The sequence below is a fragment of the Chitiniphilus shinanonensis DSM 23277 genome, assembly GCF_000374805.1.
Lineage (GTDB): Bacteria > Pseudomonadota > Gammaproteobacteria > Burkholderiales > Chitinibacteraceae > Chitiniphilus > Chitiniphilus shinanonensis.
The window spans coordinates 1-115,343 of the sequence record NZ_KB895342.1; the positions used below are offsets into that span (position 1 = coordinate 1).

General features: G+C 68.0%; 93 protein-coding genes and 3 tRNA genes (1 of these 96 running past the window's edge). 52 read left to right on the plus strand and 44 right to left on the minus strand.

All coding sequences use genetic code 11. The features are described from left to right. The first annotated feature begins 480 nt into the window (after positions 1 to 480). The 4 genes from grxC (at position 481) to C556_RS0109705 (ending at position 2,742) form a co-directional block, all read left to right on the plus strand. Entirely contained in the window at positions 481 to 741 is a 261-nt protein-coding gene (gene grxC, locus C556_RS0109690; RefSeq protein WP_018748052.1) for a glutaredoxin 3, read from the plus strand. 102 nt (positions 742 to 843) lie between these two features. Continuing rightward, positions 844 to 1,326, plus strand: coding sequence for a protein-export chaperone SecB (secB, locus tag C556_RS0109695; protein ID WP_018748053.1), 483 nt, complete (start codon positions 844 to 846; stop codon positions 1,324 to 1,326). Then, on the plus strand, positions 1,301 to 1,753 hold the full coding sequence (locus C556_RS0109700; protein ID WP_040430980.1) for an SH3 domain-containing protein: 453 nt from the start codon (positions 1,301 to 1,303) through the stop codon (positions 1,751 to 1,753). Before secB ends, C556_RS0109700 begins: the two co-directional genes overlap by 26 nt. Beyond that, on the plus strand, positions 1,750 to 2,742 hold the full coding sequence (locus tag C556_RS0109705) for an NAD(P)H-dependent glycerol-3-phosphate dehydrogenase (RefSeq protein ID WP_026262963.1): 993 nt from the start codon (positions 1,750 to 1,752) through the stop codon (positions 2,740 to 2,742). Before C556_RS0109700 ends, C556_RS0109705 begins: the two co-directional genes overlap by 4 nt. Before the next feature lie 31 nt (positions 2,743 to 2,773). On the opposite strand, the gene C556_RS19980 is transcribed toward C556_RS0109705, so the two are convergent. From C556_RS19980 to C556_RS0109730, 5 genes are all read right to left on the minus strand, one after another. After that, positions 2,774 to 3,412: a hypothetical protein gene (locus C556_RS19980; RefSeq protein WP_018748056.1), complete on the minus strand. Its 639-nt coding sequence runs from the start codon at positions 3,410 to 3,412 to the stop codon at positions 2,774 to 2,776. Between the two features lie 162 nt (positions 3,413 to 3,574). Beyond that, entirely contained in the window at positions 3,575 to 4,342 is a 768-nt protein-coding gene (gene bioH, locus C556_RS0109715; protein WP_018748057.1) for a pimeloyl-ACP methyl ester esterase BioH, read from the minus strand. Continuing rightward, entirely contained in the window at positions 4,342 to 5,511 is a 1,170-nt protein-coding gene (bioF, locus tag C556_RS0109720) for an 8-amino-7-oxononanoate synthase (protein WP_018748058.1), read from the minus strand. Before bioF ends, bioH begins: the two co-directional genes overlap by 1 nt. A 34-nt stretch (positions 5,512 to 5,545) precedes the next feature. Continuing rightward, positions 5,546 to 5,863: an AzlD domain-containing protein gene (locus C556_RS0109725; RefSeq protein ID WP_018748059.1), complete on the minus strand. Its 318-nt coding sequence runs from the start codon at positions 5,861 to 5,863 to the stop codon at positions 5,546 to 5,548. After that, positions 5,860 to 6,552: an AzlC family ABC transporter permease gene (locus C556_RS0109730; protein ID WP_040430981.1), complete on the minus strand. Its 693-nt coding sequence runs from the start codon at positions 6,550 to 6,552 to the stop codon at positions 5,860 to 5,862. The genes C556_RS0109725 and C556_RS0109730 overlap by 4 nt, the downstream gene beginning before the upstream one ends. Before the next feature lie 361 nt (positions 6,553 to 6,913). Here C556_RS0109730 and C556_RS19985 point away from each other — a divergent pair, with 361 nt between their 5' ends. After that, positions 6,914 to 7,453 carry a chorismate--pyruvate lyase family protein gene (locus C556_RS19985; protein ID WP_018748061.1) on the plus strand — a complete coding sequence of 180 codons (540 nt, stop codon included), beginning with the start codon at positions 6,914 to 6,916 and terminating at the stop codon, positions 7,451 to 7,453. Then, a complete protein-coding gene (gene ubiA / locus C556_RS0109740; RefSeq protein WP_018748062.1) occupies positions 7,450 to 8,316 on the plus strand; it encodes a 4-hydroxybenzoate octaprenyltransferase in 867 nt (288 codons plus the stop codon). The genes C556_RS19985 and ubiA overlap by 4 nt, the downstream gene beginning before the upstream one ends. A 48-nt stretch (positions 8,317 to 8,364) precedes the next feature. Here ubiA and C556_RS0109745 read toward each other — a convergent pair whose 3' ends face one another. Then, positions 8,365 to 9,987, minus strand: a complete 1,623-nt coding sequence (locus C556_RS0109745) for a methyl-accepting chemotaxis protein (protein WP_018748063.1) — start codon at positions 9,985 to 9,987, stop codon at positions 8,365 to 8,367. A 467-nt stretch (positions 9,988 to 10,454) separates the two neighbouring features. Between C556_RS0109745 and C556_RS0109750 the strand changes: the two genes are divergently transcribed. The 3 genes from C556_RS0109750 to C556_RS0109760 all read left to right on the plus strand — a co-directional run bounded on the left by C556_RS0109750 (position 10,455) and on the right by C556_RS0109760 (position 14,945). Next, positions 10,455 to 11,189, plus strand: coding sequence for a hypothetical protein (locus C556_RS0109750; protein WP_018748064.1), 735 nt, complete (start codon positions 10,455 to 10,457; stop codon positions 11,187 to 11,189). Between the two features lie 322 nt (positions 11,190 to 11,511). Continuing rightward, on the plus strand, positions 11,512 to 12,720 hold the full coding sequence (gene zigA, locus C556_RS0109755; RefSeq protein WP_018748065.1) for a zinc metallochaperone GTPase ZigA: 1,209 nt from the start codon (positions 11,512 to 11,514) through the stop codon (positions 12,718 to 12,720). Positions 12,721 to 12,809: 89 nt separating this feature from the next. Beyond that, positions 12,810 to 14,945 carry a TonB-dependent receptor gene (locus tag C556_RS0109760; protein ID WP_018748066.1) on the plus strand — a complete coding sequence of 712 codons (2,136 nt, stop codon included), beginning with the start codon at positions 12,810 to 12,812 and terminating at the stop codon, positions 14,943 to 14,945. Positions 14,946 to 15,297: 352 nt separating this feature from the next. Here C556_RS0109760 and C556_RS0109765 read toward each other — a convergent pair. After that, a tRNA-Arg gene (locus C556_RS0109765) sits at positions 15,298 to 15,374 on the minus strand. A gap of 149 nt (positions 15,375 to 15,523) precedes the next feature. Here C556_RS0109765 and C556_RS0109770 point away from each other — a divergent pair. The 3 genes from C556_RS0109770 to C556_RS0109780 all read left to right on the plus strand — a co-directional run bounded on the left by C556_RS0109770 (position 15,524) and on the right by C556_RS0109780 (position 17,209). Next, the gene (locus C556_RS0109770) at positions 15,524 to 16,273 is read left to right on the plus strand and encodes a c-type cytochrome (RefSeq protein WP_018748067.1); all 750 of its coding nucleotides are present in this window, start codon (positions 15,524 to 15,526) and stop codon (positions 16,271 to 16,273) included. Between the two features lie 58 nt (positions 16,274 to 16,331). Continuing rightward, a complete protein-coding gene (locus tag C556_RS0109775) occupies positions 16,332 to 16,811 on the plus strand; it encodes a GNAT family N-acetyltransferase (protein ID WP_018748068.1) in 480 nt (159 codons plus the stop codon). Positions 16,812 to 16,885: 74 nt separating this feature from the next. Next, the gene (locus C556_RS0109780; protein ID WP_018748069.1) at positions 16,886 to 17,209 is read left to right on the plus strand and encodes a DMT family transporter; all 324 of its coding nucleotides are present in this window, start codon (positions 16,886 to 16,888) and stop codon (positions 17,207 to 17,209) included. Positions 17,210 to 17,291: 82 nt separating this feature from the next. Here C556_RS0109780 and C556_RS0109785 read toward each other — a convergent pair whose 3' ends face one another. Beyond that, positions 17,292 to 18,140, minus strand: a complete 849-nt coding sequence (locus tag C556_RS0109785; RefSeq protein ID WP_018748070.1) for a dienelactone hydrolase family protein — start codon at positions 18,138 to 18,140, stop codon at positions 17,292 to 17,294. Positions 18,141 to 18,250: 110 nt separating this feature from the next. Between C556_RS0109785 and C556_RS0109790 the strand changes: the two genes are divergently transcribed. Then, positions 18,251 to 18,925, plus strand: a complete 675-nt coding sequence (locus C556_RS0109790; protein WP_018748071.1) for an SDR family oxidoreductase — start codon at positions 18,251 to 18,253, stop codon at positions 18,923 to 18,925. A gap of 178 nt (positions 18,926 to 19,103) precedes the next feature. On the opposite strand, the gene C556_RS0109795 is transcribed toward C556_RS0109790, so the two are convergent. Both C556_RS0109795 and C556_RS22950 read right to left on the minus strand, forming a co-directional pair. Further along, positions 19,104 to 20,186: an NADH:flavin oxidoreductase/NADH oxidase gene (locus tag C556_RS0109795; RefSeq protein WP_018748072.1), complete on the minus strand. Its 1,083-nt coding sequence runs from the start codon at positions 20,184 to 20,186 to the stop codon at positions 19,104 to 19,106. A gap of 146 nt (positions 20,187 to 20,332) precedes the next feature. After that, positions 20,333 to 20,545 carry a hypothetical protein gene (locus C556_RS22950; RefSeq protein ID WP_157236075.1) on the minus strand — a complete coding sequence of 71 codons (213 nt, stop codon included), beginning with the start codon at positions 20,543 to 20,545 and terminating at the stop codon, positions 20,333 to 20,335. A gap of 214 nt (positions 20,546 to 20,759) precedes the next feature. On the opposite strand from C556_RS22950, the gene rquA reads away from it, so the two are divergent. After that, positions 20,760 to 21,470 carry a rhodoquinone biosynthesis methyltransferase RquA gene (gene rquA / locus C556_RS0109805; protein ID WP_018748074.1) on the plus strand — a complete coding sequence of 237 codons (711 nt, stop codon included), beginning with the start codon at positions 20,760 to 20,762 and terminating at the stop codon, positions 21,468 to 21,470. A gap of 77 nt (positions 21,471 to 21,547) precedes the next feature. Here rquA and C556_RS0109810 read toward each other — a convergent pair whose 3' ends face one another. Both C556_RS0109810 and C556_RS0109815 read right to left on the minus strand, forming a co-directional pair. Continuing rightward, positions 21,548 to 22,306: a DsbC family protein gene (locus tag C556_RS0109810; protein WP_018748075.1), complete on the minus strand. Its 759-nt coding sequence runs from the start codon at positions 22,304 to 22,306 to the stop codon at positions 21,548 to 21,550. A 21-nt stretch (positions 22,307 to 22,327) separates the two neighbouring features. Then, positions 22,328 to 23,503 carry a UbiH/UbiF family hydroxylase gene (locus tag C556_RS0109815; RefSeq protein ID WP_018748076.1) on the minus strand — a complete coding sequence of 392 codons (1,176 nt, stop codon included), beginning with the start codon at positions 23,501 to 23,503 and terminating at the stop codon, positions 22,328 to 22,330. A 47-nt stretch (positions 23,504 to 23,550) separates the two neighbouring features. Here C556_RS0109815 and C556_RS19990 point away from each other — a divergent pair, with 47 nt between their 5' ends. Further along, a complete protein-coding gene (locus C556_RS19990; RefSeq protein WP_018748077.1) occupies positions 23,551 to 25,866 on the plus strand; it encodes a DNA internalization-related competence protein ComEC/Rec2 in 2,316 nt (771 codons plus the stop codon). 74 nt (positions 25,867 to 25,940) lie between these two features. On the opposite strand, the gene C556_RS0109825 is transcribed toward C556_RS19990, so the two are convergent. Further along, the gene (locus C556_RS0109825) at positions 25,941 to 27,545 is read right to left on the minus strand and encodes an ABC-F family ATPase (protein ID WP_026262970.1); all 1,605 of its coding nucleotides are present in this window, start codon (positions 27,543 to 27,545) and stop codon (positions 25,941 to 25,943) included. 280 nt (positions 27,546 to 27,825) lie between these two features. Here C556_RS0109825 and C556_RS0109830 point away from each other — a divergent pair, with 280 nt between their 5' ends. Beyond that, on the plus strand, positions 27,826 to 28,998 hold the full coding sequence (locus C556_RS0109830) for an aminotransferase class I/II-fold pyridoxal phosphate-dependent enzyme (RefSeq protein ID WP_018748079.1): 1,173 nt from the start codon (positions 27,826 to 27,828) through the stop codon (positions 28,996 to 28,998). A gap of 64 nt (positions 28,999 to 29,062) precedes the next feature. Then, a complete protein-coding gene (locus tag C556_RS0109835) occupies positions 29,063 to 30,829 on the plus strand; it encodes a cyclic-di-GMP receptor FimW-related protein (RefSeq protein ID WP_018748080.1) in 1,767 nt (588 codons plus the stop codon). 112 nt (positions 30,830 to 30,941) lie between these two features. Here the strand turns inward: C556_RS0109835 and C556_RS19995 are convergent, their stop codons facing one another. From C556_RS19995 to C556_RS0109870, 7 genes are all read right to left on the minus strand, one after another. Beyond that, a complete protein-coding gene (locus C556_RS19995; protein ID WP_083930541.1) occupies positions 30,942 to 32,099 on the minus strand; it encodes an ABC transporter permease in 1,158 nt (385 codons plus the stop codon). Next, entirely contained in the window at positions 32,096 to 33,226 is a 1,131-nt protein-coding gene (locus C556_RS0109845; RefSeq protein WP_083930536.1) for an ABC transporter permease, read from the minus strand. Before C556_RS0109845 ends, C556_RS19995 begins: the two co-directional genes overlap by 4 nt. After that, the gene (locus tag C556_RS0109850) at positions 33,223 to 34,215 is read right to left on the minus strand and encodes an HlyD family secretion protein (RefSeq protein ID WP_051083227.1); all 993 of its coding nucleotides are present in this window, start codon (positions 34,213 to 34,215) and stop codon (positions 33,223 to 33,225) included. Before C556_RS0109850 ends, C556_RS0109845 begins: the two co-directional genes overlap by 4 nt. After that, positions 34,215 to 35,582 (minus strand): TolC family protein, encoded by a 1,368-nt coding sequence (locus tag C556_RS0109855; RefSeq protein ID WP_026262972.1) that lies wholly within the window; start codon positions 35,580 to 35,582, stop codon positions 34,215 to 34,217. Before C556_RS0109855 ends, C556_RS0109850 begins: the two co-directional genes overlap by 1 nt. An 86-nt stretch (positions 35,583 to 35,668) precedes the next feature. After that, entirely contained in the window at positions 35,669 to 36,013 is a 345-nt protein-coding gene (locus C556_RS23420; protein ID WP_211214706.1) for a hypothetical protein, read from the minus strand. After that, positions 36,004 to 36,819, minus strand: coding sequence for an aminodeoxychorismate lyase (gene pabC, locus C556_RS0109865; RefSeq protein WP_018748086.1), 816 nt, complete (start codon positions 36,817 to 36,819; stop codon positions 36,004 to 36,006). Before pabC ends, C556_RS23420 begins: the two co-directional genes overlap by 10 nt. Further along, positions 36,816 to 38,105, minus strand: a complete 1,290-nt coding sequence (locus C556_RS0109870; RefSeq protein WP_018748087.1) for an aminodeoxychorismate synthase component I — start codon at positions 38,103 to 38,105, stop codon at positions 36,816 to 36,818. The genes pabC and C556_RS0109870 overlap by 4 nt, the downstream gene beginning before the upstream one ends. A gap of 279 nt (positions 38,106 to 38,384) precedes the next feature. Between C556_RS0109870 and C556_RS0109875 the strand changes: the two genes are divergently transcribed. The 8 genes from C556_RS0109875 (at position 38,385) to C556_RS22245 (ending at position 48,439) form a co-directional block, all read left to right on the plus strand. Beyond that, positions 38,385 to 39,626 carry an ABC transporter substrate-binding protein gene (locus C556_RS0109875; RefSeq protein WP_018748088.1) on the plus strand — a complete coding sequence of 414 codons (1,242 nt, stop codon included), beginning with the start codon at positions 38,385 to 38,387 and terminating at the stop codon, positions 39,624 to 39,626. Positions 39,627 to 39,689: 63 nt separating this feature from the next. Then, positions 39,690 to 42,743 carry a glycoside hydrolase 5 family protein gene (locus C556_RS0109880; RefSeq protein ID WP_018748089.1) on the plus strand — a complete coding sequence of 1,018 codons (3,054 nt, stop codon included), beginning with the start codon at positions 39,690 to 39,692 and terminating at the stop codon, positions 42,741 to 42,743. Further along, a complete protein-coding gene (locus C556_RS20000; RefSeq protein WP_018748090.1) occupies positions 42,740 to 44,083 on the plus strand; it encodes a glycoside hydrolase family 125 protein in 1,344 nt (447 codons plus the stop codon). The genes C556_RS0109880 and C556_RS20000 overlap by 4 nt, the downstream gene beginning before the upstream one ends. Before the next feature lies 1 nt (position 44,084). Beyond that, positions 44,085 to 45,059, plus strand: coding sequence for a LacI family DNA-binding transcriptional regulator (locus C556_RS0109890; protein WP_018748091.1), 975 nt, complete (start codon positions 44,085 to 44,087; stop codon positions 45,057 to 45,059). A 269-nt stretch (positions 45,060 to 45,328) separates the two neighbouring features. Next, entirely contained in the window at positions 45,329 to 45,598 is a 270-nt protein-coding gene (locus C556_RS20005) for a FeoA family protein (protein ID WP_018748092.1), read from the plus strand. Then, a complete protein-coding gene (locus tag C556_RS0109900; protein ID WP_018748093.1) occupies positions 45,595 to 45,834 on the plus strand; it encodes a FeoA family protein in 240 nt (79 codons plus the stop codon). Before C556_RS20005 ends, C556_RS0109900 begins: the two co-directional genes overlap by 4 nt. Beyond that, positions 45,831 to 48,164 carry a Fe(2+) transporter permease subunit FeoB gene (feoB, locus tag C556_RS0109905; protein WP_018748094.1) on the plus strand — a complete coding sequence of 778 codons (2,334 nt, stop codon included), beginning with the start codon at positions 45,831 to 45,833 and terminating at the stop codon, positions 48,162 to 48,164. Before C556_RS0109900 ends, feoB begins: the two co-directional genes overlap by 4 nt. Further along, on the plus strand, positions 48,161 to 48,439 hold the full coding sequence (locus C556_RS22245; RefSeq protein ID WP_018748095.1) for a FeoC-like transcriptional regulator: 279 nt from the start codon (positions 48,161 to 48,163) through the stop codon (positions 48,437 to 48,439). Before feoB ends, C556_RS22245 begins: the two co-directional genes overlap by 4 nt. A 227-nt stretch (positions 48,440 to 48,666) precedes the next feature. On the opposite strand, the gene C556_RS0109915 is transcribed toward C556_RS22245, so the two are convergent. Next, positions 48,667 to 48,742, minus strand: a tRNA-Glu gene (locus C556_RS0109915). 41 nt (positions 48,743 to 48,783) lie between these two features. Beyond that, positions 48,784 to 48,860, minus strand: a tRNA-Arg gene (locus C556_RS0109920). Between the two features lie 170 nt (positions 48,861 to 49,030). Between C556_RS0109920 and C556_RS0109925 the strand changes: the two genes are divergently transcribed. Then, positions 49,031 to 49,891: a hypothetical protein gene (locus C556_RS0109925; protein WP_018748096.1), complete on the plus strand. Its 861-nt coding sequence runs from the start codon at positions 49,031 to 49,033 to the stop codon at positions 49,889 to 49,891. A gap of 21 nt (positions 49,892 to 49,912) precedes the next feature. On the opposite strand, the gene C556_RS21635 is transcribed toward C556_RS0109925, so the two are convergent. Then, the gene (locus tag C556_RS21635) at positions 49,913 to 50,608 is read right to left on the minus strand and encodes a DUF4328 domain-containing protein (RefSeq protein WP_018748097.1); all 696 of its coding nucleotides are present in this window, start codon (positions 50,606 to 50,608) and stop codon (positions 49,913 to 49,915) included. Between the two features lie 181 nt (positions 50,609 to 50,789). Between C556_RS21635 and C556_RS0109935 the strand changes: the two genes are divergently transcribed. Continuing rightward, complete coding sequence (locus C556_RS0109935) at positions 50,790 to 51,518, plus strand: YebC/PmpR family DNA-binding transcriptional regulator (protein ID WP_018748098.1); 729 nt, start codon at positions 50,790 to 50,792, stop codon at positions 51,516 to 51,518. Positions 51,519 to 51,561: 43 nt separating this feature from the next. On the opposite strand, the gene C556_RS0109940 is transcribed toward C556_RS0109935, so the two are convergent. After that, a complete protein-coding gene (locus C556_RS0109940) occupies positions 51,562 to 52,536 on the minus strand; it encodes a sulfotransferase family protein (protein ID WP_018748099.1) in 975 nt (324 codons plus the stop codon). Continuing rightward, positions 52,524 to 53,333, minus strand: a complete 810-nt coding sequence (locus tag C556_RS0109945) for an aspartyl/asparaginyl beta-hydroxylase domain-containing protein (RefSeq protein WP_018748100.1) — start codon at positions 53,331 to 53,333, stop codon at positions 52,524 to 52,526. Before C556_RS0109945 ends, C556_RS0109940 begins: the two co-directional genes overlap by 13 nt. A 48-nt stretch (positions 53,334 to 53,381) precedes the next feature. Between C556_RS0109945 and cysC the strand changes: the two genes are divergently transcribed. Beyond that, the gene (gene cysC / locus C556_RS0109950; RefSeq protein WP_026262975.1) at positions 53,382 to 53,969 is read left to right on the plus strand and encodes an adenylyl-sulfate kinase; all 588 of its coding nucleotides are present in this window, start codon (positions 53,382 to 53,384) and stop codon (positions 53,967 to 53,969) included. 40 nt (positions 53,970 to 54,009) lie between these two features. On the opposite strand, the gene C556_RS0109955 is transcribed toward cysC, so the two are convergent. The 3 genes from C556_RS0109955 to C556_RS0109965 all read right to left on the minus strand — a co-directional run bounded on the left by C556_RS0109955 (position 54,010) and on the right by C556_RS0109965 (position 57,679). Beyond that, a complete protein-coding gene (locus tag C556_RS0109955) occupies positions 54,010 to 55,734 on the minus strand; it encodes a PHA/PHB synthase family protein (RefSeq protein WP_018748102.1) in 1,725 nt (574 codons plus the stop codon). Between the two features lie 59 nt (positions 55,735 to 55,793). After that, positions 55,794 to 56,504 carry an N-acetylmuramate alpha-1-phosphate uridylyltransferase MurU gene (gene murU / locus C556_RS0109960; RefSeq protein WP_018748103.1) on the minus strand — a complete coding sequence of 237 codons (711 nt, stop codon included), beginning with the start codon at positions 56,502 to 56,504 and terminating at the stop codon, positions 55,794 to 55,796. Between the two features lie 158 nt (positions 56,505 to 56,662). Next, positions 56,663 to 57,679 (minus strand): aminoglycoside phosphotransferase family protein, encoded by a 1,017-nt coding sequence (locus tag C556_RS0109965; RefSeq protein WP_026262976.1) that lies wholly within the window; start codon positions 57,677 to 57,679, stop codon positions 56,663 to 56,665. A 67-nt stretch (positions 57,680 to 57,746) separates the two neighbouring features. Between C556_RS0109965 and C556_RS0109970 the strand changes: the two genes are divergently transcribed. The 9 genes from C556_RS0109970 to C556_RS0110010 all read left to right on the plus strand — a co-directional run bounded on the left by C556_RS0109970 (position 57,747) and on the right by C556_RS0110010 (position 67,313). After that, on the plus strand, positions 57,747 to 59,936 hold the full coding sequence (locus tag C556_RS0109970; RefSeq protein WP_018748105.1) for an LPS-assembly protein LptD: 2,190 nt from the start codon (positions 57,747 to 57,749) through the stop codon (positions 59,934 to 59,936). Between the two features lie 5 nt (positions 59,937 to 59,941). Beyond that, the gene (locus C556_RS0109975; protein WP_157236077.1) at positions 59,942 to 61,228 is read left to right on the plus strand and encodes a peptidylprolyl isomerase; all 1,287 of its coding nucleotides are present in this window, start codon (positions 59,942 to 59,944) and stop codon (positions 61,226 to 61,228) included. After that, positions 61,228 to 62,214, plus strand: coding sequence for a 4-hydroxythreonine-4-phosphate dehydrogenase PdxA (gene pdxA / locus C556_RS0109980; RefSeq protein ID WP_018748107.1), 987 nt, complete (start codon positions 61,228 to 61,230; stop codon positions 62,212 to 62,214). The genes C556_RS0109975 and pdxA overlap by 1 nt, the downstream gene beginning before the upstream one ends. A gap of 5 nt (positions 62,215 to 62,219) precedes the next feature. Next, entirely contained in the window at positions 62,220 to 63,020 is an 801-nt protein-coding gene (gene rsmA / locus C556_RS0109985) for a 16S rRNA (adenine(1518)-N(6)/adenine(1519)-N(6))-dimethyltransferase RsmA (protein WP_040431017.1), read from the plus strand. Between the two features lie 162 nt (positions 63,021 to 63,182). After that, a complete protein-coding gene (locus C556_RS0109990; protein ID WP_018748109.1) occupies positions 63,183 to 63,923 on the plus strand; it encodes an amino acid ABC transporter ATP-binding protein in 741 nt (246 codons plus the stop codon). Positions 63,924 to 64,059: 136 nt separating this feature from the next. Next, positions 64,060 to 64,956: a glutamate/aspartate ABC transporter substrate-binding protein gene (locus tag C556_RS0109995; protein ID WP_018748110.1), complete on the plus strand. Its 897-nt coding sequence runs from the start codon at positions 64,060 to 64,062 to the stop codon at positions 64,954 to 64,956. Between the two features lie 218 nt (positions 64,957 to 65,174). Next, positions 65,175 to 65,921, plus strand: a complete 747-nt coding sequence (locus tag C556_RS0110000) for an amino acid ABC transporter permease (RefSeq protein ID WP_018748111.1) — start codon at positions 65,175 to 65,177, stop codon at positions 65,919 to 65,921. Between the two features lies 1 nt (position 65,922). Further along, entirely contained in the window at positions 65,923 to 66,588 is a 666-nt protein-coding gene (locus C556_RS0110005) for an amino acid ABC transporter permease (RefSeq protein WP_018748112.1), read from the plus strand. Beyond that, a complete protein-coding gene (locus C556_RS0110010) occupies positions 66,585 to 67,313 on the plus strand; it encodes an amino acid ABC transporter ATP-binding protein (protein ID WP_018748113.1) in 729 nt (242 codons plus the stop codon). Before C556_RS0110005 ends, C556_RS0110010 begins: the two co-directional genes overlap by 4 nt. A gap of 63 nt (positions 67,314 to 67,376) precedes the next feature. Here C556_RS0110010 and C556_RS21640 read toward each other — a convergent pair whose 3' ends face one another. The 5 genes from C556_RS21640 to C556_RS0110035 form a co-directional block, all read right to left on the minus strand. Further along, positions 67,377 to 69,989: a bifunctional diguanylate cyclase/phosphodiesterase gene (locus C556_RS21640; protein WP_018748114.1), complete on the minus strand. Its 2,613-nt coding sequence runs from the start codon at positions 69,987 to 69,989 to the stop codon at positions 67,377 to 67,379. Positions 69,990 to 70,281: 292 nt separating this feature from the next. Continuing rightward, positions 70,282 to 72,567, minus strand: a complete 2,286-nt coding sequence (gene topA, locus C556_RS0110020; RefSeq protein ID WP_018748115.1) for a type I DNA topoisomerase — start codon at positions 72,565 to 72,567, stop codon at positions 70,282 to 70,284. A gap of 90 nt (positions 72,568 to 72,657) precedes the next feature. Beyond that, entirely contained in the window at positions 72,658 to 73,113 is a 456-nt protein-coding gene (locus C556_RS0110025; protein WP_018748116.1) for a DUF494 family protein, read from the minus strand. A 113-nt stretch (positions 73,114 to 73,226) separates the two neighbouring features. Further along, positions 73,227 to 74,339 carry a DNA-processing protein DprA gene (gene dprA, locus C556_RS0110030; protein WP_018748117.1) on the minus strand — a complete coding sequence of 371 codons (1,113 nt, stop codon included), beginning with the start codon at positions 74,337 to 74,339 and terminating at the stop codon, positions 73,227 to 73,229. Beyond that, on the minus strand, positions 74,336 to 75,397 hold the full coding sequence (locus C556_RS0110035; protein WP_026262978.1) for a LysM peptidoglycan-binding domain-containing protein: 1,062 nt from the start codon (positions 75,395 to 75,397) through the stop codon (positions 74,336 to 74,338). Before C556_RS0110035 ends, dprA begins: the two co-directional genes overlap by 4 nt. Before the next feature lie 159 nt (positions 75,398 to 75,556). Between C556_RS0110035 and def the strand changes: the two genes are divergently transcribed. The 9 genes from def to C556_RS0110080 all read left to right on the plus strand — a co-directional run bounded on the left by def (position 75,557) and on the right by C556_RS0110080 (position 86,808). After that, positions 75,557 to 76,060 (plus strand): peptide deformylase, encoded by a 504-nt coding sequence (gene def / locus C556_RS0110040; protein WP_018748119.1) that lies wholly within the window; start codon positions 75,557 to 75,559, stop codon positions 76,058 to 76,060. Between the two features lie 58 nt (positions 76,061 to 76,118). Further along, the gene (gene fmt, locus C556_RS0110045) at positions 76,119 to 77,045 is read left to right on the plus strand and encodes a methionyl-tRNA formyltransferase (RefSeq protein ID WP_018748120.1); all 927 of its coding nucleotides are present in this window, start codon (positions 76,119 to 76,121) and stop codon (positions 77,043 to 77,045) included. 81 nt (positions 77,046 to 77,126) lie between these two features. Next, positions 77,127 to 78,404: a 16S rRNA (cytosine(967)-C(5))-methyltransferase RsmB gene (rsmB, locus tag C556_RS0110050; protein ID WP_018748121.1), complete on the plus strand. Its 1,278-nt coding sequence runs from the start codon at positions 77,127 to 77,129 to the stop codon at positions 78,402 to 78,404. After that, positions 78,364 to 79,086, plus strand: a complete 723-nt coding sequence (locus C556_RS21645; protein ID WP_157236079.1) for a DUF4390 domain-containing protein — start codon at positions 78,364 to 78,366, stop codon at positions 79,084 to 79,086. The genes rsmB and C556_RS21645 overlap by 41 nt, the downstream gene beginning before the upstream one ends. After that, positions 79,083 to 81,206 carry a sensor histidine kinase gene (locus C556_RS0110060; RefSeq protein ID WP_018748123.1) on the plus strand — a complete coding sequence of 708 codons (2,124 nt, stop codon included), beginning with the start codon at positions 79,083 to 79,085 and terminating at the stop codon, positions 81,204 to 81,206. The genes C556_RS21645 and C556_RS0110060 overlap by 4 nt, the downstream gene beginning before the upstream one ends. Positions 81,207 to 81,209: 3 nt before the next feature. Then, on the plus strand, positions 81,210 to 82,517 hold the full coding sequence (locus C556_RS0110065; RefSeq protein ID WP_018748124.1) for a sigma-54-dependent transcriptional regulator: 1,308 nt from the start codon (positions 81,210 to 81,212) through the stop codon (positions 82,515 to 82,517). A gap of 100 nt (positions 82,518 to 82,617) precedes the next feature. Beyond that, positions 82,618 to 83,994, plus strand: a complete 1,377-nt coding sequence (gene trkA / locus C556_RS0110070; protein ID WP_018748125.1) for a Trk system potassium transporter TrkA — start codon at positions 82,618 to 82,620, stop codon at positions 83,992 to 83,994. Positions 83,995 to 84,513: 519 nt separating this feature from the next. Beyond that, entirely contained in the window at positions 84,514 to 86,025 is a 1,512-nt protein-coding gene (locus C556_RS0110075; protein WP_018748126.1) for a TrkH family potassium uptake protein, read from the plus strand. A 153-nt stretch (positions 86,026 to 86,178) separates the two neighbouring features. Beyond that, positions 86,179 to 86,808 carry a LysE family translocator gene (locus C556_RS0110080; RefSeq protein ID WP_018748127.1) on the plus strand — a complete coding sequence of 210 codons (630 nt, stop codon included), beginning with the start codon at positions 86,179 to 86,181 and terminating at the stop codon, positions 86,806 to 86,808. 30 nt (positions 86,809 to 86,838) lie between these two features. On the opposite strand, the gene C556_RS20025 is transcribed toward C556_RS0110080, so the two are convergent. After that, positions 86,839 to 88,491: a methyl-accepting chemotaxis protein gene (locus C556_RS20025; RefSeq protein ID WP_018748128.1), complete on the minus strand. Its 1,653-nt coding sequence runs from the start codon at positions 88,489 to 88,491 to the stop codon at positions 86,839 to 86,841. A gap of 229 nt (positions 88,492 to 88,720) precedes the next feature. Further along, on the minus strand, positions 88,721 to 89,683 hold the full coding sequence (locus C556_RS20030; protein WP_018748129.1) for a GGDEF domain-containing protein: 963 nt from the start codon (positions 89,681 to 89,683) through the stop codon (positions 88,721 to 88,723). A gap of 121 nt (positions 89,684 to 89,804) precedes the next feature. Here C556_RS20030 and mpl point away from each other — a divergent pair, with 121 nt between their 5' ends. Both mpl and C556_RS0110100 read left to right on the plus strand, forming a co-directional pair. Continuing rightward, a complete protein-coding gene (gene mpl / locus C556_RS0110095) occupies positions 89,805 to 91,184 on the plus strand; it encodes a UDP-N-acetylmuramate:L-alanyl-gamma-D-glutamyl-meso-diaminopimelate ligase (RefSeq protein ID WP_018748130.1) in 1,380 nt (459 codons plus the stop codon). A 64-nt stretch (positions 91,185 to 91,248) separates the two neighbouring features. Next, entirely contained in the window at positions 91,249 to 92,493 is a 1,245-nt protein-coding gene (locus C556_RS0110100; protein ID WP_018748131.1) for a hypothetical protein, read from the plus strand. A gap of 53 nt (positions 92,494 to 92,546) precedes the next feature. Here C556_RS0110100 and murB read toward each other — a convergent pair whose 3' ends face one another. From murB to gltB (C556_RS0110125), 5 genes are all read right to left on the minus strand, one after another. Beyond that, positions 92,547 to 93,563 (minus strand): UDP-N-acetylmuramate dehydrogenase, encoded by a 1,017-nt coding sequence (gene murB, locus C556_RS0110105; RefSeq protein ID WP_018748132.1) that lies wholly within the window; start codon positions 93,561 to 93,563, stop codon positions 92,547 to 92,549. Positions 93,564 to 93,691: 128 nt separating this feature from the next. Then, entirely contained in the window at positions 93,692 to 95,107 is a 1,416-nt protein-coding gene (locus tag C556_RS0110110; protein WP_018748133.1) for a glutamate synthase small subunit GltD family protein, read from the minus strand. Positions 95,108 to 95,246: 139 nt separating this feature from the next. Next, positions 95,247 to 99,695 carry a glutamate synthase large subunit gene (gene gltB, locus C556_RS0110115; protein ID WP_026262980.1) on the minus strand — a complete coding sequence of 1,483 codons (4,449 nt, stop codon included), beginning with the start codon at positions 99,693 to 99,695 and terminating at the stop codon, positions 95,247 to 95,249. Between the two features lie 473 nt (positions 99,696 to 100,168). Beyond that, positions 100,169 to 101,632, minus strand: a complete 1,464-nt coding sequence (locus C556_RS0110120) for a glutamate synthase subunit beta (RefSeq protein WP_018748135.1) — start codon at positions 101,630 to 101,632, stop codon at positions 100,169 to 100,171. Further along, complete coding sequence (gene gltB, locus C556_RS0110125; RefSeq protein ID WP_018748136.1) at positions 101,633 to 106,273, minus strand: glutamate synthase large subunit; 4,641 nt, start codon at positions 106,271 to 106,273, stop codon at positions 101,633 to 101,635. A gap of 331 nt (positions 106,274 to 106,604) precedes the next feature. Between gltB (C556_RS0110125) and C556_RS0110130 the strand changes: the two genes are divergently transcribed. The 3 genes from C556_RS0110130 (at position 106,605) to C556_RS21650 (ending at position 108,831) form a co-directional block, all read left to right on the plus strand. Further along, positions 106,605 to 106,970 carry a VOC family protein gene (locus C556_RS0110130; protein WP_018748137.1) on the plus strand — a complete coding sequence of 122 codons (366 nt, stop codon included), beginning with the start codon at positions 106,605 to 106,607 and terminating at the stop codon, positions 106,968 to 106,970. A gap of 205 nt (positions 106,971 to 107,175) precedes the next feature. Further along, a complete protein-coding gene (locus C556_RS0110135) occupies positions 107,176 to 107,862 on the plus strand; it encodes a helix-turn-helix transcriptional regulator (protein WP_018748138.1) in 687 nt (228 codons plus the stop codon). A gap of 147 nt (positions 107,863 to 108,009) precedes the next feature. Then, a complete protein-coding gene (locus C556_RS21650; protein ID WP_018748139.1) occupies positions 108,010 to 108,831 on the plus strand; it encodes a C13 family peptidase in 822 nt (273 codons plus the stop codon). Between the two features lie 44 nt (positions 108,832 to 108,875). Here the strand turns inward: C556_RS21650 and hemF are convergent, their stop codons facing one another. From hemF to C556_RS0110155, 3 genes are all read right to left on the minus strand, one after another. After that, positions 108,876 to 109,787, minus strand: coding sequence for an oxygen-dependent coproporphyrinogen oxidase (gene hemF / locus C556_RS0110145; RefSeq protein ID WP_018748140.1), 912 nt, complete (start codon positions 109,785 to 109,787; stop codon positions 108,876 to 108,878). A 247-nt stretch (positions 109,788 to 110,034) separates the two neighbouring features. Then, a complete protein-coding gene (locus tag C556_RS0110150) occupies positions 110,035 to 110,502 on the minus strand; it encodes a copper chaperone PCu(A)C (protein ID WP_018748141.1) in 468 nt (155 codons plus the stop codon). A 34-nt stretch (positions 110,503 to 110,536) separates the two neighbouring features. Then, positions 110,537 to 110,935, minus strand: coding sequence for a hypothetical protein (locus C556_RS0110155; RefSeq protein ID WP_018748142.1), 399 nt, complete (start codon positions 110,933 to 110,935; stop codon positions 110,537 to 110,539). Between the two features lie 142 nt (positions 110,936 to 111,077). Between C556_RS0110155 and C556_RS0110160 the strand changes: the two genes are divergently transcribed. Further along, positions 111,078 to 112,658 (plus strand): phospholipase D family protein, encoded by a 1,581-nt coding sequence (locus tag C556_RS0110160; protein ID WP_018748143.1) that lies wholly within the window; start codon positions 111,078 to 111,080, stop codon positions 112,656 to 112,658. Positions 112,659 to 112,953: 295 nt separating this feature from the next. Here the strand turns inward: C556_RS0110160 and C556_RS21655 are convergent, their stop codons facing one another. Next, positions 112,954 to 115,343, minus strand: the 3' portion of a protein-coding gene (locus tag C556_RS21655; RefSeq protein ID WP_018748144.1) for a bifunctional diguanylate cyclase/phosphodiesterase. The gene runs 673 nt beyond the window's last position; 2,390 of the gene's 3,063 nt are visible here — the last part of the coding sequence; its start codon lies off the right edge, out of view; its stop codon occupies positions 112,954 to 112,956.

Here is a 115,343-nt window from a genome sequence, read left to right on the forward strand (position 1 = left end):
TTCAATCTGAGCCAGGATCAAACTCTTTCGTTCAATCGCTTAGCTTATTTCGTACTTTGGCTCGTACTCAAAGAAACCATCTCTGGTTCTTTTACGTATGAGCGCTGATTCGTCATCAAGCACTCACACGCATCGGCTGTAATTTGTTAAAGATCAGTCCACCGGACACCGCGCTTTTGAAACCTGCTAAACTCTTCGTTTCGCTTCGTTCTGCGCTGCGTCTGCTGCGGAGAAACCGAACTATACGGACACCCCCTCACACCGTCAACTCCCCGCCACGAAAAAGCCGCCAGATGTTCGATAAGCGGATGATCTTTCGAAGAAAATCATTCTCATCAGCTTTTCTGCCCACCACATGCGCGAGCGCGCGCTTAACTTAATACGCGTAAAAGATGGCACTGGGAGCACGCCAACGCTGCGCTTGAGAAAGCGCCACGCCGCCTCCAGCTTTCCCCCATCGACGTTTTGCCTGGATCCCTCATGAACAAGGTCTTGATGTATTGCACGGCGGTCTGCCCGTTCTGCGTGATGGCGGAACGCCTGCTGATACAACGGGGGGTCACGACGATTGAGAAGGTGCGTGTCGATCAGGACCCGGTGCAGCGGCAGGAGATGATGCAGCGCACGGGCCGGCGCACAGTGCCGCAGATCTATATCGGCGACACACACGTGGGCGGCTACGACGATCTGTCGGCACTCGATCGTGCCGGACGGCTGATGCCGTTGCTCACGGACGGCTGAACTGTCCGCCCCCAAGGAATCGTGCGATGATTCCGGCCAGTTTCGACGGATGAGTTGCCGTCGATCCACTCACACTAAAACCAGACCTAGGAAGGAATCGCGATGAGCGAAGAAGTGCAACAAGAAGTGCAACAGCCGGTGTTTGCCATCCAGAAGCTCTACACCAAGGATATTTCGGTGGAAGTGCCGAACACGCCCGCCTCGTTCATGGAAAACGAGCAGCCGGAGTTCAACGTGCAGTTCCGCAACAATGCGCGCAGCTTCGACAATGGCTTTTACGAAGCCGCGCTGACGGTGACCGCTTCGGCCAAGGTCGGCGATCGCACCCTGTTCCTGGTCGAAGTGACCCAGGCCGGCCTCTTCAGCATCGAGAACATTCCGGAGCAGGAACTTGATCCTCTGCTGGGCATCGGCTGCCCCAGCATCCTGTTCCCGTACCTGCGCGAAGCAGTCAGCGATCTGACCACCCGCGCCGGCTTCCCGCCGCTGCTGCTGCAACCGATCAACTTCGAAGCCATCTACCTGCAACAACGGCAGGCCCAGGCCGCCCAGCAAGCCGATGGCGACGCTACCGTCACTCACTAAATCCGCCTTGTTGCTGGCCTGCGCCCTTGCGGCGCAGGCGGCGATGGCGGTCGATTTCCGCACGGCCGCACGGCATGGCGTGCTGCTTTACCAGCAGCCCCAGGACTCCGCGACCAAGCTGTTCGTCGTCAGCCGCGGTACGCCGCTGGAAATCCTGGCCGAACAGGGCGACTGGCTGCGCGTGCGGGATCGCCAGGGTTCCCTGGCTTGGGCGAAGAAAGCGGATCTGTCCGCCACGCGCCAAGTCGAAGTCCTGCGCACGAGCAACGTGCATGGGCAAGCCGACAGTGCCTCGCCGGTCGTGTTCAAGGCCGAGCCGGGGTTGCTGCTCAACCTCCTGGACAATGCCCGCAACGGCTGGTTGCGCGTGAAGCATCAGAGCGGCCAGGAAGGTTTCATCCGTATCGAGGAAGTCTGGGGCGCATGAAACTTGCAGTTTTGGGCGCGGGTGCCTGGGGCACCGCGCTGGCGATTCGCTTCGCCGACCGGCACGCGATCCATCTTTGGAGCCGCGAGGAAGACCAGGTGGCCTTGATGCTGGCCGAGCGCGAAAACCGCCGCTACCTGGCCGGCGCCGCCTTTCCCGATTCCCTGTCCGTCACCACCGATCTGGGCGAGGCCATCCGCGACGCGGGGCTGATCCTGATCGTCACACCGATGGCCGGCCTGCGTCCCACGCTGGAACGCTTGGTGGAACTCGGTAGCACCACACCGGTGTTGTGGGCCTGCAAGGGGTTGGAAGTGGGGTCGATGCTGTTCCCGCACCAAGTCGCCGAACAGATTCTCGATGCCTCGATCCCACGAGGCATGTTGTCCGGCCCCAGCTTCGCGCAGGAGGTGGCCAAGGGCATGCCAGCTGCGGTGACCATCGCGGCCAACGACGGCGATTTCGCCCGCGATACCGTCGAAGCACTCAACACGTCGGTGCTGCGCCTGTATGCCAGTGACGACCTGGTTGGTGTCGAAATCGGTGCCGCCGTGAAGAATGTCCTGGCGATCGCCGCGGGGGTCTGCGATGGCCTGAATTACGGCCTCAACGCCCGTGCCGCGCTGCTGACGCGTGGACTGGCCGAGATGGCCCGCTTCGGCGCCGCGCTCGGAGCCCGGGCGGAAACCTTCATGGGGTTGGCGGGAATCGGCGATCTGATGCTGACCGCCACCGGCGACTTGTCGCGCAATCGCCGTGTCGGACTGATGCTGGCACAAGGGATGAAGCTGGACGATATCCTGGCCAATCTGGGCCATGTCGCCGAAGGCGTGCCGACCGCGCGCGAAGTGCTGCGTCAGGCCGAGCAATTGGGCGTGGACATGCCGATCACCCGCGCGGTCTGCCGCCTGCTGTTCGATGGCGACCGGATCGAGGACATCGTCAGCGCGCTGCTGGAGCGAGCCCCCAAAATGGAACGCGCCGACTAGACGTCGGCGCGATTCCTGGCATCCCGCGACATCAGACCTTGTTGTCGCTGCCGCTCTGCTCGGCCTTGGCCGAGCCCGGCAAGCCATCCTTCTTCCAGCTGTCGAACTTGGCCATGATCGCGTCGTAGGTCTTCATGCTGACGTCCGGCAGAGAGCCGCCGAGGATTTCCTTCGCGTCGTCGAAGCCTTTCTGCACCGCGGCGCGGATCTTGTCGATCTTCTCCGGGTCGCCACCGATGGCGTATTCGGCAAAGGCTAGAATGCGTTCGGATACCTTCTTCACGCCCCATTCGCCGTCCTCGGAGATCGCGGCCTGCGCATCGGCGCGGGTCTTGTCGTCGATCTGCACCCACTGGCCGCTGGCCGCCATCGAGGCCGCCCAGCCCTGCTTGCCCAGCGAGCCACGCAGCAGTTCGCTCAACTGGCCGACCTTGCGCTCGGATTCGTCCACCAGTTGGGCCAGATCGGGGCGTTCCTTCGCCAGGCGCGCCCGCGGGTTGTCGTAGGTCAGCTCGGACGCCTTGGCGTTGCCGACGGAAACCTTCTCCTGCACCGTCGCGGCACCTTGCGCCTGGGTCGATTCGCCCTTGGCCTCGCTGGTCTTGCCGGTCTTGGTGGCGGCACCGGAGTACGTGCTTTGCCCACCGACCGAAGAAATACCGTTTGCCATGTTGCGCCTCCTTTGAATTCACCTGTCCACTGACATATCGGCCCGGAACCGCTTTGCTTGATGCCGTCTATCTGTAGGACCGCAAGCAGGGCAATGATTCAACCGTCCGCCCCAGGCATTGGGTCGTATAGCACGCCGGACGCGGCAATTCGCCGGGAAAATTCAGATTTCGCCCAGAAAGCGGCGCTGATGGTCGACAAAGGCCGGCAGGTGCGAAATGAACGGCGCGTGCGCCGCGCCGCGATGGACCACCAGATGGGCATCGCGCCGCTGCGCCGCCAGCCAGTTGCCCGCGCCCAGCGGAGTCAGCATGTCGCGGTCGCCGTATTGCAGCAACAGCGGTTGCTCCAGTTCGGCGATGCGCGCGCGCAGGTCGGTGGTGCGCAGCAGTTCCAGCCCGGCACGCAGCGCGTCCATCTGGGGCTCGCCATGGGCGAACAGCTCGTCGGTCAGACCACGTGCGACGGTGCGCGCGTCGGCATCGCCCATGGCCTGCAACGAGATGAAGCGCTTCAGCGTGCCGCGCCAGTCGCGATGCAGGTTGTCGGCGAACTGGCGCATGGTGTCCAGCGGCATGGCGGGCTGCCAGTCCGGCCGCTGCACGAAGCACGGCGAACTCGCGGTCAGGGTCAGCGAGCGCACCTTTTCCGGCCGACTCAACGCCCATTGCGTCGCCACCGCGCCGCCCAGCGACCAGCCGACCACGTGCACCGGCCAGGGAAACGCCTGATCCAGCAGCGCGACACAACCCTCCAGGGTCAGCGACTGGAGCGGCGGGCTGCCGCCGTGCCCGGGCAGATCGACCAGGTGGCAGCAGTAATCGTCGGCCAGTTGCTGCGCGGTGGTGCGCCAGATGGCGCCATTCATGGCCCAGCCATGCAGGAACACCACGTCCGGGCCGTGCCCGATCACTTCGCTATGCAGATTCATCAGGATTCCAGTCGACGCAACGCTGCGATCAGCGTGCCGAGATGTTCGGGCAGATGAGCCGCGCTCAGGGTGATGCGCAAGCGCGCACTGGGCACGGTCGGCGGACGGATCGCCGCGACCAGCAGCCCCTGCTCGGCGAGCGCGGCCGACCAGCGCAAGGCGGTGGCGCTGTCGGGGGCCAGCAGCGGCTGGATCGGCGTGGCGGATTCGAGCAGGCGAAGCCCGCTGTCCGCCAGCGCCGCGCGCAGCCGCCGGATGTGCTGCACCAGCCGCTCGCGTCGCCAGCCATCCTCGGCGATGCGGCGCAGGCTGCACCGCAACGTTTCGGCCAGCAGCGGCGGCGTGGCCGTGGTGTAGATATAGGGACGGGCGAAGTTGACCAGGTAGTCGATCACCACCGCCTCGGCCGCGATCGCCGCGCCGCCGACACCGGCCGCCTTGCCCAGCGTCGCCATGTAGATCAGGCGCGGCGAGACCAGGCCGGCGGCCGAGCCGCGGCCGTCGCCCAGCACGCCGAAGCCGTGCGCGTCGTCGACGTACAGCCACGCGTCGTGGCATTCGGCCAGCGCCAGCAACTCGCGCAGCGGCGCCAGATCGCCATCCATGCTGAACACGCCATCGACCACGATCAACCGCCGCCGCGCCCGACTGCCGGCCAACAGGCGTTCCAGCGTTGTCGGGTCGTTGTGCGGATAGCGTTTGAACTCGGCGCGCGACAGCAGGCAGGCGTCGTTGAGCGAGGCGTGGTTCAGCTTGTCGGCGAACACCGCATCCTCGCGCCCGACCAGCGCGCAGATCGCCGCCAGGTTGGCCTGGTAGCCGCTGGCCAGCGACAGTGCGGCGGGCTTGCCGACAAAGGCGGCGAATTCGTCCTCGAACGCCTGATGCGCCGCGCCATGGCCGGTCACCAGGTGCGAGGCCCCCGCGCCCACGCCCCAGCGCGCGGCGCCAGCCTGCGCGGCTTCGATCAGCGTCGCATCGCGCGCCAACCCCAGGTAATCGTTACTGCTGAAATTGAGCAGGGTGCGCCCGCCGCTGTGGGCCAGCGCGCCGGCAGGGCTGTCGAGCACGCGGCGGCGGCGGTACAGGTCCGCGTCGCGGCGGGCGGCCAGTTCGGCGGCGAGGGAATCGAAAGGCATGGCGGGCAGGTGATGCATGAAGGTTGGCATTGTAGCCGATGCCTGCTCGCCGCTTGCCGCGGGCTCAGGCCCCCAACAGCCAGCGCCAGGCCACGAACACCGCCAACCCGGCGCCGATGCCCAGCAGCAGGCGGCGCCAGCGCCAGACGATCAGCCCGGTGACCAGCGCGCCGGCCAATTGCGGGTTGTTCCAGGTGGCGGCCAGTTCACCGTGGCGCAGCAGCACCGCCGGCGCAACGATGGCCGACAGTACGGCAATGGGCACGTAGTCGAGCGCCTGGCGCACCGCCGGCGGGAAGGCGTGGCCATCGCCCAGCCACAACCCGACGCGCACGCCGTAGGTCACGATGAACATGCCCAGGATCATCCAATACACGCTCATCGCCGCCGCTCCATGACCAGGCCCGCCGCAATGCCGGACAGCGCGGCCAGCATCAGGCCCAGCTTGTACGGCAGCGCGTCGGCCGCGACCGCCACCGTGCCGGCGACCAGCGCCGCCGCCACCTGCGGCCGTCCCTTGAGCAACGGCACCACGATGCCGACGAAGGTGGCGACCATGGCGAACTCCAGCCCCCATTCCGACATGCCGGGCACCGCGCGCCCGAGCAGCACGCCGGCCGAGGTCCAGGCGAGCCAGTTGCCATACATGGCGAGCGCCGAGCCCAGGTAGTAGCGCGGCAGGTTCACCGGCGTGCCTTCGTCCAGCTTGTGGTAGACGATGGCGAAGGTCTCGTCGGTGAGGAAGAAGGCACAGCCGGCGCGCCAGGCGCGCGGCCAGTGCATCACGTGCCGCCACAGCGTGGCGCTGTAGAGCGCGTGGCGCAGGTTGACGATGAAGGTGGTGGCGACGATCACCCAGGCACCGCTGCCGGCTGCCAGCAGGGTGATGGCGATGAACTGGCTGGCACCGCCGTACACGAACAGCGACATCGCCAGCGTGGCGGCCGGCGACAGTCCGGCGGGGCCCGCCAGGGTGCCGAAGATCAGGCCGAACGGCGCGGCGCCGACCAGCATCGGCACGGTATCGCGGGCGCCGGCCCAGAAGCCGGCAGGAGGATGGGTTGGAGGCATCGCGCGATGATACCGGCGCGCGGCGCAACGCCCATCCCCGGTTTCCCTAGCCCGGGCAAGACGGGCAAACGCAGACAACCGTGTGGGGACGAATGCCGGAAATTCGAGGAAGCGGAAAATCCGTAGACACAGAGGGCACGGAGAACACAGAGAACACGGAGAACCCCAAAAGGATCGAATTCATACCCGCCTGCGGTTTTCTCTGTGTTCTCTGTGTTCTCTGTGCTCTCCCCGTTCTCTGTGTCCCCAGATTTTGTTTTCGACTTCCCCCCTCACCCTGGCCGCCCTTTTCCGGGACGTTGGCGAAGCACCGCCGGGCTGCGTGGCATAATGCCGGCTCGCGTTTTGCCCCTGTCGCCCCATGCCCCACCAGCACCGCTGGCATCATCCGCTCTGCCTCGCCCCCCGCCCGCTACGCCCCTGGCTGACCGAATCCGGTTCGCTGACCGCACGCCTGATCGCGCACCACCCACGTTTCCGGGTGCGGGTGCTGGCGCAAGGCATGGCGCGTCCGCACGACGACGAGTGCGCCACGCTGCGCCTGCCGCGCCGCAAGCTGCTGGCGCCGTGCCGCGAGGTGCTGCTGTGCTCGGGCGACACCCCGCTGGTGTTCGCGCACAGCGTGACCACGCCGGCGGCGGTACGACGGGGCTTTCGCAAGTTCCGCCATGTGGGCGGGCGTTCGCTCGGCTCGATGCTGTTCGCCTCGCCCACCATCGCACGCAGTGCGCTGGCGTGGCGCCGGGTGGACGCGCGCCATCCGCTGTGGCGCGAAGCACGCGCCGCGGTCGGACCGCTGCCGCCGCGCTTGTGGGCGCGACGCTCGGTGTTCTATGCCGGGCGCGACCGCCTGCTGGTCACCGAGGTGTTTCTGCCGCCGCATTTCACGGAGCCACGATGAAGCTTGCCGTCAAACTGGATCAATACCTGCGCCTGACCCGGCTGAACAAGCCGATCGGCATCCTGCTGCTGCTGTGGCCCACGCTGTGGGGGCTGTGGTTCGCCGGCCAGGGACAGCCGCTGTGGTGGGTGGTGCTGATCTTCCTGGTCGGCACCGTGTTGATGCGCTCGGCCGGCTGCGTGGTGAACGACTATGCCGACCGCGATTTCGATGGCCATGTGGCCCGCACCGCGCGCCGGCCGCTCGCCACGCGCGAAGTGTCGGTGAAGGAGGCGCTGTGGCTGGCCACCGCGCTGGTGGTGGTGTCGTTCCTGCTGATCCTGCCGCTCAACCCGCTGACGCGCTGGCTGTCGGTGCCGGCGGTGTTCCTCGCGGCGAGTTATCCGTTCACCAAGCGCTTCTTCGCCATCCCCCAGGCGTACCTGGGCATCGCCTTCGGCTTCGGCATCCCGATGTCGTTCGCCGCGCTCACCGGCGAAGTGCCGCCGGCCGCGTGGGCGATGCTACTGGCCAATGTGTTCTGGAGCGTCGCCTACGACACCGCCTACGCCATGTGCGACCGCGAGGACGACCTGAAGATCGGCATCAAGACCGCCGCCATCACCTTCGGCCGCTTCGACATCGCGGCCATCCTGCTGTGCCACGTGGCGTTCCTGGCGCTGATGGCGTGGGTGGGGCTGGCGTTCGGTCGCGGCGCGTTCTACTTCGCCGGGTTGTTGGGTGGCGCGATCCTGGTGGCGTTCGACCAGTACCCGCGCCTGCGCGGCCGCGATCCGCAGCGCTGCTTCTCCGCCTTCCTGGCGAACAACCGCATCGGCGGCGTGATCTTCGTCGGGCTGGTGTGCGACTACCTGTTCAACTGAGCCATCGGTTCACGACGCAGGCCGCCCCGCGAACCGGGCCGGCCGCGCTCACACCTGGAACCGCACCACCTGGTTTTGCAGCGAGCGCGCCAGCGCGTCGAGTTCCTCGCTGGCGCGGCTGACGCCCGCCACCTCTCCCTCGCTTTCCACCATCAGCGTCGCGATATCGCGCACGCCGGCCGCCGATTCGCCGATGGCGCCCGACTGGTGCCGTGCCGCGGCGGCGATGTCGTGGGCGTTGCGCAGCATGTCGTCGGTGCCGGCGACGATGCGCTGCTGCGCGGACGCCGCCCCCGCCAGCCGCTCGGCGCCGCTGGTCACCTGCTTGCTGAGCGATTCGATGGCCTGCACCGTTTCGCTCATGCAGCGACGGATCTCGTCGGTGATGCGACCGATATCGTCGGTGCTGATCGCCGTGCGCTCGGCCAGCTTGCGCACTTCGTCCGCCACCACCGCGAAACCGCGCCCCTGCTCGCCGGCGCGCGCCGCCTCGATGGCCGCGTTCAGCGCCAGCAGATTGGTTTGATCGGCGATTTCGCGGATCGAGGTGGTCACGTGGTTGATGCGCTCGGCCGATTCAGCCAGCTGGGTGATCCGCTCGACCGAGGTGCCGGCGGTGCGGCGCAGGTCGTCGTTGATCTGCATCGCCGCCTCCATCGCCTGCGCCGAATCGCGCGCCAGCGCTGCCGCGTCGCCGGCCAGGGTGGCCGAACTGGCGATGCGCTGCGTCACCTCGTCCACAGAACTGACCAACGCGCCGGCATCGTCGGCCAGACTCCGGGCGCGGGTGGTGGCCGTCTGCATCCGCTGGCGGGCGCTGTCGGTCTGTCCCGCCAGCTGGGTCGCGGTGGCGGCGACGCGCTGGGCCGACTCCTGGGTGACGCCGATCAGCCCCGACAACTGCGTCAGCAGCGCGTTGATCGAGCGCGCAATGTCGTCGGTCTCGTCGCGCCCACGATCCTCGCAGCGCCGCGACAGGTCGTTGCCCAGCGTCAGCATGAAGGTCTGGATGCGCCGCAGCGGCGGCAGGATGCTGCGGCACATCGCCCACGACAGCACCACCAGCAGCAGCACACCCGCCACCATGCAGATCCAGGCCAACGTCAGCGCCGACGCGCTCTGCGCCACCTGCGCCGACCGTTCGGCACTGGCGCGTTCGTCGATCAGGTCGGAAAAGCGCCCCATGCTTTCCTCCAGCCGGGCGAAGCTTTCCATCACTTCCTGGTACTGGCCGCCCTCGCCCTGGCCGTTGCGATAGCGGACGATCAGCGCATCCGCCTGCTGTGCGTAGCGCTCCAGGTCGGGCTTGAGCGCGGCCAGCGCATTGCGTTCGGCGTCGGACAACGGCAGCGCCTCGTTGGCGGTCACGTTCTTGCGCAGACGCTCCACGTGGCCCTTGAACTCGGCCTGCAATGTCTGGAACTGCGCCGCCGAGGTTTCGCGCCGCTGCGCCAGGTGAGCGGCGGCCAGCACGTCGGCACGGATCGCGTCGTGCATCATGTCGGCGTCGCCCTGCTGGCGCTGCGCGGCGATGCTGATCGCGCCGGCCTGGATTCCGGCGGTCAGGTCGCGGATGCTCAGCAGCCCGATCAACCCCAGCACCAACACGAACAAGGTGGCCAGGCAGCCAAAGGCGATCAGGCGGGTACGGATGGTCAGGGGAAACGGCATGGACGGGGCCCGTAACGATAGCGAATGGTTATCGGTTTATAGCCAAACCATGGCAGTGCAACAGGCAGGTCGTATCGTCCGTCGGGCCACGACCGCATCTCCGGCGATCGAAGGCGGATGCCGCCCGGCGCCGCCCGATCTCGACGTGGCCGTCGCGCGCGGTCAGCCTGACCGACACTTGCGGCACGGCTGGGACAAAGCAGTCGGATGGCGCCAGCACCACCGACACCGCCAACACGCACCTGACCGCTCGGCGGCTGGCGCGACGCGGCACCACGATTGCCTATGCTGAGCGGACCGGGCGTCATTCCCTTGGCATGACGCCGATGGGACCATTGCGGCGCGACCTTGGCGTAGCGCAATGGATGGCCCTCCGGTCGCACGGCGAAAACCACCCGTGTGGCCACTATCGTCGCCGGGCATCCAATCCGCCCCGCGCCCAACCGGGGACAGCACAGGACCGGACCATGCCCAATGTCGCCCTCCTCGCCATCGAATCGCCGTGGTGGCTGCCGCGCCCCAGCAACGGCGTGGCCAGTTCGATTCCGTTCTTCGAGAGCGTGGCGCGCAACCACAACGCCAAGCAGAACACCGTCAACCTGTATCCGGCCACCTTCTTCGACGGCGCGTCGCTGGACGCCGCGCTGCTGAACCTGTTCCAGACCCATGAGAACTATCAGTTGCTGTGGATCGGCGCGCACGGCCACGGCGAGCGCGTCAGCGCCGAGCAGGTGGACAAGGTGGCCGCGCTGGTGCGCCAGCACGGCAAGCGCGTCAAGGGCGTGATCCTCAGCGCGTGCGAAGGCGCCGCCATCGGCCGCATCGAACAGGCGATGGCCTGCGATGCGGAAAGCCTCGAACACGATTCCTTCGGCCCCAACTGGGTACTCACCTATCGCCATTGCGTGCACTGGTTCTCGGCGGCGCTGTTCGAGACCGCGCTGTTGCAGGGCGCGGCTTCGGCCTACGCCGCCGGCGGCGTGACCGGCAGGCCGCGCCTGCTGGAAATGCTGGCCGCCTCGGCCGCCACTTTCAGCCTGGACGGCCCGTTCGGCCTCAATCCGCAGGGCGAATCGGTGACGCTGGGCGAAACGCTGCGGCTGTGGGTCCGCCCGCAACGCGCGCAGCAACCCGAGGACGCCACCGACGAATTGCTCGACGCGATCCGCACCCTGCAAGGCCAGCCCGCCGCCGACTGGTAGGTCTTTCCGTTCTCCACTTCGCGCCGCCGGCCTGGCGGCTCGCCCGTTTCGACGCCGCACCACCGGATCGGACAGGTGCACGTTCGCGTGTCATGCACGGCAACTGCCTCATCGCCCCCCCCCCCCACCGCATCATTCCGCCTTTCCCGCGCGCTCCCGATCGCCGCCGCGGCGGCTCGCCACTGACCATCACTCCCGACACGGATTCTCGTCACCTCATCCCATCGCCAGCGCAAATGGGTTTATGAATGCAATTCAGTTGCGTTTAAGCGCTCGCTTTTGATACTGTGTTGCAAATATCAACACCCCCCAAGCATCCGCCATGACCTCCACCACGTTCGCCCGATTGCCCGTCACCATGCTGTCCGGCTTCCTGGGCGCCGGCAAGACCACCCTGCTCAACCACGTGCTGCACAACCGCGACGGCCTGCGGGTGGCGGTCATCGTCAATGACATGTCCGAAGTGAACATCGACGCCCGCCTGATCCGCGACGGCGGCGCGGCGCTGTCGCGCGCCGACGAAAAGCTGGTGGAAATGAGCAACGGCTGCATCTGCTGCACCCTGCGCGAGGATCTGCTGATCGAGATCCGCAAGTTGGCCGAGGCCGGGCGCTTCGACTACCTGCTGATCGAATCGACCGGCATCGCCGAACCGCTGCCGGTGGCCGAGACCTTCACCTTCCGCGACGACACCGGCGTCAGCCTGTCCGACATCGCCCGGCTCGATACCCTGGTCACCGTGGTCGATGCCTTCAACTTCCTGCGCGACTACGACAGCGAGGACCTGCTGGCCGAGCGCGGCAGCGCGCTGGGCGACGACGACGATCGCGCGGTGGTCGATTTGCTGGTCGAACAGGTCGAGTTCTGCGACGTGCTGGTGGTGAACAAGACCGACCTGATCGGCGCCGCCGAGCTGGCGCGACTGGAAACCATGCTGCGCCGGCTCAATCCGCGCGCCGACCTCGTGTTCAGCAGCCACGGCCGCGTGCCGCTGCATCGCGTGCTCGACACCCGGCGCTTCGATTTCGACGCCGCCGCCAACGCCCCCGGCTGGTTGCAGGCGCTGCGCGACGAGCAACGTTCCGAGCGCGAGGAATACGGCATCGCCAGCTTCGTCTATCGCGCCCGCGCGCCTTTCCACCCGCGCCGCTTCTGGGATTGCATCCACCGCGAATGGCCGGGAGTGATCCGCTCCAAGGGCTGGTTCTGGCTGGCCGGGCGGCCGCAGTTCGTCGGCAGCTGGTCGCAGGCGGGCGCGGTGTCGCGCCACGGCGCGGCCGGGCTGTGGTGGGCCGCGCTGCCGCGCGAACAATGGCCGGACGACGCCGAATCGCTGGCCGCGCTGCGCGCACAGTGGCATCCGCGCTATGGCGACCGCATGCAGGAACTGGTGCTGATCGGCATCGGCCTGGATGAGCCCGCACTGCGCGCCATGCTCGACGCCTGTCTGATGACCGAAGCCGAACTGGCCGACCCGGCGCCGGGCGACGACCCGTTCCCGCTCTGGCGCCTGGCGTCGCCCGACGACTAGGCGCAATCGACGGCAGACCCCGGCTTCGGCCTCAGCGCCGGGCCGGCCGCCCCGCCCGCACCCGTTTCACCACCCACAGGAACCGTTCCATGCCTGACCATCGCGAAGGCAGGGCGCCGCGTGCGCGCCTGCTGAACCCGATCGCCGCCGTCCTGCTGTGCGCCCCGCTGGCGCAGGCGGAGGACGAACGCACCACCACGCTGCCCGTCACCGTAGTCACCGCCAACCCCCTGGGCAGCGACGCGCTGTCGCAACCCGCCACGCGGCTGGACGGCGACGCGTTGCGGCTGCGCGACGCCACCACACTGGGCGAGGTGCTGACCGGCCTGCCCGGCATCGCCAGCACCTCGTTCGGCCCGGGCGCCAGCCGCCCGGTGATCCGCGGTCTGGACGGCGACCGCGTGCGCCTGTTGCAGAACGGCGTCGGCGCGCTGGATGCGTCCGCGCTCTCTTACGACCACGCGGTGGCACAGGACGTGGCCGGCGTCGACGTCATCGAAGTGGTACGCGGCCCCGCCGCCCTGCTCTACGGCGGCAGCGCCATCGGCGGCGTGGTCAACACGCTGGACCAGCGCCTGCCGCGCCAGGCGCTGCACGGCCTCGAAGGCGCCGCCACCGTGGAGTACGGCGGTGCGGCCAGCGAACGGCTGGCCAGCGCCCGCCTCGACGGCGGCAACGGCGACTACGCACTGCACGTGGACGGCTTCGCCCGCCGCAGCGACGATCTGCGCATCCCCGGCTACGCGTGGTCCGAACGGCAGCGCGCCGGTCTGGGCAGCTACCACCCGCCCGAGCACGACCATGATCACGGCCACGAAGCGCACGAGCACGAAGAACACGCCGAATCGCCGCAAGGCACGCTGCCCAACAGCGACAGCCGCGCCCACGGCGGCGCGGTCGGGCTGTCGCGCACCTGGGACGACGGCTACCTGGGGCTGTCCTACGGCGCCTACCGCAGCAACTACGGCTCGGTGGCCGAAGAGGATGTCCGGCTGGACCTGAAACAGGATCGGCTGGCGCTGGGTTTCGCCCGCCAGGGGCTGGCCGGCCCGGTGCGCGAGGTGAAGGCCGACCTGGCCTACACCGACTATCGCCACCGCGAACTGCACGATGGCGAAACCGGCACCACCTTCAAGCATCGCGGCTACGAAGGGCGCGTCGAACTGCGCCACGCGCCGCTGGGCCCGCTCGACGGCGTGATCGGCGTGCAGATCGGCCAGAGCAGCTTCTCCGCGCTGGGCATCGAGGCATTCGTGCCGGACACCGACACCGACCAGGCCGCGCTGTTCGCGCTGGAGCAATGGCAGCTCGGCGGCGGCACCCAGTTGAGCCTGGGCGGCCGCGTCGAATACAACCGCCTCAGCCCGGACGATGGCGGCAACCGGCGCTTCGCCGGGGTCGAGGCGCGCAGCTTCACCGCCGGTTCGCTCTCCGCCGGCGTGGTACAGCCGCTGGCGGGCGGCTGGTCGCTGGCCGGCAACCTCGCCTACACCGAACGCGCGCCCACCTACTACGAGCTGTACGCCGACGGCCAGCACGTCGCCACCGGCACCTTCGAGCGCGGCGACCCGGACGCCGACAAGGAACGCGCCACCTCGCTGGACGCGGCGTTGCGCTACCAATCGGGCGCAGACCGGCTGTCGTTCGGCGCCTACTACAGCCGCTTCGCCAACTTCATCGCGCTGGAACGCACCGGCCGCTGGTGCCACTCGCACGGTGACCACGACCACTGCGGCAGCGTCGAGCACGAAGGCGAATCGCCCGAATACCGCTACCAGGGCGTGCCCGCCACGCTGTACGGACTGGAATTCGACGGCGCCTGGCGCGTGTATCGCAGCGCCGCGCGCAGCGTCGACCTGCAACTGTGGGGCGACGTCACCCGCGCCGAGCGGCGCGACAACGACGAAGCCTTGCCGCGCATCCCGCCGGCGCGGATCGCCGGTGCGGTGGTGTACGGCCAGGGCCCCCTGTCGCTGCGCGCCGAGGTGCAGCACGCCGCCGACCAGACCCGCGTACCGGACAACGACAGCGCCACCGACGGCTACACCGTCGCCAACCTGGCGCTCGGCTACCGCTTCGAGGGCGCCGGTGGCGCGCAGTGGCTGGCCTACCTGCGCGGCGACAACCTGGGCAACGAGGAGATCCGCTACGCCAGCTCGCTGACGCGCGACATCGCGCCACAAGGCAGGCGCAGCGCCCGCGTCGGAGTCTCCGTGCAGTTCTGACCTTCAACCCTGTTCCCCCTGACTACGCCGGACCGCACGCCAACGCGGTATCCGGCGCTTTTTATCGGGAATCGGGCTGAAACTTTGCAATACGGTCAGGACGCCAGGCAGACCGTTATCGCCACGGTGGACGAACCGACCGTGCAGTTGTCAAAGCTGCCTCAGACGGTGATGCAAACCAATCGGATTGCTCGCCAGGCGGGTCGGAGCGGCCGACTGATGCGAAAGCGAGACGGTTGCCAAGCGGGCGCGCGATAAGCAAGGGAAGGGGATCTACCACGAATCCCGCGCCGGGCCCGGCTGGAGATCAATCAAGACAAAGGCCCGGCAAACGCAGGGCCTCGATGGGATTTGGCGCACCCGACAGGGATCGAACCTGTGACCTTCAGCTTCGGAAACTGACACTCTATCCAACTGAGCTACGGGTGCGGAAAGAGGATGCGGATCATAACGCGTTTCGCCTGGAGCGTCCATGCGCGGCTTTGTAGGCCCAATGTTTGCCGGTATAATCCGCGCGGTTATCACCGGACCCCCGTCCGGCTCAGAACGAATCAACTCAAATGACAAGGGATGGCAGCATGAGCGGTTCCAATGTCGCCGGCGGCGCACAAAAGGTAGTCGGCATGATCTTGGCAGCGGTAATCGGGTTCCCGCTGCTGATTTTCCTGGTAGCCAAACTGTTCACTTCCGGCCCCGGCGTGGACCTGGGCCAAGCCAATATGACCAACGAGGCGATCTCCGCCCGGCTGCAAGCGGTGGGCGCGGTCAAGCTGGTGGAAGGCGGCCCACCCGGATCGCGTAGCGGCAAGGCCGTCTACGAATCGGTCTGTATGTCCTGTCACGCGACCGGCATGGCCGGTTCGCCCAAGTTCGGCGACGCCGGTGCCTGGGCCGCGCGCATCGCCAAGGGCTTCGACACCCTGACCAAGCATGCCATCGAAGGTTTCAACGCCATGCCCGCACGCGGCGGCGCCACCGACCTGACCGACGACGAAGTGAAGCGCGCGGTGGCCTACATGGGCAATGCCGGCGGCGCCAAGTTCGAGGAACCGAAGGTGGCCGCGGCGGCCGGCGGTGCCATCGACCCGGCGGTCAAGGGCAAGGAAATCTACGACTCGGTCTGCATGGCCTGCCACGCCACCGGCATCTCCAACGCACCCAAGTTCGGCGACAAGGCCGCCTGGGCGCCGCGGCTGAAGGATGGCGCGGATGCCGCCGTCGCCATCGGCATCAAGGGCCTGAACGCGATGCCGCCCAAGGGTGGCTACCAGGGCTCGGACGACGAGTTCAAGGCCGCTGCGCTGTACATGATCAACGCGGCCAAGTAAGCGGTCCCGCAATACCCGAACGGGCGGCCTGGCCGCCCGTTTTCATTGGAGTGAACGGATGTCCTTCCTGATCCGTCCCGCCACCCCGGCGGACGTGCCCGCCGTGCTGGCGATGATCCGCGAACTGGCGGAATTCGAGCGCCTGACCCATCTGGTGCAGAACACCGAGGCCATGCTGCACGACACCCTGTTCGGCGAGCGCCCCACGGTGGAATGCGTGGTCGGCGTCGAGGACGACGCGCCGGTGGCGTTCGCGCTGTTCTTCCACAACTACTCCACCTTCGTCGGCCGGCGCGGGCTGTACCTGGAGGACGTCTACGTGCGCCCGGTGGGGCGCGGCAAGGGCTACGGCGGCGCGCTGGTGCGCCACCTGGCGCGGCTGGCGCAGCAGCGCGGCTGCGGCCGCTTCGAGTGGACGGTGCTCGACTGGAACGAAAACGCCATCGGCTTCTATCGCGGTCTGGGCGCCGACGTGCTGCCGGACTGGCGCATCTGCCGCGTCACCGGCGACGCCCTGGCGCGACTGGCCGCCAGCTGATTCCGCGCGGGCGCGTCTCTTTCGGGTTTCCGACGCGCCGCGCTCCTGTCCGAGCCCGAACAGGAGAAAACAACGTGTTCAATTACTGGTTGGTCCTGGGCCTGGCGGTCTTTACCGAGATCGTGTGGGCGCTGTCGCTCAAGTACGTGCAGACCAATCCCAGCCCCTGGGTGATCGCCGGCTCGGTGGTGCTGTCCTTCGTCAACATGGCGCTGCTGTCGTTCGCCATGCGCGGCATTCCCGCCGGCACCGCCTACGCCATCTGGACCGGGCTGGGCGCGGTGGGCGTGACCATTGGCGGCATCATCTGGTTCGGCGATCCGCTCGGCGCCGCGCGGGTGGCGTTCCTGGCGCTGATCGTGATCGGCGTGGTCGGCCTCAAGGCCGTCAGCCCCTGAGCGGCGCACCCCAGCGAAAAGGCCGGCATCCGCCGGCCTTTTTCATTGGCGGCAATCTGCGCCGCGGGCGATCCACCCTGCCCTACACCCCGTGGCTGCGGAACCACTTGAGCATCTCGGCCCAGCCGTCCTGCGCCGCGGCGCGATGATAGCTGGGACGGTAGTCCGCGTTGAAGCCGTGGCCGGCATCCTCGTAGACCACGATGCGCGACGGCTCGCCCGAGCGTTTGATCGCCACCCGCATCCGCTCCACCCCGTCCAGCGGAATACCCTGATCCTTGCCGCCATACAGTCCCAGCACCGGCACCTTGAGCTGCGCCGCCACGTCGACCGGCTGGGTCGGCGTGTTGTCGCTGGCCTTGCCCTCGACCCGGCCATACCACGCGGCGATGGCCTTCAGTTCGGGATTGTGCGCGGCGTACAGCCAGGCGATGCGGCCACCCCAGCAAAAGCCGGTCAGCGCCACCCGCGCGCCATCCCCGCCGTGGGCCACCGCCCAGGCCACGGTGCCGTCCAGGTCGGCCATCACCTGGGCGTCGGGCACCTTGCTCACCACTTCGCGTTGCAGCGCTTCGATCTCCGGGTACTTGCGCGGATCGCCCTGGCGGAAGTACAGGTCGGGCGCGATGGCCAGATAGCCCAGCTTGGCCAGGCGCCGGCACAGGTCCTGGATGTGCTCGTGCACGCCAAAGATCTCCTGCACCACCACCACCACCGGCAGGCGACCGCTGGCATTGGCCGGGCGCGCCACGTAGACCGGCAGCTCGACGTCGCCCCGCTCGACGAACGCCGGGCCGACCTCCAGCCCCTCGCTATCGGTGACGATGGTCGAGGCGGCCACCGGGCGTACCGCCAGGGCGAACCCGGTCGCCAGCGCGGCGGCCAGGAAGCCGCGGCGCTCGCTCAGGAAGGATTTGGACTGCTCGGACATGGACCACTCCTCACACAAGGCAGCACGGCTGCCGATCGATCGGACGCGCCCGGCCGGAACGGGCCGGCGCGTGTATGCTGGAAACCGTGTCCATATTAGCAACGGTTATCATGCAGAAAACCCTTTTGCTCACCGGCGCCAACCGCGGGCTCGGTCTGGAGTTCGTGCGGCAGTATCTGGCCGCCGGCTGGCGGGTGATCGCCGTGGCGCGCCACCATGCCGACGAACTGGCGACGCCGGATACGCCGGCATTGCGCCGGGTGGCGCTGGACGTGACCGACTGGCAGGCGGTGGCCGGGCTGGCCGACGCGCTGGCGGACGAACGCATCGACCTGCTGCTGAACAACGCCGGCCGCTACGGCGGCGACGATCAGGCGCTGGGCAAGCTGGATCCGGAGGAATGGTTGCGAGTGCTGGCGGTGAACACCGTCGCCCCGCTGATGCTGGTGCAGGCGCTGCGGCCAAGGCTGGCGCCCGGTGCGGTGATCGCGTCGATCAGCAGCCGGATGGGCAGCATCGCCGACAACGACAGCGGCGGCGCCTATCACTATCGCAGCGCCAAGGCGGCGCTGAACGCGGCGCACCGCAGCTTGGCGCTGGACCTGCGCGGCCGCCATGTCTGCGTGGTGCTGCACCCGGGCTGGGTGCGCACCGACATGGGCGGCGGCAATGCGCCGCTGTCGCCGGCCGAATCAGTGCGCGGCATGCGCGCGGTGCTGGAACGGCTCACCCCGGCCGACAGCGGCGGCTTCTTCAACTACGACGGCACGCCGCTGCCCTGGTAGCACCGGCGCTGGCCGCGTGCCGCTGGCGGAAGGGTTTTGCTGGCCACGTTGGCGCGGCTGACAAAACCCAGCACAGCGGTCCTGGCAAGAAGCGCAAAACACAGACAGTACGTGTAGTACGGCAAGTTTCAGCTCGGCGCCCCCGCGCGACGCCGCCAGGAGGTTTTTTCAGCCGCACTCAGCGGGCGCGGCTGCCGTGCGGCGCCGCCCGCAAATACTGCCGCGGCCACGGCGTGCTCTGGCGCAACGCCTCGGCGGCGTGCAGCGGCCAGTACGGATCGCGCAGCAGTTCGCGCGCCAGCAGCACCAGGTCGGCCTGACCGGTGCGGATGATGTGGTCGGCCTGCGCCGGCGCGGTGATCAGCCCCACCGCGCCCACCGCCACACCGCTCTCCTGGCGCACCCGCGCGGCGAATGGCGTCTGGTAGCCCGGCCCGACCGGGATCCGCGCGTCGGGCACCATGCCGCCGCTCGATACGTCGATCAGGTCGGCGCCCAGCGCCTTCAGCGTCTGCGACAGCTTCACGGTGTCCTGCGCGCTCCAGCCGCCGTCCACCCAATCGGTGGCGGACAGTCGTACCAGCAGCGGCAGTTGCTCCGGCCAGACTTCGCGCACCGCCGCCACTACCTCGCGCACCAGCCGGGTGCGGTTTTCGAAGCTGCCGCCGTATTCGTCGCCGCGCTGGTTGCTCAGCGGCGACAGGAACTGATGCAGCAAGTAGCCGTGCGCCGCGTGCACCTCGACCACGCGGAAGCCGGCGCGCAGCGCACGTCGCGCCGCGGCGGCGAAATCGTCGATCACCGCGGCGATGCCGTCGCGGTCCAGTTCGTGCGGATGAGGGTAATGTCCGGCAAACGGCAGCGGCGACGGCGCGACCACGTCCCAGCCGCCCTGGTCCGGTGGCACCGCGCCGTCGCCCGCGCCCGGCGCCCAGGTGCTGGCCTTGCGGCCGGCGTGCGCCAGCTGGATGCCCGCCACGCTGCCCTGATCGTCGATAAAGCGCACGATGCGCGCCAGTGGCTCGATCTGTTCATCGCGCCACAGGCCCAGGTCCTGCGGGCTGATGCGGCCTTCCGGCGACACCGCGGTGGCTTCGAACAGCACCAGTCCCGCACCGCCGACGGCGCGGCTGCCCAGGTGGACCAGGTGCCAGTCGTTGGCGAAGCCGTCCTCGGCGGAGTACTCGCACATCGGCGAGACGGCGATGCGGTTGGGTAGGGTCAACCCGCGCAGGGTCAGCGGCTCGAACAGGTGCGGCATGATGGCTCCGGTCTGCAATGACAGTGGCGGCCGATAGCCATCACTTGGGGTGATCGCTATCGACAATGATTGTCACTGCACATGGGGAGCGTTCGCGCAAGTTGCAAGCGGGGCGGTAATTTTGGCACCACCGCTTCGGGTGGGCCTCAACCCAGTGGGGAAACCCCGAAAATCAGTAGCGTGCACATCGACGCTACGCACGCGGCGGCCATGCCGATCCATAGCGCCTTGGTCCAGGCGGCCTTCATCTCTTCCATGCCGAACTCCTCCAGTGGGGCTTTCTTGTGTTTTTTCGGCAGGGCATGCGTGCTGCATCGCAGCAAAAAATCCTTTGTTTTCGCTGGCTTGTGTCGAGTCATGCATCAGCAGCGCCCCTGCTGCGGCCAGCGGTTTTTATTGGCAATTCCGGCCGCGCACCACTATGCCGTAGGCATGCACCAATCTGGGTTATCACTCGATAAACGGTAGTTATCAGTGGAAAACTACACGACGGCAAGTTTGGGCCAAGACAAGATGCCGCCGTCCTCAAACCCTTAGATTGGACTCAATTTCATCCAGTCCCCCGAGGCAGCCATGCGCCGAATCCCGCCCGAGCAACTGCAACGTCCCCTCCAAGCCTATTACGACGGGGTGCCGAACTACCTGGTCGACGTGTACGACTGGTGCTACGTCAACCCGCGTCGCGCGCGCCTGCTGGACCGCAACATCGTGGTCCGCACGCTGCTGTTCCTCCAGGACCAGCGGCTGATGCGCAGCTACCTGGAACGCATCCGGCCGGGCTCCCGGGTGTGGCAGGTGGCGCATGTCTACGGCGATCTGGTGACCCGCGCGGCGCGCAAGGTGGGGCCGCACGGCGCCTTCCACCTCACCGACATCACGCCGGTGCAGGTCGAGCGCGGCCTGCTCAAGCTGGGCCGCATGCCGTGGGCGCGGGTGTTCCGCTCCGACGCCGCCAGCTTCGGCGGTCAGGGCCGCTACGACATGGCGTGCAGTTTCTTCCTGCTGCACGAGATCCCCGAGGACAAGAAGCGCGAAGTGGTCGACCACATGCTGGCGTCGTTGGCCGAAGGCGGCGAGGCGGTGTTCGTCGATTACCACCGGCCGCGTCCGTGGCAGCCGATCGGCTGGCTGCTGCGCGGGGTGAACGCGCTGCTGGAGCCGTTCGCCTACGCGCTGTGGCAACACGAGATCCAGGAATACGCCACCCACGCCGACGACTACACCTGGGAGAAGCGGACCTTCTTCGGCGGCGTCTACCAGCGGGTGGTGGTGCGCAAGAAATGAAAAACGCGGCTTCGGCCGCGTTTTTTCGTATGCCCCGACGGGCGCCACGCCGTTGCCGGCAGGGCGCCCGTTGGCGCTTATTTCTTGGCGGGCGTGGACAGCAGCGCTTCGAGCTGCTCCTTGGGGATCGCGCCCGACACGATGCGGCCATTGCCGAACACCAGTGCCGGCGTGCCGGTCACGCCCAGCTTCTCGCCCAGCGCGAGGTTGTCGCTGATCGGGTTCGCGCATTCGGTGTTGCTGCCCTCGGGCAGCTTCTCGTCGTGCACCCAGGTCTTCCAGGCTTCGGTCCGGTCGGCTGCACACCAGATCAGCTTGGACTTGCGATCGGCATCGGGGTGGATCGACAGCGGGAACAGGAAGGTATAGATGGTCACGTTGTCCACGCCGGCCAGGCTTTCCTTCTCCAGGCGCTTGCAGAACGGGCAATCCGGATCGGAGAACACCGCCAGCTTGCGGCTGCCGTTGCCGCGCACTTCCTTGATGGCCTGATCCAGCGGCAGCTTGGAGAAATCGGTGACCGCCAGCTCGGCGATGCGGTCCTGGGTCAGGCTGGTCTTGCGCGCCACGTCGACCAGGTCGCCGACCAGCACGTAGTCGCCCTTGGCGTCGGTGTAGACGATCTGGCGGCCTTCCAGCACCACTTCGTACAGGCCCTTGATCGGCGTGTTGCCGATGCTGACCACGCTGCGGCCATCCAGCGACTTTTCCAGCTTGGCGCGCAGCGCCTTGGCGTCCTTGGGTTCCTTGGCCGTGTCGGCCGAGGCCGAACACGCGGTCAGCGCGATCATGCCGGTGGCGATCGCGGTACGGATGAAACGAGCGGGAGCGTGCATCTTATTGTTCCTTTGGCGAGGTCAGGCATCCATCGCGTGGCGGACCAACCGGTGCTTGAGCCAGGATTGCCGGTCGGTCAGCCCAAGGCCGAGATTGCGCGCGGTCTTGAGCAATGGGTTGGGGTTGTTGAACAGTTTCTGCAGGCCGTCGCACACGGTCTGCATCAGGTACACCGGTTCGCGGCGTGCGCGCTCGTAGCGGCGCAACACCAGGTAATCGCCGCAGCGCTGCGGCGGTTCGGCAAGCAGGGTGCGCGCAAGTTCAGCCACGTCGCCGAAACCCAGGTTCACGCCCTGCCCCGCCAATGGATGCACGGTGTGGGCGGCGTCGCCGACCAGCGCCAGGCGCGGCTGGACCAGATGGGCGACGTGATTCAACTGCAACGGGAACGCGGCGGCGCGCCCGAGCTGATGCAAGTGCCCCAGGCGCCGACCGCCGGCCGCCGCCACGCGCTCGGCCAGTGCCTCGGCATCCAGCGCCAGCAACTCGTCGCGCAGCGCATCGCCGCACGACCACACCATCGACATGCGCTGTCCGGCCAGCGGCAGCCACGCCAGCACGCCGTCCTCGAAGAACCATTGATGCGCCACGCCGCGATGCGGCTTCTCGCACTCGAAATTGGCGACCACACCGGATTGACCATACGGCCGGCGCGCCACGTCGATGCCGCGCTGGTCGCGCACCCACGATTGCGCGCCGTCGGCGCCGACCACCAGCCGCGCACTGAGCACGCTGCCGTCGGCCAACGTCAGCCGCGCCGCGTCGGCGTCGATCGCCAGCGCGCTCGGCTGCGCCGGGCACAGCACCCGCACATTGGGCGCCTGCTGCACCGCCAGCCACAGCGCGCGCTGCAACTCACGGTTCTCCAGGATCACCGCCAGTTCGTCGACGCCGGCCTCGGGCGCGGCGAAGCCCAGCTGGGCACGGCCGTCGTCGCCGAAGATGCGCATCTCGGACACCGATTGCAGCCGCGCCGGATCGAGGCGATCCCACGCGCCCACCTGGGTCAGCAGGCGGCGGCTGGCGCGGCTGATGGCGTAGATGCGGGCATCCCAGGTATCGGCGGGAAAGTCGAGGGCGGGCGGGCGGCCTTCCAGCAGCAGCACCGACAGCGGCGAATGGGCCAGCGCCGCGGCCAGCGCCGTGCCGACCAGCCCGCCACCGACGATGACGAGATCGGCGTCGTGAGCATTCATGGCGGGCAGTGTACCGGCTCGGGCCGGGTGGCGCGAGCCGGCCACCCATGAGCACAAGCCTGCCGCGCCGGGGCCTCGGCGACTATCTGCTGGGACTCGGCGCCTTCGCCGCCGGGGTCTGCCTGTTGCACACGCAACCCGCGCTGCCACCGTTGCCGCCACTGCTGATCGGACTGGCCCTCGTCGCGCTGGCCGGTTGGCGCGTCCCCCGCCTGCGCCCCCCTGCCTGGGCGCTGGCCGCGTTGCTCGTCGGCGTGATCTGGGCCGACTGGCACGCGATGCAGCGGCTGGCCGACCGGCTGCCCGCGATGCAGGAAGGCAAACCGCTCGTGGTCGAAGGCCATGTCGATACGCTGCCGCAGACCACGCGCCACGGCCTGCGCTTCGGCTTCCGCCCCGACGGCGACGCGCTGCCCGCGCGCATCCAGGTCAGTTGGTATGGCGAACCGCCCGCCGTCGGCGTCGGCGAGCGCTGGCGCCTGACACTGTCGCCCCGGCGTCCGCACGGCGTGGTCAACCCCGGCGGCCAGGACCTGGAACGCTGGCTGCTGCAACAGCGCTTCGGCGCCACCGCCACGGTGCGCCACGGCGAGCGCCTGCCGGGCCACGCCTGGCGCGCCGGCATCGATCGGGTGCGCGCCGCGCTGGCGTCGCGCATCGACCGCGTGCTGGGCAACGCCCCCTACGCCGGGGTGATCGCGGCGCTGGCGGTCGGCGAGCAGTCCGCCATCACACCGGCGCTGTGGCAGCGCTTCGCCGCCACCGGCATCACCCATCTGGTCAGCATCTCGGGCCTGCACGTCACCCTGCTGGCGACCCTCATCGGCGGACTGGTCGGTGCCCTATGGCGACGCGTGCCCGCGCTGGCCGGACGGCTCGCCAGCCAGCGCGCGCGGCTCATCGCCGGGGTGACGGTCGCCGTCGGCTACAGCCTGCTTGCCGGCTTCGGCGTGCCCACCCGCCGCACGCTGCTGATGCTGCTGGTCGCCGCCGCCTGCCTGTGGCGCGCCGCGCCGATGGCGGCCAGCGCCGTGTGGTTCAGCGCGCTGGCGGCGGTGGTGGCGTTCGATCCGTTCGCGGTGCTGGCGCCGGGCTTCTGGTTGTCGTTCCTCACCGTCGGCGCGCTGTTGTGGTGGTCGGCCGGGCGCGATGGCCGCCCGCACTGGCTGCGCGCCTGGGTCGGCACCCAATGGGCGGCGACGCTGGCCACCTTTCCGCTGCTGGCGTGGTGGTTCCAGCAATTGCCGCTGGTGTCGCCGCTGGCCAATGCCGTGGCGATCCCGCTGGTCAGCCTGGCGGTGACGCCGCTGACGCTGCTCGGCCTGTTCGACCCCAGCGGCCTGCTGTTGCGGCTAGCCGAGCGCCTATTCGCCGGCACCGACTGGCTGCTCGGCTGGCTGACGTTGTTGCCGTACGCCAGCTGGAGCCTGCCGACGCCGCCCGCCTGGACCTTGCTCGCCGCCGCGCTGGGCGTGGCGCTGGCGTTGCTGCCGGCAGGCATGCCGGGTCGCGGGCTGGCGCTGCTGTGCCTGCTGCCGCTGTGTCTGCTGCGACCCGAGCAGCTGCCCGCCGGCCAGTTCCGCGCCACGGTGCTCGACGTCGGCCAGGGACTGGCGGTGCTGGTGCAGACGCGCGGGCACGCGCTGCTGTACGACAGCGGCCCGCCCGGCATGGCCGAGCGCGCGGTGCTGCCCAGCCTGCGGGCGCTGGGCGTGCGCGAGCTGGATCTGCTGCTGATCTCGCACGACGACAACGACCACGCGGGTGGCGCGCAGGCGGTACTGGATGGCCTGCCGGTGCGGCGATGGTCCGGCAGCCTGCCGCCCGATCACGCGGCACGCGCCACGCCCGTCCCGTTCCGGACCTGCGCCGCCGGCCAGCATTGGCAGTGGGACGAGGTACGTTTCACGGTGCTGTGGCCGCCCGCCGGCCAGGTGGCGCGCGACGACAATGGCGCCAGCTGCGTGCTGCGGGTGGACAACGGCCGCACCAGCCTGCTGCTGCCCGGCGACATCGGCCGGCACGAGGAAAATGAGCTGCGCGATGCGGATCTACCGGCCGCGACGGTATTGGCGGCGCCGCACCACGGCAGCCGTTCGTCCTCCAGCGGGGCGTTCGTCGCCGCCGTCGCGCCGCAATGGGTGGCGTACTCGGCCGGTTACCGCAACCGCTTCCGCCATCCCAACCAGGTGGTGGTCGAGCGCTACGCCGCCCACGGCGCCCAGGCACTGCGCACCGATGCCGATGGCGCGCTGGTGTTCGACTTTGCCGACGAGGTGCGCGTCGAAGGCTGGCGCGCGCGGGTGCCGCGCTACTGGCGCGCCGGCGACTCGGGCACGGCAGCATCCGCCGCGGGGCAATGAAATGCACGCGCCCCGACGCCGCCCATAAAGAAACAGCCACCCGAAGGTGGCTGTGTGCTTGATCCGGCCCGCGCTTATTCCAGGCCGCGGCTGTGCAGGTATTCCTCGTAGCCGCCCAGGTAATGGTTGAAGGTGCCGTCGCCGTTCAGTTCCAGCACCTGGGTCGCCAGCGAGCTGACGAACTGGCGGTCGTGCGAGACGAAGATCAGCGTGCCGGTGTACAGCTCCAGCGCCATGTTCAGCGACTCGATCGATTCCATGTCCATGTGGTTGGTCGGCTCGTCCATCACCAGCACATTGGGACGTTGCAGGATCAGCTTGCCGTACAGCATGCGGCCCTTCTCGCCGCCGGACAGCACCTTGACCGACTTCTTGGCGTCGTCGCCGCTGAACAGCAGCTTGCCCAGCACGCCGCGGATCACCTGGTCGTCGTCGCCGGGCTGGCCCCATTGCTTGAGCCAGTCGGTCAGCACCGTGTCTTCCTCGAAGTCTTCCTCGTGATCCTGCGCGAAGTAGCCGATCTCGGCCTTCTCCGCCCACTTCACCGTGCCGGCGTCGGGCTTGAGCGCGCCGACCAGCAGCTTCATCAGCGTGGATTTGCCGACGCCGTTGCCGCCGATCACCGCCAGCTTCTGCCCGGCCTCCAGGATCAGGTTCAGGCTCTGGATCAGCGGCTTGTCGAACGACTTGGACAGATTGGTCGTCTCGAATGCCTGGCGGTGCAGCTTCTGCTTGCCGTCCAGATCGAAGCGGATATACGGGTTCTGTCGGCTGGAGGGCTTCACCTCCACCATGTTTTCCTTGATCTTGTCGGCCAGCTTCAGACGGCTGGTGGCCTGGCGGCTCTTGGATTTGTTCGCGGCGAAGCGCGAGGCAAACGCCTGCAGTTCGGCGACCTTTTCCTTGGCCTTGCTGTTGTCGGCCAGCAGGCGCTGGCGCGCCTGGGTCGAGGCCAGCATGTAATCGTCGTAGTTGCCCGGGTAGATGCGGATCTCACCGTAATCGACGTCGGCGATGTGGGTGCACACCTGGTTCAGGAAGTGGCGGTCGTGGGAGATGATCAGCATGGTGGATTCGCGCGTGTTCAGCGTGTCTTCCAGCCAGCGGATGGTGTTGATGTCCAGGTTGTTGGTCGGTTCGTCCAGCAGCAGCACGTCCGGATCGCTGAACAGCGCCTGCGCCAGCAGCACCCGCAGCTTCCAGCCCGGCGCCACTTCCGACATCGGCCCGGTATGCAGTTCGATCGGAATCCCGGCGCCCAGCAACAACGCGCCGGCCCGCGCCTCGGCGGTGTAGCCGTCGTATTCCGCCACCTTGCCTTCCAGCTCGGCGGCGTGCATGTAGTCGTCCTCGGTCGCATCCGGGTTGGCGTAGATCGCGTCGCGCTCGTGGATGGCATCCCACAGCTCGGTGTGGCCTTGCAGCACCACGTCGATCACGCGCTGGTCTTCATACGCGAACTGGTCCTGCTTCAACTTGCCCAGGCGCACGCCCGGCTCCAGGCTGACGTTGCCCGCGGTGGGCTCCAGGTCGCCGCCCAGGATCTTCATGAAGGTGGATTTGCCGCAACCGTTGGCCCCGATCAGGCCGTAGCGGTTGCCGTCGCCGAACTTGACGCTCACCTTCTCGAACAGCGGCTTGGCGCCGAATTGCATCGTGATATTGGAAGTACTGATCATGATTGTGCTGGTCCTTGCACCAACGGCCACAACCGCCGTTGGGAATAAAATCGTCGGTCGCCCCGGCCTACCACCCCTCCCAGCCCACCCAGTGCATTCTGTTGGATGGCTATGCGAGTGATTAAGAATTTGCTGATGTACACCAAATGGCCAAAAGCGGAACTTCTTATCTAGCGGGGTACCCCGCGGAACGCGGTGTCGCCGGCCGGCGCATTGCGCACGCGGCAAGGCATTGAACCGATTCCGAAAACCCCGCACTTTATCACAGCGAGCCACAGCCATGCTTTCCCAGCCCAGCGTCGCCCCCCGCCTGGCACAGATCGAGCCGTTCCACGTCATGCGCATCCTCGAAGCCGCCAAGGCGCTCGAGGCGCAAGGCCGCGACGTGATCCACCTGGAGATCGGCGAACCCGATTTCCCCACCCCGCCCGCCATCGTCCGGGCCGGGCTGGCCGCGATGTCCGCCGGCCACACCTTCTATACCCCTGCCGCCGGACTGCCGGCGCTGCGCGAAGCCATCGCCCGCTTCCATGCCGAGCGCTTCGGTGTGCAGGTCGATCCACGCCGCATCATCGTCACGCCCGGCGCCTCCGGTGCGCTGCAGCTGATCCTGGCGCTGCTGGTCGGCCGCGACGACGAAGTGCTGCTGGCCGACCCCGGCTATCCGTGCAACCGCCACCTGATCAGCCTGTTCGAAGGCCGGCCGCTGAACATCGCGGTCGACGCCGCCAGCCGTTTCCAGCTGACCGCGCAACACGTGGCGCAGCATGCCGGCCCGCGCAGCGTGGCGGCGCTGGTGGCGAGCCCCGCCAATCCGACCGGCACCGTGCTGGAGCCGGCCGAGATCGCCGCGCTGGCGCAAGCCTGCCGTGAGCGCGGCATGGCGCTGATCGTGGACGAGATCTACCAGGGGCTGGTGTACGACCGGCCGCACGAAACCGCGCTGGCGGTGGCCGACGACGTGTTCGTGGTCAACAGCTTTTCCAAGTACTTCCAGATGACGGGCTGGCGCCTCGGCTGGCTGATCGCGCCCGACTGGGCGGTGCCGGATCTGGAAAAGCTGGCGCAGAACCTGTTCCTGGCCGCGCCGACGGTGGCGCAGCACGCCGCGCTGGCGGCGTTCGAGGACGAAACGCTGGCGCTGCTCGATCACCGTAGGTTGGAGCTTGATAACCGCCGGCGTCACCTACAGCGCAGGATTTCCGACATGGGCCTGACAATTCCATGCAATCCGGAAGGCGCATTTTACCTGTGGGTAGATTTTTCACGTTTTACTGACAGCGCCGAGCGGTTCGCCGCCCGGCTGCTGGACAGCGAAGGCGTGGCGCTCGCACCCGGAAACGATTTCGGCGCAAACCCAGCGTTCATGCGCCTTGCCTACACCCAGCCCATCGAGCGGCTGGAGGTGGCCTGCGAGCGGCTCGGCCGCTCGTTCCCCGGCAGTTGCACGTGATGTGCGACTGACATAACCTGAAGAAATATGACAAGAATTAGCTGACACGGGAGGTATCCCTGCCATGTTCGATTTCAAAGGCCTGATCACCGCGCTCTTCAGTCGAGAGCAACAGCAAGGTGTTCACGACTACAAGTCCGCCACGGTGATGATGCAGGAATTGCCAGAGAGCGACATCCTGCAAGCGCATATCGAGATCGTGAAGGCGCTGCGGCAGCTCAACAGCAACCCCCGCATCAGCCTGAAGGAACGGATGCGCACCGTGCCGTACCTGGACGAAAAGGCGCGCAGCCTGCAGGACCACCTGATCGAGGTGTATTCCGGCAGCCTGATCGACGATCATGCCGCGCCGCACCAGGTGCTGCCGTCCATCCTCGCCTACTGGCACCAGATGGCCGAGGCCTACCGGCTGTGCATCAAGCAGGCGTTGCAGAGCGGCACCCGCCACCTGGAGCAGCAGTTGCACCTGTTCATCGTGCGCGCGCTGCTGCATTACAACCAGGAAGTGAAGTGGGGCTACCTGCGCTACATGGAGATCGACGGCCGGGTGTGGCGCAACCTGAACCGCGTCTACCACTACGCCGAGCACCTGAAGCTGATCACCACGCCGGTGCAGCCCTATCCCGAGGCCGAGCTGACTGACGCGCGCCGCGAGTACATCCAGCCGCTGATGCTGTCGCTGTCGATGCCCGACAAGCTGCAACCGTCGCAGATCGAGCTGGTGTGGCACTGGCTGCGCCGCTGGGCCGGCCGCATCGAGCTGGAACTCCAGATCCGCCCCAACCGCCAGTTGTTCGCCGTGAACATCGCCGGCTCCACCCCGCCCAAGCGGCTGCGCCGCGACATGGTGGGCGACAACTGGCGCTACTGGTTCACCGAGGCGCTGGTGCAGCATGCCCGCGACGTGCACGACCAGCTGGAACGCGGCGCCAAGCCCGAAGCCCACGGCCTGCCGATCGAGACGGCCGATCCCGCGCACCTGGAACTGATGCACAAGCTGCTCAACCTGTGGTCGCGCGACATCGCGCCGCCGGTGCGCCGCTTCGAGCGCCAGGACATCCGTAAACGGGTGCAGGTGGTGCGCGGCCTGGACGACGTGATCCGCTTCCTGGGCGGCCACGGCAGTGGCAGCCACCGCCTGATCGATTCCGAGCACTGGGTGCTGGAGAACGAAAGCAGCGGCGGCTACGGCATGAACTACACCGGCAAGGGCGACGACAAGCTGCTGGTAGGCGAACTGGTCGGCCTGGGTCAAACCGAGGGCCGCTCGTTCACCGTCGGCATCATCCGCCGCATCACCAAGCACCGCGACGGCCATGTCCACGTGGGCGTCGAGCGACTGTCGGCCAACGCCGTGGTGGTGGAACTGAGCCAGATGCAGGGGGACCGCACCTTCCAGGGCCTCTATACCACCGAGGGCACCGGCAGCACCGACCGCTTCCTGATGCTGCCGCAGACCTTCTTCGCGCCGCACCGCGAGTTCCTGCTGTCGGCGCAGGGTAGGCGCTACCGCATCCGCATGGACCCGGCGCTGGAGCACAGCGGCCACACCGCCATCGCGCGCTTCTCGGTGCTGGAGCGGCTGGAGTCGGCGCCCCGGCAACCCGCCGCGCCGCATTCGGCCAATGGCGCCACGCACACCAACGGCAACGCGCTGAACGGCCACGCGGCCAAGGCGCCCGGCGTAAACGGCACCGGCAACCATGGCGCCACCGGTGGCACGGTCCCGCGCCCGGTGCAACCACGCCCGGCAACGGATGCCGGCCTGAACGGCCACGCGCCGCGGCCCCAGGGCAACGCCATGCCCGACACCGGCCCCATGCTGCATTGACGGACTACGGCCGCGCCGCTCAGGCGCGGCCATGCTCGGAAGACCGTCCCCGCGGCACGTCCCGCCCGCCAGGGTTTCGCCCGACGCCGATACAGTGCCCCTTCCCGCTTCGCTATCCTGCCGCCGGCCCATCCAGCGCCGGCCCATCCAGCGCCGGCTCGACCGGCTCCGCGCGCAGGCGATGGAGCGCCAGCCCCCAGAACAGCAGCGCCAGCGCCGCCAGATTGAGCAGCTCCGGCAGGACCTCGGCCAGCGACGCACCCATCTGGTTGAGCTTGAGCATGGCCTGGATGCCGGGCGTGGTCGGGATCAACCGCGCCACCCATACCAACGGTTCGGGCATCAGCACGTGCGGCCATGACGTTCCGCTCAGGAAGAAGAACGGCACCGAGGTCAGCGTCAGCACCTGCATGGTCCGCGCCCGGTTCGGCATGATGCTGCCCAGCCACATCGCCAGCCCCACGCACGCCGTCATGAACAGCGGCACCGCCACCAGCGCGCCCAGCGCGTTGCCACCGCGCGGGTAGTCCTGGAACCAGAACACGAAACCCAGGAAGTAGGCCAGCGTCAGCATGCCGATCAGCCAGAACGCCAGCGCGTGCGCCCCCAGCCGCATGGCGCTCCAGCCCCGGCCTCGGGCCACGCCGCATACGATCAGCGCCGCGCCGATCATCAGCACCTGCTGGGCGATCAGCACCGCCACCGCCGGCACCACGTAGCTGCCGTAGCCGTCGCGGGTGTTGTACAGCGGTCGCGTCACCAGCTTCACCGGCTGCGTCGCCTTCAGCACCGCCGGGCCGGCAATGCCGAGCGCGGCGGCGCGGCGCTCGGCCAGCTCGGCGATGGCACCGCCGGCCATCTCGCCCAGCCCCCCCAGCAGCGCCGCGTTGCGGATCAAGTAGGCGGCGTTGCCGTGCAGCAGCAGGTGGCCCTGCTCGCCGCGCAGCACGTCGTGCCCCAGGCCGCGCGGGATCAGCAGGATGCCGTCCACCTCGCCGGCTTCCAGCAAGGCGGCGGCCCGGCGCAGGTCGAGCGGCGTCGCCACCACCCGCACCGCCCGTACCGCCTGGGCCGAACGCACGATCTCGCGGCTGAGCGCGCTGTGGTCCTCGTCCACCACCGCGATCGGCAACTGCGTCGCCACCTGGTGGCGGTACGCCACCGGGTAGTAGAACGAGTACAGCAGCGCCGCGCCCAGCAGCGCCAGCGCCGCGGCGGAATCGCTCAGGATGTTGCGCCACGCCTCGCGCCAGGCTTCGCCCCAGCTCATGTCGGCCCCTTGCGCGCCAGCGCGCGGTACATCGCCCAGGCCGGCCACGCCGGCACCACGATGAAGGCCGCCAGCACCACCAGCGTGCTCCAGGCATCCTGCAACGGCGCGGCCAGGTACAACTGCTGCCCCTGGAGCCGGATATAGGTGGTGTACGGCATCAGCAGGCTCCAGAAACGGGTGAACCACGGCGCGCCCAGCGTCGGGAACAAGGCGTTGGAGTACGCCAGCGCCGGACCGGCGAACACGCTGGCGGTGCTCAGCGAGCGCACCACGTCGCCCTTGCCCAGGCCGAGGAACAGCAGGCCGATCACCGCATAGCCGGCGTACATCAGCCATTGCGCGACCCACATCAGCGCCAGGCTGCCGCTCACCGTCCAGCCGCGCAGCCCCATCGCGGCCACCAGCCCCAGGCTGTGCAGCACGGAAAACGCCATCACGTAGAACAGGCCGACCCCGGCCAGCCGCTGCCACGGCACCGCGCCCTCGCGCCCCAGCACCCGGCTGTAGGCGGCGATCACCATCACCAGCATGGTCAGGTTGAGCACGGCGCTGTAGATCACCGGCACCAACCCCCACTCGTAGCTCAGGCGCGAGTTGAACAGCGAGGTGGCGGTGATGGCGATCGGCAGCGCGGCCTGCGGCGACGGCGCGTCGGCGGTGGCCGGCGGGCGCGCCAGCGGCGACAGGGTGGCGTTGAAGTTCATCACCGCGGCCGACACGTCGCGCGCCACCGCGCCACCTGCGGTGTAGAAGCTGTTGTTGTAGAAGACGAACACGGTCGCCTGGCTGCCGCGCGCGGCGTCCCGGGCGGCGCCGTGGGGAATGTGCACCACGCCGAAGGCATGGCCGGCGCGCACCTGCGACCAGGCTTCGTCGAGCGAATCGGTCTGCGCCACCAGCCGCACCGCAGGCGCGGCGGCGATCTCGCGCGTCAGCGCCCGGCTCAACGCGGAATGGTCGTTGTCCACCAGCACCACCGGCAACTGCCGCGTGGACCCGGCCGAGAACAACCAGATCAGCAGCGCCAGCCCGGCCAGCGGCAGCCAGGACACCAGCGCGCGATCCCAGCGACTGCGCCAGACCAGTCCGGCTTCGTGCCGGAACGCCTGGGCCCAGCCCATCATTGCGGCCAGGCGAACAGCACGCTCATGCCGGGGCGCAGCCCGTCCACCGGCGCCAGCGGCCGGGCGCGGACCTCGAAGCTGCGCACGTCGTAGCCGTCCGACTGGCGCACCGCGCGCCAGGTGGCGAACTCGCCTCGCGGGTTGATGAACGACACCTTGAAGCGCGCCTGGCGCCCGTCGAGCGCCGGCACCGTGCCCCGCAGCTCGCGGCCCAGCTTCAGCGCGTGGAACTGGTCTTCGCGCACATTCATCGACACCCACACGTCCTGCGGATCGACCACGGTGAACACCGGATACCCCGGCGGCACGATCTCGCCGACGTTGGCGGTGCGGTGGGTGATCTCGCCGGCGGCGGGCGACACCACCTTCAGTTCGGCCTGCAACGCCGCCACCTCGGCCACGCCGGCCTCGGCCTGCTTGGTCTGCGCGGCGGCGCCGGCCTTGTCCTCGGGCCGGGCGCCGGCCACGGCCTTCTGGTATTCCGCTCGGGCCGCGGCGGCCAGTTGCGCGGTGGCGTCGCGCGCGGCGCGGGACTCGTCGCGGCGCTGGCCGGTGACCACGCCTTCGCGGTACAGCGCTTCCAGCCGGGTGTGGGTTTTTTCCGCCAGCACCGCGTTGGCGGCGGCGGCCTCCCACGCGGCGCGGGCGGCGGCGATGTCCTCCGGCCGCGCGCCGTTGTCGGCTTTATCCTTCTGCGATTCCGCCGCCGCGTGCTGGGCGCGCACCTGCGCCAGCTTGGCGTCCAGCTCGGGGCTGGACAGCGTGAACAGCACCTGTCCGGCCTTGACGCGGTCGCCTTCGTGCACGAACACGGCCTCCAGCCGGCCAGGCACCTTGGCGCCGATGCGCAGTTCGTCGGCATCGACCATGCCCTGGATCTGGTCCGGCGCCGGGCGGTAGGCTTGCCACAGTCCATAGCCGATCAGCGCCAGCAGCGCGATGACCAGCAGGAACACCGCAGCGCGTCGAGTGGTAGCGGAGGCAGTCATCAGTCGATCACCTTGTCGGCCTTGCGGATGAATTCGGGATAGCGGCCCAGGTCGCCCGCGCCGTCGAGCAGGCGGGCCAGCGCCACGTCGAACAGGTAGGCGGCCTGCGCCTCCTCCACCTGGGCGCCGCCCAGCAGCAGGCGCGCGTCGACCACGTCCACCGCCGTACCCTGCCCTTCGCGGAACGCCAGTTCCTGGGCGCGCAGGTTCTCGCGCGCGGCGGCCAGGCTGGACGCCAGCAGGCGGAACTGTTGCTGCGCGGTCTCGACGTCGTTGTAGGCGCGGTGGGTGGCGATGCCCAGCATGGTGCGCGCCTCCTCGACCAGCGCGCCCACCTGCGCGCCGGCGGCCTTGGCGGCGCTGACCGAGCGCTTGCGGTCGGTGCGGTCGAACAGCGGGAAGCGCACGCCGATGCCGACGATCCAGTCCGGCTCGATCGGCACCGCGTCGTCGGGGTTGAAGTTGTACGAGCCGAACATGAACGCTTCGGGCAGCCAGCGGGCCTCTTCGGCGCGCACCTTCTGCTGCGCCGCCTCGCCCAGCGCCTGCAGCTTCAGCACCTGCGGGTTGTTGGCATCGGCGGCGGCGAGGAATTCGTCGCGCGGCCCCACCGGCTCGGTGAGCATGAACAACGGGGTGCTCAGGTCGAACTGGCGCTGGCTGCGCAACAGGCGCGCCAGCGAGCCCTGGGCGCTGTCCAGTTCGCGCAGCGCGCGCTCGTACTCGCGTTGCGCGGTATCGGCGGCCACCTGCGCCTGCAGGCGCTGCGCCTTGGTGATCATGCCGGCCTGTTCCAGCTTGCGCGCGTTGTCCAGGTGCTGGCCCAGGCCGTCGCGCACGTCGGCGCGGATCTTCAGCACCTTGGCCGCCAGCTGCTGGCCGAAGTAGAGCTGGATCAGGTTGACCAGCGCGCCCTGGCGCGCGCTGCCCAGTTCGGCGTCGGCCTGGCGCACGCCGGCCTGCGCGGCGCGCTGCGCGGCGTCGATCTTGCCGCCGGTGTAGAACGGCCACAGCGCGGTGATGGTGGGACGGAACGAGGTCTGCGACAGCTTGGCCTCGACGTCGGGCAGGTTGAGGTTGAGCGGCAGCGGGGTGCCGTTGACCGTCACGCTGTCCAGGCTGACCGCGTCGCCGGCGATGGTCTTGCGGTAGCGCAGTACCTGGGCGTCCAGGCTGACCGTGGGCAGATCCAGCGATTTGAGCGCTTCGGCCTCGTCGGCGCGGGCGCTCATGTTGTAGCGCGCGGCCTGAATGGCGTCCGATTCATCGAGCAGGCGCGCGACGGCCGCATCGAAGCTGAGTGTTTCGGCGGCGGCGGTAGCCGCCAGCAGGCACATGACCAGGACCGCGCTCCCCGACCCTCGCATACGGCTTTCCCTTGCTTTTTTACACCGCCCCAGATTAGTCCATCGGCGCGCGGTTTTCCGGACGCCTCCTCCGGGGCCGGCCGATCTCAGCGCTTGGCGCGCGCCTTGGGCGTAGGCGTCGGGGTGGGCAGCGGCGTGGGGGTCGGCGTCGGCATCACCTTGGCGCAACGACCGTAGCGGTCGTATTCGGTGTTCACCTCGGCCAGCCGCGCGTTGAGCTTGTCGATGTTGTAGCGATAGGTTTCGCGGGACAGCCGCAGATGGATCAACTGGCGTTCGCGCACCAGCTTCTCGCAGCGCTGGCGTTCCAGTTGCAGCAGCTTGTCGGGGTCGGCGCGATAGGTCTGGGTGGGCGTCGGCGTCGGGTCGGCGGCCAGCGCGGTGGCGGCGGCCAGCGCCAGCAACAGCGGGGTACAGCACTTCACAACCACTTGGTTTCGTCCTTTTCGAGTTGCGCCAGGGCGGCGGCCACGCCGGCATCCAGGGCGTGCGCGCCCCAATGCTGCCCTGCCAGCTCGCGCACCGCCACCAGTCCGATCAAACTATTGCACAGCCACAGCCGGTCGGCGGCCAGCAGCGCGGCCGGGGTCATCGGGGTTTCGCGCACCGCGATGCCCAGTTGCGGCGCCAGGTCGAGCATGGCCTCGCGCATCACGCCGGCCACGCCGCCGCCATCCAGGCGCGGGGTGAACAGCACGCGGCCGGACAGCGCCAGCACGTTGCTCATGGTGCCTTCCAGCACGTGGCCGTCGCGATCAAGCAGCAACCCTTCAAACAGCGCCGCATCCTGCCATTCGGCGCGCGCCAGCACGTTTTCCAGGCGGTTCAGGTGCTTGATGCCGGCCAGGCGCGGCTGCCAGCCGGCGCGCATCTCGCACCAGCGCACGCGCACGCCTTCGGCCGGCGGGCGCGGCGGCAGCGGCGCCACCTGCACCACGCGGTTGGGCGCGCAGTCGGCGGGCACGCCATACCCGCGCGGCGAATCGCCGCGGGTGACGACGATCTTGACCGCGGCGTCGTTGGGCTCCAGCGCGGCGATGTCGTCCAGCAGCGTGGCCTCGTCGGGCGCGACGATGCCCAGCGCGGCGCAGTCGCGCGCCAGCTTGGCGTACTGGCGCGCCCACAGCCGCAGGCCGCCGCCTTCGCAGCGCAGGGTGCGGAACACGCCGTCGCCGAACTGGAAGCCCCGGTCGTTCAGCCCGATTTCGTCGGCCGGCTGGCCGTTGACCCGTCTCATGCGTCCACCCCCAGCGCGCGCAGCAGGCCGCGCGCCTTGTGCCCGGTCTCGGCCAGTTCGCGCGCCGGGTCGGAGTCGGCGACGATGCCGGCGCCGGCGCGGAACGACAGCCGCTGGCGCTGCATGGCGAAGCTGCGGATCAGGATGTTGAAATCGGCCTGGCCGTCGTGGCCGAGGTAGCCCAGCGCGCCGGTGTAGGCCCGGCGCGGCCGGTCCTCCAGCTCGCGGATGATCTGCATGCAGCGCACCTTGGGGCAGCCGGTGATGGTGCCGCCGGGGAACAGCGCGCGCAGCAGGTCGCGCGGGGTGATGCCGGCGCGCAGCCGGGCGCGCACGTTGGATTCGATGTGGTGGACGAAGGCATAGCTGGCGACCGCCATCAGTTCGTCCACCTCCACCGTGCCCGGCACGGCGATGCGTCCCAGGTCGTTGCGTTCCAGGTCGACCAGCATGATGTGCTCGGCGCGCTCCTTGACCGTAGCCAGCAGGCGCGTCTTGAGCGCCTCGTCCTCCGCCGGCGTGGCGCCGCGCGGGTGGGTGCCGGCGATGGGCCGGGTCTGCACCAGGCTGCCGCGCACGCTGACCAGCCGCTCGGGCGACGAGCTGACCACGTGACGGCCGTCGCCCAGGTCGTACAGCGCCGAGAACGGCGCCGGATTGGCCGCGCGCAGCCGCGCGTACAGGTCGTGCGCATCGCCCTGGGCCAGGGTGACGTCCCAGCCGCGCGACAGGTTCACCTGGAACACGTCGCCCTCGACGATGTAGCGCTTGCACGCCGCCACGCCGTCGAGAAACGCCTGCGAGTCGTCCTCGGCCACCTGCGCCACCGCCAGCGGGCCGGGCGCCCACGCGGCGGCGGCGGTCAGCGCGGCGCGCAGGGTGTCCAGGTGGTCGGCCGTCTCGGCGCTCAGCCAGGCCTGGCCGCTGGCGCGATCGACCAGCACCGCGGCAGGGCAGTACAGCAGCGCGGCGCGCGGGAAGTCGTCGTCCGGGCGCGCGGCGACGGTGGGCTCGAATGCCTCCAGCATCTCGTAGCCGACGTACAGCGCCCAGCCGCCGTAGAACGGCAGCGGTCCGGCGGGCGTGCCGCCCAGCGGCAGCTCGGCGATGTCGGAAAGAAAGGTGCGTTGCCCGGCGGCGGAATAGGTCAGCCGGCGCTGCGGCAGGGCGAACAGCAGATCCCAGCCGGTATCGCCCGAGGATTGGTACAGCGCGGGGAACAGCTCGGGATGGGCGGCGGCCAGCGCCGGCAGGTCGGGGGCCGAATCGAGAGCGAACGAGAACATGCCGCGATTGTAGCAAGCACCCGCCGCGTCGCGGTCCGGCCATGACAACCAGTGGTATATGGTGAATTTGTTTAGTAGGCAGTGCACGGCCACGCACGAGGCGATTTTTCTCGCATTGCGCAATCGGCCGCATCGCACGCCGACGCCGCCCAGCAACGCCGCCGCGTGGGCCCGACCACCGCCGCCATGGCGCGCCCTTCCCCAATTTACTAAACAAAAGCAGCGTCCTACGGTGCCCAGGGTCAGCCGATCCCGGCTATCGCGTTCATGGAGCCCGAAATGAAACCGCGCATTCTCCTCAGCATGCTGGCCCTGGCCGTCGCCGGCGCCGCCCAGGCGCAGACCACGGTGGAGTACTGGTCCAACAGCCTGTCGCCCAAGTTCGACGGCGTGATGAAGACGCTCACCGCGCAATTCAACGCCTCGCAAAGCGAGGTGAAAGCGGTGTGGGTGGACGTGCCCTGGGACAGCTACCAGGCGCGGGTGATCGCCGCCGTGGCCGGCGGCAACCCGCCGGGCCTGGTCAACCTGACGGTGCCGTGGATGGCGTCGATGGCGCAGCAGGGCATGCTGCAACCGCTGGACGCCAAGGTGGCGGGCTTCAAGCAGGTATACACCCCCGGCGCGCTGGCCGACGTCAGCTACGACGGCAAGCTCTACGGCCTGCCCTGGTACAACCAGGTGGCGGTGCTGGCGTACAACAAGGCGCTGTTCGACCAGGCCGGCGTCAAGACGCCGCCACGGACCACCGCCGAGACCTTCGCCGCCGCGCGCCAGATCAAGCAGCGCACCGGTGTCACCGGCTTCATCCCCAAGCTGAACGAGGAAGGCATCACCCAGGTGTTCCTGCTGGAAGGGCTGCCGCTGGTGCAGAACGGCCGCGCCGTGTTCAACAGCCCGGCGCACGTCAAGCTGCTGGAGCAATACGCCCGCGCCTACAAGGACGGCTCGATCCCGCCCGACGTGTTCAGCATCAAGTTCGAAAACCTGATCGCCCACTACGGCAGCGGCAAGGTGGCGATGCTCAACACCGCGCCGTCGGCGCTGGTGCGGGTCAAGACCGATTCGCCGGCGATCTACGCCAAGACCGCCGTCGCGCCGCACCCGGTGGGCAAGGCCGGGGTGCCGCCGGGCAACCTGTTCATGTGGTCGGTGCCCAAGGGCTACCGCAACGTGGACGCCGCGGTGGCGCTGGGGCGCTTCCTCACCAACGACGCCTCGCAACTGGCGTTCTCGCGCGCCACCGAGACCACGCTGGCGTCCACCCGCGCCGCGCTGGCCGATCCGTACTTCCAGTCGGGCGCGAATTCCGGCGATCCGGCGGCCAAGGGCCGCGCCACCGCCGCCGATTCCGGCGCCACCGCGCGCACGCTGGTGCAAGTGGGCCTGCCCGACGAATCGGCGATGATCCAGCGACTGGCCCAGGCGCTGGAAGAAGCCGTGACCGGCCGCAAGCCGGTGAAGCAGGCGCTGGACGGCGCCGTGGCCTACTGGAACGAACGCCTGGCCAAGCAGAAGTAGTCCTCCCGCCCCCGCCGGCGCCGTGCCGGCGGGGCGAAACGCATCGATGCAGGAACCCCGACCATGACCGTGCTCGTCTTTCACGACCCCCGCCTGCCGTCGCCCGGCACCCCGCCCGACGCCGCCGCGCTGGCCTGCTGGCAGGCCGACGCCGAACCTGTCGCCACGGCGCGGCTGGCCGAGCGGCTGGATGCCCTCGGCGCCGGCGACGCGCTGGTCCACACGCACGGCCGGCACTTCCCGCTGGCGGCGCAACCGGCGCTGCTGGCCTTCCTGCGGCGCGGCGGCGCCCTGGTGTCGCTGGGGCGGCAGTCGCTGTCGCAGCCGCTGCACGACGGCGCCGCACTGGCACCCCAGGCGGCGTTGTTCCGCGACCTGGACATCCACGAGATGCTGGCGGTGGATACCGCCGCCACGGTGCGCCTGACCGCCGGCGACGAGTTTCCGCTGCTGGCGGGCGCCGAAGCGCTGTTCGAGCCGGGCGCGCCCACCGACGGCCTGGTGCTGATGCCGACCAAGCACAAGGACCAGCCGCTCGATTCCGGTTCGGCCGGGCCGATGGATGCGCGGGTCTACCCGCTGCTGCTGGCGCGCGACGCCACCGACGCCCCCATCGCCGCGCCGGTGGTGCTGATCGAGCGCCATCGCGGGCTGTGCGCGGGCGGGCGCTGGATCTTCGCCAACGTCGATCCGGGCCCGCCGTTCTGGGCCGGCGGCGGCGCGCAGGCGCTGCTGGAGTGGGCGACATTCGCCGCGCGCGGCGCCACCGAATGCTGGATCAAGCCCGACTTCGCCTGCTACCTGCCGGGCGAAGTGCCGACGCTGACGCTGCAACTGGAAGCGCACTTCCCCGGCCGGCGCGAATGGCGCATCGAGCTGTCGATCGCCGGCCCCGACGGCGCGCGCTGCTTTGCCACCGCGCTGACGCTGCGCCCCGGCGCTGGCGTGCCGGCGCAGCGGCTGACCCTGCCGTTCTCCGTCCTGCCCGGCCAGTACCTGATCGACGCCACCCTGCGCAGCGACGACGGCGAGACCCGCCAGCTGCGCCAGGGCTTCTGGGGCTGGGACGACGCGCTGCTCACCCGGCAAAGCCGGCTGCGCGCCGGCCGCGACTACTTCGAGCGCGACGGCCAGCCGGTGCCCATCGTTGGCATGACCTACATGGCCAGCGACGTGCACCGCAAATTCCTGCAACTGCCCAACGTCGCCGCGTGGGACGCCGACCTGCGCGACCTGGCGGCGCTGGGCGTCAACTACGTGCGCACCGGCATCTGGAGCGGCTGGCGCCACGCCATGTTCGTCGACGGCCACGCCAACGAGGCGGTGCTGCGCGCCATCGACGCCTTCATCCTGACCGCCGCGCGCCACGGCCTGGAAACCTGCTTCAACTTCTTCGCCTTCACCCCCGAGGCGTGGGAAGGCGCCAACCCCTACCTGGACCCGCGCGCCCGCTCCGCGCAGAAGCGCTTCATCGGCGCGGTGGTGGCGCGCCACGGCCACAGCACCTGCGTGCACTGGGACCTGATCAACGAGCCGTCGCTGTTCGACCCGGCGCGCATCTTCCTGGGACCGCGCACCCTGCGCGATCCGTATGAAGTGGCAGCGTTCCGCGCCTGGTTGCAGGCACGCGAGCCCGACCTGGCGATCTGGCGCAACCGCTGGGATCTTTCGCCGGCGCAACTGCCGTCGTGGGACGCGCTGCTGCCGCCGCAGCCCGAGGACATCGGCTTCAACACCACCGAGATCGCGCCGCGCCAGCACGGCATCTGGCTGGACTACACCCTGTTCACCCAGGCGATGCACAACCAATGGGCCGCCGACCTGACCGCGCATATCCGCGCGCTGACCGGCGATGCGCTGGTGACGGTGGGACAGGACGAAGCGCTGGGCCAGCAACGGCCGGCGCCGTTCTTCTACGCCGACGTGGTCGACTACACCACCGTGCACAGCTGGTGGCTGAACGACGCGCTGGCGTGGGACACGCTGTTCAACAAGACCGCGCACAAGCCGTTGCTGATCCAGGAAACCGGGATCATGCACGTCGAGAACCCCAACGGCCGCAGCAAGCGCAGCGAGGCCGAACTGGCCGCGCTGCTGGAACGCAAGTACGCCTACGCCTTTGCCGGCGGCGGCGCCGGGGCGGTGCAGTGGATCTGGAACATCAACTACCACATGGACAACATCAACGAATCGCATATCGGCGCGGTGCGCGCCGACGGCTCGCGCAAGCCCGAGGCGGCGGTGAGCGGCGATTTCGGCGCCTTCTTCGCCAAGGTGGCGCCGTTGATGCGGCAGCGCGCGCTGCCGCCGGTGGCGGTGCTGCATCCCTACGCCAACGACTACGGCAACCGCCGCAGCGCGCAGGAAGCCACCCAGCGCGTGGTGCGGGTGCTGCACTACGGGCTGGGCGTGCCGTTGCGCGCGGTCGGCGAATACCGGCTCGACGCGCTGCGCGCCGATCCGGCCACGCTGCTGCTGGTGCCCAGCCCGCAGGCACTGTCCACCCAGGCGCGCCGGCAACTGCGCGAACTGCTGGCGACCCAGCCCGTCACCGTGCTGCTGACCGGCCCGGCGTCGCTGGACGAATACTGGAACGCCACCGACTCGCTATTCGACGACGCCGGCGTGGGCGTGGGCAACGTGATGCGCGAGGAAGTGTGCGAAATCGACGGTCAGCGGCTGCGCGCGGCGTTCGGCGGCGACCGGATCGCCCGCGTGCTCAAGGGCCATGTGGACGGCGCGGCGCTGGCGCGGGTGCACGCCCAGCGCCACGGTCGCGGCACGCTGCTGTGGTGCCCGCTGCCGCTGGAGCTGTCGGACAGCGAGGACACGCTGGCCGCGCTGTACCGCCACGCGCTGCGGCAGGCCGGCCTCCAGCCGCCGCTGCGCTGCGACCGTGCCAACCCCGGCGTGTACCTGGAAAAGCTGCCGTACGCCGCCGGCGCGCTGTGGATCGCAGTCAACGAATCGGCACTGCACGAGACAATCTCGGTGCGCGACGCGCAGCGCGGCTACCGCTTCGAGCTGCCGGCCGGCCGGGCGCTGCTGTTCGCCACCGACGCCGACGGCGCCGTACTGGCCAGCCTGCGCGACCAGCCCGTGGCGTGCCTGTCATGAGCGCGGCGCATCGCCCCGCCACGCCGTGCTTCCGCAGCGCGGCGGTCGAAGCGCAACTGGCCGAGGTCGCCGCGCGCATCGACGATCCGGCGCTGCGCCGGCTGTTCGTGCAGTGCTATCCCAACACGCTGGACACCACCGTCCGCCACACGCCCGACGACGGCGGCGGCCAGCCCGACACCTTCGTCGTCACCGGCGACATCCACGCGCTGTGGCTGCGCGACAGCGCGGCCCAGGTGTGGCCCTACCTGCCGCTGCTGCGCCAGGACGACGCGTTGCGGCGCATGGTGGCCGGACTGGTGCGCCGCCACGCGCGCTGCCTGTTGCTCGATCCCTACGCCAACGCCTTCAACGACGGCCCCGGCCACAGCGAGTGGGCGAGCGACCAGACCGACATGCGCCCCGAGCTGCACGAGCGCAAGTGGGAACTGGATTCGCCGTGCTACGCCATCCGCCTGGCGCATGGCTATTGGCGCGCCAGCGGCGACACGTCGCCGTTCGACGCCGAGTGGCTGGCGGCGATGCGCGCGGTGCTGGCCACGCTGCGCCAGCAACAGCGCAAGCACGACCGCGGGCCGTACCGCTTCCGCCGCCTGACCGCGTGGCAGTCGGACACCCTGCCGTGCGACGGCTGGGGCAACCCGCTGCGCCCGGTGGGCCTGATCGCGTCGATGTTCCGGCCGTCCGACGACGCCTGCGTGCTGCCGTTCCTGGTGCCGTCCAACTGCTTTGCCGTGGTGGCGCTGCGGCAACTGGCCGAGCTGGTCGATGCGCTGTACCGCGAGCCCGGCTTCGCCGCCGAGTGCCGCGCGCTGGCCGACGAGGTGGACGCGGCGATCCGGCGCCACGCCATCGTGCGCCATCCCGTACACGGCGAGGTGTTCGCCTTCGAGGTGGACGGCTTCGGCAACGCGCTGTTCATGGACGACGGCAACGTGCCCAGCCTGCTGTCGCTGCCCTACCTGGGCTACGTGGCGGCGGACGATCCGGTCTACCGCGCCACCCGCGCGCTGGCGCTGTCGCACGACAACCCGTGGTATTTCAGCGACGAGGCGCGCGGCCTGGCCGGCATCGGCAGCCCGCACACGCTGGCGCCGATGGTGTGGCCGATGAGCCTGATCATGCGCGCGCTGACCAGCACCGACGACGCCGAGATCGCCGATTGCCTGCGCATGCTGCAAGCCAGCGACGCCGGCACCGGCCTGATGCACGAATCGTTCGACGTGCACGATCCGGCGCGCTTCACCCGCGCCTGGTTCGCCTGGGCCAACACCCTGTTCGGCGAACTGGTGGTCCGGCTGGCCGGCGAGCGGCCGCACCTGCTGCGGCGCGGGGGCTGACATGGCCGTCACCGTCCGCGATATCGCGCGCGCCGCCGGGGTGTCGGTCGGCACTGTGTCGCGCGCGCTGAAGGGGCAGCCCGGCCTGACCGAGGCCACCCGCGCCCAGGTCTGCGCCGTCGCCGCCGAACTGGGCTACGACCTGGGCCGGCTGCGCACCAGACCGCTCAAGCGGGTGCTGTTCCTGCTGCATCGCCAGCACAGCGCGCTGTCGACCAACCTGTTCTACTCGCAGGTGCTGCAAGGCGCCGAGGAGGCGTGCCGCGACGCCGGGATGGCGCTGAGCTTTCTGTCGCTGGGGCCCACCGACCCGGTGCTGGAACAGGTGGAACTGCACGCGCCGGACGCGCTGCTGTGCGCCGGCTTCTTCGAGCCGGAACTGCTGCAACTGCTGCGCGACACCAGCTGCCCGCTGGTGCTGATCGACATGTGGGCCGAGGGCCTGCCCAGCGTGAACCCCGACCACCGCCACGGTGGCTGCCAGGCGACGCGCCACCTGTTGGAGCAGGGGCGGCGCCATATCGCCTACCTGTCCGGCTCGCCCGCGCACTACAGCGTGCGCCAGCGCGGCCTGGGCTATCGCCAGGCGCTGTATGACGCCGGCATCCTGGCCGATCCGCAACTGGAAGTGCTGGTGGCCGACGGCGAGGCGCTGGACCAGGACGCCGCCCGCGCCATGCGCGCGCTGCTGGCCCTGCCCACGCCGCCCGACGCGGTGTTCGCCTTCAACGACGCGGCGGCACTGGCGGCCTTGCGCGCCTGCCAGGAGCTGGGCGTGGCGGTGCCGGGCCAGGTGGCCATCGTCGGCTTCGACAACCTTGCCGCCGCCGCGCAGGCCAGCCCGGCGCTGAGCAGCGTGGCGGTGGACAAACCCGGGCTGGGCCGCGCCGGCGTCGCGCGGCTGCTGCACCCCGACGACGGACCGCAGGATGTGGTGATGCCGGTACAACTGGTGGTGCGCGGCAGCAGCGCCTGATCCGCCGTCGCGCGGCTCGACCATTCCGGCCGCGCGACGCACCGGGCTCCCGCCCGTTCATCATCCCCGGCCCTGTTTTTTGCAGGACCGTCCTCACCCGCCCCGACCCCGCCGATCCAGCAACGGCGGGCGCCGCCGGCGCATCTCGCCATTAATCCCACTTCCCGGCGGCAAGCGATGCCCGGGCGCGTTTGACTCATATCAAGTTCCCCAGCGGGCGTGGCAATGAGAATCATGGTCATTAATGACTTCACCGCCCGGAGCCTGTCATGGCCGCCGATCCCGTCCACTTCCCCCTGCCGCTGGCCACGCCCGGCCTGCCGTTGCGCGTGGTGCGCCTGACCGCCGCCGGCAACGCCTGCGAGCGCCTGGCCGGCATGGGCCTCTACCCTGGTTGCGAAGTCCGCCTGATGCAAAGTCAGGGCGGCAATCTGGTGGTGGCCGTGGGCAACAGCCGCCTGGCGCTGGGCCGCGGCCTGGCGCAACAGGTGCTGGTGACGTCGCAAACCGAATCCCAGACTGCGGAGCAACATCCATGAACCTCGATCAGATGAAGGTCGGCCAGCGCGGCCGGGTGCTGGGCTTCGCGCCCGGCGGGCGCGCCTACCGCCAGCGCCTGCTGGCGATGGGCCTCACCCCCGGCACCCTCTTCAGCGTGACCCGGCTGGCGCCGCTGGGCGATCCGGTGGAGATCAACGTGCGCGGCTTCGCGCTGAGCCTGCGCCGCGCCGAGGCGGCATCGCTGAACATCGACCTGGAAGAGGCCGCCGCATGAACGGAAAACCCCTGGTGGTGGCGCTGCTGGGCAATCCCAACTGTGGCAAGACCACGCTGTTCAATGCCCTGACCGGCGCCCGCCAGCGGGTGGGCAACTGGCCCGGCGTGACGGTGGAGCGCAAATCGGGCCAGTTGCGGCACGGCGGCCGCGAGATCGAGGTGATCGACCTGCCCGGCATCTACACCCTGGACAGCCTGGGCGACGACAGCTCGCTGGACGAGGCCATCGCCCGCGACTACGTGCTGTCGCGCGAGGCCGACGTGGTGGTCAACATCCTCGATGCCGCCAACCTGGAGCGCAATCTCTACCTGACCACCCAGTTGCTGGAAATGGACGTGCCGGTGCTGATCGCGCTGAACATGACCGACATGGCCGACGACAAGGGCATCGTCATCGACCTGGACGCGCTGGCGCGCGAGACCGGCTGCCCGGTGATCCCGATGGTGGCGGCGCGCAACAAGGGCGTGGGCGCGCTCAAGGACGCGCTGCTCCAGGCCGACGCGCTGCAACCGTCCGCGGCGCGCCCGGCCTATCCGGATACGCTGACGGTCGCGGTCGATCAACTGCGCGCCGTGCTGGCGCAGACGCCGGATGCCGGCTGGCTGGCGTTGAAGGCGCTGGAAGGCGACGCGCTGGCGTTGCGCGGCCTCGGGCCCGATCTGGCCCGGCAGGCCGACGCGCTGCGCCAGCAGGTCGAGGCCGACCTGGGCGACGAGCTGGACATCGTCACCGCCGACGCGCGCTACGCCTTCATCGACCGCCTGGGTCAGGCGGCGGTGCGGCGCAGCGGCAAGCTGTCGCGCACCATGTCGGACCGCATCGACCAGGTGGTACTGAACCGCGTGCTCGGCATCCCCCTGTTCCTGCTGATGATGTATCTGATGTTCATGTTCACCATCAACATCGGCGGCGCCTTCATCGACTTCTTCGACCAGGCCGCCGGCACGCTGCTGGTCGATGGCCTGGGCCACCTGCTCGGCACGCTGGGCGCGCCGCAATGGCTGGTGGTGCTGCTGGCGCAGGGCATCGGCGGCGGCATTCAGACCGTGGCGACCTTTATCCCGGTGATCGGCTGCCTGTTCATCTTCCTGTCCATCCTCGAGGATTCGGGCTACATGGCGCGCGCGGCCTTCGTGATGGATCGCTTCATGCGCGCCATCGGCCTGCCGGGCAAGTCGTTCGTGCCGCTGATCGTCGGCTTCGGCTGCAACGTGCCGGCGGTGATGGCGACCCGCACCCTGGAAAGCCCGCGCGACCGGCTGATGACCATGGCGATGACGCCGTTCATGTCGTGCGGCGCCCGCCTGCCGGTGTACGCGCTGTTCGCCGTGGCGTTCTTTCCCAACGGCGGGCAGAACATCGTGTTCCTGCTCTACCTGATCGGCATCGGCGCCGCCGTGCTGACCGGGCTGGCGCTCAAGCGCACCCTGCTGCCCGGCGAGAACACGCCGTTCATCATGGAACTGCCCAGCTACCACCTGCCGGCGCTCAAGGGCGTGCTGATCCACGCCTGGAGCCGCCTGCGCAGCTTCATCTTCAAGGCCGGGCGCATCATCGTGCCGATGGTGCTGGTGCTGAACGTGCTGAACGCCACCGGCATGGACGGCAGCTTCGGCCACGAGGACACCCAGGATTCGGTGCTGTCGCACATCGGCAAGAGTATCGCCCCGGCGTTCTCGCCGCTGGGCGTGTCGCAGGACAACTGGCCCGCCGCCGTCGGCATCTTCACCGGCGTGCTGGCCAAGGAAGCGGTGGTGGGCACGCTCAACTCGCTGTACGACCAGCTCGACGCCGCCGCCGCGCCGGCCGCCGCCGCGGAAGAAACGCCGTTCGACGTGAGCGCGGGCCTGAAGGGCGCGCTGGCCACCATCCCCGCCAACCTGGGCGACGTGGCCGGCAAGCTGCTGGACCCGCTGGGCATGAAGCTGGGCGAGACCCACGACACCGCGACCGCCGCCGCGGAGCAGGAAGTCTCGGTCGAAACCTTTGGCGCCATGGCGCGACTGTTCGCCACCCCGGCCGCCGCCTTCGCCTACATGTTGCTGGTGCTGCTGTATTTTCCGTGCGTGGCAGTGCTGGGCGCGGTGAACCGCGAGGCCGGCCTGCGCTGGGCGCTGTTCATGGCGGCCTGGGCCAGTGGCTTCGGCTACGGCGTGGCGGTGCTGTTCTATCAACTGGCGACCTTCGGCGCGCATCCGGCATCGTCGCTGGCCTGGATCGTCGGCATCCTGGCATGCGCGGCGCTGGCGCTGGGCGTCATGCATCGCCACGGCCAGCGCCAGCGCTCGGCCCTGCTGGCGGGCATCCGCCTGGGAGAAGTGGCATGACTCCGAGCGATATCCGGCAATACCTGCGCGAGCGTGGCCAGGCCAGCCTGGCCGATCTGGCGGCGCACTTCGACGCCGAGCCCGACGCCGTCCGCGACGTGATCGCCCACTGGGTCCGCAAGGGCCGGGTGAGCGAGATCGGCGGAGCCAGCTGCGGCAAGAGCTGCTGCGGCTGCGGCACCACCGCCAGCGTCGCCTACCGCTGGCACGAAGCGGGCGAGGAAGTCATCCCGATCGCCCCGCCTCCATCGCATACGGGCTGCGGGGGGCATTGAGTGTTGGGGGTTGGGAAAACCAACCCCAAATCTTGAAACACAGAGGGCACGGAGAACACGGAGTTTCACGGAGAAAACCAAAGGCCGATCCGGCATTGCGCTAGCCATAGTGAGCGCCTTTCTCCCGGTTTTCTCTGTGCTCTCTGTGTCCTCTGTGTTTCAAGATTTGGGGTTTAGGCGCAGGCAAAACAAAAACGGCCCAGCATTGCTGCTGGGCCGTTCTGATCTGGCGTCCCCACGGGGATTCGAACCCCGGTAGTCACCGTGAAAGGGTGGTGTCCTAGGCCTCTAGACGATGGGGACGAGGCGCGCTGTCGATACTGCATGACAACGTGACGAAAAAGTGGCGCACCCGGAGCGATTCGAACGCCCGACCCTCTGGTTCGTAGCCAGATACTCTATCCAACTGAGCTACGGGTGCGCGGTGCTTCTCCTAAGTCTTTGATTTTTAATCAAAATCGCAAACCGGAGAAAAGGCATTCTACGCATTTGCCGCGGCTGGCGCAAGCCCCACGGCGAACCTTCTTCAAACACGGCGTGCGGCAGCCCGACCCGATCCACCGATGGGTGCCAGGCCGTAGAATGCGCGGCATGCCGAAACGCCTCCTGCCCTGGTCCGCGCCCCGCCCGTTCGACGCCGGCGAGCGCGCCGCGCTGCTGCGCCGCCTGTCCGACCTCGACGCGGGTTCGCCGCGGCAATGGCTGTGGCTGGAACTGGCGGCGGGCACCGCCACCGGCGAAACGCCGCGCACCCGCCGCATCGGCCGCCTGCTGGCGCTGGGCGGCCCCTGGCTGGCCTGGCGCCGGCTGCGCGCCGCCGGCCTGCCGGGGCTGACGCTGTATGCGCGGCAGATCGGCCTGCTGCGGGCGCGGCTGCGGCATATCCGCCAGGACGGGCTGCTCTGCGTGCTATGCCTGCCGGCGTTGCTGGCCGGCTTCGAGCGGCTGCCCGCCACCCAGGCCATGGCCGCCTGGCTGGTGGCGCTGTGCGGGCTGGTGTGGCAGGCGTGGCGCCAGCCGGGTGCGCCTGCGACCTCCCTTCCGCCCGATGAAGGCGACGGCGAGGAAGAATTGCCCGGCCCCGAAGCCTCGCTCGGGCTGGCCGGGATGCTGATCGGCGCCGGCCAGTCGCCGCTGGCCGCGCAACGGCTGGTGACACAACTGCGCGCCGCGCCCGACGCCACCTTGCCGGCGCTGCTGGCCGCCCTGCCCGCGCTGGCGCCCGCGCCGCCCACCCGCGCCACCCGCCGCTGGCTGGCCGCGCTGCACTGGCTGACCGCCACACTGCCGCCGGCCTGGCTGCTCGGCGCACTGCCCGCACCGTGGGGCCTGGGTGCGGCAGTGGCCTACGGCGTGCTGCTGGCGGCCAAGGCCAGCCGGGGCACGGCGTTGCTGGTGGCGGTGGCGACGTTGCTGGCACATGCGCTGGGCCGGCTGGGGCACTGGTTGTAACCCCGTCCAGTCCACCCAACGCTACGAGGCAGAAGCCGGAGGGTCTTCCCTATCCATCGTCAAGCCGGCACGAGCATTTTGCATGCGGAAAATCCTGGCAATCAGGATGACAGTAATCAGATTCAATGAAATATCCAAAATCCCCGCCCCGGTCTCCAATTTACACAGGAAAGCAAAATCCTCAATAGACGTGGCATTCAGCATAAGACGCATAACGCCATAATTCAGTAACCCCATAGTCAAATACAATCCCCACCACCATGCAACAAGCGGCGAAACCGATTGATAAATCCACCCCACTGATGTGGCACTTGTCTTCCAAAGTTCGCACATTGCCTGGTAAGGCTTCCAGAGGCTGGCTATTGGCACGAAGTACCAACCGACCGACCAGCCAGGCGTATAGCGCATGCCCAATGCACCGAGCGATCTCGCCCCCAGGTTCGCGCGATGAATCCATTTCAACACCAGGACAGCCGACACTAAAAACACCGCCACCTGCGACAAATCCAATATCAATTCAAATTGACCGCCCCAATAGATAGCGGCCGCAGCTTCCAATGATCCGCCCCCTTCGCGCACCAGATCCCTCAGCGCGATACATTTGAATCCATTCGTTATCGAGGCCATCGCAATCAAAGTAACTTGCACGGCCACGATCATCCCCACCGCCCTGGTCAATCCGGCCAAATTGAAAAAGCCTTCGTGCTCTCGTTGCACCGCCCCCTCCTTTTCCGTGACATTGGTTTCGTGACTGATTCCGCCATCGCACCATGCCCTGACGCCCGCTTCATGCCTTTGCGCCAGCACAAGCCCCCGCCGCACCGGCGGCGCTGGCGCCGGGCCGCGCCGTGCTAAAATCCCGCGTCATTTCAACCTACCCACAGCAGGAACTCGCATCATGGCCGGCCATAGCAAATGGGCGAATATTCAACACCGCAAGGGGCGTCAGGACGCCAAGCGCGGGCAGATCTTCACGCGGTTGATCAAGGAGATCACCGTGGCCGCCAAGATGGGCGGCGGTGACATCAACATGAATCCGCGCCTGCGGCTGGCCGTGGACAAGGCCCTGGCCGCCAACATGCCCAAGGACAACATCAGCCGCGCCGTCGATCGCGGTTCGGGCAATCTGGAAGGCGTGGACTACGTCGAAACCCGCTACGAGGGCTACGGCATCGGCGGCGCGGCGGTGATGGTCGATTGCCTGACCGACAACAAGACCCGCACCGTGGCCGACGTGCGCCACGCGTTCTCCAAGTACGGCGGCAACATGGGCACCGACGGCTGCGTGTCGTTCCAGTTCAAGCACTGCGGCTACCTGATCTTCGCGCCCGGCACCAGCGAGGACGCGCTGATGGAAGCGGCGCTGGAAGCCGGCGCCGAGGACGTGGTGACCAACGAGGACGGCTCGATCGAGGTGATCACCCCGCCGTACGAGTTCGTCGGCATCCGCGAGGCGCTGGAAGCCGCCGGCTTCAAGGCCGAGATGGGCGAGGTCAGCATGAAGCCGCAGGCCGAAACCGAGCTGGTCGGCGACGACGCGACAAAGATGCAGAAGCTGCTGGACGCGCTGGAGTCGCTGGACGACGTGCAGGACGTGTACACCACGGCGGTAATGGACGAGGAATGACCGACTCGCCACAGCCGATCAGGCGCCCCGAGGGGCGCCTTTTTCATGGCTGCGCGCGCAGCGCCTCCAGCGCGCGATAGGCCGGCATCGCCCAGCGTTCCACCGCTTCGACCAGCTCGTCGGGGGCCTCGGTGCGCTTGCCGGCGGTGTCGTGCTCGAACGGCGCCTGCGGCCGCTTGGCATGGTGCGACGCGCGCGCCAGCAGTGCGTCCCGCGCGTCCTCCGGCACGCCGAACACGTCGGCCAGACGCCCGGTCAATGCTTGTGGCAGTTCGACGTAGTTCACCGGGATCAGCCTGCCTGCCTCGCACTGCGCCAGACCGGCCTCCAACAGCCGGGCGACCGTCAGGGCGATGAACTCAGCGCGCGGCAGCGCCGCCGTCTCGTCCGACGCCAACGCCAGCGGCGTCGGGCCGATCAGCCCCGGCACCAGGTGCCGCCCCGGCTGGCGCAGATGCGACACGGCGATTTCCAGCGGGTCGCGGTAGAGATAAATGGCCGGCACCTGCGGGAACGCCGCCTGCAACGCCTCGGCCTCGAAGATGTTCCAGGCGTCGAGCTTGACCACCACGCATCGCTCGCCGCCGCGCCGCAATTGTCCCAGCGCCGACAGCAGGTCGCGCAGCGCGCCGGTCTGCGCCGCGGCGAATGCCGGATCGCGATACGGCGCGCGCAACAGCGCGTCCAGCGGCGGCGGCTCGGCGTAGACGGCGTGGCTGTCCAGCGCGCCCAGCATGCGGGTCAACAGGGTGGAGCCGCAGCGCGAGGCGTGATGGATCAGGGCCCGCAACGGTGCGCCGGGGCTGGCCTCGCGCCAGCGCGCCAGCTCCGCCAGCGGGGTGCGGCAACGCAACGCCTGGTTGAACGGCCGGCGCAACATGGCCTCGATGCTGTCCTGGAAAAACGGCTCGCTCAGCGGAGTGTCGCCGAACCACGCCCAATCGACCTGCCAGCCGTCGCCGGCGACGGGCCAGGCGCGGATTGGCAGCCAGTCGCGGTAATCCATCATGCCCGCCATTGTTCGTTCCAGTCGCGTCGCCCCTGGCGCATCGCGGCGCGCAGATCGTCGGCGTTCAGGCGCAGGCCGTGGCCGGCGGCCAGCGGCAATACCGCATCGATGAAAGCGTCGGCCTGCTCCAGCGCCGCCAGACGCGCCGTCAGCGCCCGGTCGGCGTGGATCAGGCGGCGCAGCTGTGCCAGCTCGCGGGCGGCGCGCGACGGCCGCGCCGCCGGGGTGTCGGACAGACCGGCGACGATGGCGTCGGACAGCCAGTCACAACGCGCGACGTCGACCACCAGATGCACCCGCTCCCGGTCGCTGTCGTTGTCCACCCGGTGCGGCCGCGACAGGTCGAGCATCCAGCATTCGCCCTCGGCCATCGGCACCGCTTCGCCGTCGAGCACGAACTCGACCTGCGGATGGGTCCGCAATGGCACGTGCAGGCGCACGTCGCCGTCGGGCGCGCCCAGGTCGGGATCGCGGTGCTCCAGGATGCGCGCGCCCGCGCCCAGCGCCAGCAGGCGGGCGCTGCGGATCGGTGCTTCGATGCGCGCCAGCACCGCCCGCCACGCCGGAAAGCGCGCCAGCCACGGCGTGGCGACAACCGTATCCAATCGCCCGGGCGGCGCCAGCGGCGTCAGCGCCTCGGCCGGGGCGATCAGCGCCACGCCGCGCCATTCGCCCTGATAGTGGCCGGTGTTGAAATGCCGCGCCCAGGCTTCGGCCGGCAGACAGTCCAGCAGCGCGCCCAGCGCGGCGGCGTCGAAGCGGGGTGGCAGCCGCGCGTAGCGCGGCAACGGTTCGGACAGGGACATCGGCGACAGTGGCGTTAGAATGGCGACGCCGAATTCTAGACGCGCGCGATGCAGCTACCCAATTCCATTTCGTTATCAGCAACGCCGGGCCAGGGCGCGGTGCTGCTGTTCACCGGCCTGCCGGGCGCCGGCAAGTCGACGCTGTCGCAGCGCCTGCATGCCCACCTGGTCGCCCAAGGCCATGCGACCGCGCTGCTCGACGGCGACGTGCTGCGGCGCGGCCTGTGCGCCGACCTGGGGTTTTCCGAGGCGGACCGCGACGAGAACGTGCGCCGCGCCGCCGAGGTGGCCCGGCTGATGGCGGCCAATGGGCTGGTGGTGCTGCTGGCGTTGATTGCGCCGCTGGCGCGCCAGCGCGCGCTGCTGCGCGAGCGGGTCGGGGCGCCGTTCCTGGAGGTGTGGTGCGCCGCGCCGCTGGCGGCGTGCGAGGCGCGCGACCCCAAGGGACTGTACGCCCGCGCCCGCGCCGGTACGCTGCCGGGCCTGACCGGCGTCGATGCGCCCTACGAGACGCCGCAGCAACCCGAACTGGCGCTGCCGACCGACCGCCTCGACCAGGACGCCTGCCTGCAACAGCTGCTGGCGCTGCTGGCGCAGCATCTGCCACATCTGGCCGGGCCGGCGCGGCGGCCATGAAAAAGCCCCGCCGAGGCGGGGCTGGTCGCGGCATGACGACTCAGGGTTCGAGCACGTACAGGCCGGGCGCGGCATCCAGCGCGGGATGCTTGCGACTGGCGATCTTCGGCTTTACCTGCTCGCCTGCACGCGGGCGCAGCCATTCCACCCAGCTGGGCCACCAGGAGCCCGGCTGCTTCGACAGCCCGGCCTTCCAGGCTTCATCCACCTCGCCCTGCTGCACGGGGCCCTGCCAGTAGCTGCGCTTGGAGTCGGGGCGCGGCGGGTTGACGATGCCGAGGATGTGGCCGGAGGTGGACAGCGTGAAGGTCACCGGCGCGCTCACGCGCTCGGTCAGCTTCCAGGTCTGCTTCCACGGGGCGATGTGGTCTTCCTCGGTGCTGACCATGAACAGTGGCGAGCCGATGCGACCCAGGTCGATGGGCTGGCCGGCGATGGTCAGCACGTCGGGCTGGATCAGGCGGTTGTGGAAGTAGAACTCGCGCAGGTAGTAGCAGTGCATGCGCTCGGGCATGCGGGTGGCGTCCATGTTCCAGTAGAGCACGTCGAACGGCATCGGCGTCTCGCCCAGCAGGTAGTTGCCCACCCAGTAGTTCCACACCAGGCTGTTGGCGCGCAGCATGCGGAAGCTGGCGGCCATTTCCTTGCCGTCCAGGTAGCCCTTGCGATGGATGGTGTTCTCGACGAAGGCCAGCCCTTCTTCGTCCAGGAACACTTCGATGTCGCCCGGCCAGGAGAAATCGGTGAGCGAGGTCAGCAGCGTGGCGCTGGCGATGCGTTGCTGCTCCTGGCCTTGCTTGGCCAGCCATGCCAGGTAGGTGGCGACCAGCGTGCCGCCGATGCAGTAACCGACCAGGTTGACCTGCTCGCTGCCGGAGATCTCGCGCGCCACATCGACGATGCGCGCCACGCCTTCGGTCAGGTAGTCGTCGAAGGCGACGTCGCGCGCTTCGGTGCCGGGGTTCTTCCAACTGGTGATGAAGACCGAGAAGCCCTGGTCGACCAGGAACTTGACCATGCTCTTCCTGGCATCCAGGTCGAGCACGTAGAACTTGTTGATCCACGGCGAGACGATGACGATCGGCACCTGATGCACGGTCGGCGTGGTCGCTTCGTAGTGGATCACTTCCAGCAGCTCGCCCCGATAGACCACCGAGCCGGGCGTGGTGCCCAGGTTCTCGCCCACCTTGAAGGCGGACATGTCGGTCATGGCGATGTCGCCGCGTGCCGTGTCGCGGGCGAAATTGAGGAAGCCCTGGTAGACGCTGTCGCCACGGGTGGCCAGCGCCTTGGCCATCGCCACCGGATTGAGGAAGAAGTAGTTGGTCGGCGCAATGGCGTTCAGGTACTGCCGCAGCCAGAACGCCGCGCGCGCGCGGTCGTGTTCGTTCAGTTCCGGCGTGGCGTAGAGCGCATCCTGCAACCAGCGGGTGTTGAACAGGTACCACTCCTTGACCATGTCCCAGTAGGGCGAGTCGCGCCAGATGGCGTCGGCGAAACGGGTGTCCTCGGGGTTTGGCACGAAGGGATCGTTTTCCGACAGGCCGGTCGCGCGGCTGGCGGCGGCATTGCACCAGCGCAGGTAGTCGTTGCCCCAATCGCCGAGCGTGGCGGCCAACTGGTCGGGGTGCGACAGCCAGGCGCGCTGGGCATCGAAGGTGGTCTGCATCAGGCCGAACGGATCGAAAGCCTGCCGCAGCTCGTGCTGCATCTTGGTATAGCGGGCCTGCTGTTCGGCAAGAAAGCTGGATTGCGACAAGGTCATGGTTCAGCTCCTGAAAAGCGTTCGAGCCAGATTACGCTGCACTGCAACATGACAGCAAGTTAAAAATCCGGCTTCTTTGATGCCACTTCGACCACCCATTGGTTGGCCTGCGCCAATCGTTCCACCGTGCCCACGTCCAGCCAGCAGCCATCGAAACGCTCGCCACCGACCCGCCCCCGCGCCATCGCGGCAAGGAAACACGGCAGCAGCGGCAATGGCGCATCGGGCGCCACATCGGCGAAGAAACGCGGGTGGTACACGGCGACCCCGCTGAAGGTCAGCGGCGCGTCGTCGGCTTCGCACGGCCGGGCGAGGCCATCGGCCCCCAGCGCCAGATCGCGGCCGGTGGGATAGCCGGCCTTGGGCACCAGCACCAGGTGCGCATCCGCGCGGTCGCCGAGCCGCTGCGCCAGTGTGGGCAGCCTGCTGAAATCGTAGTCCGTGAAAATGTCGCCATTGATCACCGCGAAGGGTTCCGCGCCGAGCAACGGCAGGGCATGGGCGATGCCACCGGCCGATTCCAGCGCCGTGCCCTCGGGCGAATAGCGGATGGTGACGCCCCAGGCGGCGCCATCGCCCAGGCGCGCTTCGACCAGGTGCCCCAGCCAGGCGTGGTTGATCACCACCTCGGTGATGCCCGCCGCCGCCAGCCGGCGCAGGTGCCGGCCGATCAGGGGTTCGCCCCCCACTTCCAGCAGCGGCTTGGGGCAGGTGTCGGTCAGCGGGCGCATGCGTTCGCCGCGCCCGGCGGCAAGGATCATCGCTTTCATCGGGATTCCGGGTAAGTCGCCAGTTGGGACTTTGAACAGGCGCTATGAGCGGCTGACAAAACCCAGCGAAGCGGTCCTGGCAAGAAGCGCGAAACGCAGACAGCAAGTTCAGCTCGGCGCCCCCGCGCGACGCAGCCAGGAGGGTTTTGTCAGTCGCTCTAGAAGGTGTAGCCGACGGTTTCGCGCTCGCCGTGCAGGTCCAGCAACAACCGGCCCAGCGGGGTCAGTTCGCTGTAGCGGCGGCACACGGCCTTGACGTAGCCGAACACGCGCGGGATGTCGGCCAGGTAGCGATCCTTGCCGTCGCGGTGCTTCAGCCGCGCGAACAGGCCCAGCACCTTGAGGTGTCGTTGCAGGCCCTGCCATTCGAAGGCGGCGTAGAACTCTGCGAAATCGGCGTGGACCGGCACCCCGGCAGCGCGCGCGCGCTCCCAGTAGCGGATGGCCAAGTCGAGCACGAAATCCTCGCTCCAGTCGATGTACGCGTCGCGCAGCAACGACACCAGGTCGTAGCTGACGGGGCCCAGCACCGCGTCCTGGAAGTCGAGCACCGCCAGTTCGCCGTCGACCACCATCAGGTTGCGCGAGTGGAAGTCGCGATGCATGAACAGGATGGGCTGCGCCGTGTTGCGCGCGACGATCAGGGCGATGGAACGCTCCCACAGCGCCAGCTGGCGCTCGTCGAGCTGATGCCCCAGGTGCACGCCGATGTACCACTCGCGGCCGATTTCCATCTCGCGTCGCTGGAACGCGGCGTCGAAGGCCGGCAGGTGGGCGCCGTCCAGGCGGCTCTGCATCTGCACCAGCAGGTCGATCGCCTTGAGATACCACTCGCGGGCGCGCTCGGGCGAGGTCAGCAACGGCGTCAGCTCGGCGGTGCCCAGGTCCTCCAGCAATACCAGCCCGCGTGCCGCATCCTGCGCCAGCACGGCCGGCACCCGGATGCCGGCGGCCGCCAGTTCGGCCTGACGCGCCAGGAACGGTGCGGCGTCGAACAGCGCCGGATCGGCGTCCATCACCAGCACGCTGCGCTCGGCGTAGGCGGCCCGCCAGTAGTGGCGCACGCTGGCATCGGAGCCGCCGGATTCCAGCGACAACGGCTCGCTGCCGAGCACTTCGTTCAGCCACGCGACGATCAGCTGGCGGCGGGCTTCAGGCGTTGCGGGGTCAATCACAAGGGTTTGCTGCATGGGGCTTGGGACATTGCGGTAGAATCCGCGAATTCTATCAGTTGCCCGGCCTATGTTCGCTCTCCCGCCGCGCCGACTTTCGGCGATCACGCTCGCCCTGCTGGCTGTCCACGCGTTCGCCGAGGAGACGCCTCCCGAATCGCCGATCCACCTCGAAGCGGACGAGGCCGTCGCCCATTCGCGCACCGAGGCCGAGGCCCACGGCAACGTCGTCATCCAGCGCGACACCACCGAAGTGCGCTCCGAATGGGCGCAGTACAACTCGGAAACCGACCACCTCAAGGCCGGCGACGCGGTCACCATGACCCGCGAGGGCGACGTGCTGACCGGCAACAGCCTCGACTACTACATCAACGCCAACCGCGGCACGCTGGAGAACCCGGACTACCACGTGGCCCAGGGCGTGGCGCGCGCCGATGCGGTCAAGCTGCTGTTCGACGGGCCCGACCGCTACAAGATGCGCACCGCGCGCTTCACCACCTGCCCGGTCGGGCGGGACGACTGGTACCTGCACGCCAGCACGCTGTCGCTGGACTACGCCAACAACGTCGGCATGGCGTACAACGGCTGGATCCAGTTCTACGGCGTGCCCATCCTGTATTCGCCGTGGATGAACTTCCCGCTGTCGGGCAACCGCCAGACCGGCTTCCTCGCGCCGTCGGTGAGTTTCGACAACCGCAACGGCATCGACCTCCAGACGCCGTTCTACTGGAACATCGCGCCGAACTACGACGCCACCTTCTACCCGCGCTACCTTGCCGACCGCGGCACCATGCTGGGGGCCGAGTTCCGTTACCTGCAACCGTCGTACAGCGGCCAGATCCGCGCCGACCGCATCAGCGACCACAAGGATGAACAGGATCGCTACAGCATCGCCTTCCTGCACCAGCAGCAACTGCTGCCGAGGCTGTCGATGTACGCCCAGGTGCAGAAGGTGTCGGACGACGATTACTTCAACGATTTCGGCGACCAGGTGGCCGCCGCGTCGCAGACCAACCTGCCGCGCGAGCTGACCTTCAACTACGCCGGCAACGGCTGGAGCGGCCTGGCGCGCTGGCAGCGCTACCAGACGCTGCAAAGCGAAAGCGACCCGGTCGACATCCCTTACGCGCGGCTGCCGCAGCTCTACTACGCCAGCTCGCCGCAGTGGATCAAGGGCGCCAACATCAGCATCACCAGCGAATACGTCGACTTCAGCCACCCGACCAAGGTCGACGGCCAGCGGATGTGGATCAACCCGACCATCACCTATCCGTTGGTGCAAAGGCCCTACGCCTTCGTCAAACCCAAGATCGGCGTGCACGCCAGCTATTACTCGCTCAACGACAGCGAAACGGTCGAGGGCGAGAACAGCAGCCGGGTGCTGCCCACCTTCAGCCTGGATTCCGGCCTGATCTTCGAGCGCGACGACACCTTCAACGGCCAGGCGTATACCCAGACGCTGGAGCCGCGCGCCTACTACGTCTACATCCCGTACAAGGATCAGTCGAACCTGCCGAACTTCGATTCGGCGCTGACCGACTTCTCGCTGGCGCAGATCTTTTCGGAGAACCGCTTCTCCGGCAACGACCGCATCAACGACGCCAACCAGATCACCCTGGCGCTGACCACCCGTTTCTTCGATGGCGACACCGGCGAGGAGCGCTTCAACGCCACCGTCGGCCAGCGCTTCTACTTCCAGGACCAGCGCGTCACCCTGGATGCGTACGAGAAGCCGTCCACCGCCCAGGAGTCGGATCTGCTGATCACCTTCGGCGGCCGGCTGTGGCGCAACTTCGTCGCCAACTATGCGCTGCAATACAACCTGAAGGAACAGGTCACCGCGCGCGCCGACGCCGGCATCGGCTGGTCGCCGGGCGAAGGCCGCGCCTTCAACCTGCGCTATGTGGTGAACCGCAACGTCAGCCCGATCATCGAACAGTTCGATATCTCCGGGCAGTGGCCGCTGACCCGCAACTGGTACGGCGTGGCGCGGTACAACTACTCGCTGAAGGACAGCCGCTCGTTGGAAGCGCTGGCGGGGCTTGAGTACAATGCGGGCTGCTGGGCGCTGCGCCTGGCCGCGCAGCGTTACATCAACGACGACAGCGACACTGATCCCGATCAAGAGAAGTACACCGTCACCTATTTCGCCATGCTGGAACTGGGCGGGCTCGTCGGCCTGGGTAGCAACCCGGTCAGCACGCTGCGCCAATCCATCCCCGGTTACACCGACATGCTGACCACCAACTCGATCCGATGATGCCCATGAAGCTGCTCCAATCCATCTTCTCCGCCCTGGCCCTGTGCCTGGTCACGCTGGCCGCGTCGGCCCAGGTCGTCACCGTCGATCGCGTGGTGGCCGTCGTCAACCGGGGCGCCATCACCGTGGGCGAACTCGACGCGCGCATCGCCTCGGTGAAGCGCAACCTGCAAGGCAAGAACGTGCAGTTGCCGCCCGACGACGTGCTGCGCCAGCAGGTGCTCGACCGGATGATCCTGGACCAGATCCAGATCCAGTACGCCAACCAGATCGGCATCCGCGTGGACGACGCCCAGCTGGAGCGCGCCATCTCGCGCATCGCCGAGCAGAACAAGCTGTCGATGCCCGAATTCCGCGCCAAGCTGGAGCAAAGCGGCCTGACCTGGAAGTCGTTCCGCGAGGACATCCGCAACGAGATCACCATGGCCCGGCTGCGCGAGCGCGAGATCGACAACAAGATCTTCGTCTCCGACAGCGAAGTGGACGACTACCTCAAGCTGAACGCCGGCAAGGAAGAGCAGGAATTCCAGCTGTCGCAGATCATGGTGACGGTGCCGGAGAACGCCTCCGCCGACCAGATCCAGGCCCGCCGCGCGCGCATCGTCGCCGCGCGTCAGGAGTTGGCCGACGGCAAATCGTTCCCCGCGGTGGCCGCCCAGTACTCCGACAGCAAGGAAGCCATCAACGGCGGTTCGCTCGGCTGGCGCCAGTCCGGCAGCCTGCCGCCGGCGATGCTGCAATTGCTGAACGACCTGAAGGTCGGCCAGATCACCGAGATCATCCGCAGCCCGCTGGGCTTCCACCTGTTCCGCCTGGACGACAAGCGCGAGGCCAATCGCCGCGAAATCGTCGAACAGACCCACGCCCGCCACATCCTGATCAAGACCAGCGAGCTGGTGTCCGAGGCCGATGCCCGACAGAAGCTGCAACAGTTGCGCGACCGCATCGTCGCCGGCGCTTCGTTCACCGACGTGGCGCGCGGCTTCTCCGAGGACGGCAGCGCCAGCAACGGCGGCGACCTGGGCTGGGTCAACCCCGGCGAGACGGTGCCCGAATTCGAGCAGGCGATGAATGCGCTCAAGCCCGGCGAAGTCAGCCCCATCGTGCGCACCCCGTTCGGCGTCCACCTGATCCAGGTGCTGGAACGCCGCAAGCAGGACGTGACCGAAGAGCGCGAACGCTTCCGGGTGCGCATGGCGATCAAGCAACGCAAGGCCGACGAGGCGTTCGACGACTGGCTGCGCCAGGCGCGCGACCGCGCCTACGTCAACGTCCGCCTGAACGACGATTGATGCGCCCTGCCCTCGCCCTGACCACCGGCGAGCCCGCCGGCATCGGCCCCGAGATCTCGGCCGCCCTGGCGGCGGCCAAACACGGCGCGCGACTGGTGCTGCTGGGTGACCGGAGCCTGCTGGCCGAGCGCGCCCGGGCCGTCGGGGCGACGGCCGACTGGCCGGATTTCGATCCGGCGCGCGACGACGACGTTGCCATCCTGCACCTGCCGCTGGCCGCGCCCTCCCTGCCCGGCCGGCTCGATCCGGCCAATGCCGCTTATGTATTGCAACTGCTGGACCGCGCCGTCGACGGCTGCCGCGACGGCACCTTCGCCGCCATCGTCACCGCGCCGATCCACAAGGGCGTGATCAACGACGCCGGCGTCGCCGACGGCTTTTTCTTCGGCCACACCGAATACCTGGCGGCCCGCACCGGGACCGAGCAGGTGGTGATGCTGCTGACCGGCGGCGGCCTGCGCGTGGCGCTGGCCACCACCCACCTGCCGCTGGCCGAGGTCCCGGCCGCCATCACCCAGGCGTCGCTGAGCCGCACCCTGCGCATCCTGCACGCCGATCTGAAGACCAAGTTCGGCCTGGCGGACCCGCGCATCCTGGTCGCCGGGCTCAACCCGCACGCCGGCGAGAACGGCCACCTGGGCCGGGAAGAGATCGAGGTCATCGAACCCACGCTGGACGCGTTGCGCGCCGAGGGCCTGACGCTGATCGGCCCGCTGCCCGCCGACACGCTGTTCAACCGCAAACAGCTGGAGCAGGGCGACGCCGTGCTGGCGATGTACCATGACCAGGGCCTGCCGGTGCTGAAATTCGCCAGCTTCGGCCACGGCATCAACGTCACCCTCGGCCTGCCGCTGATCCGCACCTCGGTCGATCACGGCACCGCGCTCGACCTGGCCGGCAGCGGCAAGGCCGACCCGGGCAGCCTGGCAGCCGCCGTGGCGCTGGCGCAGGAACTGGTCCAGGCCGCCGCCCGCCCCTCTCATTGACCGCCATGGCACATATCCCGCGCAAACGTTTCGGCCAGAACTTCCTGCAGGACCAGGGCGTGATCGCCGATATCGTCAACGCCGTCGATCCGCATCCGGGCGACGCGCTGGTCGAGATCGGCCCCGGCCTCGCCGCGCTGACCGCGCCGCTGATCGCGCGTGCCGGCCGCCTGCACGCGGTGGAGATCGACCGCGACATCGTCGCTCACCTGTCGCAGCGCTACAGCGACGACGAACTGGTCATCCACAACGTCGACGCGCTGAAGTTCGACTTCGGCCAGCTCGCCGACGAGATCGCCGCCGGCGGCAAGCTGCGGCTGGTCGGCAATCTGCCGTACAACATCTCGACACCGCTGCTGTTCCACCTGGCCAGCTTCTCCCCGCGCATCGCCGACATGCACTTCATGTTGCAGAAGGAAGTGGTCGATCGCATGGTCGCCGAGCCGTCGACGCCCGACTACGGGCGGCTGTCGGTGATGCTGCAACTGCGCTTCTACATGGAACGGGTGATCGACGTGCCGCCGGGCGCGTTCTACCCGCCGCCCAAGGTGGATTCGGCGGTGGTGCGCCTGCTGCCGTGGCCCGAACCGCGCTACGTGGTGCACGACCTGGGCCGGCTGGAGGATCTGGTGGTGGCCGCCTTCGCCCAGCGCCGCAAGACGCTGCGCAACAACCTCAAGGGCATCGTCGACGACGCGCTGTTCAGCACCCTGGGCATCAACCCCGGCCTGCGCCCGGAAAACCTGGAAGTCGGCCAGTTCGTCGCGCTGGCCAATGCGCTGGAGCACGGCGTGGCACGCGCCTAGCGCGCACGGCAAGCGGCGCAATGCCTGCGCGCGGCGCTGCCGCCGCGCCGTGGTGATGAATGCCGGTTCTCGCCGCTCGCCCTGCCGCCTCGGGGATTTCCCGCCTTGCGCAGCGGCGCGCCAGCCGCCCACACTGCGGCAATCCAAGGCGAGACCCCTCCCATGATCCGCTTCAACAACGTCAACAAGTGGTACGGCCGCGAGCACCACGTGCTCAAGAACATCAATCTCAAGGTGAACGCCGGCGAGGTGGTGGTGGTCTGCGGGCCGTCCGGCTCGGGCAAATCCACCCTGATCCGCACCATCAACCAGCTCGAACCGATCGAACAGGGCGAGATCTGGGTGGACGAGGTGCAGGTGAACAACCCGCGCACCAACATCAACCGCCTGCGCGAGGAAGTCGGCTTCGTCTTCCAGCACTTCAATCTCTACCCGCACCTGTCGGTGCTGGACAACATCACGCTGGCACCGATCAAGGTGAAGAAGCTCGCGCCCGAGGCCGCGCGCGAACGGGCGCTGGAACTGCTCGTCCGGGTCGGCCTGGAGCACAAGCGCGACGCCTATCCATCCAATCTTTCCGGCGGCCAGCAGCAGCGCGTGGCCATTGCGCGCGGGCTGGCGATGCAGCCCAAAGTGATGTTGTTCGACGAGCCCACCAGCGCGCTCGATCCGGAAATGATCGGCGAGGTATTGCAGGTGATGCAGGATCTGGCCAAGTCCGGCATGACCATGATGGTGGTCACCCACGAAATGGGCTTCGCCCGCGAAGTGGCCGACCGGGTGATCTTCCTCGACCACGGCGAAATCCTCGAGGACACCCAGCCCGAGTGGTTCTTCACCCGTCCGCAGCACGAGCGCTCGCGTCAGTTCCTGCGCCAGGTTCTGGCGCCAATGCACGGCTGATCGGCCAAAAATAGCCGACATTGTCCGAAATTCGGCGATGTTGCTTTGCCGCGCCCGCTAGGGATATCACTGAGAGCAGGGGGTGGCCACCCTGCCTATACTAGCGATCACAACTTTCCGCCCCCTGGAGTGTGAGATGAAATCCATGTTGCGCCTCGGCCTTGTCGCCACCGCACTGATCGCCGCCGGCGCCCACGCCGAAGAACTGACCGGCACGCTGAAGAAGATCAAGGACAACGGCGTGATCGTCATCGGTCACCGCGACTCGTCGATTCCGTTCTCCTACCTGAACAACCAGAAGCCCATCGGCTACTCGATGGACCTGGCCGACCAGATCGTCGCCAACGTCAAGAAGGAACTGAAGATGCCCAATCTTCAGGTCCGCTATACGCTGGTGACCTCGCAGACCCGCATCCCGCTGGTGCAGAACGGCACGGTGGACTTCGAATGCGGCTCCACCACCAATAACCTGGAACGTCAGAAGCAGGTGGCGTTCTCGGTGGGCATCTTCGAGATCGGCACCCGCCTGCTGACCAAGAAGACCTCCGGCGTGAAGGATTTCGGCGACCTCTCCGGCAAGAACGTGGTCACCACCGCCGGCACCACTTCCGAGCGGCTGCTCAAGGCGATGAACGCCGAGAAGAAGCTGAACATGAACATCATCAGCGCCAAGGATCACGGCGAATCGTTCCTGATGCTGGAATCGGGCCGCGCGGTGGCGTTCATGATGGACGACGCGCTGCTGGCCGGTGAAATGGCCAAGGCCAAGAAGCCCGACGACTGGGCGATCGTCGGCAAGCCGCAATCCTACGAAATCTACGGTTGCAGCCTGCGCAAGGACGATCCGCAGTTCAAGAAGGTGGTGGACGACGCGCTCAAGGCCACTTTTGCCTCGCCGCAGATGGCGACCATCTACAAGCGCTGGTTCCAGAGCCCGGTGCCGCCCAAGGGCCTGAACCTGAACTTCCCGATGAGCCAGGAGCTGAAGGAACTGCTGGCCAACCCCACCGACAAGTCCGCCGAACAGATGTAACGCCCTGGCTTCCGGCCGCGCGCCACCGCCACGGCGGAATGCGGCCGGACAGCCAACGGCATCCAGCCGTACCTGGCGCCTCTTGGGCGCCATGCTGACGGGCAGCGGCATGGATCGGCGCATCTTCGCGGAACTCCTCGCGAATGCGCCGATTTTTGTATCCATGCCGCTCGAACGCGTTTGAAACGCGACGGCCTGCGACATCAAGGAGGAAAACCATGAATTACAACTGGGACTGGAGTGTTTTCTTCAAGTCCACGGGCATCGGCAGCGAAATCTACCTGGATTGGTTCATCACCGGCCTGGGCTGGACCGTCGCGCTGTCGCTGTCGTCCTGGGTGATCGCCTTGCTGCTGGGCACGGTGCTCGGCGTGATGCGCACCCTGCCCGGCCGCTTCGCCGCACGCTTCGCCACCGTCTACGTCGAGCTGTTCCGCAACGTGCCGCTGCTGGTGCAGTTGTTCGTCTGGTACTTCCTGGTGCCGGACTGGCTGCCGGAAAAGCTGGAGCTGTGGTTCAAACAGGATCTGCATCCGGCCACCAGCGCCTTCATCAGCGTCACCGTCTGCCTGGGGCTGTTCACCGCCGCGCGCGTCTGCGAGCAGGTGCGCACCGGCATCCAGGCACTGCCGCGCGGCCAGGCGATGGCCGCCTACGCGCTGGGGCTGCGGCTGCCGCAGGTGTACCGCAAGGTGCTGCTGCCGCAGGCGTTCCGCATCATCATCCCGCCGCTGACCAGCGAATTCCTCAACGTGTTCAAGAACTCGTCGGTGGCGTCGCTGATCGGCCTGATGGAGCTGCTGGCGCAGACCAAACAGACTGCCGAGTTCACCGCCAACCTGTTCGAGGCCTTCACCCTGGCGACCGTGATCTACTTCGTGCTCAACATGGCGCTGATGCTGATCATGCGCGGCGTGGAAAAGCGCGTGCGCGTACCCGGCCTGATCGCACTGGGAGGCAAGTGACATGGACTTCACCCAGATCGTCAACGCGTTCCCGTCGCTGGGCGACGGCCTGCTGCTGACCCTCGAACTGACCGTGCTGGCGGTGATCGGCGGCGTGGTGATCGGCACCCTGCTGGCGCTGGCGCGGCTGTCCAACAGCCGCGTGCTGTCGTGGCTGGCGGGGTTCTACGTCAATTACTTCCGCTCGATCCCGCTGCTGCTGGTCATCACCTGGTTCTACTTCGTGGTGCCGTTCATGGTGGGCTGGGTCACCGGCACCAACCAGCCGATCGGCGCCTTCACCTCGTGCCTGATCGCCTTCATGATGTTCGAGGCCGCGTACTTCTGCGAAATCGTGCGCGCCGGCATCCAGTCGATCAGCAAGGGGCAGGTCAACGCGGCCTACGCGCTCGGCATGACCTACGGCCAGGCGATGCGGCTGGTGGTGCTGCCGCTGGCGTTCCGCAAGATGACGCCGTTGCTGTTGCAGCAGTCGATCATCCTGTTCCAGGATACGTCGCTGGTCTACGCCGTCGGCCTGATGGACTTCCTGAACGTGGCCCGCTCGCAGGGCGACATCACCGGCGAGCTGCATACCTTCCTGCTGTTCGCCGGCCTTGTGTATTTCGTGATCAGTTTCGGCGCCTCCACCCTGGTGAAGCGCCTGCAGAAGAGGTTGACCGTATGATTTCCATCCAGAACGTCAGCAAGTGGTACGGCGACTTCCAGGTGCTGAGCGATTGCAGCACCGAGGTGCAGAAGGGCGAAGTGGTCGTGGTCTGCGGCCCCTCGGGCTCGGGCAAGAGCACGTTGATCAAGTGCGTGAACGGGCTGGAGCCGTTCCAGGCCGGCACCATCGTGGTCGACGGCACCTCCGTCGGCTCGCCCAAGACCGACCTGCCCAAGCTGCGCAGCCGCGTCGGCATGGTGTTCCAGCATTTCGAGCTGTTCCCGCACCTGTCGATCACCGAGAACCTCACCCTGGCGCAACGCAAGGTGCTGGGCCGCAAGGACGACGAGGCGCGCAGGAAGGGCCTGGCGCTGCTGGACCGCGTCGGCCTGTCCGCCCACGCCGCCAAGTTCCCGGGGCAGTTGTCCGGCGGCCAGCAGCAGCGCGTGGCCATCGCCCGCGCGCTGGCGATGGACCCGATCGCCATGCTGTTCGACGAACCCACCAGCGCGCTCGACCCGGAGATGATCAACGAGGTGCTGGACGTGATGGTCGAGCTGGCGCGCGAGGGCATGACCATGATGGTGGTCACCCACGAGATGGGCTTTGCCCGCAAGGTGGCCAACCGGGTGATCTTCATGGACCGCGGCGCCATCGTCGAGGATGCGGACAAGGACGAGTTCTTCGGCAGCCCGCGCAGCGAACGGGCACAGGCATTCCTGTCGAAGATCCTGTCGCACTGAAGCATCGCCGCACGACCGGACAGGCCCCTTCACGGGGCCTGTCTGTTTTTGGGCGATACCGCGTCAGATCTTGCCGGACAGCCCCAGGCGCATCCACAGCTCGGCCACGCCGGACGGCACCGGCTCGCTGAAATGGAAGCCTTGCAGGAAGTGCACGCCCAGCCCTTGCAGGAAGCGCGCGGTCTCCAGGTTCTCCACCCCTTCCACCACGATCTGCATGTCCAGACCGCTGGCGAGCTGGACGATGGCCTGCATGATGCGGCGACCTTCCTCGGTGTGCAGGCGCTGGGTGAACGAGACGTCCACCTTCAGCAGCTGCGCCGGCATTTCGTGCAGCTGCGACAGCGACGAGTAGCCGGTGCCGAAGTCGTCGATCGCCAGGCGGAAACCGGCGGCGCCCAGCAGCTTGAGGTGCTTGAGCTGGCGCGAGTAGTCGGTCAGCGCCACCGATTCGGTGATCTCCAGGATCACGTCGGACGGGCGCAGGCGGAATTCGTTGAGGCGCTCGACCAGATTGGAGACGAAGCGCGGCGCGAACAGCTGGCTGCGCGAGATGTTGAGCATCAGCTTCTGCGGCAGTCCGGCGTCGCGCCACTCGCGCAGCTTGCAGAACGCCTGGTGGGTCACCACGTCCGACAGTTCCTGGATCAGGCCCACCTTCTCCGCCATCGGGATGAACAGCTCGGGGCTGATCCAGCCGCTCTTGTCGTCCTGCCAGCGCGCCAGCGCCTCGATGGCGAACACTTCGCCGCCCTTGGCCTGGACGATGGGCTGGTAGAACACCTGGAGGCTGCCCAGGCGGATCGCGTCCGACAGCCGCGCCTGGATCGCCACGTGCTCGCGGCCCAGCGCCTTCAGGTGCAGGATGTCGCTGTAGAAGCACACGTTGTTCCGGCCGGCGTTCTTGGCGTGGTACATGGTGTGGTCGGCGGCGGTGAGCAGTTCCTCGCCCGACTCGGCGTTGTCCGGATAGACCGCGAAGCCGACGCTGATGGTCGGCTTGGCTTCCATGCCGTCCAGCACCACGCCCTGGCGCGCCGCCTGACGCAGACGCTCGGCGATGTCGGCCAGCCGCGCGGTGTCGGTCAGATCCGGCAGCACCACCACGAATTCGTCGCCCCCCCAGCGCGCCAGCAGGTCATTGTCGCGCAGCACGCCCTTCAGGCGGTTCGACAGATTGACCAGCAGCTCGTCGCCGATCTTGTGGCCGAAGGCGTCGTTGATCTGCTTGAAGTGGTCGAGATCGATGAAGCCCAGCGCCACCTTGGTGTTGTCGCGTCGCGCGCGGTCCACCGCGTGCGCCAGCGCCTGATCCAGCAACAGCCGGTTGGGCAGCTTGGTCAGCGTGTCGTAGTGCGCGAGCTGGGTGATGTGCTGTTCGTTCAGATGCGCCACGGTCACATCGCGCAGCACGCCGCGCACGCCGTGACAGCCGCCGTCCGGCCCGCGCTGGGCGATCAGCCGCGCCTCGACCCACAGGAACTCGCTGGATTCCTGCATCAGGCGGAACCGCTGGCTGGTGGGCTCGGACGATTCGAGCAACCGCGCGAATGCCGCGGCGGTGGTCGGCAGATCCTCGGGGTGGATCCAGGTGAACAGCGGCTTGCCGAGGTCCACGCCGAGGTTGCGCGGATCGATGCCGCGCAGCTTGGCCCACGCGGGGGTGAGTTCCAGCAGCTCGGCATCGGGGTTCATGTCGACGATGGCCTCTTCCAGCAGGTTGAGGGTGTCGAGCATGGTCTTCTTGCGCGCCGCGTCGCGCGCCAGTTCGGTCACGTCGTGCACCAGCACCACCACGCGCGCCTCGCCCACGGTGACGGGTTGCAGCCGCGCATGCAGCCAGACCCCCGCCTGCGGCAGCGTGCATTGCACCGAGATGCTGCGGCCGGCCGCCAGCGCTTCCGGCACGCCCCGCGCCAGCTGCTGCGCCATCTCGGGCGGGAACACCGACGCCAGTTGTCGGCCGCTGAGCGTGTCGGAGGCCGGCAGCGCCGGATGGCCCGACCAGACCTGGCCGATGGTGCCCGATGGCGATACCTCGAACACCATGTCCTCGGTGGCGCCGACCAGCGCCCGCAACCGCTGCTGGTTGGCCAGCATGGCTTCTTCCATCTGCAAGCGGGTCAGCGCCTGCGCCACGTGGTTGCCCAGCATGGCCAGCAACTTGAGCTCGGTCTGGCTGCGCACGCGGCGCTCGTCGTCGTCCAGGAAGCACAGAAAGCCGAACAGCTCGCCGCGATTGAGCAATGGAATGCAGAGGATGCGGCGCGCGCCGATCTGGGCCAGCAACATCTGCTCGGCCAGCGGCAGCTCCAGCAACGATTTGTTGAGCACCATGCCCACCGCCAGCGTGTCGGCCAGCAAGGAATAGCTGGCGTAGTCGAGCTGCTTGAACGGCTCCGGCGTCACCGCCGCCAGCCGGGTGTGCGGATCGCGCCAGGCGGCAACCATGCGCGCGCTGGTGCCGCCGGGGGTGTCGAGGTACAGGCTGACCACGCTGGCGCGGGTCACATCGGACAACGCCAGCATGGCGTCGTTCATACAGGAGGGATCGTCGCCCGCCAGAAGCCGCGCGACCACGCGGTCGAAGGCGTCGAAATAGGCGTGGTACAGCCCAAGCTCACGCTGGACGACGAAGCGATCGTCATCGGTCACCATCCACTCGGGCTTGGCCATCGTTGTTGTTCCCCTTGGTGGCCGACCCGATCAGGCCGGCACGGCAAGCCCCGGCGCCGGTTCGGACGCGATCGACGGGCTCGTAAATACGAAGCCCTCGCGGCTGTTGGCCAGCGAGGGCTTGTAAGTTTGCGGGCGGCCTTCGGGCTGGTCAACCCTGCCCGGGCCTGTTGGACGGCCCACCCGCCGGTAGGGCGCGCCAGTGAAGGGGGCCGGCTTTTCGCACCCGACACACGGCGGCTTTCGCCGCGATGCGTGGCACAAAATGCACCACCCAGCCCTTGCCGTATGCTTACTCCTTGGGTGCCGGCGGCTCGATCACCTCGGACCAGCCGCATTCCTTCTGCGGGCACTTCTTCTCGACGCCGCGACGCTTGGTGGTCTTGATGGTCAGCACCGGCCACTGGCACTTGGGGCAGGCTTCGGCGATCGGCGGATCCCAGGTGGCGTAGTTGCACTTGGGATAGGTGCTGCACGAGTAGAACAGCTTGCCGTAGCGGCTCTTCTTCTCCTTCAGCGTGCCCTTGTGGCACTGCGGGCACTCGACGCCGGTATCGCGCGGCGCTTCCAGCGGCTCGATGTGCTTGCACTTGGGATAGGCCGAGCAGCCGATGAACTTGCCGTAGCGGCCGCTCTTGATGTGCAGCGGCGAGCCGCATTCGGGACAGGATCGGCCTTCCACCACCTCCGGCTCGGTCGGCGCGGTCTCGGCGTCCTCGCCCATGTTGCGGGTGTAGTCGCACTCCGGGTAGCCGGTGCAGCCAATGAAGCGGCCGCGCTTGCCCAGCCGGATCGCCAGCTTCTTGCCGCACTTGGGGCAATCCTCTTCCAGCTCTTCCTGGGTGACTTCCTTGCGGCTCAGGCTCTGCTTTTCCTCGACCTGCTGCGAGAAACGCTTCCAGAACTCCTCCAGCACCGGCACCCAGTCCTGGCTGCCGTTGGAGATCTCGTCGAGCTGATCCTCCATCTTGGCGGTGAAGTGGTAGTCGACGTACTGGGTGAAGTGCTCGGTGAGGAACTTGTTGACCACTTCGCCGGTATCGGTGGGAATCAGCCGCTTCTTGTCGACGTCCACGTATTCGCGATCCTTCAGCGTGCGGATGATCGACGGATAGGTGGACGGACGGCCGATGCCGAACTCTTCCAGCGCCTTGACGATGGACGCCTCGGAATAGCGCGGCGGCGGCTGGGTGAAATGCTGCTCGCCGAAGATCTTGTCGACCGGCAGCGTCTCGCCTTCCTCCAGCACCGGCAGGCGGGCTTCGTCCTCGTCCTCGACGTCGTCCTCGTCCTCCTGGTACACGGCGATGAAGCCGGGGAACACCAGCGTCTGGCCGGAGGCGCGGAACACCGCGTCGTCGCCGACCCGGATATCGATGCTGACGGTATCGAACTTGGCCGGCGCCATCTGGCACGCCAGGGTGCGCTTCCAGATCATCTGGTAGAGCTTGAACTGCTCGGGGCTGAGGAATCCCTTCAGCGATTCGGGCGTGCGGGCGATCGAGGTCGGGCGGATCGCCTCGTGCGCCTCCTGGGCGTTCTTGGCCTTGTTCTTGTACACCACCGGCGCGGCCGGCAGGTAATGCTTGTCGAAATTGGTCTCGATGTATTCGCGGATCTCGCCGACGGCCTCGTTGGCCAGCGCCACCGAGTCGGTACGCATATAGGTGATCAGACCGACCGTGCCCTGGCCGATGTCGATGCCTTCGTACAGCTGCTGCGCGATGCGCGTGGTGCGGTCGGTGGTCATGCCGAGCTTGCGCACCGCCTCCTGCAACATGGTCGAGGTGGTGAACGGCGCGGCCGGGCTGCGCGATTTCTTCTTCTTCTCGACCTTGGAAACCGTGGCGTCCTTGCCGGCCAGCGCGCCGACGATGCCGGCCTGCGTCGCCTCGTCGGGGACGTCGAACTGCTCCAGCTTCTTGCCCTGCCACTCGTTCAGGCGCGCGCCGAACTTGGTGCGGCCCTTGTGGCTGTCCAGGTGGATCGACCAGTATTCCTGGCTGGTGAAGGCACGGATCTCCAGCTCGCGCTCGCAGATCAGGCGCAGCGCGGGGCTCTGCACCCGGCCGGCCGACAGCCCGGAGCGCACCTTGCGCCACAGCAGCGGCGACAGGTTGAAGCCCACCAGGTAGTCGAGCGCGCTGCGGGCCTGCTGCGCATCGACCAGGTGGTCGTCGATGTCGCGCGGGTTGGCGACGGCGTTCTTCACCGCCGATTCGGTGATCTCGTGGAACACCACGCGCTTGTAGGTCTTGTCCGGCTGGATCAGCTTCTTGCCCTTGAGGATCTCCATGATGTGCCAGGAGATCGCCTCGCCTTCGCGGTCCGGGTCAGTTGCCAGATAGATGTGCTGGGCATCCTTCACGGCGGCGCAGATCGCGTCGACGTGCTTTTTGTTCTTGTCGATCACCTGGTACTTCATCTTGAAGTCGTGATCGACGTCGACCGAGCCGTCCTTGCGTACCAGACCGCGGACATGCCCGTAGGAAGCGAGGATCTGGAAATCCTTGCCCAGGTATTTTTGCAGCGTTTTGGCCTTGGACGGCGATTCGACGATCAGCAGGTTGGCAGGCATGGGGTCAGGTTCGAAGTTGGCGCCAAGTCGGCGCTTTATTAATTAGTGGCGGATTGTGGACAAGGCAAGAGCGCGCCGGTTCATCCGGGCTCAATGCAGGGTGGCGTTCTCGCGGCCGAACAGGATGTCTTCGATCAGCAACGCGGCATGTTCGTGCCGCTTGTGCCAGATGGCGAGCAGCACCAGCCGTTGCAGACGCTCCAGCCCGGTGCCCACCGGCGCGGCCTCGCGCACCCGGTCCAGCACCAGTTCGCATTCGGCGGCGTCGAGCGCGTCGGCCTGGGTCAGTCCGTACCAGTAGCCCAGCGCATCCGGGCTCAGCAGGTCGGCTTCGTCCGGGTGCAGCTGCCGTGCCAGGTAGCGGCCCGCCAGCGCGGCATAGGGCTCCAGATCCACTTTGCCCAGGTCGTCCAGCCACGCCAGCGCCTCGCCGATCTCGTCGTCCTCGAAGCCCGCATCGGCCAGCTCGCTGGCGAGCTTGGGCACGTCCGGCATGCCGTCCGCGTGGTAGAACACCTGAAACAGATAGGCCAATACATCCAGCATGGGTTTACGCAATCCTGCCAAAACAAAGACCATCCCGCAGGATGGTCGGCATCCGTGAGCATCGTGTCGCACCGCGCCGCCACGCGGCGTGGCGAGCACCTCGCCGGCCATTTTCAACCGGCGGCCCGCAGCCGCTGATAGCGACCGCCGGGCAGGGTGCACAGCGCCCCGTTCAATTCCAAACCCAGCAGAATTGCGCAGAGCCGGTCGGCCGTCAAGTTGCTTCGTTGCAACAGGGTGTCGAAATCCACCGGGTCGAAGCCCAGCGCGGCCAGGACTTTCCGCTCGTCGGCGTCCGGCGCGGACGGCGTCGGCAAGACCAGGCCGGGCAACACCGGCGCCGACGCATCCCACCCCAGTTCGTTCAGGATGTCGTCGGCCGACTCCACCAGCTTGGCGCCATCCTTGATCAGGCGATGACAACCGCGCGCCACCGGCGAATGGATGGAGCCGGGAATCGCGAACACTTCGCGCCCCAGGTCGGCGGCCTGCCGCGCGGTGATCAGCGAACCGCTGCCCAGCGCCGCCTCCACCACCAGCGTGCCTTTGGCCAGCGCGGCAATCAGCCGGTTGCGTCGCGGAAAATGCTCGGATCGCGGCTGGGTGCCGAGCGTGAACTCCGACACGATCAGCCCTTCCTCGGCGATGCGATGCGCCAGCTGGCGGTTGCTGGCCGGATACACCCGGTCCAGCCCGGTGCCGACGATGGCGACGGTACCGCCGCGCCCCGTCAGGCCGCCGCGATGCGCCGCCGCGTCGATGCCCGACGCCAGACCGCTGACGATGCGCAGCCCCGCCGCGCTCATGGCCTGCGAGAATGCCTCGGCGTTCTCGATGCCCTGTGGCGTGGCGTTACGGCTGCCGACCACGCCCAGCGCGTCGCCGGCCAGCAGCTCGACCCGCCCTTTCAGGAACAGCACCGGCGCCGCATCCGGCAGATCGAGCCAGCGCCGCGGGTAATGGTCGTCCGCCAGGGTGAGAAGGTGGTTGCCCGGCTGGGCCAGCCAGGCGAGGTGCTCGTCGACGGCGGCCTCGTACACGCCATCGCGCGCGGCCAGCCAGGGATCGAGCAGATCGTCGGGAAGAACGGGCGAAAGCTGCGCCCTGGAAGCGAACAGCGCGGCTTCGGGGTTGCCGAAGCCGCGCAGCAAGGCCAACTGCCGACGGGGGCCGACGCCTGGCACCAGCGTGAAACGCAGCCAGGCGCGTACATCGGCCTCGGTCATTCGGGCGACTTCACCTCGTCGCCGATGTTGACCGGCGTGGCGCTGTTGAGCACCAGGCCATACGACACGGTGGGGAAGACGCGGTAGACGAAGACGTTGCCGGTCTTTTCCGGCGGCGTGAAGCGATCCGGCTCGTCCTTGCTTTCCTTCTTGATCAGACGCGGCTTCTTGAACGCTTCCAGCACACTGCCGATATCCAGGCCGTCGTTGCTGCCGCGATTGATCACGATGGTGGTGTAGGGGCCGGCCTCGGCAACGCCGCCGTAGGTGGCCGCCACACGACCTTGCACCAACTGCTGCGGCGCATGCGGCGCGTAGTTCATGAACGGCATTTCCTCGGCGCGGATCAGCCGGCTGCCGACGGCGACCTCTTCGCGATTGGCGATGATGTGCAGCGTGGATACGTCGCCCGGCACGTCGAGCGCCGCGTCGCCCAGGTAATCCACCTCGACGCCCAGCACGCGCTTGCGCTCGGGATCGTCCGGATCGATCAGCGGGCGGCCCGGACGGAACACATGCCAGGTGCTGCCCGCTTCACCGGAAAGCCCGACGGCGTAGACGCGGTCGCCGGCGCTGAAATAGACGCGGTCGTCCGGGCCGGCGGCGATGCGCGGAGCATTGGTCAGGCCCCCTTCGTCGACCACCAGCGGGCGGTTGAGGAACGGCTTGATCGCGTTGAACGGAATGCTGGGCGCGGCGTCGCCGACCAGTTCCTCGAGCCGCACGCGCGGCCCCATCTTGACCACGCCGCTGGAACGACCGGTGTTCTTGCTGTCACGCAGCAGGCGCAGGCGGGGCTCGGCGCCGGAGCGGTCGAGCACGATCACATCGCCCGGGTAGATCCAGTGCGGATTCTTGATTTCCTGCTTGTTGAGCGCCCAGATCTCGGGCCAGCGCCAAGGCTTCTTGAGGAATTTGCCGGAGATGTCCCACAACGTATCCCCCTTGACGACCACGTAGCGATCCGGCGCGTTGTCCTGTAGCGCCAGCGTGTCGGCGTACACGGAACCGACGCCGCCGCTGATCAACAAAAGAAGGGATATAATCGTTTTTCGCATGGCGACGCTCATGATTATTGTTGCCGGCTCGGCCGGTGGGCGGGGCTCGCACGCGGACATGGGCTGAAAGCCGCGACTGCGCTACGTTGCGAGCCGATGCGGTATCCCTGAATACCGCTTACTGATTCTGCATACATTCTTTTTTCGCCGCAACCTAACATGGCCTTACTCAATATCCTCCAATATCCCGACGAACGCCTGCATATCGTCGCCAAGCCGGTCACCGATTTCGATGACGCCTTGCAAAAGCTGGTCGACGACATGGCCGAGACGATGTACGAGGCGCCGGGCATCGGCCTGGCGGCGACGCAGGTCAACGAGCATCGCCGCCTGATCGTGATCGACATTTCCGAGACACGCGACCAGTTGCTGGTGCTGATCAACCCGGAAATCGTCGAGGAGGACGGCCACACCACCTACGAGGAAGGCTGTCTGTCCGTACCCGGCATCTACGAGGAAGTGGAGCGCGCCGACCACATCAAGGTGCGCGCGCTCGACCGCCACGGCAAGCCGTTCGAGATCGACACCGGCGGCCTGCTCGCCATCTGCATCCAGCACGAGATCGACCACCTGGACGGCAAGGTCTTCGTCGAGAAACTGTCGCGACTCAAGCTCAATCGCATCGTGCAGAAGCTGAAAAAGAACCAGAAAAAGACGATGTGATCCCCACGGCCGGCGCCCACGCCGGCCGTTCTCCTTCCACTTTCCGCCAAGCCCCGCCATGAAACTGATCTTCGCAGGCACGCCCGACTTCGCCGCCAGCGCGCTGGCCGCATTGATCCGCGCCGGGCACGACATCGCCCTGGTGCTCACCCAGCCCGACCGCCCCGCCGGCCGCGGCATGAAGCTGACCCCGTCGCCGGTGAAGGTCCTGGCGGAACAGCAGGGCCTGCCCGTATACCAGCCGGAAAGACTGCGCACGCCCGAGCAGCAGGCGCCGCTGGCCGCGATCGGGGCCGACCTGATGGTCGTCGCCGCCTACGGCCTGATCCTGCCGCAGGCGGTGCTCGACCTGCCCAGGCTGGGCTGCCTGAACATCCATGCGTCGCTGCTGCCGCGCTGGCGCGGCGCCGCGCCGATCCAGCGCGCCATCCTGGCGGGCGACGCCGAAACCGGCATCACCATCATGCAGATGGACGCCGGCCTCGACACCGGCGACATGCTGTCCACCCATGTCACGCCGATCGACCTCGACGATACCGCCCTCACCCTGCACGACAAGCTGGCCTCGCAAGGGGCCCAGGCCATCGTCTCGGCGCTGGAACACCTGCCGGCGCTCCAGGCCGGCCGCACCCGCCAGCCCGAGGACGGCGTGACCTACGCCGACAAGCTGAAGAAGGAAGAAGCCTGGATCGACTGGCACGACAGCGCAGAGGCGCTGGACCGCAAGATCCGCGCCTTCAACCCCTTCCCTTCGGCGCAGACCACGCTCGGCGGCGAGCCGCTCAAGATCTGGCGCGCCGAACCGGCGGCCGCTACAGGCGCCCCCGGCGAGGTGCTCGCCGCCACCCGCGACGGCGTGATCGTGGCCTGCGGCACTGGCGCGCTGCGGCTGCTCGAACTACAACGCGCGGGAGCCCGCCGCATGGACGCCGCCGCCTTCGTCGCCGGCACCCAGATCGCCATCGGCGAGCGGCTCGGCGCGTAGCCTTCCACCGCGCGTCCTGCGCCTTGCCGCACACCGGCACTGCCCCGAACGCTGTCGCAAAAGGATTTTGAACAGGTTCTCATGTTCGCTACCCAGAAACTTGCCAGCCAGGCGCTGGCCGATGTCTTTGCCGGTCACACCCTGACCGACGCTCTCGCCAAGGTCTGGCAGGAAGCACCCGACCTGCGCCCGCAGCAGCGCGGCGCGATCCAGGATCTGAGCTACGGTTCGCTGCGCCATCTCGGGCTGCTCGAAGGCGTGCTCAAGCAACTGCTGCACAAGCCAGTGCACGAGGACGGCCTGCGCGCGCTGCTGCTGGTGGCGCTGTACCAGTTGCACTTCACCCGCGCCGCGCCCTACAGCGTGGTCGACCACGCGGTGAAGGTGTCCACCCACCTGGGCAGCGGCCAGGGCAAGGGGCTGGTCAACGCCATCCTGCGCAATTTCCTGCGCCAGCGCGACACGCTGGTGGCCGGCGCGCGCGAAACACCGCGCGGCCGCTGGTCGCACCCGGACTGGTGGGTCGCCCAAGTGCGCGACGCCTACCCGGCGCAATGGGAACACGTGCTCGCCAGCGCCAACCTGCATCCGCCGTTGACCCTGCGCGTCAATCGCCGCCGCGGCGACGTCGCCGGCTATCTGGCGCGGCTGGAACACGAAGGCATCGAGGCCCGCGCGCTGGACGATACGGCGATCCGCGTCGCACACCCGGTCGGCGTCGATCGCCTGCCGGGCTTCTTCGACGGCGACGTGTCGGTGCAGGATTGGGGCGCCCAGCATGCCGCGCGCCTGCTCGACGTGGCCGACGGCATGCGCGTGCTCGACGCCTGCGCCGCACCCGGCGGCAAGACCGGGCATCTGCTGGAACTGGCCGGCGTGGATCTGACCGCGGTGGATGCCGATCCGGCGCGGCTGCGGCGCGTCGCCGACAACCTGCAACGGCTGCACCTGGACGCCACGCTGGTGGCCGGCGACGCCGCCACGCCCGAAAGCTGGTGGGACGGCACCCCGTTCGACCGCGTGCTGGCCGACGTGCCGTGTTCCGCCACCGGCGTCGCGCGGCGCCATCCCGACATCAAGTGGCTGCGCCGCGCCGAGGATTTCGCCGGCTTCGCCGCGCAGCAGGCCGCCATGCTGGACGCGCTCTGGCGGCTCGTGGCGCCGGGAGGCAAACTCCTCTATGCTACGTGCTCGATATTTCCGGCGGAGAACGCGCGGCAGGCACAGGCGTTCTCCCTCCGGCATGCGGACGCGCAGCCTCTGCCCCTCGGGCCCGCCTTGCCGGAAGACGGTCAGCTATTGCCCACGCCCGAGCACGATGGTTTCTTCTACGCACTTTTCCGGAAAACCGCAGCCTGATCGCCCCGTCGGCGGGGCGGCCGGCCGGCTCGCCGCCCTGCTGGGCATGCTGGCGCGCCGGCTCGGCGCCGGACAAAGCAGCACCCGGGCCCGTCTCGGCCTCGTCACCCTGGTTCTGGGCTGCCTGCTGTGCCTGCCGGCCTGGACCCAGGAACCCGGCATCCGCAACCGCGAAGCCAATTTCGATTACGTGGGCGATCACGTCGAGCTCGGCGTGCGCTTCGACGTGACGCTCAAGCAGGGCCTGGAAGACGCGCTGGCCGACGGCTTCAGCCTGCCCTTCAGCTACGAATTCCAGTTGACCCGGCCGCGCCTGCAGGCGTGGTGGGGCAACCTGTCGTCCTGGTTCGAGCCCACCGCCCGGCTCAACTACCGCTTGTCCTACCACAACCTGTCGCGCCAGTACCGGCTGCACCTGGGCAGCTTCTACCGCAGCTTCTCCACGCTGTCCGAAGCGCTGACCGCGCTGGGCGTGGTGCGTGGCTGGGAAGTGCTCAAGGGAACCGATCTCGCCCGCGACAAAAGCCCCATGGCCGGCCGGGTGCGGCTGCTGCTGGATGTGTCGCAACTGCCCAAGCCGCTGCAACTGTCGGCGCTCGGCAAGGACGACTGGGAGTTGTCGTCGAGCTGGGTCGAACTCAAGCGCGCCGAGACGCCGCCCGCCGACGGGGATGCCCCATGAGGCGCGCACTGCTGATCCTGGGCTGCCTCGGCACCATCCTGCTGTTCCTGCTGGCGACCTCCGCCGGCAAGACCTCGGCGTTCTCCGAGTACTACAACGAGTTGCTGATCCTCAACGGCCTGCTGCTGACCGGGCTGCTGATCCTGGTCGGCGCCCGCCTGTGGGACCTGATCCGCAAGGTGCGCGCCCGGGTGTTCGGCTCGCGCCTCACGCTGCGCATGGTGCTGATGTTCGCGCTGGTGGCGGTGCTGCCGGGCACGCTGGTGTATACGCTGTCGGTGCAGTTCCTCAACCGCTCGATCGAGAACTGGTTCGACGTGCGCGTCGACAACGCGCTGGACCGTGGCCTCAACCTGGGCCACAACGCCATCGACTACCAGTTGGGCGATCTGGCGCGCAAGGCGCGCATCGTGGCGCTGGACGTGCACGACGACAGCGGCAGCAACCTGCTCAGCCGGCTGACCCGGATGCGCGAGCAGTTGGGCGTGCAGGAAATCTCGGTCTTCGACGAAACCGGCAACACCATCGCCCACATCGGCAACGAAAACGCCGGCCTGTTCCCCGACCTGCCCGACCGTGCCACGCTGCGTCAGGCGCTGAAAGAACCGGTGCGCAAGCTGGAGGCCCAATCCGGCACCGAGCTGATGATGCGAGCGGTGGTGCCGATGCCCGGCACCCGCTTCGGCATGCGCGCACGCTTGCTGCAATTGCGCCAGCCGGTGCCCGAGCAACTGGCCGCCGACGCCGAGCTGGTCGAGCAGGTGCGCAGCGAATACAAGCAGCTGTCGCAGGCCCGCGTCGGCCTCAAGCTGGTCTACAGCCTGACGCTGACCCTGGCGCTGCTGATGGCGCTGCTGGGCGCGCTGGCGCTGGCGATCTATCTGTCGGACCGGCTGGCCGCGCCGCTGTCGGTGCTGGCGCGCGCCACCCGCGCCGTGGCCTCGGGCGACTTCTCGCACCAGCAGCCGGTGATCAGCCGCGACGAGCTGGGCATCCTCACCCATTCGTTCAACCGCATGACGCGGCAGCTGGCCGAGGCGCGCGCCTCGCTGGAACAGCACCAGAGCGAGCAGGCCGCCGCCAATGCGTACCTGCAGGCCATCCTCGGCTCGCTGTCCGCCGGGGTGTTGTCGTTCGACGAAGCCTGGCGGCTGGCGTCCACCAACCAGAGCGCGCTGCGCATCCTCGGCATCGATCCCACCGCGTTGGGCGAAGTGCCGCTGGCCGACTGGCCGGAGCGCTATCCGGCGCTGACCGGCTTCTGCACCCGCATCACCGAAGGCTTCCTGTCGCAGGAAGAGCACTGGCAAAGCCAGGCCGAGATCGCCGAAACGCGTGTGCTCAATATCCGCGGCACCCGGCTGTGGGTGGACGACGTCGAGGCGCGCCGCGGCTTTCTGGTGGTGTTCGACGACATCACCGAGCTGATCTCCGCGCAGCGCGACGCGGCGTGGGGCGAAGTGGCGCGGCGGCTGGCGCACGAGATCAAGAATCCGCTCACCCCGATCCAGTTGTCGGCCGAGCGGCTGGAGCTGAAACTGGCCGACAAGCTGGACGCGCCCAGCGCCGAGCTGCTGTCGCGCAATACCCAGAACATCGTCAAGCAGGTGCAGGCGCTCAAGCAGATGGTCGATGCGTTCCGCGATTACGCGCGCAAGCCCACCGGTAAGAAGAAGGCGCTGGACCTGCAACAGCTGCTGTCCGATGTGCTGGTGCTGTACGAGGCGGCGCCGATCTCGCGCATCGACACCGTGCATGCGCCGCTGACGGTGGAGGGCGATGCGACCCATTTACGCCAAGTGATCCACAACCTGTTGCAGAATGCCCAGGATGCGTTCCAGGGCTGCGAAGGCCGGGACGCCCAACCGCAGATTTGCGTACGGACCGAAAAGGTCGATAAATTGGCGCGCCTTACGGTCGAAGACAATGGCTGCGGTTTCCAGGCCGAAATCCTGGCGCGGGCTTTCGAGCCCTACGTGACGACCAAGCAACGGGGAACGGGCTTGGGGCTGGCCATCGTCAAGAAAATCATCGAAGAGCACCGGGGCCGGATCATCGCCGGCAACCGAGAACAAGGTGGTGCCTACGTAAGAATTGAGCTGCCGCTCATGGAGGGATGAAGTTTGCTTAGTCAGGATATTCTGGTCGTCGACGACGAAATCGGCATTCGCGAGCTGTTGTCTGAAATTCTTCAGGACGAAGGCTACAGCGTGGTGGTGGCCGAGAACGCGGAAAAGGCGCGGCAGTTGCGGAACCAGGCCCAGCCCCGGTTGGTGCTGCTGGACATCTGGATGCCCGATACCGACGGCGTGACGCTGCTCAAGGAATGGGCGCGCAACGGCCAGCTCACCATGCCGGTGGTGATGATGTCGGGGCATGCCACCATCGATACCGCGGTCGAGGCCACTCGCATCGGCGCGCTCGACTTCCTGGAAAAGCCCATCGGCTTGCAGAAGCTGCTGGCCGCGGTCAAGCGCGCGCTGTCGCAGCCGGTGCACGATCCGCGTGCGCAACAAACGCCTACCCTGGCCCGCCTGGGCGAGGCCGAGGCGATCAAGGATCTGGCGTCCGCGCTGGACAGCGCCGCCGCCGCCCAGGGCGCGCCCATCCTGCTGGTCGGCGCTCCCGGCGTCGGCTTCGAGCTGTGCGCGCGCTACCTCAACCTGTCGGACCGCCCCTTCGTCGCCCCGCTGTCGAACGAGGACTTCGCCGTGGCGCCGCAGGAGCTGGTGAACAAGGCCGCCGGCGGCACGCTGTTCCTGCGCGACCTCGCCTACCTGGACCGTCGCGCCCAGGCCGGGCTGAAGAGCGTGCTGGCCAAGCTGGAAAAGCAGAAGGTGCGCATCGTCTCCGCCTCCAGCCGTCCGCTGGACGCGCTGGCCGCCAGCGTCGATCCGGAGTTGCTCAAGGCGCTGTCGCAACTGATCGTGCCGATCCCGTCGCTGGCCGAGCACCGCGAGGACATCCCGCGCATCGCCGAAGCGCTGCTGGCCGAAGTGGTCGCCGCCAACCGCCTGGAGCCGCGCCGCTTCAGCGCCCAGGCGCTGCAACTGCTGGCGCGCCAGGACTGGCCGGGCAACCTGGACGAACTGGCCAACGTGGTGAAGAGCCTGGCGCTCACCTGCCGCGAAGGCGAGATCGACCTGGCGCCGGTGTCGCGCATCCTGTCGCAGTTCTCGCCCACCGGCGCCGTGCCCACCGCGCCGGCACTGCCTGAGATCGCCGCGCCGACGGCCGTGGACATGGACCTGCCGCTGCGCGAAGCGCGCGACCAGTTCGAGAAGTACTACCTGGAGCGGCAGATCGAGCTGTCCGGCGGCAACATGAGCCGGGTGGCCGAGCGCATCGGCCTGGAACGCACCCACCTGTACCGCAAGCTGAAGCAGTTGGGGATCAGCATGCCCAAGAAGCACCGCCCGGCCGAGGACTGAACCCGGCTGGCGCAAGGGGCGGGCCGGTGAGGCCCGCCCCGTTTTTCGAGGCAATGCCGCCGCCGGCGGGGTCGCTGGCGGCGTTTCGAGACGAGGTCACATGGCCAATATCCTGATCCTCGGCGCCGGGCGCGTCGGCAGCTCAGTGGCGGAGCAACTGGTCCACGAGCGTTACAGCGTCACCCTGGTCGACAGCAACGCCGCCGTGCTCAAGCCCTTGCAGGATCGGCTCGACCTGCGCACCGTCGTCGGCCACCCGTCCAGCCCCAAGGTATTGGAAGCCGCCGGCGCGCGCGACGCCGATCTGCTGCTGGCCGTGACGCCCACCGACGAGCTGAACCTGGTCGCCTGCAAGGTGGCGCAGCAGCTGTTCAACGTCCCCACCCGGCTGGCGCGCATCCGCAACCAGGATCTGCTGGCCCAGGAAAGCCTGTTCGGCGAGCACGGCTTCGCCATCGACCACGTGATCACGCCGGCGCAGATCGTCACCGACTATCTCTACCGGCTGGTGGAAACCCCCGAAGCGCTCCAGGTGCTGGACTTCGGCGACGGCCTGGCGCAACTGGTGGTGCTGCGGGTGGAAGGCGACGCGCGCATGGCCGGCAAGCCGCTGTCCACGCTCGATACCGTACTGCCCAACGTCGATCGCCGGGTGGTGGGGATCTACCGCCGCAACCGCCATATCAAGCCCGACGGCGACACCCTGTGCGAGGTGGGCGACGAGGTATTCGTGCTGGCCGCCACCAAGCACATCCGCGCGGTGATCCGCGCCTTCCACGGCGAGGACCGGCGTGCCCGGCGCGTCACCATCGCCGGCGGCGGCAACGTCGGCTTCCGCCTCGCCAGCGCCCTGTGCAGCGATTACCAGGTGAAGCTGATCGAGGCCAACCGCGAGCGCGCGGTGTGGCTGTCCGAGCAATTGCCCAAGGCGCTGGTGCTCAACGGCGACGCCACCGACGAAACATTGCTCGACAACGAGCAGGCCGAACGCACCGACCTGTTCCTGGGCCTGACCAGCGACGACGAGGACAACATCATGTCCAGCCTGCTGGCCAAGCAGATGGGCACGCGCAAGGTGATCGCCATCATCAACCGCAGTCGCTACGTGGGCCTGCTGCAAGGCAGCCGCATCGACGTGGCGCTGTCGCCGGCGCAGGCGACCATCGGCTCGCTGCTGGCGTTCGTGCGCCAGGGCGACATCGTCGCCGCGCACAGCCTGCGCCGCGGCAGCGCCGAGGCGCTGGAGATCGTGGCCCACGGCAACCGCAACACGTCGCGCGTGGTGGGCCGCCGCGTGGAGGAACTGCGGCTGCCGGAAGGCATCTACTTCGCCGCCGTGGTGCGGGGCGAGCAACTGGTGGTGCTGCACGGCGAGACGGTGATCGAATCCGAGGACCACGTGATCGTGTTCTGCGACAACAAGCGCCGCATCCGCGAGGTGGAGCAGCTCTTCGCTGTGAAGCTGGGGTTCTTTTAGAGTGCCGGATGGGAATGGTTTCTGAAGTGGTTTGCAGAGCACTCACAAGCCCCCGGCAAAGCCGGGCGCGGCGCGGCGGTGGGATGCGAGTATCGGCACTCCCCTGCTTCATTCCGACTCCCCCCGCCCTCGCCGCCGCGAGGGAGCCTCGCTGCGCTCGCTTGTTCTTGCGCGCGCCGGAAGCGACTCGCGTAGCAATCACAAGCCCCCGGCAAAGCCGGGCGCGGCGCGGCCGTGGGATGCGGGTATCGGCACTCCCCTGTTTCACTCCGACTCCCCCCGCCCTCGCCGCTGCGAGGGAGCCTCGCTGCGCTCGCTTGTTCTTGCGCGCGCCGGAGGCAGCTCATGGGGTCATGACAAACCACCGGCAACGCATGGAGAAGCGCGGTTGTGGCGCGCCGGTCAGGGCGCTGCCGTGTGCCATCCCGAATCCCGCTGCGCTTGCCGCCGCGAGCGCCGATTTTGCTGCTTGCGCGCCCGATTCAGCGCGCCATCAACCCTTATAGGGCCAGCCCCGACATGAGCAAAGCGCCTGCGTTCGCCCTGTTCCAGCCCGGCAACTATCCGCTGCACCAGCGCCTGTTGCCGGTGGTCAACCTGCTGGCGCGGGTGTCGGCGATCTTCTCGCTGACCATGCTGTTTCCCATCGGCGTCGCCTACTGGGGCAACGATGCCGGGCTGATGCCCTTCGTCGAGGCACTGGGCGGGTTGCTGCTGTTCAGCCTGCTGGTGGTGGTGGCCACGCTGCGCTACAAGCGCGAGTTGAAGACGCGCGACGGCTTCATCCTGGTGGTGGGGCTGTGGACGCTGCTGCCGGCCGCCGCCACGGCGCCGCTGCTGCTGTACGACCCGACGCTGAAATTCAGCTACGCCTATTTCGAGACCATGTCGGCGCTGAGCACCACCGGCGCCACCGCGCTCACCGGGCTGGAGCACCTGCCGGCATCGATCAATGTCTGGCGCCACCTGCTCAACTGGCTGGGCGGCATGGGTATCCTGGTGCTGGCGGTGGCGATCCTGCCGATGCTGGGCGTGGGCGGCATGCAATTGTTCAAGGCCGAGACGCCCGGCCCGATCAAGGACACCAAGCTCACCCCGCGCATCCGCGAGACCGCCCGCAACCTGTGGCTGATCTACGCCGGGCTGACGGTGGCCTGCGCGCTGCTGCTGCGCCTGGCGGGCGACCTGAGCTGGCTCGACGCCGTGTGCCACGCGTTCTCGGCGGTGTCGCTGGGCGGCTTTTCCACCTACGACGCCAACGTCGGCCATTTCGATTCGGCGGCGATCGAGATCATCCTGGTGGTGTTCACCGTGCTGTCGGCCACCAACTTCGCCACCCACTTCCTGGCACTGACCCGGCGCGACCTGAGCGTGTATTGGCGCGACTCCGAATTCAAGGCGATGATCGCGCTGATCGTCGGCAGCATCGTGATCCTGGCCGCGGTGCTGCTCTGGCGCGGCACCTACGCCGACTACGCCACCGCGCTGCGCCACGTGACCTTCAACCTGGCCTCGGTGGCCACCGGCAGCGGCTATGCCAGCACCGACTTCGCGCAGTGGCCCATCGTGGCGCCGCTGTGGATGCTGTTCCTTTCGGGCATCTGCGCCTGCGCCGGCTCGGCCGGCGGCGGCATCAAGATGATCCGCACCATCGTGCTGGTGCGCGAGGCGGGCCGCCAGTTCGTCACCCTGCTGCATCCGCAGGCGGTGATGCCGCTACGGGTCAACGGCAATTCGTTGTCCGGGCAGGTGGTGTTCGCGGTGCTGGGCTTCATCTTCCTGTACTTCATGAGCATGGTCGGGCTGACCTTCGCCCTGCTGCTCACCGACCTGGACTTCCTCTCCAGCCTGACCGCGGTGGTGGCCTGCCTGAACAACGCCGGGCCCGGCCTGGGCGTGGTGGGGCCGTCGTCCAACTATGGCGTGCTGACCGAGCCGCAGGTCTGGATCTGCTCGGTGGCGATGCTGCTGGGGCGCCTGGAAGTGATCTCGGTGCTGGTGCTGTTCACGCCCGCGTTCTGGCGCAACTAGAACGGCTGACCAGCGCGTCGATCCTGGCAGGAAGCGCGCCGCCGCCAGAAGGGTTTGTCAGCCGCTCCTGGCTCCCACTCCCGGGGCGGGGCGGCTGTCACGCTGGGAATATCCCGTATCGTGGACCGCCGCGCCGACGCCTAGCATGCCGCGATGGATGTTTTCGCCACCGGCTTTCTGCTCTCGCTGTCCCTCTGCCTGGATCTGGGCATCGTCAACGTCGCCATCATCGACGTCAGCCTCAAGTACGGCGCGCGCCCGGCGTTCTGGCTGGGGCTGGGCTCGTGCTTCGGCGATCTGGTCTACGCCGTGCTGTCGCTGGTGGGGATGAGCGTGCTGCTGCAATTCGAGGCGGTGCAATGGGCCACCTGGCTGGGCGGCGGCGGCATCCTGCTGTGGCTGGCGGTGAAGATGGCGCGCGAGGCATGGCGCGATGCGCATCGCGGTGACGTCGAACATCCGCCGCTGCCCGGGCACCGTCACCTGTTCGGTCGCGGCCTGACGCTGGCGCTGGCGTCCCCATCGGCCATCCTGTGGTTCGCCGCCGTGGGCGGCAGCCTGATCGCCCAGGCCACCGACGGTTCCGCGCTGTCGGCGGCGCGGTTCCTGGCCGGCTTCTTCAGCGGCGGGCTGGCCTGGACAGTGTTCATCGTCGTCACCGCCAGCCACGGCGGCAAGCTGCTGGGGCGGCGCTTCATCCAGGCCTGCCACCTGCTCTCCGCCGTGCTTTATCTCTATTTCGCCGGGCTGGTACTGGTCAACGGCGCGCGGAATCTACTCTAGAGCGGTGTTGGCTCGCGCTGCGGCGCGACCTCAGTAACCCGAGGTGCGGAAGCGCGCCATCTCCTGTGCCAGCCCCGCAGCCAGCCGGTTCAATTCGTCGGTGCCCTGCTGGGCCGCCTTGATCGACTGGAAGTTGGCGTCGGCCATGGTGACGATCTGCTGCACGCTGACGGCGATCGACTCGGCCGCCTGGCCCTGTTCGCGCGACGAATCGACGATGGCGCGCACGTTGCCGGCCGAGTGCTCGGCCTCGCGGCTGATTTCGCCCATGGCGGTGGCGGCCTGCTCCACCAGTTGCCGCCCGCCCTGCATCTGCTCGACGCTGCGCCGCATCACCAGCACCACCGATTCAATCTCGCCGTGGATGCCGCTGAGCATGCGGCCGATTTCGCCGGTGGCCGCCGTGGTGCGCTCGGCCAGCTTGCGCACCTCGTCGGCGACCACGGCAAAGCCGCGCCCCAGCTCGCCGGCGCGCGCGGCCTCGATGGCGGCGTTCAGCGCCAGCAGGTTGGTCTGGTCGGCGATGTCGCGGATCGAATCGACGATGCTGCCGATGTTCTCCGAGCGCCCGGCCAGTTGCAGCGTCAGTTGCGCCGCACTTTCCAGCGTGTCGCCCACCTCGCCGATATTGCCGCGCGTCTGCGCCAGCAATTGCGTGCCCTCGCGCGAGCGCGCCTGTACGCGGTCGGCCAGCCGGGCGGCCTCCTCGGTGTTGTCGGCTACGTGACGCACGCTGACCGCCACCTGCTCCACCGCCGCCGCGGTGGCCTGGGCGGCGTCGGTCTGCCGTTCCGACGCGGTGGTCACCGCCTCGGCGTGCTCGGCCACCTGGCCGGCGGTGTGGCGCACCGAGTCGGCGAAGCGCTGCGCCTTGCCGACCGCTTCGTCCAGCTTGGCGATGAACTGGTTGTAGGCGTGGGCGATGCGCGCCAGTTCGTCGCTGCCGGCGATGCTGCTGCGATCGCGCAGCGCCAGTTGTTCGGATGCCTGCTCGATCTGCCGTTGCAGCGTGTTCACCCGCAGCGTGAGATAGCGCAGGATGACCACGCCCAGCACCAGACCCACCAGCAGCGCCACCGCGCTGGCGGCCAGCATCCGCACCGTGGTCTGCTCGAACTCGGCATCGGCGCCCTGCTTGTTGCGGCCGGCCTCGTCCACCAGGTGCTCCATCACGGTGTTGGCGCTGGTGCGCTGCGCGGTGTACAGGTCGGCGTAGCGCTCGTCGTACAGGCGCTTGGCCGTCTCGACGTCGCCCTGCTCCAGTGCCTGCAACATCGGCGCCAGCGCCTGCTGTTCCAGTTGGCCGAACTGCTGTTGCAGCGTGGCGACCTCGTCGCGGATCGCCGGGTTGACCTGCGCGTCGACCGCCGCCTGGAGCGCCTGGCGCATGGCCGGAATATCCTCCTCGCGCGTTTCGCGGATGCGGGTGGCGGTGTCCTTGCTGCCGCCCAGCCCCTGGTCGCGCAGGAACATCAGGTCGATGCCGACGCGCATGCGCGGGATGCGCGACAGCACCTCGGCCATCGCCCGCATCGGTCGCGCGCCGTTGTGGTAGCTGGATTCCACCGTGCCGTGCAGCCGCGCCATGCCCAGGTACGCCAGGCCGCCCACCGCCAACGTGCCCAGCAACGGCACCGCCAGCAGGATCAGCAATTGTTGTTTGAAGGTGAGCTTGTGCAGCATGGGGTTTCCTCCGGCCTGGGCAGCGTGATGGGAACCGACGGGCACACCAGGGCTTCGCGGAGGTTACGCATCGGCGACAACACCTGCAATCAAATTGCATTCATTGTCAAACATGCGCAGTACAGCACGGAATGGCGGGTGGTTTCGCCTTGGGGATATCACCGACAAGGCTGGCTGGAAACAAGCAAAAAGGGGCCGTGAGGCCCCTTTTCGATGCGACTGGCACGCCTTACTCGGCCAGCTCCACCCTGCCCCGACCGGTATGTTTGGCGCGGTACAGCGCCTCGTCGGCGCGCAGCACCAGCGCCCGTCCGTTCTCGTCGGCATGCAGTTCGGCGATGCCGCTGGAAAAACTGATCTCGATGCGGCGGTTGTGGTGTATGAACGGTGTCTTGGCGGCCACCAGGCGCAGACGGTCGGCCACGTAGCTGGCGCCGTTGAGATCGGTTTCGGGCAACAGCAGCAAAAACTCCTCGCCGCCGTAGCGCACCAGGAAGTCGCTCTCGCGCAACACCGCGCGGGCCAGGTTGGCGATGTGCACCAGCACCTGGTCGCCCACCAGGTGGCCGAAGCGGTCGTTGATCTGCTTGAAGTCGTCCAGGTCGAACAGCACCACGGTGAACTTGCTCTCGCCGCGCTGGGCGCGCTTCACTTCGCGCGCCAGCAGGTGATCCAGGCCCTGGCGGTTGAGCGTGCCGGTGAGCGGGTCCTGCTCCAGCATCTTGCGGTTGTAGGCGAGGTCTTCCTCGATGTGCTTGACCGAATCGCGGATCGACACGATGTCGTCGTGCGACGAGGACACCGAGGCATGCAGGGTGTGGGTGGAACTGATGATGTCTTCCAGCAGCGCCGTCATGGTGCCGTGCGATTGTTCGTCCAGCAGCGCCTCGCGCCGGGCGTGGTGCAACTGGCCCAGGCTGGCGGCCATGTTCTCGCCGCTTTCGGACAACGACTCCAGCAACTGCGCCGTGGTGTCGCGCGCCTCGGCCAGCACGTCGTCCAGCTTGCACAGCACCTGCCAGGCATGCTGGAGTTCGTCGTTGGTCTTGGTGCCCGGCGACTTGATGGTGACGATGGCGTTGTAGAATTGCGCGTAGTTTTCCGGCGTGGGCGGCAGGCCGCGTTCGGCAAGGCGCTTGAGGGCGATACGGGCGATTTCCACCGGATTGACCGGTGGCGGATTGGACGTCATGAGTTTTTTTATTCGTTGGTGAACAGCAGGCAGGGCTGGCCGATTCTACGCAAACGCGCGCCACCGCGCCACGCCGTTTGCCCCACCTAAATCATTCTCCTAGCAAAGAAATTTCGTACCCATGCATATCCACATCCTTGGCATCTGCGGCACCTTCATGGGCGGCATCGCGGCGCTGGCCCGCGCCGCCGGCCACACCGTCACCGGCTGCGACGCCAACGTCTATCCGCCGATGTCGGACCAGCTGCGCGCACTCGACATCGACCTGATCGAAGGCTGGGATCCGGCCCAGTTGCAGCCGGGCATCGATCTCTACGTGGTCGGCAACGTGGTCACCCGCGGCAACCCGCTGATGGAAGCCATCCTCGACCGTGGCCTGCCGTATACCTCCGGCCCGGAATGGCTGCGCGACCACCTGCTGGCCGACAAATGGGTGCTGGCAGTGGCCGGCACCCACGGCAAGACCACCACCACCTCGATGCTGGCGTGGGTACTGGAATACGCCGGGCTGGCGCCGGGCTTCCTGGTCGGCGGCGTGCCGGAGAACTTCGGCATCAGCGCGCGCCTGCCCGGCGCGCCGCGCCAGGACCCGGCCAGCGTGTCGCCGTTCTTCGTGATCGAGGCCGACGAATACGACACCGCGTTCTTCGACAAGCGCAGCAAGTTCGTCCACTACCGCCCGCGCACCGCCATCCTCAACAACCTGGAATTCGACCACGCCGACATCTTCGCCGACCTCGCCGCCATCGAAACCCAGTTCCACCACCTGGTGCGCACCGTGCCCGGCAACGGCCGCATCGTCGCCAACGGCCGCGAAGCCAGCCTGGAACGGGTGCTCCAGCGCGGCTGCTGGACGCCGGTGGAGCGCTTCGGCATCGAGGATGGCTGGACCCTGGGCGAAATCCACGCCGACGGCTTCGACGTGTGGTTCCAGGGCGCGCCGCAAGGGCGCGTGGTGTGGAGCCTGCTGGGCGAGCACAACGCCATGAACGCGCTGGCGGCCATCGCCGCCGCGCGCCACGTCGGCGTCGCGCCCGAGGTGGCCATCGCCGCGCTGGGCGAGTTCCAGAACGTGAAGCGCCGCATGGAAGTACGCGGCACCGTGCACGGCATCACCGTCTACGACGACTTCGCCCACCATCCCACCGCCATCGCCACCACCGTGGCCGGCCTGCGCCGCAAGGTGGGCGCCGCGCGCATCCTGGCCGTGCTCGAACCGCGCTCCAACACCATGAAGCTGGGCACCATGAAGGCCGCCCTGCCCGGCTCGCTGGTCGACGCCGACCGGGTGTTCTGCTACGGCGCCAACCTGGGCTGGAGCCCCGCCGAGGCGCTGGCGCCGCTGGGCGACAAGGCCGCCAGCTTCGACGATCTGGACGCGCTGACCGCCGCCATCGTCGAGGCCGCGCAACCGGGCGACCAGGTGCTGGTGATGAGCAACGGCGGCTTCGGCGGGTTGCATGGCAAGTTGCTGGCGGCGCTGGAGGCCAGGAAAGGCTGATGCGCGCTCCGGCCGGCGAGACGGCTGCTATACAGAAGTCTCGCCAAAATGACCGGAGCATGAAATGGACTGGCAAAGCAGCCTGCGCGCATCGAAAGGGGGCGGCGCCTTCGTGACCGGCAAGGCCAGCGCGGCGGGGAGTGCCGACAGCGTCAGCCATCACCGCAATTCGATCGCCTTTCGCGCACAGCAGACCGACACCCTGGCGCCGATGCCCTCGCTCAAGCGCAACGCGGACACGGCGTTCACCCTGTCGCCCATGGGTGGCGTGGCGGGCGCGGGCGGCGATCCGCCCAGGCGGCCGAATGGCTTCGACAAATCCAACACCGGTCATTACGCGCCCGAGGGCGGGCCGTTCATTCCGCTGCCGGCCAGCATGGCGGCGCAGATGCAGCCCAACGACGAGATGCGTCGGGTGCGTCCACGCTTGCAGCCGCAACAGGCGCCACAGCAGGACGGGCCGCCCGCGCGGCTGCAACGCGCCAACTCGATGCCCAGCGTGGGCGACAACGCCGGCTTCTACCACACCTTCCGCAGCGTGGCGACGCACGGGCTGCTGTCGCAGAACGAGATGCGCGACCGGGGCATCAGCTTCAATCCATCGAACGACGGCCGCCAGCGCAACGCCGGCACCATCGATGTGACGCGCCTGCCTGGCCACCTGGGCAACGGCCAGGGGGAGATGTCGCGGCAGGCGGTCTCCAATCCTCATCACGGTGCGCTGAGCGTGGTGCTGGAGCGCGATCAGCCGCTGGGCTTCCAGCCGGCGACCATCGACGATCTCGATCCCCAGCGACGCGAGATGCTGTCGCAGGTACCCGAAAGCATGCGGGCCAGCCTGACCCGATCGGTGGTCGCCGCATTGCCGCAACGCCTGAGCGACCCCGACGACGCCAGCCGGCGCATGCACAATTCCTTCATGGCGATCGGCAGCGCCAGCACACCCTCCAATGTCAATGGCGCGCACGAAATGACCCGCCCCGGCATGCCGCCCGCCCAGATCGACCGGCTGGTGGTGCCGGAGCAGCACCGCTCGACGGTGGGCCAGGTGCGACGCGACCTGGGCGCGCGCGGCGGCACGGCCATGCCGCCGGTCGAGTTCGTGCACAGCACCAGCACCATGGTGCCGCAATACCAGAGCCCGAGAGGGGACATCAATCCGGTGCAGGGCGTGCGCGCACCGGCCTACCAGCACGCCGTCACCTCGCACGCGCAGCAGCACGGCGACACCGACATCCATATCGTCAAGACCGGGATGCAGGACCAGCCCAGGCAGCCGCAGACGCGACCGCGCTCGAAGAGCATCTAGGGCGAATCGCCCTTCGCACCCGCGTTTGAAGGTCGATTCACCCTAGCGCAGCCTCACCACCACACCGGCTCCGGCTCGATGGCCACGCCGAAGCGCGCCAGCACCTCGGCGCGCACCGCGTCGGTCAGCGCCGCCACGTCCGCGCGCGCCGCGCCGCCGTGGTTGACCAGCACCAGCGCCTGGCGCTCGTACATGCCCACCGGCCCCAGCCGGCGGCCCTTCCAGCCGGCGCGCTCGATCAACCAGCCCGCCGCCAGCTTGTAGTCGCCGTCGGGCATGGCGTACGACACCAATGCGGGGTGTTCGGCCAGCAAGGCGTCGCGCTGCGCCGCCGGCACGATGGGATTCTTGAAGAAGCTGCCGGCGTTGCCGATCACCGCGGGGTCGGGCAGCTTGCGGCGGCGCACGTTGACCACCGCCTGCGCCACCCCTTGCGGCGTGCGCGGCAGGCCGGCGCCGGTCAGCTCGGCGTCGATCTCGCCGTAGCCGGTGCGCAGCACATGATTGCGCGGCAGGCGGAACACCACCTCGCCGATCAGCCAGCGCCCCGCTTCGTCGTGCTTGAACACGCTGTCGCGGTAGGCGAACGCGCATTCGGCATTGCCGAACACGCGGCGCTCGCCGTCGGCCAGTTGGTACGCGGTCAGCTCATGCAGCACGTCCTTCACTTCGACGCCGTAGGCGCCGATGTTCTGGATCGGCGCCGCGCCGACGGTGCCCGGGATCAGCGACAGGTTCTCCAGCCCGCCCCAGCCCTGCGCCAGCGTCCATTGCACGAACTCGTGCCAGGGCTCGCCGCCGCCCGCCGCCACGTAGACCGCGTGTTCGTCCTCGCCCACCACGCGGCGGCCGGCGATCTCCACCTTGAGCGTCAGGCCGGGCACCACTTCCGGCAGCACCAGATTGCTGCCGCCGCCCAGCACCTGCCACGGCATGCGCGCCAGCGCCGCATCGCCCGCCAGCGCCGCGACATCCTCCCCGCCGCGCACCACCGCCAGCTGCGCCGCCCGCGCCGCCAGCCCCAGGGTGTTGAGGGGGGTGAGGTCGATGTCGGTGGCGATCTGCGGCATGAGGGGACTCCGGGGAAAGCGGGATTATGGGGGATGCGGGCGGGGGAAGGAACTTGATCCCGATCCAAGCAAAACAGCCCCCTGATCGCTCAGGGGGCTGTTTGTTCGAGGCAGCAGGCCGAAATGGCTTACCAGACCTGCAGGTACTCCAGGATGCCTTCCGCAGCCTGGCGACCTTCGTAGACCGCGCGCACCACCAGGTCGGCGCCGCGCACCTGGTCGCCGCCGGCGAACACCTTGGGATTGCTGGTCTGGTGCTTGTAGCGCTGCTGGAACGGCGCGACGGTGCGGTTCCAGTCGTCGGTGGCGATGTCGGCACCGTCGAACCAGCTCTGGCGTTCGGCCTGGAAGCCGAAGGCGACGATCACGTGGTCGCATTGCAGGGTGCGCTCGGAACCGGCCACCACCTCGGGACGGCGGCGGCCCTTTTCGTCCGGCGCGCCCAGCTGGGTGGTCACCAGCTTCAGCGCCAGCGTGCCGTCCGGGTTGGCTTCGATGCCGACCGGCTGGCTGTTCCACTGGAACTGCACGCCTTCTTCCTTGGCGTTGGCCACTTCTCGCTTGGAGCCGGGCATGTTGGCCTCGTCGCGGCGATAGGCGCAGATCACGCTGGCGGCGCCCTGGCGGATGCTGGTGCGGTTGCAGTCCATGGCGGTGTCGCCGCCGCCCAGCACCACCACGCGCTTGCCGGCCATGCTGACGAAGGCTTCGCCCTCGGGCAGCGTGCCCATGTTGTTGCGCACGTTGTTGATCAGGAACGGCAGCGCTTCCAGCACGCCGGGCAGTTCTTCGCCGGCGAAGCCGCCCTTCATGTACTTGTAGGCGCCCATGCCCATGAACACGGCGTCGTAGTCGCGCAGCAGGTCGTCGATCGACAGGTCGCGACCGATCTCGGTGTTCAGGCGGAACTCGACGCCCATCCCTTCCATGATCTGGCGGCGGGTGGCGATCACTTCCTTTTCCAGCTTGAACTCGGGGATGCCGAAGGTGAGCAGGCCGCCGATTTCCTCGTAGCGGTCGAACACCACCGGCCTCACACCGTTGCGCACCAGGATGTCGGCACAGCCCAGGCCCGCCGGGCCGGCGCCGATGATGGCGACCTTTTTGTCGGTCCACACCACCTGGCTCATGTCGGGACGCCAGCCCTGCTTGAAGGCTTCGTCGGTGATGTACTTTTCCACCGAGCCGATCGACACCGCGCCGAAGCCGCCCTGGTTCAGCGTGCAGGCGCCTTCGCACAGGCGATCCTGCGGACAGACGCGGCCGCAGATCTCGGGCAGCGAGTTGGTCTTGTGCGACAGCTCGGCGGCCTCGAACAACTTGCCTTCCTTCACCAGCTGCAACCAGTTCGGGATGTAGTTGTGCACCGGGCATTCCCACTCGCAGTAGGGATTGCCGCAGGACAGGCAACGGCTGGATTGCTCGCCGGCTTCGAGCTTGGCCAGTGGCTGGTAGATTTCGCGGAACACGAACTTGCGCTGTTCCACCGGCACCTTCTCGCCGGGGTTGCGCGCCACGTTCATGAATTGGAATACGTCGGACATTGGTTTTAACCTCGGTGAGGAGTGAGGGGTGAGGGGTGAGGTGCGCACCCGCTCCGGTCCTTCGCTCCTGAACACATACCTAGCGATGTGAGGGGGCGCGGGTTTTCTCCTCACGCCTCACACCTCACACCTCACATCGTCAATCCTTCAGCAGATCGTCCAGCTTGGCCGCCTTGGGCTTGACCAGCCAGAAGTAGTCCACGGCCTCGTCGAAGTTGCTCAGCAGTTCGGCGGCCTTGGACGACCCGGTCAACGCCACGTGCTGGGTGAGCTTTTCGCGCAGGAAGGCCCGCACCGCGCCGTAGCTCTCGCCGTTGATGGTGTTGATGTCGATCAGCTCGTTGTTGATGCGGTAGGCGAACTTCTCCTTGGCGTCGTGCACCAGGGCGAAGCCGCCGGTCATGCCGGCGCCGAAGTTGTAGCCGGTCTCGCCCAGCACGATCACCACGCCGCCGGTCATGTATTCGCAACCGTGGTCGCCGATGCCTTCCACCACGGCGGTGGCGCCGGAGTTGCGCACCGCGAAGCGCTCGCCGCCGCGGCCCGCGGCGTACAGCTCGCCGCCGGTGGCGCCGTAGAGGCAGGTGTTGCCGACGATCACGCCGTCATCCGACTTGAACGCGCTGTGCTTGGGCGGGTAGATCACCACGCGGCCGCCGGCCATGCCCTTGCCCACGTAGTCGTTGGCGTCGCCTTCCAGCTCCAGCGTCAGGCCCGGCGCGTTCCACACGCCGAACGATTGGCCGGCCGAGCCGTCGAGCTTCAGGTGCAGGCAGTCGGCCGGCAGCCCGGCGGCGCCGTGCGCCTTGGCGATCTCGCCGGACAGGCGCGCGCCGATCGAGCGGTTGATGTTGCGCACCTTGTAGCTCAGCGTCTGCGGCGTCTTGCTGCGGATGCCGGCGATGGCGTCCTTGACCATCTGTTCGGCCAGCTCGCCCTTGTCGAACGAGGGGTTGGAATCCTCGACGCAGAAGCGCGGCTCGCTGTCGGGGATGTCGCCCTGGCTGAGCAGCACGTCCAGGCGCAGCTTCTGCTGGCGCGCGGTGGCGCCTTCGGCCAGCGCCAGCACGTCGCTGCGGCCGATCAGTTCTTCCATGCTGCGCACGCCCAGCTTCGCCATCCATTCGCGCGTTTCCTGGGCGATGAAGGTGAAGTAGTTGACGACCATGTCCGGCAGGCCGGTGAAGTACTTGGAGCGCAGCTTGATTTCCTGCGTGGCCACGCCGGTGGCGCAGTTGTTCAGGTGGCAGATGCGCAGGTACTTGCAGCCCAGCGCCACCATCGGGCCGGTGCCGAAGCCGAAGCTCTCGGCGCCCATGGCGGCGGCCTTGACCACGTCCAGGCCGGTCTTGAGGCCGCCGTCGGTCTGCACCCGCACCCGGCCGCGCAGGCCGTTGGCGCGCAGCACCTGCTGCGCTTCGGTCAGGCCCAGTTCGAACGGCGTGCCGGCGTACTTCACGCTGGTCAGCGGGCTGGCGCCGGTGCCGCCGTCATAGCCGGAGATCGTGATCAGGTCGGCATACGCCTTGGCCACGCCGGCGGCGATGGTGCCCACGCCCGGCTCGGCCACCAGCTTCACCGACACCAGCGCGTCGGGGTTGACCTGCTTCAGGTCGAAGATCAGCTGGGCCAGATCCTCGATCGAGTAGATGTCGTGGTGCGGCGGCGGCGAGATCAGGCTGATGCCCGGCTTGGAGCAGCGCAGGCGCGCGATCAGCGGGCTGACCTTGTCGCCCGGCAACTGGCCGCCTTCGCCCGGCTTGGCGCCCTGGGCCACCTTGATCTGCAACACTTCGGCGTTGACCAGATAGTGCGGGGTGACGCCGAAACGGCCGGACGCCACCTGCTTGATCTTGGACATCTTGACCGTGCCGTAGCGCGCGGCATCCTCGCCGCCCTCGCCCGAATTGGAGCGGCCGCCCAGGCGGTTCATGCCCTCGGCCAGCGCTTCGTGCGCCTCGGGGCTGAGCGCGCCCAGCGACATGCCGGCGGAGTCGAAACGCTTGAGGATGGATTCGACCGATTCCACTTCGTCCAGCGGCACGGCGCGCGCCGGATCGAGCTTGAGCGCCATCAGGTCGCGCAGCATCGCCACCGGGCGGTTGTTCACCAGGTCGGCGTACTTCAGGTATTCCTTGTAGTCGCCGCCCTGCACCGCCTTCTGCAACTGCATCACCACGTCCGGGTTGTAGGCGTGGTATTCCTCGCCGAACACGTACTTGAGCAGGCCGCCCTGTTGCAGCGGGCGCATCGGGTTGAACGCCAGGCGGTTCAGCTTCTTCTGGTCTTCCTCGAAGTCGGCGAAGCCGGCGCCGCCGATACGCGACACGGTGCCGTTCAGGCACAGTTCGACCACTTCCTCGCCGATGCCCACGCCTTCGAACAGCTGCGAGCCGCGGTACGAGGCGATGGTGGAGATGCCCATCTTGGACAGGATCTTCAGCAGGCCCTTGTTGATGCCCTTGCGGAAGTTGTTGGCGGCTTTCTCCAGCGGCAGTTCCAGCTGGCCCAGCTCCATCAGTTCCATGATGGTCTGGTAGGCCAGGTACGGGAACACGGCGGTGGCGCCGTAGCCGATCAGGCAGGCGAAGTGGTGCGGATCGCGCGCGGTGGCGGTCTCGATGATGATGTTGGTCTTGCAGCGCAGGCCGCTATCGACCAGCGCGTGGTTCACCGCGCCGACGGCGAACAGCGCCGGGATCGGCAGGCGGTCGCGGGCGATGTTTTTATCCGACAGCACGATGATGACGGTCTTGTCCTCGCGCACGCTGCGCAGCACGTCTGCCTGCAACGCCAGGATCGCCACCTTCAGGCTGGAGCACGCCGGGTCGTAGCACAGGTCGAAGCGCGCGGACTTGTAGTCCGGGTCGTCCATGCTGGTCAGCGCGTCGAACTTGTCGCTGGACAGCACCGGCGAGCGCACTTCCAGGCGGCGGGCGTTGAATTCGCTCTCGTCGAACAGGTTGCGCTCGGGGCCGAAGCAGGTGTTCAGCGACATCACGATCGCTTCGCGGATCGGGTCGATCGGCGGGTTGGTCACCTGGGCGAACTGCTGGCGCAGGTAATCGAACGGCGAGCGCACCTTTTCCGACAGCACGGCCATCGGGGTGTCGTCGCCCATCGAGCCGACCGCTTCCTGGCCGGCCTCGGCCAGCACGCGGATCACCTGATCGCGTTCTTCGAAGGTGAGCTGGAACTGCTTCTGGAAGGTGAGGCGCTCGGCCTTGTCCATCGCCGGCAGCACGCCGACGTCCTCGGCGATCTCCAGGTGCTGGGCGTGCTTCTTCACCCATTCGCGGTACGGGTGCGCGGCCTTCAGGCGGTTGTCGATGGTCTCTGTGTCGAGGAACTCGCCGGTCTGCAGGTCGACGGCGACGATCTGGCCCGGCTTGACGCGGCCCTTCTGCACCACGTCCTCGGGCTTGTACGGCCAGGTGCCGACTTCCGACGCGATGGTCAGGTGGCGGTCGCGGGTGATGACGTAACGCGCCGGGCGCAGGCCGTTGCGGTCGAGCGCACAGCCGGCGTAGCGGCCGTTGGTCCAGACCAGGCCGGCCGGGCCGTCCCACGGCTCCATGTGCATCGAGTTGTATTCGTAGAACGCGCGCAGGTCGCGGTCGTTGCTGTCGACGTTCTGCCAGGCCGGCGGCACCAGCATGCGGAAGGCGCGGAACACGTCGATGCCGCCCATCATCAGGCCTTCGAGCATGTTGTCCAGGCTCATCGAATCCGAGCCGTTGGTCTGTACGATGGGGCGCACGGTATCCATGTCGAGCAGCGGGCTGTCCATCACCGCTTCGCGCGCCTTGGCCCACAGGCGGTTGCCGTGCAGGGTGTTGATCTCGCCGTTGTGCGCGACGAAGCGGAACGGCTGCGCCAGCTTCCACTGCGGCCAGGTGTTGGTCGAGAAGCGCTGGTGGTAAACGGCCAGGCTCGACTCGAACCGCTCGTCCTTCAGGTCGAGGTAGAACACCGGCAGGTTGTCCGGCGTGACCAGGCCCTTGTACGAAAGCACCTGCGAGTTGAGCGTGGGCTGGTAGAACGAGGCGTCGGCGTGGTTGGCCTTCTCGGCCAGACGGCGCGCCTGGTACAGCTTGCGGTCGAAGGCGTCCTGGTCGAGGCTGCCCGGCGCGTTGACGAACACCTGCGAGATGGTCGGCAGGGTGCGCAGCGCGTATTCGCCACAGGCGTCCACGTTGACGGGCACGGCGCGCAGGCCGGCGAATTCCAGGCCCTGCGAGGCGATGGCGGCTTTCAGGTTTTCGATGGAGGCGGCGCCGAGGGCGGCGTCGGTGCTGTGGAACACCAGACCGGCGGCGTAGCGCTCGGCCAGGGCGATGCCGTTTTCGGCGGCCACGGCGCGCAGGAAGCCGTCGGGCTTGCGGAACAGCAGGCCACAGCCGTCGCCGGATTTGCCGTCGGCGGCCACGGCGCCACGGTGGGTCAGGCAGGCGAGCGAGCTGATCGCGGTGGACACCAGCCAATGCGAAGGCTTGTCGTCCATTTGGGCAATCAGGCCGAAACCGCAGCTATCCTGTTCAAACTGCGGGCTATATAACGTGCCCTCCAACCAGCTTTGTCTATCCATCACAGGCACCTTGCGAAAAGCCAATAAAAGCCAAAAAAACCAAAGATGACGGCTTGACCGGAATCAAGCGAAAGGGCTTGATTCTAGCCATAAAGGGTGCTACTCGCAACTCGAACCCGGTGCCCTCCGGCAATCGGGAAAAACCCTGAACCCCGCGCCACGATTGGCTTTCGGCGACGTCAGCCGCTTTGCCGGACCGCCCGTTTCCCCTTGTGCCCTCCACCCGCCCGCATTGCAGCAAAAATGGCCCTTTGCGGGCCATCGACAGGTGATTTCATTCGCCAAAACACCGTAAAAAACGTGCAAGTGAAAACCTGTGTAATTCACCAAATCGGTGCGTCGCCATTTATCGATTCACCAAATTGGTGCATATCGCCGATCCAGGCTTTCAGCGATGCAACACGCCGCAAAATGCGGATACAAAAAAAGCGGGCCGAAGCCCGCTTTTTTCATCGCGACGCAATGCCGCCGGATTACCTCGGCAGTTCGCTGTACCCCATCAGGAAGGCGTCCACTTCGCGCGCGCACTGGCGCCCTTCGCGAATCGCCCACACCACCAGCGATTGCCCACGCCGCATGTCGCCGGCGGCGAACACCTTGTCGACGTTGGTGCGATAGGCGCGGCCGCCGTCGGTGGCGGCCTCGGCGTTGCCGCGCGCGTCGCGGGTGACGCCCAGCCCGCTCAGCACCGCGGCGGCGGGATGGGTGAAGCCCATCGCCAGGAACACCAGGTCGGCCTTCAGCTCGAACTCGCTGCCCGGCACCTCCACCGGACGGCCGTCGCGCCAGTCCAGCCGCACCGCGCGCAGCGCGGTCACCCGGCCGTCCTCGCCGACGAACGCCTTGGTCATCACCGCGAAGTCGCGCTCGCAGCCTTCCTCGTGGCTGCTGGAGGTACGCAGCTTCACCGGCCAGTACGGCCAGGTCAGCGGCTTGTCCTCCTGCTCGGGCGGCATCGCCATCAGCTCCAGCTGGGTGACGCTGGCGGCGCCGTGCCGGTTGGCGGTGCCGACGCAGTCGGAGCCGGTGTCGCCGCCGCCGATCACCACCACGTGCCTGCCCTTGGCGTCGATCGGGTTGGCGTCGCCGCCGCCGACCTGGCGGTTCTGCGCGATCAGCAGTTCCAGCGCGAAGTGGATGCCGTCCAGCTCGCGGCCCGCCACCGGCAGGTCGCGCGGCACTTCGGCGCCGCCGGCCAGGATCACCGCGTCGAAGTCGGCCAGCAGCGTCTGCGGCAGCACGGTGCGGCGGGCGGCGTTGGCGATGCCGTCATCCAGCGGCTCGGCCGATACCAGCGTGTTGCACTGGAACTGCACGCCCTCGGCCGCCAGCTGGCCCAGGCGGCGGTCGATCACCCGCTGTTCCAGCTTGAAGTCGGGAATGCCGTAGCGCAGCAGGCCGCCGGGCTGTTCGTTCTTCTCGAACACCGTCACCGCGTGGCCGGCGCGCGCCAGTTGCTGCGCCGCCGCCAGCCCGGCCGGGCCGGACCCGACCACGGCCACCTTTTTGCCGGTGGCGCGCGCCGCCGGCTGCGGGCCGATCCAGCCTTCGCTCCAGCCCTTCTCGACGATGGCGCGCTCCAGCGACTTGATCCCCACCGGCTGGGCGTTGATGCCCAGCGTGCAGGCCGCTTCGCACGGCGCCGGGCAGACGCGGCCGGTGAACTCGGGGAAGTTGTTGGTGCCGTGGAGCACGGTCAGCGCCGAGCGCCAGTCCTGGCGGTACACCAGGTCGTTGAAGTCGGGGATGACGTTATGCACCGGACAGCCGGTGTTGCAGAACGGAATGCCGCAATCCATGCAGCGCGCCGCCTGCCGTCCGGCCTCGGCGTCGTCCAGCACCGCGACGAACTCGCGATAGTGCCCCAGCCGTTCCTTCACCGGCTGGTAACGCTCGCCGACCCGCTCGAATTCGAGGAATCCAGTTGCCTTGCCCATTTACGCCACCTCCTTGTGTTGCGCGGCTTCGCGGGCTGCCAGCTCCTTGAGCGCGCGTCGATATTCGTTCGGGTACACCTTGACGAAGCGCGAGCGCCACAGCGACCAGTCGGCCAGGATGGCGGCGGCGCGGCCGCTGCCGGTCAGCGCGACGTGGCGTTCGATCAGCGCCTTGAGCTGCGTTTCGTCGCACTGGCCGCGATGCAGCGGCGCGGTGCCGTCCTGCTCGGCCTCGGGCAGCACCCGCTCCAGCGCCACCTGCGCCGGGTTGCAGCGCTCGACGAAGTCGTCGTGCTCGTCCAGCACGTAGGCGATGCCGCCCGACATGCCGGCGGCGAAGTTGCGTCCGGTCTGCCCCAGCACCACCACGGTGCCGCCGGTCATGTACTCGCAGCCGTGGTCGCCCACGCCCTCCACCACGGCGGTGGCGCCGGAGTTGCGCACGCAGAAGCGCTCGCCGCCGATGCCGGCGAAGAACACCTCGCCCTCGGTGGCGCCGTAGAGCACGGTGTTGCCAACGATGATGTTGTCGCCGGTATCGCCGCTGAAGTCGCCGTGCGGGCGCACCACGATGCGGCCGCCCGACAGCCCCTTGCCGACGTAGTCGTTGCCCTCGCCCACCAGCTCCAGCGTCACGCCGCGCGCCAGGAAGGCGCCGAAGCTCTGCCCGGCGGTGCCGGTGAAGGTGACGTGGATGGTGTCGTCCGGCAGGCCGGCGTGGCCGTAGCGTCGCGCCACCTCGCCCGACAGCAGCGCGCCGGTGACGCGGTTGGTGTTCTTGATCGGCATGGCGATGCGCACCGGCACGGCGCGCTCCAGCGCCGGCATGGCCTGCGCCACCACCTGGTGGTCCAGCACGCGGTCGATGGCGTGGTCCTGCCCTGCGTTGTGCAGCCGCGCCACGTCGGCCGGGGCATCGACGGTGTGGAACAGCCGGCCGAAGTCCAGGCCCTTGCTCTTCCAGTGGGCGATGCCGGCGCGCAGATCGAGCAGGTCGGCGCGGCCGATCAGTTCGTCGAAGCGTCGCACGCCCAGTTGCGCCATCAGCTCGCGCACTTCCTCGGCGACGAAGAAGAAGTAGTTGACCAGGTGTTCCGGCTGGCCGGTGAAGCGGCGGCGCAGTTCCGGGTCCTGGGTGGCCACGCCCACCGGGCAGGTGTTGAGGTGGCACTTGCGCATCATGATGCAGCCCTGCACCACCAGCGGCGCGGTGGCGAAGCCGAATTCGTCGGCGCCCAGCAGCGCGCCGATCACCACGTCGCGCCCGGTGCGCAGCTGGCCGTCCACCTGGACGCGGATGCGGCCGCGCAGGCGGTTGAGCACCAGCGTCTGCTGCGTCTCGGCCAGGCCCAGCTCCCACGGGGTGCCGGCGTGCTTGATCGACGACAGCGGGCTGGCGCCGGTGCCGCCGTCGTAGCCGGCGATCACCAGGTGGTCGGCCTTGGCCTTGGACACGCCGGCCGCCACGGTGCCGACGCCCACTTCGGACACCAGCTTCACCGAGATCGACGCCTGCGGGTTGACGTTCTTCAGGTCGTGGATCAGCTGCGCCAGATCCTCGATCGAGTAGATGTCGTGGTGCGGCGGCGGCGAGATCAGGCCGACGCCCGGCACCGAGTGGCGCAGCATGCCGATGTACTCGGACACCTTGTGCCCCGGCAGCTGGCCGCCCTCGCCCGGCTTGGCGCCCTGCGCCATCTTGATCTGGATCTGGTCGGCATTGACCAGGTATTCGGCGGTGACGCCGAAGCGGCCGGACGCCACCTGCTTGATCGCCGAGCGCAGGCTGTCGCCTTCCTTGAAGGTGTAGTCGCGCTCGATGCGGTCGGCGCCGATCACCTCGGACAGCGTCTGCCCGGCCTTCAGCGGCACGAAGCGGCGGCGGTCCTCGCCGCCCTCGCCGGTGTTCGACTTGCCGCCGATGCGGTTCATCGCCACCGCCAGCGCGGTGTGCGCCTCGGTGGAGATCGAGCCCAGCGACATGGCGCCGGTGGCGAAGCGCTTGACGATCTCGCTGGCGGGCTCGACCTCGTCCAGCGGCACCGGGCTGCCGGCCGGGTGCAGCTCGAACAGGCCGCGCAGCGTCAGCTGGCGCCGGCTCTGGTCGTTGATCTCGCTGGCGTATTCCTTGTAGGTGGCGTAGCGGTTGGCGCGGGTGGCGTGCTGGAGCTTGGCGATGGCCTCCGGTGTCCACAGGTGGTCCTCGCCGTTGACGCGGTAGGCGTATTCGCCACCGGCATCCAGCAGCGCGGCCGGGCGCTGCGCGGCGAAGGCGGCGCGGTGCAGCCGCATCGCCTCCTCGGCCACCTCGAACAGGCCGATGCCTTCCACCTGGGTCGGGGTGCCGGTGAAGTACTTGTTCACCAGCGCGCGCGACAGGCCGACCGCTTCGAAGATCTGCGCGCCGGTGTACGACATGTAGGTGGAGATGCCCATCTTGGACATCACCTTGCACAGCCCCTTGCCGATGGCCTTGACGAAGTTCTGCTGGTACTTGGCGGCCAGTTCGGCGTCGCCTTCGGCCAGTTCGGCCAGCGTTTCCAGCGTCAGCCACGGGTGGACCGCCTCGGCGCCGTAGCCGCCCAGCAACGCGAAATGATGCACCTCGCGCGCGGAGCCGGTTTCCACCACCAGCCCGGTGCTGGTGCGCAGGCCCTTCTTCACCAGATGCTGGTGCACCGCCGAGGTGGCCAGCAGCGCCGGGATCGCCACGTGCGCGGCGTCCACCTTGCGGTCGGACACGATCAGCAGGTTGACGCCGGAATTCACCGCGTCCTCGGCCTGCGCCACCAGCGACGCCAGCCGCGCCTCGATGCCGCGCGCGCCCCAGGCGGCCGGGTAGCAGATGTCCAGTTCGTGCGAGCGCACCTTGCCGCCGGTGTACTTGCCGATCTGGCGCAGCTTGGCGATATCGCCGCAGCCCAGCACCGGCTGCGCCACTTCCAGCCGCACCGGCGGGTTGATGGCGGTGATGTCGAGCAGGTCGGGCTTGGGACCGATGAACGACACCAGCGACATCACCATCTCCTCGCGGATCGGGTCGATCGGCGGGTTGGTCACCTGGGCGAACAGTTGCTTGAAGTAGGCGTACAGCGGCTTGGCGCGGCTGGACAGCACCGCCAGCGCGGCGTCGTTGCCCATCGAGCCCGTGGCTTCCTCGCCGTTTTGGGCCATCGGCGCCAGGATGAACTTGAGATCCTCGGCGGTGTAGCCGAACGCCTGCTGGCGTTGCAGCAGCGACGCGGCCGGCGCGGTCGGCGCCTCGTCGGGCGCGGCCACTTCGTCCAGGCGCAGGCGGATCTTGTCGATCCAGGCGCGGTAAGGCTTGGTGCGCGCCAGGCTGTCCTTCAGCTCGGCGTCGTCGATGATGCGACCCTCGACCAGATCGATCAGGAACATCTTGCCCGGTTGCAGCCGCCACTTGCGCTTGATGCGCGATTCGGCGATCGGCAGCACGCCCGATTCGGATGCCATCACCACCAGATCGTCGTGGGTGATGAGGTAGCGCGCCGGGCGCAGGCCGTTGCGGTCCAGCGTGGCGCCGATCTGGCGGCCGTCGGTGAACGCCACCGCGGCCGGGCCGTCCCACGGCTCCATCATCGCGGCGTGGTATTCGTAGAACGCGCGGCGGCGATCGTTCATCAGCGTGTTCTTCTCCCACGCCTCCGGGATCATCATCATCACCGCCTGCGCCAGGGTGTAGCCGCCCATCACCAGTAGTTCCAGCGCGTTGTCGAACGCCGCCGAGTCGGATTGCCACGGGTAGATCAGCGGCCAGATCTTGTCGAGGTCGTTGCCCAGCACCGGCGACGAGATCGCGCGCTCCCGGGCGCGCATCCAGTTGACGTTGCCGCGCAGGGTGTTGATCTCGCCGTTGTGCGCGATCAGGCGGAACGGGTGCGCCAGATCCCAGGTCGGGAAGGTGTTGGTGGAAAAGCGCTGGTGCACCAGCGCCAGCGCCGACACGCAGCGCGGGTCGGCCAGATCGCGGTAGTACAGCCCCACCTGATCGGCCAGCAGCAGGCCCTTGTAGTTGACGGTGCGCGCCGAGCACGACGGGATGTAGTACTCGTTGCCGTATTCCAGCTTGAGCGCCAGGATGGCGTGGCTGGCGCGCTTGCGCAGCACGTACAGCCGGCGCTCCAGCGCATCGGTCACCAGCACGTCCGGGCCGCGCCCGATGAACAGCTGGCGGATCACCGGCTCGGCCGCCTTCGACTTGGGCGACATCGGCATCTCGCTGTCGACCGGCACGTCGCGCCAGCCCAGCACCACCTGCCCTTCGGCGCGCACCGCGCGCTCCAGTTCCTCCTGGCAGGCGGCGCGCGACGCGGCCTCCTTGGGCAGGAAGCACATCGCCACGCCGTATTCGCCCTCGGGCGGCAGCGTCACGCCCAGTGCGGCCATTTCCTCACGGTACAGCGCGTCCGGGATCTGCAACAGGATGCCCGCGCCGTCGCCTTGCAGCGGATCGGCCCCCACCGCCCCGCGGTGATCCAGGTTCTTCAGGATCAGCAGACCCTGCTCGACGATGGCGTGGCTTTTCCTGCCCTTGACGTGAGCGACGAAGCCGACGCCACAGGCATCGTGTTCATGGATGGGGTCGTACAATCCCTGCGGGTCGGGCAAGGCCGGGTGCATGTGTGGTTCCTCTTGCGGTGGCGGCCCGCCGGGGTCAAAAAAAGCTGGCGCGCGGCCAGCCGGGATCGGCGGGAGGGGATGGAGAACGACTTGCGCGGCCAAGCGGCGCGCAAACCCCGAAAGTCTGCCAGAACTGACTTTTGCGGCCGGGAGAAACCCCGCGAAACTTAATCCAGATCAGATCATTCGCCCCCGTATTCATGTCATGCACCGAAACGGTGATCGACGCACCAAATAAGTGCACTCAATCACAAAACACTGCTGACATCATGGTGTCAGTAGGGGTTGGGCAACATGACAGCGTCTTCCCCCCGCCCCCTGGAGCCCCCCCATGAACGCCATCAACTGGTTCGAGATTCCCACCCTCGACTTCGACCGCGCCACCGCCTTCTACGAACACCTGTTCAACCAGAGCCTGCGCCGCCATGCCGGCGGCGACGGCGAACTGGCCATCCTGCCGTATGCCGGCGACGGCGTCGGCGGCGCCCTGGTCTCGCCCGGATCGATGAAGCCGTCGCCAGCCGGCGTGCTGCCCTACCTGAACACCCCCGGCGACCTGGACGACTGGCTGCGCAGGGTGGAGGATCGTGGCGGCTGCGTGGTCCTGCCCAAGACCCTGATCGACGCCGAAATCGGCTACATCGCCACCTTCCGCGACACCGAAGGCAACCTGATCGGACTGCATGCGGCGCCTTGATTGAGAAGGGCTGATACCCCTACACCTCGAACCACCGAGGACAGCGAGAACACAGAGGGGTCACAGAGAAAAGCGTGTCAGCCACGATGGCGCCACCTCCTGTGGTTCTTGGTTTTCTCTGTGCAACTCCGTGTTCTCAATGTTCTCCGTGGTTCAAGATTTGGGGTTCAGCCTCCAGCCGCCCCATCCACCAAAAGACCCAGCCATGCGCCGCGCCGACCGTCTCTACCAGATCACCCTGTTCCTGCGCAGCCGGCCGCTGACCACCGCGCGCTGGCTGGCGCAGCAGTTGGACGTCTCCGAGCGCACCATCTACCGCGACATCAGCGACCTGCTCGGCACCGGCCTGCCGATCGACGGCGAGGCCGGCGTCGGCTACCGGCTGAAGCAGAACCTGGACCTGCCCCCGCTCAGCTTCACCCGCGAGGAACTGGACGCGCTGCGCCTGGGCGCGCGCATGGTGCAGGGCTACGGCGACGCCGAGCTGGCGCACGCCGCGCGCAGCGCCCAGGCCAAGATCGAAGTCACGCTGCGCCAGCAGATCGACCTGCCCACCCGCCTCTACGCCCCCGTGCCGCAACTGCACCACTCGCTGCGCCCGCTGCTGGGCCGGCTGCGCCACGCCGTGCACGCGCTGCACGTGGTGCACATCGCCTACACCCGCGCCGACGGCACGCCCAGCGAACGCGAACTGCATCCGCTGGGCCTGTTCTTCTGGCACGGCAACTGGACGCTCGCCGCCTGGTGCGAACTGCGCAGCGACTACCGCCACTTCCGCCTCGACCGCATCCGCGCCTGCCAGGTACTGCCGGTACGCTTCCCCCAGGTACCGGGCCGCAACCTGGCGGACATGCTGCGACGCATGGGGGTGGATCCGGCGATGGTGGATTGAGGCATGTCCCGCACCTGAGGTTGTTTTGGGATCCGCTCGGTTCCACCACAGGCTCGAGGAAGTTACCAACAGATAAGTCGCGTCAGATCAATAATGCATTGATGCGCACATGACTAAATTGCGTTTTTTCCTGTCCGGGGATGCCCCATGCGATACGCGCTGCACGCCCTCCTGCTCTGCCTGCTGCTGCTCGCCGGCTGCGCCAACATGACGCCCCAGCCGGCGGCCGCCACGACCGCGTTGCTGGAAGCGCAACTCGCCGCCCTGCCCGCGCCAATGGAACGGCCACGGGTCTATGGGCTCAGCATCGCCGGCTACGATCGGCCGCAAGTCTTCGGCAACGAGGCGCGGTATGCCTCGACAGTGCTGGGGGAACGCTACGGCGCCGAGGATGCGCAGATGCTGCTCAGCAACGATCCGGCCGATCACGAGCGTTATCCGCAGGCCAATCTCGATACGCTCGGACGCGCGCTGCGCGGCCTCGGCGCCAGGATGGACAAGGATCGCGATGTGCTGATGCTGTACATGGTGTCGCACGGGGTGCCGAACGGCGTGGTGCTGAAGCAGCCCGGTCGTGGCGAGGAGGAGTTGTCACCCGTCTGGCTGAAGAAGACCCTGGGCGAGGCTGGGATCAAGTACGTGATGCTGGCGGTGTCGGCGTGTTTTTCCGGCAGCTTCGTCAACGCCTTCCTGTATGACCCTGATGCGCTGGTACTGAGCGCGGCACGACAAGATCGCGTGTCGTTCGGCTGCTCGGTGCGCGACGAATACACGTTTTTCGGCAAGGCGCTGCTGGTCGATCAAGACGCGCGCCACCTGGATTGGCCGGTGTTGTTCATGGCCGCTTCAGATAAGGTAATGGCGCGGGAAAAGGAAATCGGCGAGAAAACCGGATCGGTACCGCAGATCCACTTCGGTGTCGAATTGCAAGAGCATCTGATCAAAGCCGGCCTGCGCCCCGGCAGATGAATGCGCCGCAAAGCAAAAGCGGGAAGCACTGGCTTCCCGCTTTTTTATCGCCCCGCCAGCCAATCCCGCGCCGGCAGGAATTCGGTGAGCAGTTGCTCCTCGGGGCTGCCTTGCGGTGGTTGCCAGTCGTAGCGCCAGCTGGCGGTCGGCGGCATCGAGCACAGGATGGATTCGGTGCGCCCGCCCGATTGCAGGCCGAACAGGGTGCCGCGGTCCCACACCAGGTTGAATTCCACGTAGCGGCCGCGGCGGTACGACTGCCAGGCGCGTTCGCGTTCGCCGTAGGCCAGTTCGCGGCGGGCCTCGACGATGGGCAGGTAGGCCGGCAGGAAGGCGTCGCCCACCGCGCGGATCATGGTGAAGCCGCCGTCAAAGCCGCCCTCGGCGAAGTCGTCGAAGAACACGCCGCCAATGCCGCGCGCTTCGTTGCGGTGCTTGAGAAAGAAATAGCGGTCGCACCACGCCTTGAACGCCGGGTAATGCTGCGGCCCGAGCGGGTCGAGCGCGGCCTTGCAGGTGGCGTGGAAGTGGCGGGCGTCGGCCGCCTCGCCGTAGTACGGCGTCAGGTCCATGCCGCCGCCGAACCACCACACGTCGTCCTCCGCCCCATCGGCGCGATAGGCGCGGAAGCAGCGCACGTTCATATGCACCGTCGGCACGTAGGGGTTGCGCGGGTGCAGCACCAGCGACACGCCCATCGCCTCCCAGGCACGGCCGGCCAGTTCGGGGCGGTGCGCGGTGGCGGACGCCGGCATGGCGTCACCCATCACGTGCGAGAACAGCACGCCGCCGCGCTCCAACAGGGCGGAATCCTCGATCACCCTGCTGATGCCGCCCCCGCCCTGCGGGCGTTGCCACGCATCGTGGAGGAACGCGCCGCCGTCCAGGTTCTCCAGCGAGGCGACGATGTTCTGTTGCAGGGTGAGCAGGTAATCCTTGACGGCGGTGGTATCCATGGCGGCTCGGGAAAACGGGATGAAAAAAGGCGGATCGTCGGCGCGGCAACGGAAAACCGGTTGGTTCCCCGCCCCGCGCCGACACCAGATCGGCGCGCGAACAAAACCCAGCGTAGCGGTTCTGGCAAGACGCGTGAAACATCCTGAAGGCGGCAAGCCGGACTTCCTTCGGCCGCTCACAGTACGAGGTGTGCGGCAAGTTCAGCCCGGCCCCCGCGCGGCGGCGCCAGCAGGGTTTTTGCCGGTCCTAGTGCTTGGGGCCGGCCGGCGCGCTGGCACCCAGCGCTTCGACCTTGACCTGCACCTGCACCGGGCCGGCCTGCTCGAAGGTCAGCGTCAGCGGGATGCTGGCGCCTTCCTTCAATGGCTGCTTCAGCCCGGTGAGCATGATGTGCAGGCCGCCGGGGGCCAACGCCTGCCTGGCCTTGGCCGGCACGTCGATGGCCGGCACCGGGCGCATCTTCATCACGCCGTTGTCCATGCTCATGCTGTGCAGCTCGGCGCGCTCGGCCGCCGGGGTGGCGACGGCGACCAGCTTGTCGGCGGCGTCGCCACCGCTGTTGTCCAGTGTGAGGAACACGCCGGCCACGGTGGCGCCCGGCGCGGTGGCGCGGGCCCAGGGATGGCCGATCAGCAACTTGCCGGCCTGGTATTCGTGCGCGGCGGCCAGGGAGGCACTCACTGCCAGCAGGGCGCCCAGGATCAGTTTCTTCATGAAAGTTTTTCCAGTGGTGTGTAGGAAGGAGACTTCAGACCAACGCCGAGGGCGGCGGATCGCGTCCCCGGGCACGCACCGGAAAGAACGGCGACGCCGCGTGCTGCGGCCCGCCACTGGCAATTTGCAGCATCGCCAGCGGCGCGACCAGCGGTGGCAGTCGGGCCATCGCCGGCTCGCCCGCCCACTGCGCGGCCAGGCAGTCGGGGCACCACGGCAGTTCGCTGCGCGGCAATGGCAGTGATGGCGTGCCGGTCGCGGTGCTCACGCACCAGGACAGCGTCGGGGCGACGGCGCCCGGTGTGTGCAGGCCACGCCAGACAGCGACGCCCGCCATCAGCACGCACAGCAGCAACGCCAGCGCGTGCCGTCGCGCCGCCCGGCCCGAGCGGCGGCGTTCGCTGGATGCGGCATCGAAGAAAACGCGCGGCACGCTTCGCACTGGGATCGGGACCTGGGCCGCAGCCGCGTCGCGACTGCCTTGGGAAGATGCGCGGGATTATAACCACAGGTTCGCGCGGGGATAGGCGCGGAGTTTGCTACATTCCCCGCATCGCCCTTTTCCGACCCGCGCCATGCCGCTACGTTTTCCCGCCCGCGCCGCCGCCCTCGGCCTGAGCGCCCTGCTCACCGCCTGTGGCGCGCTCCCCGCCAAGCCCACCGACGCGGCGTCCAGCGCGCTGGCCGACACCGCGGACACGCCGCTGGCGCGTGCCACCGCGCCGCTGTTGAAGGCGCATCCCCGGCTGACCGGGCTGTATCCGCTGGAGCGCGGGCGCGATGCGCTGCTCACCCGGCTGGCGCTGGCGATGGTGGCGCAGAAGACGCTCGACGTGCAGTACTACATCTGGCACGACGACCTGACCGGCCGGCTGATGATGAGCAAGCTGCTGGAGGCCGCCGACCGCGGGGTGCGGGTGCGCCTGCTGCTGGACGACGTGGGCGCCAACGCCGACGACGAGCTGCTGCTGGCGCTATCGGCGCATCCCAATATCGAGATCCGCCTGTTCAACCCGGCCGCCAATCGCAACTGGCGCGCGCTGTCGGCGCTGCTGGACCTGAGCCGGATGAACCAGCGCATGCACAACAAGGCGCTGATCGCCGACCACAGCGCCGTCATCGTCGGCGGCCGCAATATCGGCGACGAGTATTTCGAGGCCAACGAGGAGGTCGATTTCAGCGATCTGGACGTGCTGTGCATCGGCCCGGTGGTACCGCAGGTGGCGCGCTCGTTCGACCTGTTCTGGAACCACAAGCTGGCGGTGCCGGTGAAGCTGTTCTACCCCGAGCGCAAGCTGGACGGCATGCTGGACGCGCTGCGCATCGAGTACGGCAAGCAGTTGCAGGCCGACCGCGCCAGCGACTACCTGCGCGAACTGGAACACCAGGCGACCGCCGCACGGGTGCGCGCGGTGCAACTGCCGTTCTACTGGGGCCGCGCTCGCGCGCTGTACGACGAGCCGGACAAGGCCGACCCGGAGGAGGACGCCACGCTGCTGGCCGAGCGCCTGACGCCGGTGGCACAGAAGACGCGCCGCGAGCTGGCCATTGTCTCGCCGTACTTCGTGCCCGGCGACGGCGGCACCGCCTGGATGACCAATCTGGTGAAGTCCGGCGTCGAGGTGAAGGTGCTGACCAACTCGCTGGCCGCCACCGACGTGGCCGCGGTGCACGCCGGCTATGCGCGCTATCGCGAGCCGCTGGTGGAGGCCGGGGTGAAGGTGTTCGAGTGGAAGCCCGATCCGCAGCCGGGGCAGGCGCAGGGCCTGGTGCGCGGCGCCAAGCGCTCCGGCGGCAGCGGCTTCGGCAGCGGCGCGGGCTTTCGCGGCTCGTCGCGCGCCAGCCTGCACAGCAAGGCGTTCGTGTTCGACCGCCGGCACGTGTTCATCGGCTCGCTCAACCTGGACCCGCGCTCCATCGAGCTGAACACCGAGATCGGCGTGCTGTTCGAAAGCGAGCTGCTCGGCCAGCGCATGGCCGCGCAATTCGACCGGCTGGTGCCACAGGACGCCTACGCCCTGCGACTGGAGCACAGCGACCTGCGCTGGCACGACGGCGCCGACGGCCAGGACTACGACGCCGACCCCAAATCGAGCAGCTGGCGCCGCTTCACCGTGTGGCTGATGTCGCTGCTGCCGATTGAGTCTCAGCTGTAGGCGCTACGCGCCTGGCAACAGCGTAAAACCAAACCAAGTTCAAACCCCACATCTTGAAACACAGAGAACACGGAGAGCACAGAGCCACACGGAGAAAGGCAAGGCGAGGCGGGAAGATTGCGCACTCCGAGGAGAAGAGCACCTTGGAAAGACCACACCCATGAGCTGCCCCGCCCTACCTCGGTTTTCTCTGTGAATCTCCGTGCTCTCTGTGCCCTCTGTGTTTCAAGATGTGGGGTTTGCAGTGGTTTTACCCTTCCCCCTTCCCTCTTCTCCCTTCCCAGAGAAAGCCGCCTCACCCGCCGCTCCCAAGCGGCAACACCGGCATCCGGTCCATCAGCTGGCGGAATTCGTCGGCGGGGATCGGGCGGCTGAAGAAGAAGCCCTGGATGGCGTCGATATCGGCGCTCTGCAGGAACGCCAGTTGCTCGGCGGTTTCGACGCCTTCGGCCAGCACCGACATGCCCAGCGTCTTGCCCAGGCCAATGATGGCCAGCACGATGGCGGCGTCGTTGGGGTCGGTGGTCAGGTCGCGCACGAAGCTCTGGTCCACCTTGAGCTTGTCGAAGGCGAAGCGCTTGAGGTACGACAGGCTGGAATAGCCGGTCCCGAAGTCGTCGATCGACAGCTTCACGCCCAGGCGCTTCAGGCCGTGCAGCATCGACATCACGTGCTCGACCTCCTGCATCACCACCGACTCGGTCACTTCCAGTTCCAAGTACTGCGCCTCCAGGCCGGAGGATGCCAGCGCGTCGGCGACGATCTCCAGCATGTTGGCCTGATGCAGTTGCAGCGGCGACAGGTTGACCGCGATGGTCAGCGGCGGCAGCCCGGCCGCCTGCCATGCCACGGCCTGACGGCACGCCTCGCGCAGCACCCAGTTGCCGATCGGCACGATCAGGCGCGATTCCTCGGCCACGGGGATGAACTTGCCCGGCGGGATCAGGCCGTGCTCGGGATGACGCCAGCGGATCAGCGCCTCGGCGCCGATCACGCTGCCGTCGGCCAGGCTGGCCTGCGGCTGGTAGAACAGGGTGAATTCGTTGTTGGCCAGCGCCTGGCGCATGCTGGTTTCCAGCACCAGCCGCTCCGAGGCGAGCGCGTTGAGGTCGGCGGTGAAGTACTGGTAGTTGTTGCGGCCGTTGGCCTTGGCCTGGTACATCGCCACGTCGGCGTTGCGGATCAGCGTTTCCGAATCGTCGCCGTCGTCGGGATAGATGGCGATGCCGATCGAGGTGGAGCTGGCGAAGCCGCCCGCCTCCAGCTCGAACGGCTCGGAGAACGATTCCAGGATGCGCTCGGCCACCTGCCCGGCCTCCATGGCGTCGCGCAGTTCGGACAGCACCACCACGAATTCGTCGCCGCCCTGGCGCGCCAGGATGTCGTTGCGGCCGACGATGCCGCGCAGGCGCTCGGCCACCTGCATCAGCACCTGGTCGCCGGCGGCGTGGCCCAGCGAGTCGTTGATGGTCTTGAAGCGGTCCAGGTCGAGGAACAGCACGCCCAGCCGGCGGTGATAGCGCTGGGCGGCGGCCACCGACAGCTTCAGCTCGTCGCGCAGCAGGTTGCGGTTGGCCAGGCCGGTGACGGTGTCGAAGTTGGCCAGCTCGGTGATGCGCTCCTGCGCTTCCTTGCGCTCGGTGATGTCGGTGAGGGTGCCGATCAGGCGGTTGGGGCGCTGCTGCTCGTCGAATTCGACGAAGCGCCCGCGCATCTGGTACCAGTGGTAGTCGTTGTCCTTGCGCTTGCGGCGGTACTCGATCACCAGCTGGTGCGCGGCGCCGGTGTAGTAATCGCGCACCGCGCGCATCACGTTGTCGCGGTCGGTCGGGTGCAGCTGGTTCTTCCACTTCTCGAAAGTCTCGATCAGCTCGCCCGGCTCGTAGCCGAGCAGCCGGTCGTATTCCGGGCTGGTGACGGCGGTGCGGCGGCTTTCCAGCGGCATGTCGAACAGGCCGGTGTTGGAGGCCTCCAGCGCCAGCCGCAGCTGCTGCTCGCTCTTGACGATGGCTTCCTCGGCCATGCGCCGCTCGGAGATGTCGCGCACCACCGCGCAGTTGAATTCGCGGCCCTTGAACACGATGAAGTTGGAATACACCTCGATGGGGAATTCCTCGCCGGTGCGGGTCTTGAAGGTGACTTCGTCGAACAGGTGCTTGTGCTCGCGCAGGCGCATCCAGAAGCGGGGCCAGCTTTCCTGCCTGAAGCCGGGGTTCACGTCCTTCAACCGCATCGACAGCAGTTCGCCCTCGCTGTAGCCCAGCCGGTTGCACGCGGTGGCGTTGACGTAGCGGATCTGCCCGGCATCGTCCAGCCACACCGCCATGTCGGCCCCGCGCTCCACCGCCACCTTGGTCAGGTAGAGGTCGGCCTCGGTCTGCTCCAGGCGCCGCAGTTGTTGCAGCACGTAGACCAGCAGGCCGCCGCTGGCCAGCAGCATCACGCAGGTGATGCCCATGTTGATCAGGGCTTCGCGCTGCCAGGTGGCGAGCACCACGCTGCGGTCGGCGCCGACTGCGACGCCCAGCGGCCAGCCGCTGACATGCCGCCAGCCGTGGATGCGCCGGGTGCCGTCGTCGAGGTCGGTCTCGTGGAATACGCCGGCCTCCTGGCGCAGGAAGGCTTCGTCGAAGAACTGGCGCCCGGCGATGTTGCGGCTGTGCTCGCGCGCGTTCTCGGGGTAAT

Bases quoted from the DNA above. Each gene is read 5' to 3' on its own strand.
- C556_RS0109850 (WP_051083227.1), bottom strand. From the start codon at position 34,215: ATGACTGCCTCCGCTACCACTCGACGCGCTGCGGTGTTCCTGCTGGTC.
- C556_RS0109790 (WP_018748071.1), top strand. From the start codon at position 18,251: ATGCAGAAAACCCTTTTGCTCACCGGCGCCAACCGCGGGCTCGGTCTG.
- C556_RS19990 (WP_018748077.1), top strand. From the start codon at position 23,551: ATGAGCACAAGCCTGCCGCGCCGGGGCCTCGGCGACTATCTGCTGGGA.
- pdxA (WP_018748107.1), top strand. From the start codon at position 61,228: ATGCGCCCTGCCCTCGCCCTGACCACCGGCGAGCCCGCCGGCATCGGC.
- C556_RS20030 (WP_018748129.1), bottom strand. From the start codon at position 89,683: ATGACGTCCAATCCGCCACCGGTCAATCCGGTGGAAATCGCCCGTATC.
- fmt (WP_018748120.1), top strand. From the start codon at position 76,119: ATGAAACTGATCTTCGCAGGCACGCCCGACTTCGCCGCCAGCGCGCTG.
- C556_RS0109745 (WP_018748063.1), bottom strand. From the start codon at position 9,987: ATGCCGTTTCCCCTGACCATCCGTACCCGCCTGATCGCCTTTGGCTGC.
- C556_RS0109730 (WP_040430981.1), bottom strand. From the start codon at position 6,552: ATGCCTCCAACCCATCCTCCTGCCGGCTTCTGGGCCGGCGCCCGCGAT.
- C556_RS0110060 (WP_018748123.1), top strand. From the start codon at position 79,083: ATGAGGCGCGCACTGCTGATCCTGGGCTGCCTCGGCACCATCCTGCTG.
- C556_RS0109770 (WP_018748067.1), top strand. From the start codon at position 15,524: ATGAGCGGTTCCAATGTCGCCGGCGGCGCACAAAAGGTAGTCGGCATG.
- C556_RS0109825 (WP_026262970.1), bottom strand. From the start codon at position 27,545: ATGATCAGTACTTCCAATATCACGATGCAATTCGGCGCCAAGCCGCTG.
- C556_RS0109810 (WP_018748075.1), bottom strand. From the start codon at position 22,306: ATGCACGCTCCCGCTCGTTTCATCCGTACCGCGATCGCCACCGGCATG.
- murB (WP_018748132.1), bottom strand. From the start codon at position 93,563: ATGCCGCAGATCGCCACCGACATCGACCTCACCCCCCTCAACACCCTG.
- zigA (WP_018748065.1), top strand. From the start codon at position 11,512: ATGACCTCCACCACGTTCGCCCGATTGCCCGTCACCATGCTGTCCGGC.
- C556_RS0109970 (WP_018748105.1), top strand. From the start codon at position 57,747: ATGTTCGCTCTCCCGCCGCGCCGACTTTCGGCGATCACGCTCGCCCTG.
- C556_RS0110025 (WP_018748116.1), bottom strand. From the start codon at position 73,113: ATGCTGGATGTATTGGCCTATCTGTTTCAGGTGTTCTACCACGCGGAC.
- murU (WP_018748103.1), bottom strand. From the start codon at position 56,504: ATGAAAGCGATGATCCTTGCCGCCGGGCGCGGCGAACGCATGCGCCCG.
- hemF (WP_018748140.1), bottom strand. From the start codon at position 109,787: ATGGATACCACCGCCGTCAAGGATTACCTGCTCACCCTGCAACAGAAC.
- cysC (WP_026262975.1), top strand. From the start codon at position 53,382: ATGCAGCTACCCAATTCCATTTCGTTATCAGCAACGCCGGGCCAGGGC.
- C556_RS0109880 (WP_018748089.1), top strand. From the start codon at position 39,690: ATGACCGTGCTCGTCTTTCACGACCCCCGCCTGCCGTCGCCCGGCACC.
- rquA (WP_018748074.1), top strand. From the start codon at position 20,760: ATGCGCCGAATCCCGCCCGAGCAACTGCAACGTCCCCTCCAAGCCTAT.
- gltB (WP_026262980.1), bottom strand. From the start codon at position 99,695: ATGGATAGACAAAGCTGGTTGGAGGGCACGTTATATAGCCCGCAGTTT.
- topA (WP_018748115.1), bottom strand. From the start codon at position 72,567: ATGCCTGCCAACCTGCTGATCGTCGAATCGCCGTCCAAGGCCAAAACG.
- bioH (WP_018748057.1), bottom strand. From the start codon at position 4,342: ATGAATCTGCATAGCGAAGTGATCGGGCACGGCCCGGACGTGGTGTTC.
- C556_RS0110120 (WP_018748135.1), bottom strand. From the start codon at position 101,632: ATGGGCAAGGCAACTGGATTCCTCGAATTCGAGCGGGTCGGCGAGCGT.
- gltB (WP_018748136.1), bottom strand. From the start codon at position 106,273: ATGCACCCGGCCTTGCCCGACCCGCAGGGATTGTACGACCCCATCCAT.
- C556_RS0109900 (WP_018748093.1), top strand. From the start codon at position 45,595: ATGAACCTCGATCAGATGAAGGTCGGCCAGCGCGGCCGGGTGCTGGGC.
- C556_RS0109815 (WP_018748076.1), bottom strand. From the start codon at position 23,503: ATGAATGCTCACGACGCCGATCTCGTCATCGTCGGTGGCGGGCTGGTC.
- C556_RS21645 (WP_157236079.1), top strand. From the start codon at position 78,364: ATGGTTTCTTCTACGCACTTTTCCGGAAAACCGCAGCCTGATCGCCCC.
- bioF (WP_018748058.1), bottom strand. From the start codon at position 5,511: ATGCCAACCTTCATGCATCACCTGCCCGCCATGCCTTTCGATTCCCTC.
- trkA (WP_018748125.1), top strand. From the start codon at position 82,618: ATGGCCAATATCCTGATCCTCGGCGCCGGGCGCGTCGGCAGCTCAGTG.
- C556_RS20005 (WP_018748092.1), top strand. From the start codon at position 45,329: ATGGCCGCCGATCCCGTCCACTTCCCCCTGCCGCTGGCCACGCCCGGC.
- pabC (WP_018748086.1), bottom strand. From the start codon at position 36,819: ATGAGACGGGTCAACGGCCAGCCGGCCGACGAAATCGGGCTGAACGAC.
- C556_RS0110000 (WP_018748111.1), top strand. From the start codon at position 65,175: ATGAATTACAACTGGGACTGGAGTGTTTTCTTCAAGTCCACGGGCATC.
- C556_RS0109875 (WP_018748088.1), top strand. From the start codon at position 38,385: ATGAAACCGCGCATTCTCCTCAGCATGCTGGCCCTGGCCGTCGCCGGC.
- C556_RS20000 (WP_018748090.1), top strand. From the start codon at position 42,740: ATGAGCGCGGCGCATCGCCCCGCCACGCCGTGCTTCCGCAGCGCGGCG.
- C556_RS0110010 (WP_018748113.1), top strand. From the start codon at position 66,585: ATGATTTCCATCCAGAACGTCAGCAAGTGGTACGGCGACTTCCAGGTG.
- mpl (WP_018748130.1), top strand. From the start codon at position 89,805: ATGCATATCCACATCCTTGGCATCTGCGGCACCTTCATGGGCGGCATC.
- C556_RS0109870 (WP_018748087.1), bottom strand. From the start codon at position 38,105: ATGTTCTCGTTCGCTCTCGATTCGGCCCCCGACCTGCCGGCGCTGGCC.
- C556_RS0109955 (WP_018748102.1), bottom strand. From the start codon at position 55,734: ATGACCTTGTCGCAATCCAGCTTTCTTGCCGAACAGCAGGCCCGCTAT.
- C556_RS0109760 (WP_018748066.1), top strand. From the start codon at position 12,810: ATGCCTGACCATCGCGAAGGCAGGGCGCCGCGTGCGCGCCTGCTGAAC.
- C556_RS0109935 (WP_018748098.1), top strand. From the start codon at position 50,790: ATGGCCGGCCATAGCAAATGGGCGAATATTCAACACCGCAAGGGGCGT.
- C556_RS0110075 (WP_018748126.1), top strand. From the start codon at position 84,514: ATGAGCAAAGCGCCTGCGTTCGCCCTGTTCCAGCCCGGCAACTATCCG.
- C556_RS21650 (WP_018748139.1), top strand. From the start codon at position 108,010: ATGCGATACGCGCTGCACGCCCTCCTGCTCTGCCTGCTGCTGCTCGCC.
- C556_RS19985 (WP_018748061.1), top strand. From the start codon at position 6,914: ATGCCCCACCAGCACCGCTGGCATCATCCGCTCTGCCTCGCCCCCCGC.
- C556_RS0109835 (WP_018748080.1), top strand. From the start codon at position 29,063: ATGTTCGATTTCAAAGGCCTGATCACCGCGCTCTTCAGTCGAGAGCAA.
- C556_RS19980 (WP_018748056.1), bottom strand. From the start codon at position 3,412: ATGGCAAACGGTATTTCTTCGGTCGGTGGGCAAAGCACGTACTCCGGT.
- feoB (WP_018748094.1), top strand. From the start codon at position 45,831: ATGAACGGAAAACCCCTGGTGGTGGCGCTGCTGGGCAATCCCAACTGT.
- C556_RS22245 (WP_018748095.1), top strand. From the start codon at position 48,161: ATGACTCCGAGCGATATCCGGCAATACCTGCGCGAGCGTGGCCAGGCC.
- C556_RS0110035 (WP_026262978.1), bottom strand. From the start codon at position 75,397: ATGCGAAAAACGATTATATCCCTTCTTTTGTTGATCAGCGGCGGCGTC.
- C556_RS0110160 (WP_018748143.1), top strand. From the start codon at position 111,078: ATGCCGCTACGTTTTCCCGCCCGCGCCGCCGCCCTCGGCCTGAGCGCC.
- C556_RS0110005 (WP_018748112.1), top strand. From the start codon at position 65,923: ATGGACTTCACCCAGATCGTCAACGCGTTCCCGTCGCTGGGCGACGGC.
- C556_RS0109890 (WP_018748091.1), top strand. From the start codon at position 44,085: ATGGCCGTCACCGTCCGCGATATCGCGCGCGCCGCCGGGGTGTCGGTC.
- C556_RS0109725 (WP_018748059.1), bottom strand. From the start codon at position 5,863: ATGAGCGTGTATTGGATGATCCTGGGCATGTTCATCGTGACCTACGGC.
- C556_RS0109855 (WP_026262972.1), bottom strand. From the start codon at position 35,582: ATGCGAGGGTCGGGGAGCGCGGTCCTGGTCATGTGCCTGCTGGCGGCT.
- C556_RS19995 (WP_083930541.1), bottom strand. From the start codon at position 32,099: ATGAGCTGGGGCGAAGCCTGGCGCGAGGCGTGGCGCAACATCCTGAGC.
- C556_RS21640 (WP_018748114.1), bottom strand. From the start codon at position 69,989: ATGGCCAAGCCCGAGTGGATGGTGACCGATGACGATCGCTTCGTCGTC.
- C556_RS0109845 (WP_083930536.1), bottom strand. From the start codon at position 33,226: ATGATGGGCTGGGCCCAGGCGTTCCGGCACGAAGCCGGACTGGTCTGG.
- C556_RS0109775 (WP_018748068.1), top strand. From the start codon at position 16,332: ATGTCCTTCCTGATCCGTCCCGCCACCCCGGCGGACGTGCCCGCCGTG.
- C556_RS0109705 (WP_026262963.1), top strand. From the start codon at position 1,750: ATGAAACTTGCAGTTTTGGGCGCGGGTGCCTGGGGCACCGCGCTGGCG.
- C556_RS0109795 (WP_018748072.1), bottom strand. From the start codon at position 20,186: ATGCCGCACCTGTTCGAGCCGCTGACCCTGCGCGGGTTGACCCTACCC.
- rsmA (WP_040431017.1), top strand. From the start codon at position 62,220: ATGGCACATATCCCGCGCAAACGTTTCGGCCAGAACTTCCTGCAGGAC.
- C556_RS0109750 (WP_018748064.1), top strand. From the start codon at position 10,455: ATGCCCAATGTCGCCCTCCTCGCCATCGAATCGCCGTGGTGGCTGCCG.
- C556_RS0110080 (WP_018748127.1), top strand. From the start codon at position 86,179: ATGGATGTTTTCGCCACCGGCTTTCTGCTCTCGCTGTCCCTCTGCCTG.
- C556_RS0110130 (WP_018748137.1), top strand. From the start codon at position 106,605: ATGAACGCCATCAACTGGTTCGAGATTCCCACCCTCGACTTCGACCGC.
- C556_RS0109975 (WP_157236077.1), top strand. From the start codon at position 59,942: ATGAAGCTGCTCCAATCCATCTTCTCCGCCCTGGCCCTGTGCCTGGTC.
- C556_RS0109990 (WP_018748109.1), top strand. From the start codon at position 63,183: ATGATCCGCTTCAACAACGTCAACAAGTGGTACGGCCGCGAGCACCAC.
- C556_RS0110100 (WP_018748131.1), top strand. From the start codon at position 91,249: ATGGACTGGCAAAGCAGCCTGCGCGCATCGAAAGGGGGCGGCGCCTTC.
- C556_RS0109785 (WP_018748070.1), bottom strand. From the start codon at position 18,140: ATGTCCGAGCAGTCCAAATCCTTCCTGAGCGAGCGCCGCGGCTTCCTG.
- ubiA (WP_018748062.1), top strand. From the start codon at position 7,450: ATGAAGCTTGCCGTCAAACTGGATCAATACCTGCGCCTGACCCGGCTG.
- C556_RS22950 (WP_157236075.1), bottom strand. From the start codon at position 20,545: ATGACTCGACACAAGCCAGCGAAAACAAAGGATTTTTTGCTGCGATGC.
- C556_RS20025 (WP_018748128.1), bottom strand. From the start codon at position 88,491: ATGCTGCACAAGCTCACCTTCAAACAACAATTGCTGATCCTGCTGGCG.
- C556_RS0109995 (WP_018748110.1), top strand. From the start codon at position 64,060: ATGAAATCCATGTTGCGCCTCGGCCTTGTCGCCACCGCACTGATCGCC.
- C556_RS0109700 (WP_040430980.1), top strand. From the start codon at position 1,301: ATGGCGACGCTACCGTCACTCACTAAATCCGCCTTGTTGCTGGCCTGC.
- C556_RS0110110 (WP_018748133.1), bottom strand. From the start codon at position 95,107: ATGTCCGACGTATTCCAATTCATGAACGTGGCGCGCAACCCCGGCGAG.
- dprA (WP_018748117.1), bottom strand. From the start codon at position 74,339: ATGACCGAGGCCGATGTACGCGCCTGGCTGCGTTTCACGCTGGTGCCA.
- C556_RS0110135 (WP_018748138.1), top strand. From the start codon at position 107,176: ATGCGCCGCGCCGACCGTCTCTACCAGATCACCCTGTTCCTGCGCAGC.
- C556_RS0109830 (WP_018748079.1), top strand. From the start codon at position 27,826: ATGCTTTCCCAGCCCAGCGTCGCCCCCCGCCTGGCACAGATCGAGCCG.
- def (WP_018748119.1), top strand. From the start codon at position 75,557: ATGGCCTTACTCAATATCCTCCAATATCCCGACGAACGCCTGCATATC.
- C556_RS0110150 (WP_018748141.1), bottom strand. From the start codon at position 110,502: ATGAAGAAACTGATCCTGGGCGCCCTGCTGGCAGTGAGTGCCTCCCTG.
- C556_RS0109925 (WP_018748096.1), top strand. From the start codon at position 49,031: ATGCCGAAACGCCTCCTGCCCTGGTCCGCGCCCCGCCCGTTCGACGCC.
- rsmB (WP_018748121.1), top strand. From the start codon at position 77,127: ATGTTCGCTACCCAGAAACTTGCCAGCCAGGCGCTGGCCGATGTCTTT.
- secB (WP_018748053.1), top strand. From the start codon at position 844: ATGAGCGAAGAAGTGCAACAAGAAGTGCAACAGCCGGTGTTTGCCATC.
- C556_RS0109945 (WP_018748100.1), bottom strand. From the start codon at position 53,333: ATGTCCCTGTCCGAACCGTTGCCGCGCTACGCGCGGCTGCCACCCCGC.
- C556_RS0109940 (WP_018748099.1), bottom strand. From the start codon at position 52,536: ATGGCGGGCATGATGGATTACCGCGACTGGCTGCCAATCCGCGCCTGG.
- grxC (WP_018748052.1), top strand. From the start codon at position 481: ATGAACAAGGTCTTGATGTATTGCACGGCGGTCTGCCCGTTCTGCGTG.